Below are 114,514 nucleotides of genomic sequence, written 5' to 3'. Positions count from 1 at the left end.
AAAGATCTCGCCCATTTGCCGGTTTCCTTATCATCTTTTTTCACAAGTTCTTCGACATTTTCACGATAGATATCATTCATATATTGGACAAGCCCTTTGACAAGCGCTTCCTTTGTTGAAAAGTGATACAAGAGTCCGCCCTTGCTGACTTCTGCTCGTTTCGCAACCGCATCCAGTGTCAGCGCATCACTGCCCTGTTCGGTTACAATCAGCGCAGCCGCTTCTAACAATTTCTGGCGCTTCGATTCTCTCGGCATGGTCATTCCCTCATTTACAAGTACATTTTTCACTAATGTTATCAGTAGTAGAGCCTTTTTTCAATTTAATAGGCAACCTGCTTCTTCCGATATATTTTTATCAAATACCCGCAAACTATTGTCCCTTGCGAAGATTATTGATAGGATTATCTTTATTCGTTCAACCAGCACAACACACCAGGAAAGGAACATACAGATGAACCAGAAAAAAACACCATTCTCTACGTACGCCGTTATCGGAACCATGCTGTTCGGACTGTTTTTCGGCGCGGGAAATTTAATTTTCCCTATCCAGTTAGGCCAGCTCGCCGGAACTTCTTTCTGGCCGGCACTGACCGGATTTCTTGTGACAGCCATCGGCCTCCCGTTAATGGGAATACTGGCCATCGCCCTATCCGGAAGCAATGGCCTTCAGGATTTGGCTGGCAGGGTCCACCCTTTATTCGGAATAGCCTTCGCACTTATTCTTTATTTGACGATCGGTCCGTTTTTTGCCATTCCACGGACGGCAACTGTCCCGTTCGTCGTCGGCTTTGAACCGTTTATCCAGCCAGAACAAAGCAGCCTGTGGCTAGCCGTATTCAGTTTCATATTCTTTGCAATCGCCTACTACTTTTCCCTGAATGCAGCCAAAGTCATGGACATCGTCGGTAAATATTTGACCCCGGCTTTCTTATTATTCTTATCCATTTTAATCATCACCGCCATCGCCAAACCGATGGGCAGTTTCGGTGAACCGACTGGCGACTACAGCACATTGCCATTTATGACCGGATTCAAAGAGGGATATAACACAATGGACGCGCTTGGAGGGCTGGCGTTAGGAATCGTCGTCATTCATGCCATTAAAAATATGGGCATCACCGACAAAAAGGCGATTGCCCAGGCGACATGGAAATCCGGCCTATTCGCCATGGGACTGATGATGCTGATTTATGGACTGATCACTTATATGGGTGCCTCCAGCGTGTCGATTACCGGCACCCTGGAAAATGGCGGACTCACGTTCGCTGCCGTATCCCAGCATTATTTTGGGACATTCGGGGCCATCCTGCTCGCGATCATCATCGTCCTTGCCTGTTTAAAAACGAGCATCGGGCTGATCATCGCCTGCAGCGAATTTTTCTATACGATCTATCCAGCGATCAGCTACAAAACATACGTACTGCTGCTATCCATGCTGTCGTTCATGGTCGCAAACTTCGGGCTTACGAACATCATTCTATACGCCGTACCCGTGCTAATGTTCTTATATCCATTGGCGATTGTCCTGATATTATTGGGACTAAGCTCGAACCTGTTCCGTCATAAGCCAGGCGTCTATGCCGGAGCCATGATCCTGACTTTTTTCGTCAGCACCATCGATGGTTACAATGCCCTGGCAGATACCATCCCAGGCGTTTCTCATCCTTTATTAGAAACAATCAGTAATTTTTACGCAGCCTGCCTGCCCCTGTACGATATCGGGCTCGGGTGGATGCTGCCAGCGTTTATAGGTGCTGTTATCGGTTACTTTTGGAAACAAAACAGCACAGCACAATCTCCAGTGCTATCACAAAAAGCAGAAAATCTATAAAATCTATCGCACCCTTTTAAGCCGTAACAAACGAGGGGCTTGCATGAACAGATGCAAGCCCCTCGCTTACTATTATGAATAACCGGCGTACCTATTTATCATTCATCCCTTTCCCAGCCAGAATATGTGGGGTGTATTTTTCAATTCTTGACGTACGCGTTTCGGATTTTTTTGCTTTTGAAAAGTAAAGGATGTAGGCTCGTTGCCGTCCCGGAGTCAGCCCTTCAAAAGCAGTTTTCAGAGCTGGATTCTCATCGAATTTTTGTTGTAGCTCTTCAGGAGGTTCTATCTTCTTTTCCACTTTCATTTCCAAACCAGCCTTCTCCACTTCGATAGCTTCTATTATATAGTTTTTCAAAATGGATTCTTTCTCTTTAATTTCCTCGACATTGGTGAATCGAATCTGACGTCCTACCTGTACATTTTCTGTTTGTTGAATCAGTATGCCATGCTTGTCCTTTAACAAGGCACCTTTAAAAAACAAAAGTGCACAGTAATTTTTAAATCCATGAATCAACACAATGTTTTTGTTGTCAATGGTATAGCAGGGGTACCCCCACTTCAGTTCTTCAGTCAGCTCCTCACAGCCAAGAGCGATCCTTCTTAACTCCGCAAACTCTTCCTGCCACTTTGACGTTTTATTTATCATTTCATCGACCTTCGGATTACAATTTGTCACGACGAAGAAACACCTCTTTTCATTTGATAGGAGTCGTACAGCTCCATAGCTTTCTAAGGATTTCTAGGCAATATTATTTCCGCAAAATCTTCTCCATCGCTTTTCCCTTTGCCAGCTCATCGATCAGCTTATCCAAATATCGAATTTCCTGCATGGTTGGTTCTTCAATGTCTTCGACTCTGACACCGCAGATCACACCTTTGATCAATCTCCGTGAAGGATTCAGTTCAGGAGCTTCCGCAAAGAAAGACTCAAAGTTCGTCTGTTTTTCCAGTTGCTCCTCTAATTCTTCCTGGCTATAGCCTGTCAACCAGCGGATAATTTCATCGACTTCTGCTTTCGTACGTCCTTTTTTCTCCGCCTTCTTAACATAATGAGGATAGACACTAGCAAAGCTCATGGTATAAATCTTATGTTTAGACATGATACATCCTCCTTTATTTGGTATTCCTCTATTAAGCCGTATCGGTAGCAGCAACAGCTTATTTCATCCAAACCTCTCCATCAAAGATGTTCATTTACCAATATGTACTAAAAATATCATAACATACTGAATTATAATTCCTATTCAATCTCTCCAAGTCCCTCCCTAAAGACCTGACACCTTAATGGTTTGACAACATGTCCCGGCTTTAATTAAAAAGACTCTTCGTATTCGAAGAGTCTCGCCAACTTATATATTATTCCAAATTTTTCATACCTATTTCTGCGTTAAGCAGGAGATTGGCCGATGTGACTGATTCTCTATAGTTCCTGTCAGGAAAAAAGAAATCCATTCTATTCTCAGGGTCGGTTAAGGAATAGTTGTAGGTTTCCATTTCCCTGGTATCCACATTAGTGTTCATTAACAGTTCTATTTCCGAACCCCGGTCTGACTGTTCCAAGTTTCCCAGGATAATGCTTGGGCCTTCTGCATTGGCGGCTAATTTTGTTGCTGCATTCATCTGTCGTGTACGATCCTCTGCATTCATTGTCTGCGGTGCATTAAAAAGGTGAACCTGTATACCTTTCACATTGATAATTGCTTCAGTCAAGCCTTCGTTATTTGAATTGTTACTTGTAACGTGATTAACAGCATCAATAATGGGGTGATTGCTTAAAAGTGCTGTATCGTTCTGTCCGCGGTATGTCCCCGTTGATGTTTGGGAAGCAAGCTGTATGGAATGGACATAGGACATATCCAGCCTCTCTGCGAGCATTTTGGTTTGATTTTGAAACTCACAAGGAGAGGAGGATTCCAACTTCCTGACACGAATGACATCCGCTCCTGATGCTTCTATTTCCTCCGCCATTCTCTCAACGTCGATAACCCCTTCCTTTTCTACATGAGAAAAATCGTAGCTCATCACTTTGACATCGACTGGTGCAGGCTCTGGAACACTTTTCTCTTCTACATAAGGTTCACTTCTGAAATCAGGAAAGTAGATAAAGAACAGGACAGTGAGCAATACAAGCAACAGCTTTTTCAAAATGCCACCCCTTTTATCAATGATTTCACTTTTACTATATCCGTAGAAGGTAAACTACATATTTATGGAGCATTATTTTTTTGTAAAAATTATCTGAATTGTTCCACATGGGATTCTTCTCATTCATATTCCCTTCTTCTGATCATGCGAATTTACATTTTTAACAAACTGAAAAAGTATCGTGATTTTTTTCACCTCAAACCTCAAGGTGAATACGGTTTCCAGAGGGATCCGAAGTAATAAACATTCCCCTCTCCTCTGTGACAGAGGCCCCAATTCTCTCCAGACTGGCTATCACATTTTCCCTGTATTCTTCATTGGGTAAAATGATTGTAAATGAGTCCAGTCCGACGCTGTTTTCCGATGGTTCTGGAGCTCCGACCCCAGCCCATGTATTTAAACCAATATGATGATGATACTTACCTGCTGAAATGAATAGAGCCTGATCGCCAAATCGGTTGACTACTTCAAACCCCAGGCCTTTCGTGTAAAATTCCTCTGCTTCTTGTAAATGAGAAACATGGAGATGTATATGCCCCATAACCGTACCGGCAGGCAAACCTTTCCATGGTTCATCTGAATTTCCTTCCTGAAGCAGGTCTGCGAAATCTAACGGGTCAACAGTCATGGCAACTTCTCCATTTTTCCATTTCCACGCGGAAGGATCACGGTCCACATAAATTTCAATCCCGTTCCCATCCGGATCGTTTAAATAGAGAGCTTCACTGACAAGGTGGTCCGAAGATCCTATCCGAATTCCCTTCGCAATCAAATGGTGGACAATATTAGCCAAATCAGAACGCCGTGGTACAAGAAGGGCAAAATGATATAACCCGGTAGTCCCCCGCTGCTTTGCTATGACATTCTCCGGCTGCTCAATAGATAGAATACAGGTTTTCCCATCAGCTGCTAACTTCACTTTGTTTGCGGTTTGCTCTAGAACCTTAAACCCTATTACCTCCTGATAATAATGAAGGGAGCGTTCTAGATTTTGCACTTTAATGTTCACATGGTTTACAAACATAATCGGCTTACGATGAAAAGACAATGAAATTCCTCCTCGTATACTTATTATTCTTTTGTTAAAAAAAGCCTAATATCTGCAACTAGATATTAGGCATCTCTTCAAATTTTGCCTTCCCTATTTTAAGAGGCATTTTTTACTGAATTCTGGTTCGTAGAAAACATGGCCTGTTCCAGTGAAAGAGCTGTGTTATCAGAAAGTGCTACATAAATAGACATGGCTAGTAATGCCAGATCCAATTCATATCCACCCAGAAAGCCTGCGGATAATTTAACCGTAAAAATAGCCCCCAACATAATAACCGCAAATAAAGACGCAGCAATTTTTGTTCCAAGTCCTAAAATAAGTGCAATTCCGCCAACAAGTTCAATTGTCGCTACAACGTAGGCTAAAAATCCCGGTACTCCAATGCTGTCGAAGAATCCGACTGTGTTTCCAATTCCTGCCTGGAATTTATCCAGGCCATGAACAAAAAATATAACCCCTAATATCACCCTTAGGATAGAAGCTCCTGCCTCATGTTTGTTCATTCAATACCACTCCTTTGTATAGTTTGAACTAAAGTCAAGTTTTTATTTTTACCTTAGTTACTTTTCGTAAGTAAGTATATAAAAATAATCTAATTATGTCAACATACTAATTTACATCAAGTAATCTTATTACGATTTGTATTTGTGTGGTAAAATAGACAAAGAGGAGTGATAATGAATGCAAAAATCTCAACTCTGTCCTAAATTTGAAAAAGCAATGAGTATTTTAAGTAAACGGTGGACTGGCCTGGTTATTTACCAGCTGCTCTCAGGTCCACAGCGTTTTTGTACCATTGAATCCGCAATTGGAATCAGTGGAAGGCTCTTATCGGATAGATTAAAACATTTAGAGGAAGAGGGAATTGTTAAACGCGAAGTATACCCTGAAACCCCAATTCGAATTGAATATTCATTGACCGAAAAAGGGCTGGCATTACAGCCTTTGATGAAAGAATTAGAAATATGGTCTCAAAATTGGGTAACCAGTGAAGATACTTTATAAATATGTCTATCTCTTAAGTATTAGCGGAGAAATAAACATGCATAACGAAGTTACTGAGGTAAATGTAAACTTCTGGCTTGCTCCCTACTGCTTCATGACAATTTAAAAATCCTGGGCAGCATCACTATGATTCCATTACAATACCGATATCATTTAAAGAACCAGGTGAACAAACGGTCACCTGGTTCTTATTTAAGGACAATTGCATCAACAGGTTTCAATACTTAATGTACAAATCATCATTTCAGTGATGATTAACAAAATAAAATCATATAAAGGAGTCATGTATGTATGAAGAAATTTATTAACGCGACGATATATGGAGACTCGGAGTCACAGGAACTCCTAATAGAAAATGGTCAATTTAAAGCGATAGGTAATGGTTTAGGTGATGCAGACGAAGTGATTGATCTGGAAGGCCGTCTGGTGCTTCCTCCATATGTCGACCCTCATTTACACCTGGATTATATCTTTTCAGGACTAGGCGATGGTAATGCAAATATTTCAGGAACATTATTTGAAGGGATCCAGCGTTGGAGTGATAATAAGAAATCATTGACGGAAGAAATGGTGCGTGAGCGTGCGATTAAAGGAATACAAAAAGAAATGAATAAAGGGGTTCAATTTATTCGGACGCATGTAGATATTACCGATCCTGATTTAACCGGAATGAAAGCTTTAATTAAACTGCGTGAAGAATTAAAAGACGTTATTACCCTGCAAATTGTAGCTTTCCCTCAAGAGGGATTTTTCAGATATAAAGGTGCGGAACAATTAATGGAACATGCACTTGAAATGGGTGCTGACGTAGCAGGAGGGATCCCTCACTTTGAGATTTCATACGAACAAGGTGTGGAATCATTAAAACGTATTGTTCACCTGGCCATAAAATATAACGTCATGATTGACATTCACTGTGATGAAAACGATGATCCCAACAGCCGCTTTTTAGAAGTGCTGAATGCACTTGTTATGGAAAATAACTACGGGAAATACACAACAGCAAGTCATACATGCAGCTTTGGATCAGTAGAAAACAGTTATGCAAATAAAATGCTGGGATTATTTAGAGAATCAAACATCAACTTTATTTCATGTCCAACTGAAAACGCCCATTTACAAGGCCGTGGGGACAGCTATCCTAAACGCCGTGGCTTAACACGAGTAAAAGAGCTGTTGAACAACGGAAATAATGTCGCGTTTGCGCAAGATTCCATTGCGGATTATTGGTATCCATTAGGAAATGGAAATATGATGAACATTTTAGACAATGGTATTCATTTAGCACATTATACGCACATAGATGAAATTTATAAGGCGTTCGACCTGATCACATACCAAGGTGCAAACATAATGAGAATCAACGATGAGTATGGCATGGAAGCAGGGAAACCCGCTAATTTCATCGTTTTAGATGCAAAAGATTCGTATGAAGCTATTCGTGAGCGTGCAGAAGTACTTGTATCCATTCGTAATGGAGAATATTTGTTTAAACGGAAACCACAAAAAAATGAAGTGGAAATAGATTTCTTAAAACAATAATTAGTTTCTGAATCGGCTTTATATAAAGTATCCCCATGCATAGACTTATAGAAAGATGCCTGAACCCCATCCCTGTCACATTCGTAAAAGGTTGGGGTTCAGGCACTGTATTCATCAGTTCCTCCGGGACAGCCTCCTCCAGTTAATAGGGATCAGCTTCATGACTTTTCTCCACCGCTTCTTCTACAGCCTTGTGCTGAGCGGTAGAACCACGCCCATATTTCGTTTCTGCTGATTTACGACCTGGAACTTTATTCTCCTTCTGCATCTCCTGCATTTCCTTCATTTTAGCCTCGATTCCTTCCTTCACACGCCGGCCATAGTCTTCATCGGCTTGCGTAAAGTGGTCAATCATCGCCTCTCGAATCCGCTTATCACAGATTGCCAGTGCGTTCGAAAGGTTGTTGACCAATTCCTCACGCTCCCAATCCTCAAAGCTGCGATACGTGTCACCTGCCTGGCCATAGTTGTTCTGCCGTTCAATTGGCTCGCTCATGGCTGCCGCATTATACGCAGGCTCATGGGGCGGCGTTTTCGATCCATCCGCTTCCTGAAAACCTCCTACCACGGAAGGCTCGTAGTTGATATGAGTATTGTCTCCAGATTCTCTCGGGGCGCGAATATCCATTTGTCCGCGCTGCTGATTAGTCCGGACACCTTTTTTCGGTGCGTTGACCGGAAGTTTTAAATAGTTCGCACCTATACGGTAGCGCTGCGTATCCGAGTAAGAGAACGTACGTCCCTGCAGCATTTTATCGTCTGAAAAATCCATTCCATCCACAAGCACGCCGGTGCCAAATGCCGCCTGTTCAATCTCCGCATGGAAGTCCTCCGGATTACGGTCCAGTACCATCCGGCCGACCGGATGCCACGGGAACTTATCTTCAGGCCAGAGTTTCGTATCATCAAGCGGATCAAAATCCAATTCCGAATGATAGCCATCCTCCATGATCTGTACAAACAGCTCCCACTCCGGATATTCTCCACGCTCAATCGCTTCATATAAATCCTGTGTCGCGTGACTGACATTTTTCGCCTGTATCATGTCCGCCTCTTCCTGCGTTAAGTTACGGATCCCCTGCTTCGGTTCCCAGTGATACTTAACCAGCACAGCCTCACCCTTGTCATTCACCCATTTATACGTGTTCACCCCGGAGCCCTGCATATGGCGATAGGTGGCAGGAATCCCCCATGGAGAGAACAAAAATGTAATCATGTGGGTCGCTTCAGGCGTACGGGAAACAAAGTCGAACATCCGCTCCGGACTTTTGATATTCGAAGCCGGATCCGCTTTAAAGGCATGAATCATATCCGGAAACTTCATCGCATCACGAATGAAGAAGATTTTCAAGTTGTTTCCGACCAAGTCCCAGTTGCCGTCTTCGGTGTACATTTTTACGGCAAACCCCCGCGGGTCACGATCCGTTTCCGGGGCGTCCTTCGCCCCGGCTACGGTTGAAAATCGAACCATCAATGGTGTTTTCTTACCAGCACCTGAAAAAACTTTCGCACGGGTATATTTTTCGACCGGCTCGTTTCCGACTTTCCCATATGTCTCAAAATAACCGAATGCGCCAGAACCCCGCGCGTGTACGATCCGCTCCGGTACCTCTTCCCGGTCAAAGTGGGAAATCTTTTCAATGAAATGATAATTCTCCAGTGTGGCCGGCCCACGATTCCCTATCGTGCGGATGTTTTGATTGTCTGTCACCGGGCGTCCTTGCCGCGTTGTTAACGTCTCTCGTTCCACGTTTTTTTCGTTATCACCCATATTATTTTTCTTGTTCGCCAAAAAGAAACCCTCCTTCACATAAACTTCCATTAGTTTTTCTTTGAACGGAAGATTTATGCAGGATTAGCACACGAAGCTGCAAACATAACCCCCTGGAAATCTGGTACACAGCACCTATAGCCGTTCGTTTTGGATAACAGTTACCCATCCGTATCACCCAGGCCAAATGGCACTCGAATATTCTTTGAACGGTTATTAAAGAGCTTCACAAGCATACAATGAACAGACAGTTATGAAAAAATCCTCAATAAAGCTAAACAGGAAACGGATATGGTACGATTGAAAAAAGAGAAACGATCTTGAAAGGGGATTAACAATGGAAGTACATAATCCAGCAGGTTTCTGGAACAGGCTAGGCGCAAGAATCATGGATAGTATTTTAATGGGGGTAGTGGCAGGTATTATTTCTGCCATTCTATTTGGCGAGTTTGCCCCGGATGACTATAATCCAGTCGACGGAATCGGAGTTTTATATCTCCTCCTGCTTCCACTCTTCTGGTACGGATATACCGTCGGCAAACGCCTGACAGGAGTCCGAATCGTGAAGACAAACGGAGAAAACGTCGGAATAGGGAAAATGCTGCTGAGAGAATTGGTTGGGGGACTCGTCTATGCTTTCACCTTAGGAATCGCACTTATCGTCAGTGCATTTATGGTCGGGCTAAGAGAAGATAAACGGGGCATCCATGATTTTATTGGCGGCACCTATGTCACGCACGACCCACCTGAAGAAAAACGAGTGTAAATAATTCAATAGTCTCCTGACTCCTCTGCAGTAAAACAATTACTACTTTCGGGTCAGACGATATTTTTATAGTTTTAAAACAATTAAGATGATTGCAGATCTACAACGTTTTTAAACTGCTTTTTGGCCAGTCCTCCGGCTAACGTCAACTTAGTTGACAAAAATCCCACCTAATGATATAATCAACTAAGTTGACAAAATTCAGGAGTGAGCATATGTATAATATTGGTGAATTGATTATCTATTCTTCCCATGGTATTTGCCGCGTTGATGACATTTGCAATAAAACCATTTCAGGTACTACAAAGTCTTATTACGTTTTGCACCCGCTGGAAGATGATCATCACTTAACCATCAGTACGCCTGTCGATAATGACAAAGTGGTCATGCTTGGGATGATGAAGCCGGAAGAGGCGAAGGAACTCCTGGAATCATTTCATAATCCTGGTATTGAATGGAATGATCAATCACACGCACGTTTCCGAAAGTATTCCGATATCGTAAATAGTGGAGAACGTAAAGAGATTGTTAAAGTAGTAAATACATTGATGCGAAAGAAAATAGAAGCGGAACGTCAGGATAAAAAGCTTCATGAACAGGATCGTAAACTTTTAAAATATGTTCAAGATATACTTTTTAGAGAGTTAGCTATTTCTTTAGATACGACCATAGCTGACATAAAAGCACTGGTCACAAAAGAAGTAACTGCCGAATAAAAAAAGGAATGCCCCTTTGATTTTTTCGAAAGGGGCATTCCTTTTTTTATATTTTCCAGTCTAATCTCAAAATATCTTTCAGTACCTTCACTTGTTCTTCTCCTATGTTTTTCGCAATATCATTCTCAAGGTCTGCTTTAAGGACTTCATATTTCTCATAGCAGGATTCCCCTAAAGCTGTTAACTGGATACACTTCTCTTTCTTGTTGTTCTCTACATTTTGAACTTCGACTAACCCTTTTGCTGCGAGGTTTTTAATAAATTTATGAATGGCCTGCCGCGATATTTCTACATTTTTTGTAACGTCCGAAATAGTCGGCTTTTTTTTATAAATCCTGACAAGTATATACCATTCGGAACTTGAAATATTAATCTCGCTGTTATCGTTCCAGGCATTTTCGATAATTTTCCGCACCAGGCTATGACGTTCACTAATTAAATCTATTAAATCAACATTGTTTAATTCAGCATTTGAGGGCAAATGATTCACTCCCATTCCTATAGTCGCCCCTACTATACAAAAAACCATAAAGGCTGTCAATTCGGTTGACATCTGCCATGGGTATGATCTTTTCATCCTTTATATAACATCAGCTACCTACTTGAATTAATTTACATATATAAATTTTCTGAAATATATTGCATTTTACATATGGGAAGAGTATGATAGATTTCATTGATATATTGCATATCGCCATTAAAATAAATCACTCTCAGGAGGAAGAATTCATGAAAAAATTGTCTTTTTCGTCTTATGCAACCATTGGGATCATGTTGTTTGCCTTATTTTTCGGTGCCGGAAACCTGATATTCCCGGCACAGCTGGGTCAAAATGCAGGCACAAACCTCTGGCCATCCATCATTGGATTTTTAATAACAGGGGTAGGGCTTCCGCTGCTTGGAATCATCGCAATGAGTTTTTCGGGAAGCCGGAACCTGCAGGAACTTTCGAGTCGTGTACACCCGGTTTATGCCGTGTTTTTCACGTCACTGCTTTATTTGACCATCGGACCATTTTTCGCATCTCCCCGTACAGGTACCGTTGCGTTCGAGGTTGGTATAGCTCCTTATATAAATGAGTCTTCACAACAAATGGGGTTATTTATTTTCACCCTGCTATTTTTCGGTGTGGTTCTCTTGTTTTCATTAAGGCCCGCTAAACTTGTGGATAACGTCGGTAAGTTTTTGGCACCTGGGCTCGTGGTTCTGCTTGCCATCCTGCTTGTTGCTGTATTTACCAATCCGATGGGAGCGATGGAAGCGCCTCAGGAAGCTTATACCAGTGGCGCATTCATAACCGGATTTCTCCAGGGTTATAACACCATGGATGCCCTTGCATCATTGGTATTTGGTATTATCGTTATTAACGCGATCCGGTCAATGGGAATCACTTCGAATAGCGAAATACTGAAAGCAACCGTCAAAGCAGGCAGTATTGCCATATTGCTGCTTGGTGCTATTTATGTCGGGATTGCCTATTTAGGTGCTACCAGCACACAGGTTTATGGAATCTTTGAAACCGGCGGACCGATATTAAGTAACGCTGCTTCTCACTATTTCGGTACCTTTGGCTCTGTTCTGCTGGCGATTGCCATTACATTGGCCTGCCTGACTACAGCGATCGGATTGACAGTAGCAAACGCGGAATACTTTCATACGTTGTTCCCAAAAATCAGTTATAAGACACTCGTTGTCTTTTTCGCCACTGTCACTTTTGTCATAGCAAACTTTGGATTGGCAAACATCATCACATATTCTGTACCGGTGTTGATGTTCTTATATCCATTAGCGATTGTCCTGATTCTCTTGACGTTTCTGTCTCCATTGTTTAATCATGCAACGATCGTTTATAGTTCGACTATTGCTGTGACGTTCTTGATCAGTATTTTTGATGGTCTCAAATCACTATGTGATTCACTGGGAATCGAGTATTTCAGCTGGATGCAGCCGATTGTAGGTTTTTATGAACAAACCCTTCCACTATACAGTCAAGGGCTTGGATGGCTGCTGCCGGCTATTGTGGTAATTACAGGCACTGGCATCATCAGTCGCTTACAAAAAAAAGCTCCTGTTCATGTATCATGAACATATAAAAGCCGGCTCCTCTTTCCTCGAGGAGCCGGCTTTTTCGTTTTCTTTAAAAATCTTCTAATGTACGGAGCCAGTTTTCTTTCATGATGACTGCTACTTTATCCTTGTTACGATCTCGCATGAATTTGATAATGGCTTTGTGTTCTTCGATTGATCTTTCGGCGAGGATGATAGAATTGTGAAAGAAGTGCCTGCGAACATGGGCCTGCAGATTTTCTACAATACTCTTGATATACGCGTTTTTAGATATATCTATAATCACCTGGTGAAATTCCTCATCGACTTTTAACGCAGCATAGGCATTATTGGAAGAAATTAATTGAGCAAAACGTTCATTGATGGCATCAAGCTGCTTCAACTGATCCGCTGTTATGTGATCAATTGCCAGTTCGGCGGATAACGACTGTAAGGCAGCCAATGGCGGGAGGAGGTCATTGATGGCTTCGCGTTGTATTTCGGTGACTTCTGTACCTTTCCCCGGGTACATTTTAACAAACCCTTGCACTTCCAGCAGCTGCAGTGATTCGCGTACCGGTGTTCTACTGCTTCCTAATGCATGAGCCAGTTCGGTATCATTCAGTTTTTCGCCAGGCTGCAATGTTCCATCAATAATCCACTCCTGAATCTGGTTGAACGCCTTCTCCTTCGCAGATTGGCGAACAGGTTTCGAATGGTTTGCGGGTATGGGCATGGTGATCAGCCTTTCTCGATAATCTTTGTTATGGAAAAGTATACATGAAAATGCACATGAATGAAATATGCAATATATCATTCATGTGCATATAATGAGGACTATTTATACATAGGTACAGTATTCTCAAGCCATGTATACCCCTTATTGGTGAGTTAGAATGACATACTTATTAATTTATTCTCACCCACTAACCCGAATTGTTTCTCTTTCGAAGTATACCAATTCCCAGTAAAATTAAAGGAATGCAAGTTTGCATAACTATAGAAAACGAGGGGAAAATCGTGCCGCTATAATTAGCAGCTTCCATTTCGCTTGATATCCCCCAGATACTAACCAATACTGTCAGGAAACCAAGCGGAAATACCAGTGGCTTATAATTTGATAAGTTTAACCATTGAGCTGTCCCAATAACAAGAGCATAATGGACAACCGCCAACTTGATAAATGTACCTGCCACCCAAATGGCCATCACCAACGATTCCAGATGCTGGAGAAATTCTGCAATACTGATATAACGCACTGCATCAAGCAACGGATAATTAAACCTATCTGTAAGTTCACCACCAAATAAAAAGAGTAAAGAGAGGTTTGTAGCCATAAACCCCATCACTACAAAAATCCATGAAATCATTCCCCACTTTCCCGCTTTCTGTACGTCTTTCACGTAAGGCAGAAGAAAAGCAATCACAAAGAATTCGGCAAACCAGCTTTGGGGGGTATATGCTCCTTTAATGGAAGGCATGAGTCCATCAGGCATGATTGGTAATATATTTTTAGGATTCAGATCAGGAATAAGTAATAGACAAAGAATAGTCAGGACAAGGGCGTATACAGGAACAACCATTTCGGCTGAACGACCGACCACCTCTATCCCTCCCCTAACTGCAAAGGAACTAACAAGCATTATAGTAGCAAGAATCACAAAAAGCGGCGTTTCCGAAAAAAAAGCACCTGTCACAAAATCAGCATAAATGCGCGTGCCTCCAGCATTCATCAACAGGTAAAAGTATAAATAAATGAAGCCGAGCAGCTTTCCCGGCACCTTACCGATAATAGATACACTGTATTCCATTATCGTCTGGCCAGGGTACAATTTATGGAGCTTAATGGCGACAACTATAACAAGTATTCCCATCAAACTCGCCAATATGGGAGAAAGCCACATATCCTGTCCTGCATATTTAGCGGTAATGGATGGAATAATTACAATGCCTGTCGCAATCACTACAGGGTACATCATGCAACCCAGTTGAGAAGCAGAGATTTTACCTGTTTCCATACAATCGTCCCCCCTTCATTCAATGATATCCTCCATCGGACTAAATAAATAAGTAATTAGATCGATTGGGCCAGGTAAATCCGGAAAAAATATCAACATGCCAGCTATCACCCATGTACCGAATACGAGGACTATAAATAACCTTTTTTCTTTCACCTGATTCTCTTCCATTTTGGGCCATTCATATAAAATGATGAGCAGGACAACAATACTAACACCAAAAAAGGATAGCCAATTCACTCCTCATTCAGCTCCTTTTCGGGTATGCCTTGTGGCTTAGTAGACATCCCCAACCTCCGAATATAAGCCTTGCTTGTCACCTCAATTTCGACTTCTGTGAACTTTTCCTCCCAATTGCCTTTGACCTGATCCCATTCGTCCGGATATTTCTGTGCAAAGGCTTTAGCAAAGCCCAACACGTCTGCCTGCATTTCTGTTTGGACTTTTTTCAACGTCAATTCAATCCGTTCGTCAATTTCCCCAGCTAATTGCTTCTCTAACTCAGCCACTACTTTAGGATCCGTTAATACCATGTTTGTCTGATTCTCTATAACATCATCTTCTGTAGTAATCGAGATGGTCATCTTCCATTTTCCGTCCTTAATTTCAGGATGTAATTGGGTATTGGAACGAAGCAATTTAAAAGCCATATACCTTTCCTCATTTTCCGGTACGAAGGAAACGGTAGCTAAATGCACCTCATTTCGTACCCACAATAATCCCCTGGTCAACTTATCACTAAGGTACCCCTCAATTTTGTCTCCCTTAAAAACTGCCGTCCCGTTTATATTCAATCCGCCTTTTTTCTCATTCAAATTATCAAATTCATATTCCAACCTGGGAAGCGCTACCGCTCTTGATTCACCTGAAATATTCTTCAACAGATCTTTTAACGTTACTTTCAGCCCGATTTGAAAGCGGGCTAATTCTCTGGCGAATTGAGAGGAGCTTTGTTCAATATTAGGGATTACCTCCAGCACAGTTGAAGCCTTCTCCTCGCTCACAAATATAAAGGAACGAAGCCTTGGTTCTGGATGGTGGGCAAAGAAATCTACATATTCCCTTATTCCGCTTCCTGCCAACTCCTTTCCAAATACGATTACCTCATTATGTCCCCAGAATATTCGGCGTGGTACTCTCTGCTGTAAAATTGACGCAGCTTCAGCAATAGTGGTACCGGAAGCTTTCTTGGTAATCGTAGGTTTATTCCCTTGTCCCCCAGAGCCTGATCCCTGTTGTTTCCCTCCTCCCATCTGACTGGGGATTGCCAGCTGAACCGTCAATTCAATTTGATCATCTTCAATTTTGTCAATTCCTACGGCAAGAACAATAGCGAGGTCATTAATTTCTACACGATCCCAACAGCCTGAAAGCACAAAAAGGCTACTCCAAGTTAATAGGATCAGCAAAATTTTTCTGGATGAATGAAGATAACCCTTAGTCATTCCTGTTTCTACTCCTCTAAAGACTTAAATTATTCTCCTCCATGCTTAGGTCCCGGTTTCTGCCCTGGTGCTTGGCGATATTTGTTGTACTTTCCTGTCAGACGCGGTCGTGTGTTAAGTTTCCACCATGGTGCCCGTACCAGTATATCTTTCGTTTCAGAGCCTTGAAGAGGTGCCATAGGACTGAGATAAGGGACTCCGAAAGAACGAATGGTTGCTAAATGGATGATAATCGTAATCAACCCGAGCATGATACCAAGCAGTCCAAGGGTGCCAGCAAGAAGAATCATTGGAAACCGGAGCATGCGGATTGCCACAGCACCGGAGTATCGCGGGATGGTAAAAGAAGCAATCCCTGTCAGAGCTACAACAATGACCATAGGCGCAGAAACAATCCCCGCCATTACAGCCGCTTCCCCAATTACCAGCGCCCCGACAATACTCACAGCAGAACCTACTTGTTTTGGAAGTCGTAACCCTGCTTCCCTCAATGCTTCGAACGTAATTTCCATCAATAATGCCTCAATCAATGCAGGAAATGGTATAGCTTCCCTGGATGCTGCCATCCCAATCAATAAAGGGGTGGGCACCATTTCGGCATGAAAAGTGATGACAGCTACATAGATCGATGGCAGTAATAACGAAATCAATAAGAAAATGTAGCGGAGCCAGCGAATCAATGTACTGATTATAAAGCGATTATAGTAGTCCTCTGATGCTTGCAAAAAAGAATATACCGTAACCGGAGCTATTAATACGAAAGGAGATCCATCTACTAAAATAACGAAACGCCCCTCCAGCAAATGGGATGTTGCTACATCCGGGCGTTCTGTCGTCAATATTTGAGGAAAAGGAGAATAAGGGTAGTCTTCAATAAGTTCTTCAATGATGCCACTATCCAGCACGCCATCGATGTCAATCCGTTTCAGTCTGTTTTCAGCTTCCTTAATTAGATTTTCATCCGCAACACCTTCCAAGTATGCAAGAATCACTTCAGTCTCTGAATATTTACCTATATCCATCTCTTTCCTTTTTAATTTTGGGCTTTTAATTCTTCTCCTTAGCATTGTCCAATTAATACCAATTGCTTCAACAAAACCTTCTCTTGGACCTCGTACAACATTTTCAGCAGCTGGTTCTTCAATAGACCTTTTCTCAAATTTGACGTGGTTTAATACTAGACCTGACCTGCTTCCTTCCAACAAAATCACCGGATTACCTGAGGAAATCTTTTTAACACAATCAGATATGTTTGTTATCTCCTTGATTCCTGAAACCGTTATTTTTTTCTCCAATAATTCCTTTACATCACTGTAATCAAATGAATCTTCCTCCATTAACGGTCCTAGAACATTATCATTCAGCTCTTGAATATCAACCAGTCCATCTATATAAAACAAAACCGCTTTTTGCTTACCTGCTATATAAAAACTTCGGGAAATGACATCAGAGGCGTTGGTATATAACGCCTGAATATGCTCGATATTTTTATCAAGGTCCACAGAAAGAACATCTTTGTCCCTTTTTATTTCTCCCTCTTTTATCGATTTAGTAGTTTGTTTTGAACTTATCAGTTTACGCGGCCGCTTAACCATAATCGTCAGCTCCATTTTTCCTATAGAAACTTTCTATTTAGCTTGCTTCTACCATTTAAAAATTATACTGTAAGCAGCCAATTACAGAGGTACTTGTTTCTTATTATCCTCTAAATATCAATCTTTCCTTTTACCAGTGGATGAATAAGACAGAAGTGGAATACCATGAATCGAGTCACTAGCATAGTGCTAAATTTTTCTATCAAAAAAGCACATTCGTATAGGAATGTGCTTCCAAAAGTACTTCGAAGATGATTCTGTGGGTTCCCCCTTTAAAACCTGGTCAGTCCACTCTCGCTTGTCTATTATCGATTATTTTTCTTCGCTAGTTCCACTCGGTCAGGGGCCATAGGAGGCTGTTCCATCCACTTATTCTTAATCAAAATGTTAGCTCCGTTCTCAGATAGTTTCTGCACTTCTAAAATTAACCGGTTATACATTACACTTAAATCCAACCTGGGACTTTGGGCAATTGCCTTGCCATAATAACCAACGCTTAATGAGGTTAAAGCAGCAGTATAGAACATCATGAGCTTATCGGAAAATGTAAACGTTGTACTGTTTGTTACTTCTGACCCCCAGGACAATGGGACAGGCAGATTGCTTTCCTCTAATTTATTTGCAAATGCTTCTGCATGGTTTTTAGCACCTTTTATAAGCTTTAAAAAAAATTGTGTAACTTCCTTTGACGTTGCAACCTGACTAAATCCAGCTACTGTAGCAGCTCCTAACGCATTCCTTTGAAAATTAGTGTACAGATTTGTAATTTCCAATGCCTGTAATGGTCTTTTTTCACCAAAAAAATCCCAAATAAAACCTTTTGTTTCCACATATTCAACATCCTCACTATTGGGCAGAAAGGGAGGTCTTGAATACAAACCCTTGGATAATAGTAAATCTTTTGACATTTTATATAATTGTTGGGTCTCCGAAAGGCATTCCATATAAAAATCTGTAATATCAGCTCTGATAGAAACAGATAAACTATAGGAATAAGCAGTCAGGCCAATTTTAGCCATATTGTGTATAAAATTCAGCACATAAGTATCAGAAAACAGCCGGGGAGCTGTTATATCCACATCCTCCTCCAACTTAAATCCATGAGGCAGCTGGTTCTTTTCCTCTGTCAGAATGGCAGATGTTTTTTGCACATGCATTTGCGATAACTCTAAAGCATGTTCAATTAAAGGCTTAATCTCTGCATCCTCAGCCTTTTCTAAAAAATACGTCAACATACACACACTTGCACTATCATTCATATATTGCGTCCACAGCTGAGCTATCTCGGTAGATGTCAACCTGACTTGTTTTCCTTGTTCCATGATAAAACCTCCATACCAAACCCTATTATTAGCTTAGCTATCCCCAATGCCCACCTATAATATGTACCAGAATTTCATAAAGCATCGAATTCCTCCTGGATTATAATTTTCAAATGAAAAAAGGGCGACTATCCTATCCTGGATAATCGCCCTTGCTCTATTTTTTCTTCGTATGTTTGGTCACGAAACAGCATCCATACATCTTTCCTAACATCCTCTATAAGATCATTCGAGTCATATCAAATTAACTTATTTTTTCTACCCATGCGATAAAGTTGTTCATGACAGTATCTAAGAATTGGATGGTCGGTTCATCAACTAATTTTCCATCTTCATTCATTTTTTGATGAATGGTGCCAATCAGAACCTCATTTCCCGGTAAGGTAAGCGCGGCTACACCTGGCGCATTGAGTATCTGACGCAGGTGCATTTGTGAACGGACAGTACCTAATGCCCCCATCGTACCTCCTGCAATCATGACGGGTTTATTCATCATTACTTTGTCTACTCTGGAACACCAGTCTATCGCATTTTTCAAAACACCCGGTACAGAATGGTTATATTCAGGTGTAACAATGATGATTCCATCAGCTTCAGAAACCTTTTGTTTGAAGTCCCTTACAGCCGTTAGCGGTTCTTCCTCTTCATCCTGGTTGAAAAAAGGAAGGTCTTCAATGTTTAAAAGCTCAATTTCAACTTTTTGCTGATATCTGGTTCTTATGTAATTGGCAAGTTTCCTGTTATAAGATTCCTTTCTGATGCTTCCTGCTATAGCTACAAACTTCATCTCATCATCCCTCCATAATTTTCAGCTCCAATATCCAGAGCATTTTCGTATATTTTTAATAAGTACCTTATAAGCGAATGGAGTTTTTCTATTTGTAAAGTTTCAACCTTTATAACTCCCTTAATCAAGAAGATGAACCTCATCATTTACTCGAATGTCTCCTGTTTTTATTACAGAAGCATAAACGCCAAAATTATTGTCTCTTTCTTTGATAACCGTTTTATGTATACTTGGATCCCGTTCGGCATTTTCAGGATTAACGGTAATAATCATACATCTCTTACAATGTCCTACAAATTCTATTTCCACTTCATTTCCTATCTTCATACGCCGGCCCATCCATTCTTCTTCCACAAAAGGAATTTTATCCTTCAGGGAAAGAATGAGATTGGGGCGAAAACGTCTCGAATCCACTTCGTCTTTCCCCCAAAGTTCATGCAACTTATTTAAAGACGCATCTGTGGCAAGCAGAATGTGTTCTACTGCAATCGGACCAATCGGAACATGGGAAGGAGAATATTTACGGGTAGAGATTTTTCGGTTCGATTTGTTTTCGATTTCGTCCAAAAGCTGTTGATCTTTCCAATCCACTACCTTCCCCTCAGGCGTCGTTACTTTCACGTTTGGGTATGCTTCCATTGATTCATTCCCGGCAAATTCTGCTTGATAACGGACCATTTCCGGGAAGTTGGTGATCGTAAGGAATTCCCCGTTTTTTGTACCATCTAAATAAGTATGGCTGCGATCACCATATAAACCATATTCCATTATCTGAGTTTGCGGTACACTTTCTCCACGAAATGATTTAACTGGATGGCGAACAATTTCTTTGATATGACCAATTAACATGCCCTTCCCTCCAATAGCGATTTACCTAACTATTAGTGTAACATAGAAAAAAGTTCCTGCACCCACCTTAGTGTATTAACACACCGGGGAGCAGGAACCTTCTATAAATGTCAAAGCTTATATGTATCTGGACCGACTTTCCTTTTACAGGAAGCCACATAAAGAGTGCAACATCTTCAATTGATACATTTAGTAATAATGATCTATTTTGACATATTATCTTGTACAAACCCTAGTTCATTACCATCTATATCACGTATGGTAAACTTTCTACTCCCGTATGGTGTAGAAAACAATTCTTCTAAAACTTCGACTTTATTATTTAATTTATCCCAGAGACTATCTACATCATCGACATAAAAATTAAACCTCCCTGGGGTTGGATAATTTTCATGCTCCATTAAAGCAAACATTGCTCCTCCTTCGTGTTCAAAATGTACGTAATTGGGGTCTTCGGGTGGCCATGTTGCTGCCACAGTAAAACCCAGTATTTCTTCATACCATTTGACTGACCTGTTTAAATCTTTTACATTTGCACGTACATGTAAGAGTCTTGTTTTCATACCAGTATTCCTCCTCAATATAATTTTAAATTCCTCAACATCTTGAAACACTCCCTTTCTTCAAAAGAGACCATGAATTTCGTTCCATTTGGAAGCCTCCCTTCGGTTGATTTGATCATCTGATTATTATTTCGATGTTTGCTAAACCTACTGATATGGAGGTGGCTGGTAATGAAAAAGAACCAGACAACGGAAGGAACTAATAATGAACAAGGAAGAAAAAAGAATTCGAAAACAATGCTGGAGCCAGGCTATACCGGAACAGATCCCAACAAAGTAAAACAAGAAATTCAGCAGGATGTAAGCAAAGGCATAGGAGCTATGAGCTCCCGTGAAGCGGGGTCCATGAGGGATTAAAGAACCACTATTTTGTGGTTCTTTTTTCAATGACTATTATTTATTATTGGTACAGGTCGTTTATGAATAATGACCAGCACATATGGACGAACCCACTGGATGATAACTCCTGTAATCAAGGCATTTAACAACGTTCCAATCCCAATAGCCCCATTGAATAAAAAAGCAATGATGACTAATACAATACTGATGATCGCCCTTGACCTGCTAAAAGACCAATTTGTTTTATCTGTTAAAATAACCATGGACCGGTCCATAGGATTTGGTGCAAAGTTTGATTCCAAATAAATCGCAATACCTATTCCGCCTAAAAGAATGCCTAGTAATACTAATAAAATTTGTTCTAATATATGATCAGGTATTAACCAATCTCCTAATAATAACAGCCATGTATCAATCCCCATCCCAGTAATAATGGAAGTTAATATAGCTAAAAATTCCGGTCTTGCTTTTAAAGCAGCAGCATTGAGCAACACCATAGCCGAACCAACCACAATTTCCCAGCTTCCAACGGTCAATCCAAATGTACGATATAAACCAACGAGTAGTGCATCAAATGGTGAAGTGCCTAATCGGGATTGAATGGTAAGAGTAATCCCTAATGTCAATACGGATATTCCAATAAAATAGATCAGAAATGATTGACCGATTTTTCTCATATATATCCCCTTTTCCACAAAAAACGCCTGAGTGTATTAATCATGATATAGTCTATGTGGTATATATTCTATCATTTTTTAAAGAAAGTGCCTGACCCCCACCTTAGTAATGTATTAACGCACCGGGGGGGCAGGCACTTTCTTTATATCTTGAAGCCTAGGTTCCGAGATCGTCAGAGCGCCCGGCTGCCAGGCGGAACCATTGGGCGGTCGGGCGTCCATCCATTTGAAACTGACCACCTTTGGAACCCCAACGCTGCGGCCATCCCTCGGGTGAATCCTCCCAGAACTCCTGACGGCCATAGACAGTCAAGTCCAGCAGTCCGTACGACGGTGACATACGTTCGTTACCCCGGCCTGTAGTCCAGTAGGTCTCGTAGACCTTGTCACCGTCCCGGAGATAACTGACCAGGATGCCGAAGTGCCGGTCAAAGATCAAGTGATCCGCGGAGTCCTGGGGCACCGAGTACCACGGAACTGTCCAGCCCATGAAGTCTCGATACCGTGAACTCTCTTCATATGGCTCCTCACAGAAAGTAGCATAGCTGACGTCCCGCGAATGCAAATAGGATAGCTCGTTGATGTGAGTCGTGGAGAAGGTGCAGCCCTCGCATTGCTCCGCGGCAGGTCTGCCGGTGTGCCACATGTGAAAATAGGCAATCAGCTGGCGGCGGCCTTCGAACGTCTCCAACAAGGTCACCGGACCATCCGGGCCGATCAACGGGATGGACGAATCCACTTCAACCATCGGCAGCCGACGACGGGCTGCTGCAATTGCGTCCCCTTCACGTGTATGCGCCTTCTCTCTGGTCCGTAAATCATCCAGTTTAGCCTGCCAGGTCGCTCGGTCGACCAAAGGAGGTTTTGAAGTGTTATAACCTTGATTCATGTAATTATCCCCTTTCAAATGGTTTATTCACACAATCAAAGTTTAAAACACATAAGTACATAGAATTTCTTCTCGATTGCTCCAAATTCCTTCATTACTCCGGGGAAAATTTGATTTCGAGATCTACACGAGTCGATTAAAAATCAATTAAGGAGTTAGCGAAAAAAAACAGCATAGATTGTAAACGCTGCTATTATTACAAGAATTATTATTCCAGTGCCCTTCCAATTTAAACTGCCTGCCAAATCAGAAGTATTGCTCCCGTGGATACTGCTGGCAGGATTATTCAATTCTTTTTGCCGCAGCCTCTCTCTTCTTAGTTCTGGTGTTTCTCTTTCTTTGCTCAACCCAATACCCCCTTTAATAGTGTTACGAGAGCACATCGTATAATGTTTCACCTCACCTTTTCAGCTTTAGTAAAAAAGCCAAACTATGTTATTTTATCTTAAGTTTTCTGATTGTTTAACTTTGAGCATTGTTTAAGATAGCAATCGAAAAGAAAGCAACACTTTTCGCATATGCTACTATGGAAATAAATAGTCAATAAAGGAGTTGATGCTTCATGACCTTACAGGCATTTCCCCATTTAATGTTCGATGGCGATGCAAAAGAAGCCATCCATTTTTACAAAACCATATTGGATGCTAAAGTGCTGTCGATTCAGACATATGGAGAGATCCCGGCATTTCCTGGAATGTCTTTTCCCGAAAAAATCCTGGACTTTGTTGCACATGCAAGGCTGCAAGTTGGTGAAACGGAAATGATACTTTTTGATTCACCAGGGTTCCCTCGTCAAATAGGTAATCAGGCTGCTATTTATGTATCAACGAACGAAGTGGAAAAAACAGAACAGATTTTTGAAGCATTAAAGGAGGAAGGAAAAGTAATCGGTCCATTAGAGGAAACTTCCTTCACACCTGCTCAAGGTTATGTCATGGACAAGTTCGGCGTAACCTTCACAATAGTTACGGAAACCCGAAACTAAATTCATATAGAGTAAAAGCGTATAATCCTGCGTCCCCTTTTCAACTCAATTTAAGTAATATAACTTCGGCACAATAGATTTTGATTCTACTACTTTCTTACCGGCTTATAATTAACTAAAAAAGGAGTCAGAATCATACCTGATTCAAATATTGCTAAACTTATAATTACCGTAAAAAGAAGATTATCGAATGGCGAGAGAACCAATCCGAATATCAGGAATGGAATCACACTTAATGAGGTTACTATCATTCTTGAAGGGAAATCTATTTTATGCTCACAACCACAATTCCTACACTTAATAGGTCGGTAGAAGTTATTTTTCCTGAATATTTCACCCCATCGAAACTGAATATGGCAACACTTGCATTTGGTCATCCATATCCCCCTCTTTTAAAATGCTCTACCCTTCACCGACTCCTTACGCAGCAGGTTATAGCAGCTCGGGTATAACTTGTAATTGCAGTTGTAAATACAACTCCCGCATCGGAATTTATAGGAACGCAAAGTATGAGCAAAAATAAACCGTCGAACCACGTAAACTTAACCAGTTTTGCGTACGGAGGGCCGAATGCTGTTCGTTATAGTCTTATAACAGACATTCTGAAATCCATTAGCCTTTATTCAAGGATAAAAACAAATTCTTCTACATCTGCACCACGGGCATTAGAAAACCCACTGTCTTCACCAGAGATTGCAAAACCACATTTCTCCAGTACTTTGAGTGAACCAATGTTGTCTTTGACTGCACGAGCATACAGGGGACGAACTGTAACCAATTTTAAAAATTCCCTTAAAGCATCGGTAGCGATCCCTCTGCCCCAATATTCTCTTCCTATCCAATAGCTGACCCCTGGTACGCCGAACTGCTCGAAATATAGAATATTTCCAGCAACATTATTCTGAACTGTGATCGTTTGCTTGATGATGGTTTTATCAGTCAGAATTTTATTCCAGTGAGTTAAAAAGCTGTTCCAATCATCGGGATCCTCACTTGTAAATGCCGCCATATGATTTGCATCCCGATCCTGCTGGTGCTTGAAGAAAACCGGAAGATCATCTTCGATTACGTCTCGAAGCGTTATATTACTCACTATCATTCCACCTTTGTAATTTATTACTTTCCATAAAGTGAGCCACATGACTAAGACACAAAAAAACTGGATAAGCAAAAAATAAAAGTCAACCTGATGTGTTGACTCAATTGGGTATTAATCAGTTTCTATTTGTTTCCGTATCCAATATTTTAGAGATGATGGTACTAGTTTTTTAATCAAAGGCAGAAACAAGAGAAGCAAACCTGAAATCCCCAAAATCACACTAAAGACAAAAAACCCTTGTGCATGTTGTGGAATATTTCCTTCAGGGACTCTTTCTGCGGTTTGGATGCCTAAGAAGCTTATACCTATCCCATCCCCATCAGCACTTGTTCCCATTGCTTTTAACTCAATTCCTTTTTCATATGCCAGATAGGATATATAAGCAATAAAAACGACGGCCAATATTCTAAAGAAATACATCTAAACACCCCCAAATGTCAAAATATTGCTACTCTTAGCATAGCATACATATTTTGGAGGAGAAAGATACGCTGATAATTATGTTCACTAATGCTCTAAGTGCACATAGTAATCATAGTGATCAGAGTAGACATAGTGCACCTTTATAAGTTTTTTAAATATAGATTTCCGATCGTGCTTTAATGCGCAATCACTCGATCAAAAAAAGCACCTTCGCCTGGAAAGGTGCTTCACAAAAGTACTTGGTATGAAAATTTTTTTAATTTATTTTTTTGTTATTTTTATCTCTAATAATAATTTCATACGGGACTTCTTTAATAGATAATTCTTCTATTTTTAATTCAATTATCTTATCCACATAATCTTCAATTTCTTTAACTTTCTCATCAGAGTTCTGGAACCAGCTATTATTTAGATTTGTCTTTATAATAATCTGTAATGGTTGAGGGTGGAAAGAGCTGGCAAATCCTCTATATTCATTAAATTTCTTATTTGTTTCCTCACTTATCGCAGTAAATATGGGCTGCCATTCCATATCTCGGATTTCACTTTCGCTTTTCTTCTTTAATTTAACGGCATAATTCAGATTTGTCTTAGATAAAATCGCATTAGAAATAAGTTTTTCGAGTTCAGCATTCTCTGAAAAGTCTTTATCTGTTCCTTCAATTATGATTTCCTTCTCCGGTTTCACCGATATCGAATAAGAAAAGTTATACCCTCTATCCTTTAATTCGTCCGAAACTATATCGGAAACCTTATGTATTGATTCCATTGCTTTTTGATCCTCTTTATTTTGGATAACGTCCCTATTCACGACCATAAACGTGATATCAAAATCATTAAATCCTACCTCTTTCGCAGTATTAACTATTATATTTTCTATTTCTCTCTTGTAGTCTTCTAAAAGATCTTTATCGTTCACTTGTGCTGTTAAGATACGTTCTTCATAAGAATAACTTAAACCGACTTCTCCGAAACCTTCGTCTTTTAATGCTTTTGAACTTCTTGTAAATAACTTTTCTATTTTCTCTTTTTCTTTTTTAGTTTCTTCCATACTTTTTATTAATTCACTTTCTATTTGTTCATCAGATTTAGCATTTGCCGATTCACCTGAGTTATTGGCAAATACTAAAGTGAAACCAAAAATGATTATTATTAACCCAATACCAACCACACGTTTCTTCATAATAACCACCTCTCTATATAAGAGGTGTATGTCCACTTTTTTACATTATTCCTTGTGCTTAAATTTATTTAATGCTGGACACATTTGTTTATGTAGCAAGGAGGCGGGTTCAGTTATTATTTGTTCAGGTTTAAAAACCAAATAGAAGTGATATATAGCAAATATACCCATTATTGTTTGATTAAAGCAGACCACTTCGGTAAAAGAAATCTAACAAAGTATAGAATGGGGACACTGAGGCCATATGCATTATAAAGTTATTAGTGATATAGGAAATGGTTCGCAGGTAACTTTTTGCAGAAATAACAAGGAGTATATTTTTTTCACTCATTCTAAGGCACTATTATTTCTTAAATATATTCTTTACAAGGATGTGCTCCCAGCGAAGTATCACTTAGCAATAAGTTATTGTAATTAAATTAGTGTTAACATCTTTTTTTCTTACCTCCCCATTGACACCGTTTGCTCAGGAAATAGGATTAAAAATCCTTACTAATTAAATATAAATGGAAAAGTAAATATAACAAAAGCTGCCCACAGTCCATAGACCGGCAAATACTTAGTAACAGCATCCTGGATCGTTGATAGTCCGGATTTGTTTTGTAAAAAACGCATATAAGAGAACATAATCCAAATCAGATTTGCCCATATGAGCATGTTTACTCCTAAAACAGCAAATCTATTTGGAGTAATGCCAAAAGAAGAAAGTCTGAACACTATGGCTGACAAAGCCACACTGTCGATGATGAGTGCAAGGACAATTAAGGAAACATTGATATAATCTGAAATGTTCTTATTCTCGTCTGAATCTCTTTCGGTAATGGAAAATATGGTGACAGCCAATACACCAAGGAGAATTCCGTTGAAAGCTATCAGGAAATTGCGATCGAGGAATGGATTTTTCCCCAACCATATAACCGTTACAAGATAGGCCAACAATGTGACCAGAACAAGGGGGCTGAAAATTTTCGCTATATACGGGGCGATATTCTTAGCAAGTTTAAGATTCATTGATACAAGATACGCAGCCACAATCGCGAGAGCGGCAGCACCGAACAAAACAATATTACTAAAATAGAAATCTTCTATATCCAGACCAACAAAGCTGAATAACCGCATGGTTAATGCTGCTAACACCATTCCGCTGACTGCCATGCTGGCGTAGAGAATTCCAAATTCCAAATTAAATTTAATATAGTCTAATCTTCTACTGCCTTTAGAATAGCCGTTTCCTGTAAAAGCAACCCCCAGCAATACCCATAAGAAAATGGGGAGGTGTAAATAAACAAGGATAATACTGTCTTTATCATTTAATGGCAGCAAATTAAGATAAACCACGGAAATGGTGAACAACGCTGAAAGGGAATAAATAATGCTTCTTTTCGCCGCATTACTATATACAAAGTAGGCAGCGATAAATGGAATGATACCAAAAGCCAGGTTAATAGGAGCTATTGCTTCCTGCTCGACAAAGTGGAAAATGATCCTTGTGCTTACCCCGGCCAGAATAGCTAAAAGGCCCATGAATAAGAAACTTTTCTGAAACAGGGAAAGTTCAGTTGCAGTTGCTGGCTCCTTGAAATGCAACCTTTCATACCAGACACTAAGAACCTGAGAATCGGGATGTTGTTCCCATGCATATGCGAATGACTTTTTAAAAGCTTTCGGGTCTTTTCGATAAATCCTCTCCAGTTCAATCGGGTTAGAAATATTTTTAAGCACCAAATTGTTAGTATCCATCGTCATACCCTCCCTAATATTTATTAGATTAGTTATTTATACAATGCTTAACTTTCTTCATCACTTCGGTATTCCAAAATATCTCCGGGCTGACATTCTAAAGCCTTACAAATTGCATCTAAAGTAGATAACCGGACCGCTTTTGCCTTTCCATCTTCTTTGTCATTATATTTATTTTAAATAAATATTTATCGATTATCAATAAAATTTTATTGAAAGAATATCTTTTCGGTAAAATCCTTTCTCACTAACAAGCCCCGTTCAGCAAGTACAATCTTTCTAAAAAATATTGGCTGCACAGTATACTCAGTAAATATGGACAGTTTTTATTATTTTGCATTACTGATTCTTTACTGCAATAAAAAAGAGCTATTCTCCTTTTTTGAAGAATAGCCCCAATAGATTTGCAATTTATCTCCTCTTCCACTTGCACCATATCAAACAATATTTGTAATTGTTGTATCCTCAATCAGAGATGTGTAAAAATTCATATATGGTTATTCAATTATATCATTCAGCAATTATATTGATTTCTTTCGCATCTTCCATAAGATGATTGTTTAAAAAAGGGAAAGCCCGAACAAGGGGACCGTCCCTCTTCTGTTACTCTTCTCTTTTTTGAAACTCTTCTTCTAGCCATTCCGTGAACAACTGAAAATCCTCTTCTACCCGGTGCTTATAAAACATTCCCATCCAGGTAAGATCGTCCACGAATCGGTCCAGATTGCCGATCGCATTCAGAATCTCGACTTCACTGTCATGCGGAAGAGAAGCATCCACATCCGAATCCGCCCGCGCGTGGAGCTTGGCGGTTACTCTTCCCATCGTTTCCACGGTCGCAAGCATGCTGTCTCTATCAAGCAGCTGTTCCGGGGCCACCTCTTCTTCAAAAGCAGTCGACTCCCGCACATAAAAGTGATGATTGCCGATCGTAAAGAAGCCAAGAAAAGGGTCCTGCAGATAGTGCATAGCCTTCTGAGTCTGAATCACCCGGCGCCCATGATGAAGACCCTCTTCGGAATGAAACAAGTCATCATAAGAAAAATAATGCCCTGTAGCAGGGTAACGGGCTTCCTTTGCCTCAAGGATTACATCATCCGCATGCTCCTCCCCAGGTCCTTCTACGAGGATGAAGAAGCGCATCAATCCAATGGATCCAGTCCCAGCGCCTTCCAGCTTCACAGCATCCTTGATCGCGAAGTATTCTGCTACTGACTCTTTATTTTCATTTAATGACTGGATATATTTTGGCCAGGCTTCTTCAAGTCCTTTTCTTTCCTTCTTGGATAAACGCTTAAGCTTCCCTTCCACTTTAAAGCGCCGTTCTCCATCCTTTACTTCCGTCATTTGATTCAGCTTTTCTGCCGCTTCCCGGTTTTCGAGATCTCTTAGCGTTTCTTCGACCGGTCCGCCTGTATTGTTTTTTGTAAACAACAGGGTGGATGGATCGCCACCTCGTTTGACGAATTCCTCAAGCTGATGATGATAGGCGCGCAAATAAGTGTCAATAAAAACCGCCTGGTCCTCTTCCCCATATTCAAGTTGCTCAGCGTACAGCCCGATCGACGTCGCCATACGGTACACGTCGTACAGGTAAGAACCCAGATAGCCTTCATCAAAGTCATTCGAGTCGAACACGATCTCGCCCTGTTCATTCCGTAATCCTCCGAAATTATCGAAATGCAGGTCACCCTGAATCCAAGTCGGTTTATCTTCGGGGGTATGATAGGAAATCGGCAGCCTGGAGACATCGTAATAGAACAGGTAGGCGCTCCCCCTGAAAAATTGGAAAGGGTTCGTCACCATTTTATTGTATTTAATGGAGCGTTTGCGATGGTCAAGACCGAGTATTTCTCCGTCGTAGTGGTCGAAGATTTCTCTTATAGTCATTTTCCGCAATCGTTTCTTCAGTTTTTCCATATTTTCCATGATTGGCCTCCTTGGTCTGTAATAACTATAAGAGTTTTCCCTTTTATCCTCACTAGTAAACGATTCGATCAGGGCCCGGTTTGTTACTTGAAGTCCTAGAACGCCAGATTAATATTACCAGTTTGATATACAGCAAATGGAGTGTCTTCATTTCCATAGCGGACTTCAAGTCCTATGATATCGCGGTAAAACAGAAAGCATCCACGAATATTTGCATTAACAAGCGTACGTGTGAGACTTTCCAATAAGTTTCAATTATTTGATCTAGTTCATACTTCTGACTCAGGTGATGAGGGAAATGCATCCCGACAAGAGCACACCACTCCTGTTGATTTAGCCAGACAAAGCCTCCATCTTCAACTTACAGAGGTAAGTAATCTGATAATGTAGCTTTTTGTAATTTCCCAATTCTATAAAAAGAAAGGGGGGCGATTATCCTTCTTGAATAATCGCCCCCTTTCTTGAATTAGTACTTCTTTGAAATTCGATATCTAAGGTGGGTTACATCAGAGGCTTCTGTCACGTCTACCTTCTCCATGTGAATTTTTTCTGGACCGATAGAATCAAACAGTCGGATGCCTTTACCAAGTAGAACGGGTACCAAGTGAATCAGGATTTCGTCAACCAGGTTGGCTTTAATACACTGTTGAGCAGTATTCGCGCCACCCATCACCTGGACATCATTGTCCTCCGCGGCTGTTTTAGCTTGTTCAACGACACTCTCAATACCGTCGCTAACGAAAGTGAACGGTGTTGCACCCTCGGGAACCTCTTCAGGCGCATCATGAGTGGGTATAAATACCGGAATTCCGTGAATGGGATGGCTGCCTCCCCAGCCACATGTAAGATCGAATGTTCGCCTACCTGCTACAATTGCTCCTGTAGTTCCGAAAGATTTATCAAAAACTTCCCTATTAATTTCAGAAAGCTTAAAAAAGTCGTTAAATTTACTAGGTCTTTCCCCACTAAATAACCATTCGTGCAGAATCTCGCCACCCTCACCAAGACCCTGCTTACGGTTATCGTTTGGACCAGCGATAAAGCCGTCCAGTGACATTGATATGTCTAAAATAACTTTTCCCACCGTCACACTCCTTTCTAGTTGTTTCTTTAAACTTAACATATAAAACTAAGAAGGGTTTCTTTTCGATTGCTCATAATCAGTGCCTAATCGGTGCCTGTCCCCCAGTATGTTAAAGCATTAATGTAATGGGGAAAGGCACCAGAACTTAGGTGGTTTTTTTCGGCTTTTTCAAGAAGTAGCTTGCCTATATCTTTGCCTCTGAATTCTACTAAGGTGCCAAATGAAGATAACACGGAGTATGAAACATGGAAAGTTCGGAAGGATTTCTTCTCAATTGCCAATTTTTAACACCCTCTATTGCTGTTAAAGCCTGTTGAAAGATGTTTTAAAATCTTTTAAAAGTAAACATGCATTACCATTAAGCGAACTCTAAGGATTGTAAACGAACTACTACCTATACACGTGTAAGCTTATCCGGGTTTCGTACAACATAAATTCTTGAGAAATTTCCGTGCTGTTGTTGAATAAATAAAGCAGCAACTGTATCAGATCCAGCCCGGAGCACTATCCCTTTCTCCCCATTTATGTGCGCTAACTCGATATAAATACCTTCCTGATAATAGTCCGACAAGCCTTCAAGCGCTGAAGCCAGGAATCGAGCCACTCGTTCACGCTTTTGTATCGGATGCTTGAACGCGTTTACTTTTCCTCCTCCGTCGGTAACTAGCGTGACGTTTTCATTCAACAGGGAAAGCAAATAATCAACGTTCCCCTGCTCAAGAGAGGTGAGAAACCGGTTCAGCCATTCCAATTCTATCGCTTTGTTCCCTACTATCTCATCCTCTGTTATTTCCATCTTTTTGCGTGCTCGGCTCATCAGCTTGCGGCAATTCGCCTCTTTCTTGTCGAGCAGTTCGGCGATTTCGAGATAATTGAACCTTAACGCTTCCCGCAGGACAAACACACCACGCTCTGTCGGTGTCAGCCTCTCCAGCAGAACGAGCATGCCATATGACAACAAATCGCGGCGGGCGACCGTCACCTCGATGGTTTCCGCTCCCGCCGTCTGAAACGGTTCGGGGAGCCACGGACCAACATACACTTCCTTTTGCTTTCGTGCCAATTTCTGCAGATTAAGACAACGATTGGTTACCATTTTACACAAATACGCTTTCGGTTCTTTTAAGTGTTCAACATTCACATCGTATGCCTTGAAGAACACATCCTGTAACGCATCTTCAGTATCCGCAACAGAACCTGTTAACTGATAAGCCAGAGTAAACAGTAATGCTTTATATTGATTATAAAGTTCCTCCATCGCTGTCTCTCCTTTCTTGCATGTTAACAATAAGGTAATATCTCTTTCTCTATCGTAAGTAGCTGGCTTTATCCTCAATCATCTTCTTGATTCTCCCTGGAATCTTTCCTGTGATGACAACATCAAGCCCCCATTTGCGCAGCCAAACCACTCCTTTTTGCCCCAAGCCGATCGTATAAGCATCAAAGTTCGATTTCGATGCTTTGTGAATCGGCGCGGGACGGCCCTCCAGATCAGCCTTCACGATTTTCCCCAGTCGAATCGCCTGTATGCCAGCTTCAAAGCACGTCTTCTGTTCCGATTTGCCTGTCTTTGAATCGATGATTTTCGCGCAGTCGCCATTGCTGTACACCCCAGGAGCACCTGACACACGATAGCTTTCATCAACCAGTACATGGCCATCCAAAGTAAGCGGCAAGCCCATATTACGTAGACCTGGATTCGGATCCAGACCAAACATCCATATCAACAGACCGACTTCCAGAGAGGCGCCATTGTTTAGCGTCACTACTCCTCCTTCCTCCCGTAGCGCCTTACAATTATTAAGCACTGACACGCCACATTCAGCGATCTCATGACACAGCTTACGCCTGAATTTCTCCGACACTTCTGGGAGCAGCCGTTCTTTTGCATTCAATAAATAGACGGAGATATCAGAAGCATTCACCCCTAAAGCTGTTGCTTCCTTCCGCATAGAGAGAGCCAGTTCCGCAGAAGTCTCGATGCCACTGATACCAGCTCCAGCGACCGCCACAGTCATTAGGCGTTTTTGTGCTACTGGATTTGTCTCTTCAGCAGCCTTTCGCAAATTGTCTTGCCAACCCTCCCGGATAGCTGCCACGGTTTCTGGGTCAGTCAAGGCGATTCCACCTTGGTCATGATCAGGCCTTCTAACCATACTGCCCACCGTCACGACTAAAAGATCATAACGAATACAGGCATCATTTCCTTGTACATCACTATATTGGACCCGCTTTTTTTCACTCTCCACAGATGTAACGGTACCTTGCACAAATTCGAACCCTCCGATATTTAAATCACTCCATGGGATCACAATTTCTTCCTCGACCGTAGTTGGACGAAACAACCTCAATTTACGCAAATGCCCGGGCTGCTTGTCGACCAGAACAAACCGAATCCTTCGCCCATTCTCCATTTCCCGGGTTGCTGACTGCAGTTGATAAAGTGCTCCAAGCCCTGCATAGCCGCCTCCGATAATGATACATGTCAAGTCGCTCATCACTTTCAGCTCCTTCTTTATGGTTTATACATATAACAATGGAAGCGGCTGATTTGTGACAATGGTAAAAATCAAATATCTTAAAGCTAACAATAAAAGGCGACTATCGCTTGTTGGATAATCGCCCCTAATTTGATTTATACAGGATTCTCTTAATGTTATTACTCAACTACCTTTTCGCTTTCGGTTAACCATTTCCCTTCTGCAATAAACCTGCTCCGTTAGTTAAAAAAGCGATCGTCTATATTGAAAAATCGCCACCGTTAATGCAATATAGAATTATATTTCACAATAACTTTTTGTGTGAATTTGCCAATGAGGAATGCAATTATAATGTACCCAATAAGTGCAACAAGAAAATCTACGTAAGAAGTATTTAATTGACTGTATGAATAAATGAAGAATGTTCCGAATAAAACAAGCACTACTATAACAGGTACAAATGTTTTTCTGAATAGTAAAGTGAGTAACGCACTAATTATAACTACCCCAATTGGGAAATAAAAAAATAGCACATCTAAAAACCCTATTCCGCCAAAGTAATCCATAAAAGCCTCCATATTATGTTCCTCCTTTCTATAAATAAATACACTATCTTATTCATCTATCCTGCTCCGTTAGTTTTATAAAGTTAGTCTAATTGACTTGATTAAAATTATCGGCTATATTAAGGACTTCTTCTTTAGAAGTAGAGTCGCTATCCACGAATAGTTCATAATAAATATCATCTTTATTCCATTTCAAAATCTTAACCTTTTCTTTTTCCCCGTATTTTCCTTCTATGTCTCCCTGTATTTTTACGTGTTCTTCTGTAAAATCAAATGCATTTTGGCTTTTTGCTGCCTGAAAGGTGACCTCTTCTTGATTTTCACTTATAAATGAAACTTTAATAAAACTATTCTCCATTCCTCCTACACCCTCTAAGTTTACTCTTATCTCTTTTGGCTCAAATGGAAGCTTAGTTGGGACTTCTGGAGTAAACGACACATCGTTTAATGAGTTAATAACTTTTTCTTTATTGTAATCTACAAGCTCCTTTGAGGCAGTATCATCACTGCATCCTACTAAACTAAGCAAAAATACCATTACGATAAAAATAATTTTTTTCAATGCTCTTCCCCCTTGCTTTGTAAATTAAATAAACTATTATACTATAGCCTCAGATTTGTGATTTTCTGTATTTATTGTATTTTTCAGCTTTATTTGTAGTATGTAGTGCTGTTTCAACTTGAAAATTATGTAGCTAGATAAAAACCCAATCGTATTCCAAACGGGATAGAAGCCCACGTGATTAGAATTGAAAGAAATAAATACATTCCAGCGGATACACTTTTGTAAACAGGTAATCCAATTAAAAATCCTAAAGACCATATAGGTATGATCACAAAAAACTCAGGTGCCACCCAAGTCTTGTCCGTATAGTTTTCTGCGATTGTGCCCCCAGCAAAAAAGGTAGATATAAGGATTGCTATTATTCCACTTACAATCGTGTTGATTAAATAGCTTGTCTTTATTTTCTTCATAATCATCTCCCTTTCTTCTCAATACCCTCCATTGCCTAACTGTGTTAAAACACCTTTACACTTTCAGATAAATATTAGGAGATCTCGAAACTGACCCTTCAACACTCCTGCTTTGTTCTTGAATAGAAGAAAAAGCTAAAGAGCAACTATACAATCTTCAGCTATTGCCCCCGTTTGCTGAAGACTTGATTTCGAGATATTGAAGCAGATTTTCAACTAACGCACCCGCTAGTTAAGTTTTCTCCTTACAACTCTCCTTTTTACAAAATAATCTCGTTATGCGAGACTCTGTTTCTTATTCCTATTCTTTTTCCAAACAATCGATAAATAAATGAAAATGCTTATAATCATAAGACAAAAGCTCACATTTTGAGCAATACCGACAGGGTTGTCCCAACTTCTTGCGCCATTTACAAACAATTGTAAGGTTATCCCTAAAACCAAGAATAATAAAACAAACCGATTCTTTTTAAATAGATATCCCAACGCTCCTCCTACAAGACCACCGGCAGTTGAGGCTCCGTACCATTCTGCGTAGACTTTTAATTGATCTTTAAAAGATGTTGAAACAGGTATAACCCCCTCGTAAATGAAGCTTTCGTAAATGTAGCCAAACAAGAAATAAAATGTGATTGCAATGATTGTATATAAGGCACCAAAAAATAATGCTTCCTTAATATTTCGTGCAAATTTATAACCAATAATCATAGCAAATATAAACCAGACTGGTAAGGAGTTTATCATTACCGCTAAATACGTAATGGCGGTTTCAAGACCCATCATTTTCTCACCAATACTTGGGATGTGGTCGGAAATTACGGAAAAAATTCCAACTACCAGCCCAATGGAAAGCGAGAAGATGATAAACCTTTTCCAATGATTTTTAAACTCTTGATTGTTCTTCAAAAATATAGCCCCCTTATTCCACTAAACTGCCCCGTTAGCACAATAAGCGATGGTCACTCTGTGCAGGTATCGCCCCCAATACAAAAAGACTCGAAATTGAGATATATCTTAGCTTTTCTTTTACTTTAGTCTCCATTTATATCGTCTATGCTGCATACTACTTCGCTAATTTATTTAATTCTTCCCATTCACTTAGATACATTTTCTCTGTCAAATTGTTAGGATTACCAATTTTACAAATAAACTCTAAACTATTTCCATCTGGGTCATTAAAATGTATCTTTGCATGTCCAAACCCTTCATTAGGATTTGGCATCACAAATGGTTCAGTAGGCTCAAAACCAAAAGCTTTTCTCGGTTTATAACCTTTAGTTGTTAGCCAGTTAATCGAGTTTTTCAAACCATCCAAAGATACTTCAAAAGCTATATGTCTAATTGAAGGATGATACTCTACCTCAACCTTATCGGTTTTCCATAAGCCAACCCAACTTTGGTCTTTTACAATCCATAAAAAAGCTACTCTATCTTCCACTTTATGGTCAAACTTCAACCCTAGCCCTTCATAGAATTCAATCGACTTATTCAAGTTACTTACCGGCAAATGTGCTTCGTATAGACCCTTAATCAATGAAAATACCTCCTATATCTTTTATCTTCAATTGCTTCAAAGCAATGATATTAAAGAAAAGCCCCCTATTCTTGGAGAATCGAAATCGAGTTATATGGAATTTATCTCCCAATTATAACCTTTGCTGAAGAGAGCTAATTATAATTTTGCAATCATCACTCAGTATACAAAGCGAGATTCTCTAATGTGGACCTTAATCCTATGTCGTGGTCTTCCTTCCGAATTCCTTCAGGAACATTTTCACAAACGATAGTAACTTCTGTACCTACTGAATTGGCTTCCAAGAGCCATTTCTGAACCATCTCCCCCGAGAACGCAGGGTCCTTGGAATTGAATTTTACGGATTGCACAATTCGCTTATCTGGAACTAATTCCAAAAACTTCGCTTGGACTACATCAGTGTTTTCTGTAGTTTTACCAGGGTTTGAATGCTCTATTTCATACATAAGGGTTATTTTATAACTCCCGCCTTCACGGGGATCAAACATTTCAATATGACCTGACATCCCTTTTGGTGGAAGCCAGGAAACGAGTTCCTCCGGGTTCAAGAAAGACTGATAGATGGTTTGCGGTGAGGCCATAATTATTCTTGAAGCAGTATCTATCCTCCGGTTATTTGACGCATCATCCATGATAAAATCCTCCTTATTCATATTCCGTCACATCGTCAATTTTTAAAAATGTTACCTACTCTTTACCCACCCTAAAAATAGCCAAAGCATCACGAAAATCCCCTAAACTTCCATCTCATGACTCCCGATTTTCATAATTTACATCCCCTTCCATAGTTCAACATAGAAGTAAATATCCCTTCTAAAAGTAAGTTTTTCGGAACAATATCTCGAAACCGAGTCTTTCACTATCCTGCATCTTTTCGGGAAGACTCGACTTCGAGACAACAGCACGTTTATTTAATTACTACTCCGGCAATTCAACCAAATTACCATAGCCGTACTGATCGATTAGCGGGAAGTAAACACTAAAAAGTCTCTCCTCTACTTTTTTTATCAAAAAAGACGAAATCACATTCGATTCCGTCTTTCATTTGATGATTAATCTTAAATTTTCAAAAGGAAGAACTTAAAGTGACGAGTAAAACAATTTCCCCGCCATTATGAGGACAGAAACAATCAATATCCGCTGGACCCATTTCTCCCCACGCTGTACTGCGAATTTACTTCCAAGGACTGCCCCAATACTTGTACCGATAGCTAAGGTTATGCCATAGCCCCAATTGATCTGATCGTTAATTATAAATACGACCAGGGCGGATAGTGTGTAAATAGCTACCACGAAAACCTTGATGCTATTGATTTTCACAAGAGACAAACCAGATACCATCGTCAGGGCAGCAATGATAATGAAACCGACACCTGCTTGAATGAATCCGCCATACACTCCTACGAAAAAGAAAATGACGATAAGGCCTATTTTCCTTGAAAGTGTGTCTGCGGTTGGTCCGTTTGATAACTTCTTATGCGGTTTCCAAATAATAATCGCAAGTACGAGCAGCATGACCACGGAGAGAATTCGATTGAAGACCTCATCGGAAAGTGAAATGGCAAAGTTTGCACCCACAATCGATCCGATCAAAGCAGGAATCGCCAGCATGGTGCTGAACTTCCAATCGAAGTACCCATGTTTTCGGAAAGAAGCGATGGCGACAATATTTTGGGCCATCAACGCAATCCGATTGGTGCCGTTTGCTACGGCTGATGGCAAGCCGAAAAATATCAGCATCGGCATGGTAAGGAGCGAGCCGCCGCCGGCAATCACATTGATGAACCCTGCTCCCACTCCAACTAATAAAATGGCGAGAAAAGATAGTAGTGTCATTAAATTCATTCCTTTTATTATGTAAGCTGGATCGATGTGTCGTATGTAAAACAAGGCTTTAAGCTTGTTATCCTAGTAATAACAAACATCCTTTCTAACTACTCTACCATATTTTCACTTTGTTTTTTTTAGAAATGATAGATTCCGATAACTAAACAAACCATGCTGAAAGCCCAAACAACTCCGGCAATCCCTATGTGAAGGGATATTTCCTCCGAAGCCATCGGATGATGATAATCAAAGGCAATTGCTTTTATAACGAAATAGATGGCCAGAGAAAAAAACAGCATATGTAATATCGTGCTTCCATAAGCAACAAAGTTATCCTTTTTCCTGATCCAAAGGAGCAAGGTTATTAACACAGCCCCTCCCATTACTACCGAGTAACCAGCATCCACATTCCAATGACTTCCTGTTCTAATGGCATCCTCACACTCCTCTTCCTCAATTGAAATAACTCACTTATTATACAAATAATCTCCGTGTTAACTTTCTTCCTTGCTTTGATTTTAATCCCATCTCCAAAATAACCTTAACATATTATGGTAGGATTATAGCGTTCAGGAAACATAAAAAAATTGAAACTTTTTACTGGGTTAATCCCTCATATATGGGTGAGGAGGTGGCACATTGTTACATAAGTATGTTGTAAAAAAAGCCATTAAAGGCGATGAAGAAGCCTTTGAGAAATTAATTAAAGAAGAAAGCGAAAAATTATACAAAACAGCTTTCCTCTATGTCCGTAATGAACATGACGCTCTGGATGTCGTTCAGGAGGCCGTTACCAAAGCATTTATTTCTATCAGCCAGCTAAAAAAAGCAGAACTGTTTAATGCCTGGCTGATGAAAATATTAATTCATACAGCCTATGATTTCCTTCAAAAGCGAAAAAAAGTCGTCCTGACTGAAGACTTTTCCAATTTCCGAGAGTACGAAAATCATCATATTGAAGAAAAGCTGGATTTGATTTCTGCTCTTTCTATCTTAAGTCCTAAGTATAAAACGGTTATTATCCTTTTCTATTTTCATGATCAGTCGATTAAAAGTATCTCCGAAACGATGGAGAAACCGGAAGGAACGGTGAAAACCTATCTTCACCGCGCTAAAAATGAGTTAAAAAAGTTATTAGGAGGAGTGAAGATCGATGAGAAAAGAACAATTTGATCGGCAGTGGAACGAAATCAAAGTCCCTAAGCAGAAGCTGGACCAGGCAATTACGAATGGTATCAAATCAGGGAAGCGTATGAAGCGCAAGAGGAAACACTGGAAAACATCAGCTGCCATTACATCGAGTGCTGCTTCTCTTGTCCTTGCCTCTGGCCTGGTCTTCTCTCCCGTAACGGAAGTACTTGCAAAAGTTCCTGTCCTTCACTTCATTTACGAGGACCTTACTACACCTGTCGGCAGTGAATTATTCGCGAGTGACCTGGTCACAGAGCTTGAAGAGAAAGCCACAGATAATGGCATTGATATTACTATCACCAGTGCCTACTATGACAATCAAATACTGGGAGTGACGTTCAAAGCATCAGGTGATCAGCTATCCATTAAAAATTTGGATAAACCGAACAGCCCTGAAACCGGATATGGATACTATTTATTTGATGGCAAGGATAAAAACCAATGGGCTGGATCGATGAGCAGTCTCAAAGAGACGAAAGATGGATTTGTCGGTGCGATAGAGTTTTACCAATTGGATCAAACCATCGACAGCGATTTCACGCTGCCACTTACCTTCACATCCATCCTTGGGGAAAAAGGCACATGGAGGTTTGATGTACCGATCGAAAAACGGCCAGCTGAAATGCTTACGGTAAAAGGTGAAAGCCGTACGGAAGATGGTTCCTACACGTTTACTATGGACGCCATTACAAAAGGAAACACTACCACCATTCTGGATTATGAAACGACCCGACCAAAAGACGGAGAAAGTGATCAGATCAACATCGATGTTTTCGATGATCAGGGGAATCGTCTGATGCCTAGAAATATCGGAAATATCCTCAATATAAAGGAAACGGCTAATCAGGTAAAAGTTAAGGAACGCTCTCTCTTTACGAGTAAAATTGATGAGCGTGATCAGTTTCTCATGATTCATCCAACGGTGGTAAGAGATGAATTTGATACCATCCATGCGATTCAGCCATCCAGCTTTGAAGTGGAAAGTAAGCGGTTTGGTTACAAAATCGTCGTCAATGAAGTTATGAAAAAAGACGGCGAAGTAGTAGTCGATTTTCACATCAAAAATGTGGATGAAGCAAAGTTTAGTAATGATATCCTCAACAATTTTGCAAATCAGATAAAGCTTATTCGCTCGGAAGATGTCATTCCAGGAGCCGACGGACAAACCCAGTATGAAGCATTGGAAGATGATTCACTCATTCTAGCTGAAAAAGGAAAAGCAGTCGACTGGAAAGAGTTACATTTTCGGACAAAGTTTGATCTCGCTAACCATGAAAAATTCACCATAGAAGATCACTCTTTGATGGTGCCTTTCGGAATCTTTGCAGGTAATGACAAAATCAAAATGAAGCCAATCAAAATAGATTTACCATAACAATAGAAGGGCAGTTGCCTGGTACGGAGGCTGCCCTTCTATTTAGTTATTCTTCTATATAAGCGACCGGTCTCGTCCAGGCTCCGCTTGCTTTTTCAATTTTCACCGGAAAACAGGAAACCTTGAACCCGTGCCGGACCGGAATCTGGTCGAGGTTTGCCAGCTTTTCGATTTGGCAGTATTCCTTTTCAATTCCTACATAGTGTGCCTCCCACATGACGCCTTTGTCCGGAGCAGCCATGTGCTGTTTCGCCTGGATATTTAAGGGAATATCCCATCCCCAGCCGTCGGTTCCTACGACTTTGATGCCCTGACCCAGCAGCCAGCGTGTTGCTTCTGCTGATACGCCCGCATGCAGGAAGGCGTATTGTTCGTCATGCAGCTTCTTATCGGCATCACTTCGGACCAGCACAATGTCGTAAGGTTTTAAGGAATAATCGATTTCCTTCAGTTGTTGTTTCAGGTCATCGGAAGAAATTTCATACCCAGGCGAATGCTTGCTGAAATCGAACAAGACCGCATCATGATAGAACCAATCCAGCGGCATTTCATCAATGGTGCGCGCTGGCTTCCCTTCCGACTGTTCCCCGTAATGCCACGGAGCATCCACGTGTGTGCCGGCATGCGTGTTTGCGGTCACTGTTTCAGTTGCCCACGCTTTGGCATCACGGAAGGCTTCTTTTTCAATTCCAAGTATTTTCGCTCCCTGTTCCGCACCATCCTCATGAGTATGGTATGCAATGGACGGAGGAAGCGGCTCTTTTACTTTGGGACTTAAAGGTACGCTCAAATCGATTAATTTCATAGCCCATCTCCTTTCATTTAATTACATGTTCGTGAATGATATGCATAATCCTTCCATCCGTTGTCGCTTTTCTCCTGCAAACTGATTAAACGATGGTATTCAGTAAACTTTTTACAGGAATTGCTACTTTAACCGTTTAAATCATTTATTTTCGGTTATTAAGTATAGGTACTTACTTTATAAGAAGAAACAGAGGTGAAATTAATGGGCAAATCTACCAAAACGTTAGGACTAATCACCGCACCAGGTTATCCAGATGAATTAAGAGAAAAACTGCAGCAGCAACTACCGGATTTGCTCAGTTATTATGTCGATGAGAACTACGCATGGGATGTCGCTTACTCCATTGACGCACTCACAGGTGTGACAGAAGATTCCAATAAGGTATTAAATGCGACGCTTGATAAGAGGAAAGATTATGGATGGGAATTTGCTATCTGTCTCACTGATTTGCCATTTTTTAATGACAAAAAGCCGATAGTAGCAGAGGCCTACGTTCAAGAGAGCGTAGCGTTAATCAGTCTGCCAGGCCTTGGATCGACGCCAATGTTCAAACGGATACGGGAATCGATTTTACAGTTGGTAAATGAAATGTATTATGGGAGTTCAGATGAAGATAGGGAACGGGCAGAACAAAGAATTCAGGCTAAAAATGGCAATCAGCATAATGAGTTGAAAAATAAAAGTTCGACAAGACTGGTTGGAAAGCGAGGGTTTGAACGCCTTTCGCCACTTCAACGGGAAACACCATACGAAAGCGAATCGAACATCGATGTCCGGTTCACAGTAAAATCCCGTTTCAGCGGCGCCCTGCGGGTTTTATCAGGGATGGTCCGGGCTAACCGACCGTGGGCGATGTTTCCTTCTTTTATGAAAGTAATCATTATCGCATTCACCACAGGGTCTTACGCGCTCGTTTTCCCGACGTTATGGCAGTTAAGTAATAATTACGGCATATGGCGGATGTTTATGCTGTCGATTGCATCCATATTGGCAATGGTAGGTTGGATCATCCTCGCCCACAAGCTTTGGGAAAAGCCGAATGAGGAGCGTGCCGATTATTTACGAAAATTGTATAACACCGCCACAGTTCTCACCCTGTTAGTCACGGTCTCTATGTATTACTTCTTATTATTTCTGCTGTTTTCCGTCGCAGTGATTGCCCTGATTCCGATGGGAATGATGCAGTCCCAATTATCCGGCACGGTAGGCTATGTTAATTATTTCTATATTGCCTGGACAGCGACTAGCGTTTCCACCATCATCGGTGCGCTCGGGTCTGCGCTTGAAAATGAAGATATCGTCCTCTCTTCCACTTACGGGTATCGCCAGCGACAACGTTATGAACAAATAAAAGAAACGGAAGAAGAAAAAGAAGAAGCAGAGGAAGAGAAAAAAGAGGCTGCCGAAGAAAAGAAAGAAGCAGCTCAGGAGAAAAAGGAAGCACAACAGGAAAATTAGAATGTGTAAGAGTTAATAGTCAGATAAATCAAATAAAAGCATAGAATAACATCGCTAAGAGCTCAGAGACCATAAGATGGTCTCTGAGCTTGTATTATCTGCGTTTCGCGAAAAAGCTTATGAATACACCAGGCAGCAGTCCGTATTTTTTATCATCCTTTGTATGCTTTCTGCAACGCTGCCAGATCAAGTTTCTTCATTTTAAGCGTTGCCTGACTAACACGCGAAATTTGTTCCGGTGTACTATTACTGCTCATCATTTCCTCCATTTCCCTCGGCACAATCTGCCAGGACACTCCATACTTATCTTTAAGCCAGCCGCATTGCTCGGATTCAGGAACCGCAGACAGCTGCTCCCAGTAGTAATCAATCTCTTCCTGTGTGTCACAATATACCATGAATGAGATTGCCTCGTTGAAACTGAATTCATGATTCCTCGCACTGTCCATTGCAGTAAACCACTGATCCTCAAGCATGAAATCAGAAAACATGAGGCTTCCTTCTTTATCAGGTTTCATGCACTGAGGGTAGCGGGCAATGTTACCCAGCTTAGCGTTCTTAAATACAGATAAATAAAAATTAACAGCCTCTTCTGCTTTGCCGCATGTATCACCAGCAAACAGTAACGACTGCATGATCGCAGGCCGTTCTTGCCCCTCCGGGTTGGTAAGGATTAACTGCCACGACAAGCCATACTTATCTTGAATCCAGCCATACCTTTCACTGAACGGATACTTATCCAATGGCATTAAAACTTTGCCGCCTTCGGACAATTTGTTCCAGATCTCATCAATCTTTGATCTCGCGTCTTTTTCTCGTGACGGGTCGAAATTTACCATGAAAGACACCATCGGATTGAAGGTAAAATAAGGTCCTGCGCTTATTGCCATGAATTTATGTCCCCACAACTCAAAAGAAACTAAATGGGAGTCGCCTGATGGTGTTTCCTGGAGTGTTGTTTTACTTAAAATTTTTGAGTCCGGAAATATGGACGTATAAAACTCTGCAGCTTCTCCCGCCTCCTTGTCATACCACAAATGTGGAACAATATTTTGATTAGTATTTGTCATAAAATTCCTCCTGATTTTTAGATGCTTTTTTAATTTTACCATGACGCCTACCTGCTAATTTCTTATAAATTGCTAAATGGTGCTGCCAGGATCAAACCGAAATAAACCTTCTTTCCATTCAGGAAAAGTCACAAGCAGCTCTCCGAATGTATAAAATACTGGACTTCAAGGGACTTTATAAAATAGGTAATAGCATTTTTAAAGGGGGTACAGTGATGAAGAAAATTGAAAGTGAAAAAGCGGAGTCTGATATTACTACACATGGCGTAAATCCGTACGATGTCGTGAAATCCTTACTTAAAGAATCGGTGAACAAGCTGGGACTTCACGAAAATATTTATCATATGCTTAAGAAACCGATGCGAATGCTGGAAGTATCGATTCCAGTGCGCATGGATGATGGATCCCTGGAAAATTTCACAGGTTTTCGTGCTCAGCACATCGATATCTTAGGTCCTACTAAAGGTGGAATACGATTCCATCCTAAAGTGAATATCGACGAAGTTAAGGCTCTGTCCATCTGGATGTCTTTAAAGTCTGCCATTCTCGATCTCCCTCTGGGAGGAGGAAAAGGCGGCGTAATTGTGGATCCCGAGAAATTATCAGAGCGGGAGCTGGAAACGTTAAGCCGGACGTACATCCGGAAAATAACCCCGATCATCGGCCCACAAAAGGATATTCCGGCTCCGGATGTCAACACAAATCCTGAGGTGATGGGCTGGATGATTGACGAATTCGATCAGCTACGCGGGTACAATATTCCGGGAATGTTGACAGGAAAACCGATTATCATCGGCGGTTCACTAGGCAGGTTGGAAGCGACCGGCAGGGGAGTTGTTCTCACTATCCGGGAAGCTGCCAAAGTCCTGGATATGGATTTGTCTAAAGCGACCGTAGCGATCCAGGGATTCGGGAACGTCGGCAGCATGACAGCGAAATTTTTGCATGAACTGGGTGTGAAAATTGTTGCTGTGACAGATGCCAAAGGTGGGATTTATCGCGAGGAAGGTTTAAATATCCCTGACTTACTGGCTTTTGTTAAAGACAAAAAGAATTATGCGTCTGATTATTCAGATGCTGAGCCGATAACCAATGAAAAAATGTTCAGCCTTCCTGTCGATATTCTCATACCTGCTGCGGTGGAAAACCAGATCACCAAAGATACTGCCCCGACCATTCAGGCAAAAGTGGTAGCAGAAGCAGCGAACGGCCCCACCACACCGGAAGGAGACAAGATCCTCGAAGAGAAAGGGATATTCGTTATTCCGGATATCCTTTGCAATGCGGGTGGCGTAACGGTCTCCTACTTTGAATGGGTACAGAACACAATGAATTACTATTGGAAAGAAGAAGAAATCAACCAAAAGCTTGAGGAAAAAATGCAGTTCGGATTTGATACCGTCTTCAAAATGCGTGAAGAAAAACAATGCTTCATGAGAGATGCGGCCTATATGGTCGGTATTAATCATTTAGTAAAAGCCATGCATGCCCGTGGCTGGATCAAAGATTCCGATTTATCAGAAGAATGACCACGATACTTTGACTTCCCCTGAACTCTTTTGTCCAGGGGAAGTTTTTATTTTCCCCAAAATGAAAAAAAGATGACCTTCTGTACAAAAACAGAAAATCATCCACAAAAAGAACTCACCTTTTTTCATTTAAATTGATACCAACGAACTTCACTTCTGTCATATCTTCCACCGCATATTTGACGCCTTCTTTCCCAATTCCGCTTTTCTTTACGCCGCCATATGGATGATTATCCTGCCGGTAAGTCGATATTTCATTGATCCAGACCCCGCCCATTTCCAATTGGTCCGCCACACGAAGGGCCCTGTTGAGATCATTCGTGAAAACACCTGCCTGCAGGCCGTAAATCGAGTCATTCGACATCCTTACTACCTCATCTTCTGTTTCAAAAGGGATGACGGAAACGATCGGCGCGAATACTTCTTCTGCAATTACTTTCATATCATTGTTTACATTGGTCATAATTGTCGGGAACAAAAATGTTCCCTTTTGTTCTCCGCCAGTTTCAATCCTTGCTCCTTTTTTCACAGCATCATCAATCCACGTTTTGGCTCTCTCTGCCTCTTTCTCATTGATCATCGGTCCGAACTCTGTCGTTTCTTCCATGGGATCCCCAATAACCAGGGATTCCGTTTGCCTGATATATTCTTTTAAAAACGCATCGTATATCGATTGATGGACATAGACACGCTGAGCAGAGATACATACCTGTCCGGAGAATACAAAAGCACCCTTGACTAAATCAGCTGCCACATGCCCGATGTCGATGTCATCGAATACGATATTCGGGGAATTGGAACCTAATTCCAGGGTCACTTTTTTAAAACCTGCTTTTTCAAGAATTCCTCTCCCGACAGGCAGGCTTCCCGTAAACGTCACTTTATGGATCTTATCATGTTGGACAAGCGGGTCACCTACTACTTCGCCCCGTCCCATGATTAAGTGAAGTGCTCCTGCAGGAAGCCCTGCTTCAAAGAACAATTTTACGAGCTTGTAAGCGGAAACCGGTGTTTTCTCTGCCGGTTTGTAAATGACGGTATTTCCTGCCGCGATCGCTGGAGCTATTTTATGAAGTGATAAATTTAATGGAAAATTAAAGGGAGTAATCGCTGCCACGACACCGAGTGGCTTGCGCTTCGTAAACCCTAACCGGTTTTCACCGCCAATAGCCGCGTCCATCGGTATCACTTCACTGCTGATATGCTTCGCATGTTCAGAGGCAAACCGGAGTACCTGGATAGAACGCTCCACTTCACCAAGGCTATGTTTCAACGGCTTCCCAGCTTCTTTTGTGATGGTTTCGGCAAATGATGCTTTTCTTTCCTCGAGTAAATCTGCCGTTTTTCTGAGAATATCCGATCGCTCGTAGGCAGGCATATTCTTCATTTGCTCGTGAAAGGTAGCGAAACCCTGATCAACCGCTTGATTCAAATCCTCCACATTTGCTAATACGACCTCGGCAACCTCTTCCTGATTATATGGATTTCGGACCGTCATCGTTTCCCGGTCTGTTTCCTTGAGATCCTTCCCATTGATGATGGAATAAATTCTCATGTTCACGCATCCCCTTCACAATGAATGTTCCGAAGCATTTCCGTCAGCTTCATATTTTCGCTATAGTCTACCCGACAATCGATCAGGACTGGTTTGTTAAGGCTGATTGCTTTTTCCAATCCAGGTTTCAACTCAGCTGTTTTTTCTATTTTCATCGCTTCAAACCCATAAGACTCAGCCAGTTTTACAAAATCTGGATTCCCAAAACTGATATGGGACGGACGGTCGAACTTTTTCAGCTGATGCCATTCGATTAGCCCGTAGCCGTCATCTCTCCAGAGCAAAACGATTATTGGAAGGTTCAGCCTGACTGCTGTTTCCAACTCTGCCCCAGTCATCTGGAAGCTACCATCGCCACAAACCGCAACCACATGCCGGTCGGGATGCACGAGTTTTGCCGCGATCGCTCCCGGTACTGCTACCCCCATCGAAGCGAGGCCATTCGAGATGAGGCAAGTGTTTGGAAGAACCGTGTGGTACATTCTGGCCATCCACATTTTGTGCGCTCCGACATCTGATATAGCAATATCTTCATCTCTGAGGACTTCACGGAGGTCATAGATTATTTTTTGAGGCTTCACAGGGAAACTGTCATCTTCCTTAAAACTCTCCAGTTCCTCAAGGGCCGACTTCCTGATCGATCCAAACCAGTTATCATTGCTACACTGGTCAGGCATGACGTTCTGAAGCTTTCTCAGGGTCTCTCCGATATCGCCGACCACATTCAAAGCGACAGGGTAATGGGAATCTATTTCCGCTTCTTCGGTATCGATGTGCAGGACAGGGGTCGCAGCTTCCGGATTCCAGTTTTGCGGAGGTGTTTCTGCCATATCCATACCGATCGTTATAACTAAATCCGATTGTTGGAATCCGCACGTGATATAATCCTTGCCGCTGATTCCAGCCGTCAGCAAACTCAATTCATTTTTCCAGGAAATCGCCCCTTTTCCCATAAAGGAATGAACGACTGGGATATTGGTTTGCGTCACGAACTTCAGCAAATCCTCTGTAGCCTTACCACGGGTCACTCCATTCCCGGCCAGGATAAGCGGATGATCAGCCTTTGAAATGAGGGAGGCAGCCTCTTCAATGACTTCATCCTTCGCGATCGATAAAGTATGTCCGGTTACTGGCAAAGGCGATTCATCCACTTCCATACCGGCAACATCTTCGGGAAGATCAATATGAGTCGCTCCAGGCTTTTCCTGAATCGCCAGTTGATAGGCTTTCCTCACAACTTCAGGTACAATCTCTCCTGTTTTAATTTGTGCATTCCATTTCGTCACCGGTTCAAAAATATCAACAAGATCATAATACTGATGCGATATTTTATGCTGGCGATTCAGCCCTGCCTGTCCAGTGATTGCGATCAAAGGACAATGATCCATATTGGCATTTGCCACACCCGTCAACAAGTTGGTCGCTCCAGGACCTAACGTCGCTAAACAAACGCCCGGCTTCCCTGTCAGCCTTCCATAAGTTCCTGCCATAAAAGCAGCACTGGTTTCATGACGCGTCACAATGAACTCAATTTCAGAATCAATCAGGGCATCCATCAAATCGATATTCTCTTCACCAGGCACTCCAAAGATATACTCTACTCCTTCATTTTCGAGGCATTTCACAAGCAATTGTGCAACATTCATGTCAATCCCCTTCCGCCTTATTATTCGTCCACAGCTTATTTTGTGAAGAATATCCATTTTTATTAATAAGCGAGCGGTTAATTATTTTTTCCTAGAGTATCAACACAAAATAGTGCCTACCCCCGCCAGAGTAATGCATTAAAGCGTCGTGGGTCAGGCACTTTCTTTTATAGTCCTTGCCATGTATAAAGAATCGGAAATAACAAAGAATACAGTTGTATCTACAATTGTACTTACAAGTGAGGGTGAAGAAAAAATGGACTTTTTGCTGAAGAAAAATTTACTTCTGATGATTCGAGCGTTGTACTTTTGCATGGAAGAGAAGTGGGCAGAACTGGGCAGGAGATACAATATCACTCCTGCTCAGCAGCATATTTTATTTTTACTTTCAACCAATCAGAATGTCCTTTCCCCTTCAGAGATCGGAGAATTAGGATGCTGGCATGGTTCTACTGTCACCAGGCTGTTGAAACCTCTAAAAGAGCGCGGCATGATTCAGGTCGGAATTGATCAGAAGAATCCAAGGTACAAAAAAGTAGAGATTACTTCGGAAGGGAAAAGTTTGCTGAAACAGCTTGTAGAGGCTGTGGAAGATATGGACAATTTCCCTTGCGACATCAGCAGCCTCTCTCAAGAAGAAGTGATCCATTTCCTGACCTATGCCCAGAAAATTCTGGACGTACACAAAGGGGAACCATTCAAACAAAAGGTTATTAATGGAAAAATAGGATGGAATGAATTTACAGAAGAAGCAGTTGATTATCAAATATAAAGAAGTGATCCTATGTTTGTGAATATTTTGATTGGTATAATTATCCCCTGGATGATCTGCATTTACTTCTTTACAAAAGAACCGCGTTTGGTCATCCTGCTTTTTCCGGTAGGTGCTACGATCGCCTTTTTAATAAACGACTTAGGTCAGGTGCTTTTTTGGACGGTAACCCCCATCCATCTAAATCCTTCTTTATCGATTGTCCCTTATAACATCGGTTACTTTCCGATGTTAGCCATCATCTTCACTTATGTGCTGATCAAGAGCAGCATCCGTCCGGTATATCTTGTCTTTTTGTTTACGATAGCAACAACAGGTATAGAATTTATCAGTTTGATGATGGGGAAAGTTGATTACCACTCCGGGTGGAATATATGGTTGACCGCATTGACCTATCCGATCGGTTTTATCCTCTGTATCCTGTATATCAAACTTTCGTACAGCTACCGATTATTGTCCTGAAAAACTTAATTTATTTCGTTAGTTTTTATTCAAGTCATCCAGCAGCCATTTGGTGAAATCCTGTTTATTTACTGGTGATACCAGATGTCCTTCCTGATAAGCTTTAAAAGTTACCTGAGAACCCAGGCCACTATAATACTTATAACTTTCTATCCCCCACTCATAAGGAAGAATGTTATCAAATTCACCATGTGAGATAAATAATGAAACGCGATCAACTGGCTGGATAGCATACTCTTCTTTAACAAAGGCAGGAATATATCCACTTAAAGCAACAATCCCTTTAATTCTATTTCCCAAAGTAAGTCCTGTCGCCATGGATACGATAGCCCCTTGACTAAATCCAAGCAAATACAGGAAGTTACTGTCCACTTGATATTGTTCCACTGCATAGTCAATGAAGTTATTAACCTGATTGATACCCTGATCAAACACTTCCCTATGCGGCTTTCCATATCCCTGGATTGTAAAAAAAGCATAACCAGGCTGCTGCGATAAATGGCCTCTAATACTAAAAATGAAAAAATGGTTTTCCAGGTCATCTGCTAAAGAAAGCATATCCCGTTCATTACTTCCGATTCCATGCAGCAAAAATAGAGCTGGATATTCTTTGTTTGGGTCTATGTTAGTTGGCTTACGGACTTCATACGTCATTGGTGCGTTCAAATCTGGTCCCCTCCCCATTCTGTTTCTAATATGAATATTTGTTGTCTATAAGTAAATAACATAAATGATGAATTGTCAAACACTTTTTTTGCTAATATATACATTTGTTTCTTATTAGTAAACTGATTGAGAGGATAATTTAAAAAGAGGGCCTGTCCTCCCTGTCCATATGACTCTCTGAGGGCAGGCACTTTTTCGTTATGTATTCAATAAAATGCTTCTTTACACATACGTTATAGTATAACGCCGCATTTCTGGGTAGTTGATTTCACCCATCTTTGTACCTCCACTTTTATATCAAACGAACCTCCGCTGCAAATCCCTTTTGGAATAAAAATGTCATTTTAGAACATCCTCTAAAAAAATGGTGGACTGCACCGCTGATGAAACAGGGGGAAACCACATGGACAGACCATTGAATTTTCAAAATATCTCCCGGGATCGAATGGATTTCGATGAGGCTAAACAGCCACGGGCAAGCACTTTTTTGAAGCCTAAAGGTATTCACTTGCAATCTCGTGAGGGACAGCTTTCCTTATCCCTAACTGATTAAGATCCCGCACATATTAAATATAAAGGGACAGCTCTGCCATTCCAGAACTGTCCCTTTGCTATATAACTATGATATTGTCCTTTGGAGAAACTCTCCACCAGAAAGTCTAAGGAGCACAGTCTTTCGCCATCCTTCAGCAAATACCAGGAGGCCCCTATACCTATAAAAGCATGCTGGCTTAACCTCCGATATAGACACTGTCACAAGTATTCGCCTCGGGTTCATAATAACAATGCTGCTTATACTGACCGGCAAAAGGTTGACCGTACCATGTTGGGGGGCATGCAGCATATGGATTAAAATACCAAAGCGAAAACTTTGCTGGATGCTGCCTCCAATATTTCAGATTCTTTCTGGCTAATCTTTTTTCTACCTCTCTAGCCCGATTGTAAAATACATTTCCTTTTTGAACAGCTTCGAAAGAATAATTTCCTCCCTGTACCTGAAAAATCACGTCGTAAATGGTCCGCACGTTTTTAAAGTCTAAGCAATCCGCTTTTGCACGATTAACAATGACGTTGCCGACATACAACATCCCTTGTTTTCCTTCCCCTACAGCTTCCGCTCTCATCATCCTGGCCATTAAGGCAACATCTGACTCTTTGTACTTTATTCTTGGCATATTTTCACCCCAAAGACATTGTATGATGAAAATGGTGATGACATTCTTTTTGAACCCTTTGTCATATGAATATTCTGCTTTCCAATCAAAAATTAGGACGACAATCACGTAATGGATCATCGTCCTCCCCAGGGAGCAAGATAGGAGCATTTGCTATGTATTCCCCCAGCGAAAATTGCTCTGGTCAGTCCCTTTCCAGCAGCACATCGTGGTATTCCGGATGAGCGTGTAGCTTCTTTTTCGCATAATCACATTCGGCTTTAACCTTTTTTTGCTCCTCCCTGGCATAGTCTGCCACTTTCCCGACTAATTTAGCCGCCATACCCTGCCCCCGGAGCTCTTCCGATACATAGGTATGCTCGACAACCAAATGGTCATGTTCCCGGAATGTGATTTCTGCCAGCGGATGGTCCGGATCTTCACCGACAAAAAATTTCCCTTCCCCTTTTTGAATCGCAGCCATGTGAATACCTCCTCTTTAATTGGGCAGCTTTTTCTAAAAAGTTGTCAGGCGAACCGCTTAGCGTATGATTCACCGGATACAGCCCTCTATATGAATGATAGCATTTCTTCATCCAAAACATAATGGATACGATCGGCGAAAACAAGATTTTCACACCTTCCTCTGGTGAACGCGTGACTTTTTTCCAAGGTCTATAAAATAGGAAAACACCACGACAAACTCCCCCAGCCTTAGAGGTCTGTGGAAACGGAGTCGCTTTTATTACGTAACGCAAGTAAAAAACGATGAAGGAAATATTCACTCGTTGCCAGCACAACCGCCAAAGTAAACGCCCCGATAAACGTTACCATCGCATTTGGAAACCAGTTGGATAGAGCGAGGATAATCAACAAGGAAACAATAAAATCCATAAACACACTGGCTCCCAATGTTTCTTTGCTTAAAACCAACTTTTCCATACTAATCCCCACGATGATGAGCACGATACTTAACACCGCCGGCTGCCATAGCGCACCATATTCGATGTGCCCGGTACTGAACATGCCGATGAACAGGACAATAGGTACCAGCACAAGCTTGATAAATAAGCTGTTGATCACTTGTCTTTCAGGCTTTCCTAAATGGAAAAGCATGGAGAACTTCATTTTTCCCATGTGGAAACTCCTCCTTTATACAGTCGTAGTGTCTCCTTATTTCGTACAATAATTCTTCCATAACGAAAGGAGCCTGCCCCAACCATGCTGATACATGGGAGGCACGCTCCTTTATTCGCTTTCTATAATTATAATCAACTCACGAAAAATGCTCTTCCCTGACATAACGGGCAAGCGGGTTAGTAACCTTGCCAGATTCAGAAGCATGAGGCCGATCATCTCCATCACCATATCCATAATCCACCATGCGATTTCTATTCAATGTAAGCTTCGTGACCTCTGTTTGAAAAAAATCAAAGATGTCAAAGCGTTCTTTTAAGTGTGGGTGCTGATCCTGGTAGTTTATAATGGCATGGGCCAGATGTTCCCAAAAGCTATCCTCGGTTACACTTTTATGTTTATCCAGGATGTTCGCCATATAGCGGAGGTGACATATAAATAACCCTGTAAAAATGAATTGTAACAGGCCTTCAGGACGCTCACTTCTTAACACATCTTTAAGATCTTGTGTCAGAACGGATAATTCTTCAAATGGCTGGTCACTAATATTGACATCATCGACAAAGTCTTTGACAGCAAGCCGGTGTGGCCTGAAATTTTTTATTACCAATATCGTATTCTGGCCGTGAGGAGAGAACACAGTCCCATATTGATATAAATAGTGCAGCAGTGGATCCATGACCACCTGGAAAAACTCCTTCAGCCACTCTTCCGCACTGATTCCGGAAGCTTCAATCAAGCTTAGGATAAAAGGTTTACCATTATTATCTTCATGTAATAATGCAGCCAGGGTCACTGCTTTTTCTTCCGCTTCCAAATAGGTGTAAATACTCTCCCGCCAAATGGCCCCCAGCATTTCAAGGTATTGATAAGGAGCATTTTCAAGCTCGGGATAGTAGCTATGATCGACATTGATGCTGGCAATCTCACCAGGCAGTATGACGCGGCATGTTTCTTTCAAAAATGAATCCTGTTCATAGATCCCTTTGATGAATTCTGTAATTTTCGGGGCGATCAGTGTGCGTTCTGCCGGCAGACCACGATATACCAGCGTATTTAATATACTCATGGGAACTTTCACATGATGTTTATGCTTATGGCTTCTATTTACGAAGGTACGGATCGATTGCTGTGGCAAGTAATGGTCCTTTCCTTCTTCTAAAGGAATGATTTTCTTACGGGAAATGTCCTGAGCGAATTGCTGGATAATGATATTCTTCCATTGCCACTCGTGTACGGGCAGGAGGAAATATTCCTCCGGGTCTACTTCCTGTTCCTGTAATAACTGTTCAAACTGCACCTTCTCTTCCATGGATAATTCGTCGTGTAATAGGTTGTCATAGCTGGTGTCTTTAGTAGACTGAAAGGAAGCACGCTCTTTATGGACGGCGATCCAGAACAGGCTGGTTTCTTTTTGCTGCTCCGGGGCAAACTTCACATAGTCATCATAACCGAAACCGATTCTTCCTTTATTGTAAGTGATCCATGGATGACCGCTCATATATCCTTCCAATAAAGCATAATCTTCATGAATCAATTCATCGGAAGTCTTCGAAGCCTTTCCCAGTAAATGCATATCCGCCACAAGCGTATTGTGCAATTCTTTGATCAGATGACCCGCTGTCTCCGCAGACATCCCTATGATTGGCTGAATATCAAGCAAAAATTGGATAGCATCTGCCGCTTCATCACGTATCCCATTTTCTGTGACATAAATCGAACCGGGTTTTACTTTTAACCCGTTAAAATAATCTCTTTTAGCCGCAAAAGAATAATGTTTATGGTCGGTAATCAATAGCTCATATTCCTTCCATTTTCCATGCTCATTGGTCATGACTGGGTCAATCATGCCTTCATACGTATATTCTTCCATCATTTTAACCAGCAATTGCCGGTTTGCTTTTTCCCAGTTTTCCTGATTAAAGAAGTGCTTCAGATCGCTTGAATACAATGAAATCCCCTCTTTCTGTGAAAATAGATACTAATTCGTAACTGGTTGCTTTTGTACTCCAAATGACTGATAGACGTTTACTGACCGGACTGGATAAACCTCTCTTCCTGCAAGGGAGTTAATGATGACAGCATTACGATGAGCACCTAGTCCGAGATCCGGCGCCCCTACTCCATGGGTGTGGATCTCCCCATTTTGAATGTAGATATGATGGCCCTGACCTTGACTTTCATTCCATACAAGCCGGTAATCATCCGTTATATTAAGCCGGCCCTGCTCATCCCGGGAAATGAAATCATCGAGTGGAAGGAGGAAATCCGGGGTGTTCAGTTTGTACCCGGTCCCTAATATGACGACGTCTGCATCGATCGTAAACGCCTCTTCACTAACCTGCTGAAAGCCATGAAGGTCCCACTTATCCCCCCGGGACTGAATATAATCGATAGCTGACATGGCTTGCATATGAATATCTGGGTTATCCCCGCCAATACTGTACTGGTACAAACGTTCATAAATATCTGAGATTGTATCCGCACTGATTCCTTTATATAATAGGTCCTGATCCACTAGCAGCTGATCTTTTTTCTCCTGCGGCAATTGATAGAAAAACGACGTATAGTCAGGTGAAAAATGTTCCAGACCAAGCTTGGAATATTCCATCGGAAAGAATCCCTTGGATCTGGTATACCAATGAAGCGAATACTCATGGTCCGGTAAGTCTTCCAGCAAGTCCAGGAATACTTCTGCCGCACTTTGACCAGAACCGATAACAGCAATTTTTCCTGCGTCCTCACACTTTTCTTTTTTATTTAAGTAGTCTGCCGTATGGAACACGGTATCTCCCAAGGCTTCCTGAAACTGATCGGGAACTGCTGGAACCGTACCGATCCCCATTAAAATATGTCTGGCAAGATAGTGCTCTATCTTGTGGTCATACTCAACGATTACTTCGTACAGCCTCTCCCCTTCCCAATCCCTGAAACCAACCTCCTTAACATTCATACCGAACTTACAATTACTCAACTGCCCGGTCACCCACTGGCAATAATGGTTGTATTCCTTCCTCGGAATATGGAAATCCTCACGGAAATAAAAACGGTAGAGTCTGTTCTGATGTTGTAAGTAATTCAGAAAACTATAGCGATTGGTAACATCAGCCATGCTCACAAGATCAGCTAAAAATGGAACCTGTAAGGTAGTGCCCTCAATCATCATTCCAGGGTGCCAGTCAAATTGCTGCTTCTTTTCAAAAAACAGGGCATTTATTTCTGGGACCTCCTCGCTAAGAGCTGCAAAACCGAGGTTGAATGGACCGATTCCGATACCAATGACATCGTAAACCTCAGCGTTCCTGATTGTATCCGCCATAAGACCACCTCTTTTCAAAATTCTCCCTCGTGCAAAACATCAATAGTCCTGTTTTGTCAGGAAGTTCAATTGGCTTGACCGCTTCAAATCCGCATTTTTCGAAGATGTGGATCATCTTGTCATTTCGGATATCGGGTTCCGCGATCACCTTGTTTGTTTTTTCCTGCCGAAATTGGAAGGCAACCATCGCCTTTAATAAAGGAAGAGCATATCCTTTACCAAGAAATTGGGGATCACCAATCAACAGATGAATGCCCTGGTCGAAGGATTCTGCGTCATAGCATGTTTCCACAACATCCCCTTTTACCCAATATGCCTCCCAATAGCTCATCGGCCGCCCATCAATTTCTCCGATATAGAGAGTTTGATGGCTATCCTCCAACGCCTTTTTTAAATGGTTGCTAAATTCGGCAAATGGCAGGTTCAACTGCCAATAGGGGATGACATGCTGCTGGTGCATCCATAGAAAAACATTAGTCAGATCCTTGTCATAATCCAGTTCACGAAAAGCAATCGCCTGCTTCAAATCCTGGTCTATGATCATACATTCAGAATTCACTCGTAACACCTGCCTTTTGTGCTAATGGGTTAGTGATCATCGTGTAGACCGATTGCGTCTCTAATGAACCGACAAGCTCATCCATATCATGGAACCGCGTCAGCAGATTAGCTTTGCATGGAAGTTTTTCCTCCGTTAATAGACTTTTCAGTAACGCTTGCGAATCACTTTTCTGCTCATGGTGCGCCTCGAGACGCTCACGCAGCACCCGCAATAACTCGCCTTCGTCTATTAGTCCGCTGGTACCAAAGCCATTGATTACCCCGAACAAATGATTGAAAAAGAAATAATACCGCAGCCTTTCCTCCGCAATGGCTTCAGAACAGATCGTGTCACTCTTCTCGTTCAGCGTGGGCAGCAGTTGACGCAGCTCATCTGCCTTATTTTCGCGGAAGTAGTAACCCTGATTATCCCGATAATAGAAGGAATCAGGATAGCCGTCCTTCAACTGCACGACTGAATTCTGCTGATGTGCTTCGAGCGCGATACCATACGTTTCATAGAGCCATAACATTGGATCGAGGGTGATGGACAGATACCGTTTAAACCAATCCTCACTCACCGTTTGTAAGGACCTGTTTTCTTTCTTTGCGATGCTGTGAATGATCCTGTACAGCCGTGACTGCTCTCCAAAAGGGTGGTCCTGTCCCAGCCCGGCAGCCAAAATGGTATCAGAATCATTCCTATAAAACGGGTTTTCACGGATAATGCAATCGAGCAGTACCTCCTCTTCTCCAGGTATATCCACACGAATATATGCAGGGTCTGAAATGACATGGAAATCTGGGAAATTTCGTTCCAGATCATCGCCAAGAGAGCTCTGTAACAAACGCGATACTTCCACGCCCCTGTCCAGTTCTTTCTGCTGATTCATCCGGAGCGAATTGGTAATCTTTATCGGGAGGGAAAACTTGTACATATATTTCGTTTCAGGACTGTATACAGTACGAAATGAAGATGTGGCTGTGAATTCGGGTCCGAGCGGTCCGAAATACTTCAATTTATTTTCCTGGATCATCTGCTGTACCGATGCTTTTTCCAAAAGAGCCTTCGCTTGTAACGGATGGGCAGGAATGAGAGATCCCTCTTCCTCGATCATCAATTCTTCAGGCAATTCGCCCCTAATAATTTCTTTAGCGGGGACTGACAGCGAAGAGTCCTCTATGACATGGGGATCTGCCGCCCAGAAATAGTGAAGCTGGAACTTCCCCTTCATTTCAGGTGAAAACCGATTATCCCCTTCTTCCGTGATCCCTTGTTTACTTTTCGGAGTCGGATGAAGCAGGTGACCAAAGATAAGCGACTGTTCCGCTTCGATATAATTAAATTCCCTGCTGCTCAATTGGCCGCTATCCTGCAATCGATGTTCCAGGTACTTTTTAATATTTTTACAACTCAGGATCACACGGAGGATCAGTTCATCCTCTGCACCTTCCCGATTGTGTTCCAGGGCAAGCTCTTTGGTAATCAGGGCAGCCAATGTGACATAATCAATCGGCTTCGTTTCTTCCCCAGACTGATAGTAAATCGGGAATTCAAAAAGGTGCCTTCCAGTTTCCGACCAGTATTTCACATCGATGATCAAGTCAATTGCCTGATTGGATAATGGGCAGAAAATCGTCTTTTCTGATGCATTGCCAGTTTCTATCCGGAAATCACCTGTCTCTTTGAGATAACAATTCAAGAAGCTTTGCATCGTCGCATTTTCAGCAATTACCTGTAAGTTCTTCATACGGAAACCCTCCATTTTTCTAACTCCGATTCTCCGATTTCCTGGATATCTGCCAGGATTTCTTTTACATCAGCCAGCTGTGTTCTGGGGTTAAGGAGCGTAAACTTAAGACAAACGTGCTCCTCTGCCACCGTTTTAGCGATGACCCCCTTACCCTCATCACGCAGTCGTTTCTGAATGGAAAGATTCACCTGATTCAAATCTACTACAGACGGAACATCCGGTTCATACCGGAATACAACTGTATTCAACTCCGGTTCCGCATGGTTCACTGTCATATCCGCCAAATCATCTATATACCTTGCAACATCTTTCGCCAGAGCTAACGTATGATCGATCATGGCGCCATATTGCTTTGTCCCTACTATTCTTAAGGAGAAAAATAATTTCAAGGCATCAAACCGTCTGGTTGTCTGGACGGATTTGTTCACAAGATTCATAATCCCTTTCTCAACATCTTCGGCCGGGTTCAAATAGTCAGCATGATGCATAAGATGGTTGAACTCCCTTTTATTTTTTAACAGGAAGGCTCCACAGCTGATCGGCTGGTAGAATAACTTATGGAAGTCAACTGCAATGGAGTCTGCCTGATTGATCCCTTGCAATTTGTGCTGATGTGTCTGACTGAGGATCAATGCCCCACCGAAAGCAGCATCCACATGAAGCCACATTCCATGGCTGCTGGCAATCTCCCCCAGTTCTGATAGCGGATCGATACTCCCGAAATCAGTTGTACCGCATGTGGCCACAAGGGCGAATGGCAATAACTGCTCCGCTTCCAGTAATTCCAGTTTCTTGGTCAAATCATAGAGACATAGCTTATGATTTTCATCGGTTTCTATCGGGACGACCGCGTCTTCCCCGAGTCCGAGCTGGGAGGCTGACTTTTGAACGGTAAAATGAGCCTCCTCTGAACACAGAATCCGCAGCCGCTTGAAATCATCCGGTAAGCCCTGCTTCTGAACATCCACCTCCCACTTGCGTTTACAAAAGGAATCCCGGGCAATTAATAGCGCCGTGTAATTGGACTGTGTCCCTCCGCTGGTAAAAACACCATCGGATGTACCGTCAAAACCAAAGCTCCTGGTAAGCCATTCGATGACTTCCTGTTCTAAATATGTTGCTGCAGGGCTCTGATCCCAGGAATCCAACGAGGGGTTAAACGAATTGATGATCATTTCCGCTGCCATCGCAGAAACAAGCGGCGGACAATGCAGATGGGCGACCGACTTCGGATGCGAGATATGGATATTGCTACGTAATAGGGTGTCGTCGATATCATCCATCAATCTTCCAACAGATTCTCCCTCGTATGTGAAAACAGAAAGTTTATCCAACTCCCGCTGCAACGTTTCAGGGGATTTACCAGAATAGGGCTGATCAAGGTCCTTCATCACGTTGACAAGCTTTTCAGTCACTTGTTGAACGGTATGCTGGAATCCTTCCGTATGAGCTTCGTGAAAAAATAAATGATCGAACTCCCTGCCCTCCCCTTCTGACATCTTTTTCTCTGTTGCCATAGATTCATTCAAAAAATCCAAATGCTATCATTCCTTTCGATTTTTTTAATAACCAGGGAAGTTTACTGGAAGAAGCGATTAATTGAAAACCATTTTCAATTAAGTCTTACAAACATGTTAATTGAGAATGATAATCATAGTCAATAGTAATTGAGACACGTTATCAATTACACCCTTTCCACTGCCAGTGTAGGGATATATCAACGGATATTATCCATTATTTAACATATGGGTAGATGTAATAATGGGCAAAAGCCACCCTTTAATATCCTTAAACTGTTTTACTTTCCAGGTAATCGATGAAAATTCATTAAGATTCTGGCATTTAATATTAAGGTGGTCGTTTAACGGATGATCATTCAATCTTACATTCTAGTAACAACCATTTATTAGAAAATGAATCTATGGTATTCTACCTTTGTTAGGAAGATAGGGGGTGTTAGATCATGAAGAAACTGCAGGCTGTTGTCATTACGTTCATCCTGGCTTTTGCGGGGATATTTATTGGAGTCAATTCTTCCCTTGCTCCGCCGGAAAATGCATCCGGCCATACGAAAGTCCTCGAACATAAAAATTTCCCCTATCAGGGAATGGATCTGCGTGAACGGCTGGAAGATGGCAGGGAACTCACCGTAGATGAACTGATTCGAGGCTACCAAAATGGGGTTTTTACCGTAACAGATGTCGTTCAGGCACACCTGGAACGCATCGAACAATATGAGGATACATATAACGCGTTTACTTTTGTCAATGACCACGCCATGCAAGAGGCAAGTGCCATGGATGCACGAATTAAAAAAGAAGACTCTCCTGGAAAATTGGCAGGTGTACCGGTCGTCCTGAAGGAAACGGTCGATGTCACCGGCTTTCCTTCCACATTCGGTTGGGAAGGTTTCTATAAAGAAGCGGGCGGAGTAGAGATTATGCCGCAGGTTGACGCACCGATCGTTAAAAGACTAAGAGAAGAAGGCGCCATTATCCTAGCCAAAACGAACATGCCTGCTTTCAGTATATCGGCAACGAATGCCAATACCAGCTGGGCAGGAAAAACATTGAACGCCATTGATCCAGCCTTCGCTCCAGGCGGAAGCAGTTCCGGGACAGCAACCGCTGTTTCTGGTAATCTCGCAGTCTTAGGAATTGCAGCAGAAACCGGCGGTTCTATCCAGAACCCTGCCGCTTCCCAGGCATTAGTCGGAGTGAAACCGACGTTCGGCCTTGTCCCTAACACCGGAGCTGCGCCGTTTGCAGCAAGCACAAGAGACGTGCTCGGACCGCATGCCCGGACAGTGCAGGACGCGGCGATCATGCTGGAGGCCATTGCCGGAAAACATCCCGAAGACCCTAAAACGGAGGCTGCCGCAGGGAAACTGCCGGAGGAGGGTTATAGCGGAAACTTGACAGAAGATGCCTTGGAAGGAAAACGCATCGGTCTCTACGGGCCAGGCTGGCGAGGAGAAGCATTGTCCCAAGAAACGCAGCAATTGTATGACCGTGCTGTTCGGGAACTGGAAGCTCAAGGTGCAGAAGTTGTCCGCAATCCTTTCGCGGGAAGCGGGTTTGCCAGTTTTACAGAAGCGACCGGCAACATCGGTTATGACGCCTTCGTGAGCGATATCCAGGCTTACCTCGACCGGATGGACCCGCAAGAAACGATTCCTTCCCTTCCCGAGCTGTTCAATCAAGTGGACACAGCACCCTGGGCAGCAGGCGAACCACTTCAGAACTTTTATAAAGCCAATTTGAAAGAGAAGCTGCAAGATCCATATCAGGTACCGGACCTAAGCTACTTTTTCGACGCCAGGGAAAATTACCAGGACATCATCCAGGGCGTCATGAAAAAACATGACCTGGACGCCTTTGTTTACCCGCAGATGGCAGCCGAAATCCCGCCGCTGACTGAAGGCATCCACCAGCCGACCGCATCACCGGAAGTCAACATCAGCGGCCAGCCACTGGTAACGGTACCGGCCGGCTATTACCAAAGCGGGAAACCATTTTCCCTCGCATTTTTCGGAAAAATGTGGAGTGAAGCGGAACTGCTTGGGATGGCATATGATTATGAGCAGGCTACCCAGTATCGTGAAATCCCGGTCTTGGAGGCGGATCCGGCAACCAGCGGAAATTAACTCTGCCATTTATACAAAAATAAACGGCTTTAGCTCTGTCTTACCCAGGGCCAAAGCCGTTTTTAATTTCTCTTAAGATTAGGATGTGCGGTTATTATATCATTATCAGGGAATCTTCTTCCCTAACGTGGACATGTTCTGACTTAACGTATCTTAAAAGTATTTGTTATAGATTTTCTCAGCCGTCCTTGTTGCTAACGCCTGAGTTGTCAGGGTGGGATTTGCTCCACCCAGTCCATTAGTCAGCACACTATTATCTGCTATAAACAACCTGCTGACTTGCAGTGCCTCACAGTTTTCATCAACGACATAGCCCATTCTCATTGTACTCATGATATGAATCATCAAACCGTCGGGCCAATGGGAATGGATGACCTTTCTCGCTCCAGCTTGAAAAAGGATGTCTGCTGCTATTTTTACAAGTTTCCCCTTCTTCCTGCGAGTATTCCTTGTTGGGTCATAACGTATGGATGGTATCGCTCCATGTTCATCCAGGGTGGCAGGTACAATGGAGACATTATTTTTTTGATCAACTTCATCGTCCGTCACAATCAATATACTTAATGAAGTTTGATAATCTGCCATTAATTCGATTAACTCTTTTCCAATAACCCGCCCTGTTTTAAACGCGTTTTCATTGCTGTTTTGATGGAACGTTTTAGTTTCTGAATGACCTAATGCATAAGAAAAGCTCGCCATTAATCCAGGACTGGTTCCTATTATTTGGATAGAACCTAATCCAGGGTAGTCCAGCCTGGCGCCTGAGGTATGACCGACAAAGGGATTTACTGCAGGAGTCCCTAATATTGGAAGCAGTTCTATTTCATTAAAAACACCCGTAACCATATCCATGTTATGGTTCACAAGTCCTCTGCCTGCCCATGGATTAAAAGGCAAGGAGGAATTGAGCCACAGACGGGGGGTTTCAATCGCGCCAGCTGCTATAATGATACAATCAGCAAATAATTCTTCCTTTTCACCAGTCCATGTGTTTCTTACTTTCACCCCAGTTGCCCTTATTCCTTCTTTAGGGTGGTTTTCTGTAATCACTTGATAGGAAAATGTATTGGGTCGGATCTCCACTTTTCCTGTATTTAAAGCTAAAGGTACATAGCTGACATTTGTGGAACGTTTAGCAATTTTAGCAACTGATGGGCCATGGGGACAGCCATTGATACAATGACCCGCAAGCGTACACCCCTCCATCCATGATAACTGCTCTTCTGTGTAGGCTGGATGAAGAAGGTTTTCATTTGGAGGCAGGATCGCATTAGGCTGAGGTCGAAATCCCGGGGATCCTACATCGAGTGTACTTAAAAGGTTCCACCCAGCTTTTTTTGCTCCATAATAAAATAGTTCTTCCTTTGAAGTAGTGGGGGCGAATTCTACTGGCAACTCTGCTTCTACTTTTTCGTAATATGGAATCAATTCACGATAAGACAGCGGCCATTGTCTCTCGATAGCAGAAGGAATAGCACGGGGAGAGTTTGCCAGATAGTGTTGAGTAGAACCACCCACACCCGAATTCTGCCAAGCAAACCCTCGTTGTTGAAAGTTTCGATTCCAGGGAGGATTCTCCCGGTTAGCAGGCCCCCAACGCAATTTACCTGCAATCTGATCATTCATATTATTTTCTAACTTATTGTAGCTCTCCTTAAAAAGGCTGACATCTAAATCAGCAACGCTTCGGCTGCAAAATCCTCCTTTTTCAATATTGGGATGTGGCCATTGCTTATTCCCATACCATGGCCCTGCTTCCAGCACCAGAACACATAAACCTAATTCACCGAGTTCCTTTGCTATTACGGCTCCGCCACCACCTGCCCCGATGACAATTACATCAGGTTTTTGCATATAGAATCACTCCTGCTTTAAGTCCTTCATTTTTAACAAAAAACCTCTGAAATCCCGATAACCAAAAGAAGGCCCGGGATAACCCGTGTAAGCCCAGCTTACTGGATAGGTGCGAAGAGAGCTGAAAGCAGGTGAATGTATCCGTGTCTCCCCGTACCCAAACCATTCCGAGTAATAGCCGAAAAAAGTTAATTGGTATAAAGAATCAATCATGATTTGCACTATAATAGGATTATTTTTGTAAGGAACAGGAAAACTATCACTCGGAACCATTAGTTTTTCTAAAAGATTGATAGCTCTTAATCGGTCTTTCCTGGATAATGTAGAGAAAAGGGCCTGTGAAGTATGGGGATGATAGATAAGAAAAGATAAAGGGTAACGTTTCTTGTATATATGGAAGGCTGATAAATCAAGAAGTTGAGAAGTTTCCTCTGTTAACGGCACTGGCAGGCTGTCTATTGACATGAGAAGGTACTCCCAGATAGACAAAGGCACCCCACCATATTGAACTGTACATCCACAGTTGGATGTAACCACACTAGACGGAATAAGGGCATCAACAACAGCCATAAAATTCAATTGTGTGGTGTATGACCATTGGCAAGACATAGAGGATATTACCATTTTACACCTCCACATTTATCTGCTGTTAATGAGATACTATTATTAAATATTCTTTTTATACCTTTATGAATAGTTATATTGGCATTTCATAAAAAAACCCACGCTCGAGCTAAGACTCCGGTGGATTTTTGCTTCTTTAGTGCCGATTCCGCCTTGAAGGGAATCCTTCAATTACCGACCGTAGATGTTGATTCACCTGCAGTCTTTTTTACTTAACATAAACACTTTGATTGGTAACTCTTCCCTAACGCCGGCATGTTCTGGCTTAACGCCTTAACCTTCTGACCTAATGTATTTTATGATCTTTGGTAAATGTCCGCTTCAAAACACTTTTTACAATTCCCGGACGCATCAAAGCAGAAGTTGGGCCAAGCAGATGCATCACACGAATGAAAGACTGATAGACATATTTATTTTCCGATGATAAAAGAAAAATGTTCTTCGCATACCATTGCTGAATCAAAAGGCCCGCGGGCTTCTTCCCGACAGTATCGGGGTAGCGAAAATCTTCAGTGATCACCATATTCCATATAGGGGAAATAATTTTCCCGGTCTCTTCATGAAACTTTTCAATTATTTGTTGATTGGAACTGTTTTGGTCAGTAAGCAAGTTTTCCAATGCCAATGCTTCCAGGACGGCAATACTCATCCCCTGCCCAAAAAAGGGGTCAATTCTGCATATCGTATCCCCGATCATCAAAAGACCGTTTGGCATATCATTCACTTTATCCATTCTTTTCCTAGTGATATCCGGTACACGGAAAGTAGAAGTACTGGATAAAGCAGTGGCATCCTTCAGTTCATGATAGAGATCCAGTTTCGGCAATTTCCTGGCGATTTCTATAAAGCTATCATCACTTTTTAATACTTCTTTTTCGTTAAGCTCGTTATGGTATCCCATGAACGTGACTAAATAACGATTGCCCTCTACCCTCGAAATGCCACCGCCGATTTTTTCAAACGGAGGGGTTGGATACACGAGTTTAATGGCCCAGTCTCTGTCTGGGTTATCAGGGAGTTCAAGCGTTTTAGTAAAATAACTCAAATCGATTTTTACCTTCTCAACAGGTATATGTACTTCTCGTTTCATGAGCCACTTTGAAGATAGACTGCTCACGCCACTGGCATCCACCACGAAATCCGCATGAATGTTTTTTCTCGTCTCGCCATCAGCTATTTCGACGCCGGTGATTCGATTTTCTTCTTTCGCAAATAGAAATTCACGAACCGTTTGGCTGTACTTAATAGTTACGTTTGGAATCCCTTTTATATATTGTTCGATATGCCATTCCAGATGCGGGCGTGTCTGAAGAATGGTTGTGTAGTCTCCATTAAAGCGGAGCTTCCAAACCCCATGGTGAAACCAGGCAATGTCCTTGGTTGCATTGATTTTAACTGCTCCGCTTGTGTTAAACGTTTCCATGATACCAGGAAACAAACGCTCCAGGCCATTCGCACCGGCAAACAGTAGCGCATGGATATGCTTTCCCTGAGGTGCCCCTTTTCTCGGAGTAGGGCCATCGGATTCTGAATCCCGTTCTAAAATAATTACTTTTTTGAAAGAATCAGCCAGCACACGTGCAGCCAGTTTCCCAGCAATGCCTCCGCCAATAACAACAGCCTTTTCTCCTCGTAACAAGCCTGACAACTCCCATCCATCATACATAAAATAGTATAAAAAAATTCGTTTTGCCTTTAAGCAGCGAATAATCGACAGTGCCTGATCCCCATCCTGCTAAAGTGGTAACAGATTGGGATCAGGCACTTTTAATACAGCTTAGGTAATAGGTGATTGCGTTCGACTTCAACCTTTCTACTTCCATTATACTCCTAATTAAAAATTTTTTATAGACTACTATTTCTATCGTTCCTGACCTATACTGTAATACACAAATCTAAAAGTAAGAGGTGTATCGGTATGAATGACAAAAATGATGTCTTAGACGAAGGCCCATTTTTTCATGGTACGAAGGCAGCACTGAATATTGGAGATCTATTGAAACCGCAACACGCATCAAACTACCAGGACAAAAAATCAAACTATATTTATTTCACTGCAACACTAGAGGCTGCTAAATGGGGTGCTGAATTAGCAAAGTCTGATTCAAAAGAAAGAATTTATATTGTAGAACCATTAGGAGAATTTGAAAATGATCCGAACGTAACGGACAAAAAGTTCCCCGGAAACCCCACACGTTCGTATAGGTCTAAGTCCCCTTTGAAAATAGTAGCCGAATTAAAGGCGTGGGAAAGACATTCGGATGAAGAAATAAATCATATGCTTACCGCTTTAAGAAAGTTACGTGAACAAGGAAAAGCAGTCATATACGATTAAAATCACCCGCCCCCAAACTGGTAATGCATTAGCTCAATGGGGGCAGGCACTTTTATACCTCTCTCGTAACGAAGTCTACAAAAGTAGCAATGGTAGAAAACTGTTGATTTTCTTTGAGACAAGAGACGAAAAACTCCCTCGATATATCAAGATCATTGATGGCAGCTGTTTTTATTCTGCCATACCTTTCTGCACGTTCAGCCGCAAGTGCTGAAACCACTGAAACTCCAAGCCCCGCTTCCACAGCTGCTATGACAGCTTCCGAGCTGCCAACCTGTCCGACTACATGAAGGTCCTGAACGTGAAAACCTCTGGATGAAAGTGCTTGCTCAAAGGTATGTTTTGTATCCGAGTGCTGTTCCCGGACAATCCAGTCATATTGAAGTAAATCCTTCATTTTCAGGTTATTTATCGTTACAGATCTGGGCATGATCAAAGTCAACTGATCTTTGTAAAACGGTATCGATTCAATCTGATCATGCCGCTCAGGTTTTCCCGTTACAATCAAATCTACCTGTCTTTCCAAAAGCAGATCCTGAATATTCCGGGAGCCTGCTACTTGCATGCTGAAATGAACGGCTGGATATTGACTTCGAAACTCCTTTAACAGTTTAGGTAACAGATACTCCGATGGAATCGTACTGGCACCAATCGCTAAATTACCTATCGGCTGATCCTGGAGATAGTACGCTTCCATCCTTTCCCATCTAACCAGTATTTCCTTACTTTCTTCATAGAACATCTCTCCTTGAGGAGTCAGTGATATCCCCTGTGGAGTCCGGCTGATCAGCTTTGTCTGAAAATGATCCTCCAATGCTTTCATCCGCTGACTGACGGCAGGCTGTGAAACACCGATCAGCCGGGCTACTTCCTGATAGTTCTTCAATTCTGCAACTTTCACAAATGCTTTCAAATGATTCAGGTTCATTGCTTCACATCCAAAAATTCAGCTTTTCTACTATTATACATATTACCAAACAAGTAAATAAAGCCTCTTTCTCCTAAAACACACTTTACTCTTGAATGAGTTCAGCCTATAATTTTCACTATCGGTCATAAGTTTTTATTTTACTGCCAATAAGAAATACTTATACAAGGAGGATTTTTATGCGTCGTTTGTCTTTTTACATAGTGATGACGTTGTTAGCAGTCATACTAGCTGCTTGCGGAAATGAAGAAACGTCAAATGGAGACGGTGAAAGCAGTAAAAACAGTGAAACACAAACTTTTAAAGTTGGTGCGATTCCAGATCAGAATGTTTCTGACATGAATCGGCGATTCAACCGCTTTACCGATTATTTGAGTAAGCAGACGGGACTGGATGTGGTATATGTACCATCCCAGGATTACGCAGCACTTGTGACCGCCTTTAACCGTGGGGAAATTCAGCTTGCATGGTTTGGCGGCCTCACTGGTGTACAGGCCAGAAATCAGGTGGAAGGCGCAGAAGCCATTGCCCAGAGACCCAGTGATGAAAATTTTCATTCGGTTTTTATTGCGAACAAGGATTTAAACATAGATAGTCTCGAAGATTTGAAGGGTAAAAGCTTTACATTCGGAAGTGAGAGCTCGACATCGGGTCACTTAATGCCGCGCCACTTTCTAAAAGAAGCTGGCATCGATCCGCAAACGTACTTTGACGGGGAGCCGAACTATTCCGGGTCCCATGATGCCACCTATCAATTAGTAGAATCCGGTTCATTTCAGGCTGGTGCCCTGAACGAGTTAGTATGGAAGAGTGCCAAAGAAGAAGGGAAAGTGGATACAGATAAAGTCGAAGTTTTTTATACAACACCGGCTTATTATGATTACAACTGGACAATTAACAATGTTAACGAAACATTTGGCGATGGTACAAAGCAAAAGGTAAAAGAAGCGTTGCTGAATATGGATAAGGACCAGAAGGAAATTCTTGAGCTTTTCCATACAGACCGTTTCATTGAAACGAAAAATGAAAACTACCAGGCAATTAAAGAGGTTGCCCAAAGTCTGGGAATTATAAAATAGCAGGTGAAGAAAATGACAGCGAGTGATGCAATTACAATAGAGCAGGCAGCGAAGAGATATGGGGGACTTCAGGCAATTGCCCCAATGTCTTTACGCATTAAAAAAGGAGAAGTGGTCGCGTTAATCGGCCCGAGCGGTGCAGGGAAATCCACGCTGTTAAACATGTTAGCCGCCATTGAACTCCCCGACACTGGAACCATCCTGCTGGATGAAAAGACCACATCCCTATATCGAAACCCCAAAGATTTGGCAAAAAAAGCAGGAATCATTCGACAGCAGTTCGATCTTGTCGGTCCACTTCCTGTTATCCATAATGTATTAGCAGGTAAATTAGCAGACTGGGGATTTTGGAAATCACTTTGGTCTTTCATCTTCCCCCAGGAAAAACAAGCAGCCATGAAAGCTTTAGAACGAGTCGGCCTTTCAGATAAAATTTATGACAGAACCGCACGATTGTCTGGCGGCGAACAGCAGCGGGTTGCTTTAGCGCGCCTGCTTGTACAGAATCCAGAAGTGATCCTTGCTGATGAACCCGTATCATCACTGGACCCTGCAAGGGCAAAGGATATCATTCAGATACTGGTTTCCCTGGCGAAGTCAGAAAACAAAACACTGGTCGCAAGCCTCCACTCGCTTGATTTGGCAAAAATGCATTTTGACCGGGTCATTGCGCTCAGGGACGGCCAAATCTTTTTCGATCGCAAGTCGGATACGATTACAACGGAAGACCTCACTCAACTCTATCAACTAACGGAGCAGAAGCAAAATGCAACATAAACTTATGTATTTCCATAGTAAAACCATCCTGACAATCGTGATGTTGCTTACGTTTATCGCTAGCCTATTTTCCGTGGAATGGGGAGGCGAACTTGTTCACGCCGGGGGATGGACCACGATGTTACAGATGATTCAGGGTATGCTTCAGCCAGATTTTTCGTTGGAAATTTTGAAGCTTGCCTTTATGTCAGCCTGGATAACATTGGCTTATGCTGTCGCAGGGATGACCCTGGCGGTACTGTTCGGTTTTGTCTTTGGTGTGTTATCCTCCGGCATCCTTCTGAAAAATCGAGGAGCCAGCCACTATGCTGTGAAAAACTTCTTTCGTGGAATGCTGGGCTTTTTACGAGCAATCCATGAACTCGTCTGGGCTTTATTATTCGTTGCAGCGACCGGGATTTCCCCCTTTGCCGCCATCTTTGCCATCGCCATCCCTTATAGCGGCATTTTAGGCCGGGTGTTTTCCGATATATTTACGAATGTACCAGAAAAACCGCTTCAGTCACTAAGAGCCAATGGAGCTACACGTCTCCAGCAGCTACTTTACGGGTACCTTCCCTTTGCTGCCCCTGACTTGATCAGCTATGCATTTTACAGGTTTGAATGTGCCATCCGCTCCTCTGCGATTATGAGCTTCATCGGATTAGGCGGACTCGGATTTCAAATCCAGTTATCCATGCAGGACCTGCACTATGATGAAGTCTGGACATTTTTAATTTTTTTAATCGGAATGGTTATGATCGTTGATTTGTGGAGTCAGATGCTGAGAAAGAGGCTGGTAGCATGAAGCATACACGTTTTAAAATCGGATTTGTCCGGGGTTCACTCCTTGCCGCTTTCCTGTTAATGATCACGTCCTGGATGTATATTTTCAGCGTGGAAGATGCAGACTTCCTCCGTCTTTTTTCTGAAAAAAATAAACAGTTCACCATCGAATTTCTGCAAAATCTCGCGGGGATAGGAGTGGAAAACCCAGCTTTTACAAATGCAGAGAGTTGGAAATCTGCCGCCGTGTTATCCTTTAAAACACTGGTGATGAGTGTGATGGCAGTAGGTTTTGCCACACTGGGGATGCTCTTAACGGTGATTCCCGCTGCTAGTACTGCTGCAAGCGGTATGCTGACACTCTCCAGAACAAGGTATGGATGGTTCATCTATGGGTTCATACGGTTATTTTATACCGTCTCCAGGGCGGTACCGGAATTATTATGGGCCATGATCATTATCTTGATTTTAAAACCAGGTATATTACCAGGAGCAATCGCGCTGGCACTCCATAACTTCGGCATACTGGGAAAGCTTTGTGCAGAAACGGTTGAGGATATGGACATCAGACCCGTAAGAAGTCTGGCATCATCCGGTGCCTCTAAACCCCAAATCTTTCTATACGGAATATTCCCGACGATTCTGCCAAAGTTCATCTCTTACATTGTTTACCGCTGGGAAGTCATCATCCGTACTACAGTTGTTGTAGGACTTGTGGGAGCTGGCGGTCTTGGACACGAATTCAAACTGAGTATGAGCTGGTTTCATTATACGGAAGTGGCACTCTACCTGATCTGCTATGTGATCCTTGTCTTTCTGGTTGATCTTATTTCAGAAGGAATGAGAAAGATAGCCCAAAGATAATTTTCATACCTTCCCCGTATCCCTAATATTTAAAAACCCGGACGCCTATACGCCCGGGTTTCATCCATTCTTCTGAAAACCAATCAGGGTTTCTTAGAATTTTCATTCCACCAATTTCGCCTCGACGATGTAACGATCCGGGGCATATCCTATATAATCAAACGGATAACAAGTCGTCAATGTCAGAGTAGGTTCGTCTTTTTTGACAATGACTGACCGGTCCTGGGCATCAGTTATCCACGTTTTTTCAATCTCATAAGTGTAGGTTTCCCCGTCATAATGAACGTCAAGGGTATCTCCTTCTCCCAGTTCACCTAAACCAGTAAACACGGTGTCCCTGTGACCGGAAAGGACCGTGTGTCCACCTTCCCTGTTAGGGACGGTTGTCCATTTGCTGACATACATGCCGACTCCCTTACCGAGAGTTTGAGCATCAGTCCCCCAATACGTCGAAAATCGTTTTCCAATTCCGGGTATGTCAAGGGTCGCCACTTTCTCCCCCTTATTGATATCATAATTCAGGGTCAATGGTTCCTTAAACGAATCTACGGAATCGAGACTGGTAGTTTCTATCGTTCTCATTGGCGCATCAGAACTTTTAGATTGCGCAGCCTTTGGTATTTCTTCTACCGACTGCATCGCTTCATAATACTGCCAGCCACTATACGCGAATAGCCCAAAGCCAATTATAAAAATTACCATCGCCAATTTGCGAATCATGTACTCACTCCAAAACGGTCACTTGTTTTATTTGCGTTTACGCATACCAAGTGCACAGGAAGACTATATGGTTAATTATCCATAATGTGACAGAATTTTCAAGAAATAACGGTTAAAATTATAGAACTATTTGCATTCTCCAGAAAATACAGATAGACGGAGCACAAGTTGGCGAAGCGGACTTTCCCCTTCTTCCTGTCCCTCTCACAAAAGTTCCAGAAAATGATCTAATAACGAAACCTTTTCCAGATTTTATCGTACCTTATGTAAGGAGGCAGATCGGATGACTCATGTTAAAGAACTCATTTACCAGGACGCAAGACGTCAATTGCTCACAGGAACCGTATTAACTTTTATCGCACTCCTTTTCATCATCGGTTTTCTTACGTTAAACCCAAGCGGTTTTATCCTTTCTCTCATTTATAGTGCGATTTTTACCATAAGCGGCATCGGACTGCTGCGTACCGGTTACCATGATTTACAAAAAGCGAGGCAGACAGAGGTTGATTTTACTGAAGATGACACAGAGGCATCGATCGAAAAGCTCCCTGCCCGGATGTATCTCGGCCAAAAGCCGATGAAATCCTACCAGGCCGGGCTGTTTGCGATGGATGGAGAGCTGTATGGAGAAATTCAGGAAGAAGTCGGTCTCAAACAAAAGATTCTTATGGGAATAACAGCTGCTTTGTCTTTTGATACCGTGCGTTCCGCTGATTTTATTTTGAAAGATAAACAGGGAAACCTATTATATAAGATAGAAAAGAAAGGCGGGTTCTCCTGGCGGGGCTACGTGCAGAACAGGAATGGAAATTATGTTGCCTATACGAAAGATACGAAAAATAAAGGCCAACAGATCACCCAATACATCGAATCTGATCAGTGCCGTTGGCGTGCAGAGGACGATGCCGGGATCGGCCATTTCACCATCAAAGATAAGGACGGTATAACGTGGGCAATCATTAAAAAGGGAGCTATTCCTATAGAAGCGGCCGATCGTTTTGATCGTATGCCCGGTTACTTAGTCGATTGGAAAAAACGGAACAACATCCCGGGATCATTGGTTGCATTTCTTTTTTTGCTCCAGTCCAGGAATCGATAATACGAAAATGCCTGTCCCAACTGTCGGACAGGCAAAATTTTTTATAGAATAACTCCGGAAAAATTCCCTTTCAGTACTTCTTTCTCCTTTTGATTCGTACAGGTAAAGGCCGCCACAATCGCTGTTCTATTCTTTTCTGTCTTTTCATATTTTTTGATGACAGCTTCACAGACAATCGTATCTCCCGTGAACACTGGTCTTATAAACTCGAAATTCATGGTCCGCGCCATGACATTATGGTCACCACCGATTTTTGTCGGCAGCGTTGCCGTGAGTAGCCCTTGCACTACTAGACGCCCCTGCTCATCCGGTGTTAAATGGTGCACCCCTTCATCGCCGGAAACCTTTGTGAATATTTTCACATCCTCTTTTGTGAATGTTCGTTCGAAAGTGATGGTATCTCCTGCTTTAAGGGACATTTTCTTCCTCCTAACATTTATCTCCTTTTTTCCATACTACGATACACGCATGTAAAATTCCTCTTTCGTTCATAAGAAATTAGGGATGGTGCCTGATCCCCACCCTGCTAAAGTGTTAACGGAGTGGGGTCAGATACTTTTTTGAACGTGACTTTAAAGTTAATAAAAAATGAACCTTTTTAATGGATTCATTCGTATAATCAAGAAGAGGAGGAGATATGATGTTCAAAAAATTATTAGCAAGCGTAGGCGTAGGTGCTGCGAAGGTTGATACCCAGTTAGAAAAAGACCACTTTGTCCCCGGGGAAGAAGTGCATGGAAAAGTGGTTATCCAGGGTGGAGATGTCGAACAATCCATCGACGCCATCCACATTTTCCTCATGACAGAAGCCATTCGTGAAGTGGATGACCGGAAAGTTAGAGAAAAAGTGGATTTACAGAAATATTCCATCACCAATCAGCTGTCCATCCAGGCAGGGGAAACGAAAGAACTTCCTTTTTCCATCAAACTTCCCTACCATGCCCCTGCATCCCTTGGAAAACTACCAATTTGGTTTGAGACAGGAGTAGACATCCCTATGGCTCTCGACCCGGAAGATAGAGATCCAATCACGATCACCCCGCACCCCTACATTGAAAAAGTATTGAATGCACTGGAAAATAACCTGGGCTTCCACCTTAGAAAAGTAGAAATGGAGGCATCAAAACGATTCGGCTATGTGCAGGAATTTGAATTCACCCCTGGGGGAGAATATCGTTCTTACTTAGATGAATTAGAAGTAATCTTCTTCCTTCAGGAGAACCATGTGGATGTCATGCTGGAAGTAGATCGACGTGCCCGAGGACTTGGAGGCTTATTTGCTGAAGCATTGGAAATCGACGAAAGCCGGGCGAAAGTCAAGCTTACCAGCCAGGAACTGAATGGACCCTTAGATGCTGTTGCACGTAAACTGAAGCAAGCTATCGACCAATATAAAAAATAAGCAGAACAGACTTATAAATAAACATACCTGCACCTCCATGCAAAAACAATGACAAGGAGGTGCAGGCTTTTTGACATCAAAAGAGGATAATATACAGTTACTTGGAGTGGCAGCAACTGGCAGGGCTAATTTATGTAATAGCAAAAGCCCCCCTAAGTAACAGGTGTAAACCTGTAACAGGGGAGCATATATCTTTCATGTCAACATTTAACATATATTGATAAATTACTCTTTAGGCTTAAGGTCTTTGATAGAATCAATCTCCATGTAAGCTGGAACAACCAGTCCACTCTTAGCACCTTCCAGGTTCTTTCCGAGATCCACAAAATCACCTTCATGTTCCTCATAATATGCAGCGTGAGTCATCGGCATCCATGGTGCAACAGAAGCATCTCCATCGCCTGAGGCAATTGCCTGGAACATGACAGGTGGGGAAACTGCAGTTATTGCAACATCATAACCTTGTTGTTCTAACACTTTTTTTACCACGTGGGCTGAAGAACGTTCGGAATCCCAAGGAGTTGATACCAGTTCGATCGACTTACCATCTACCTTGTCCACACCTTTGGTCCATTTGGAAACCTTATCCTGGTTTTCATCCACCCACTGCTGAGCGGCTTTTTCAAAATCCATTTTCTGTGCATCAAGCATGACCGTTTCCATATCTCCCGTTTCCCATTTAAATCTGTCCAGAATAGTATAAGCTTCAGGCATGTCTTCTTTTAACCCTTTTCTGGCGATAGTTGCTATATATTCCTCTTTACCATAAACACCTTTCGGGTCTTCTAAGTACTTTAAGTCATATTTTTTAAATTTAAAGTGTGGAGACCACCCGGCAACGATGATTGGCTCCTCATTGGCAATAGCTTCACCTAAGGAAGTTAACATGGCAGCTGTGGAAGCTGTTTCATGTTCCCACCCCTCAAGATTTTCGTATTCTTTTAGAGCTTTATCGGTTGCTTGGGTCAGTCCAGCTCCTGGTTCGATACCTGTGATGGTATACTCTACTTCTTCACTGACATTTGAGCCCGCATCTCCACTATTTTCCGTACTGCCACTGTCATCTTGTCCACAGCCAGCAGCCACTAAAGTTAATGATAGACCTGCGACTAAACTGATTTTTTTCCATTTTTCTTTAAACAATTTCTACTACACTCCTTTATTTTTCTCTGGCATGAGAATGTTATATTGACAAGTCAACAATAATCATGCTGTAAATTGAACGGTGCAAAATTCGACAATATTTTCGGAATTTCGCCAATTAAGACTTTTTTATTATAGCGCTCCTGGATAATCTTCCACAAATGCCATATTTCATCCTCTCATTTCATATAATACGTTTAATATGTATTAAACAAAGTTAAAATACAATATTGTATATTTCCTCTCTTATCATCCATTTTTCATGATGATGACAATCTTTACATTTTTATTAGAAAAAGGTAGCCTAAACTATAAATAAAGAGAGCCTTTTACTAGGATGTGAAATAGATGGATGACATGGAAATATTAGAACAGGCTAGAGCAAGAATCATTGAGACAAAATCAAACAATATGAGCTTGTATGGAGTCACCCCCTCCATTGGAAGGTTATATTGTCTTCTCTTTTTCTCAGATAAGCCGCTCACACTTGATGAAATGAAAGAAGAACTTGGAATGAGTAAAGCAAGCATGAGTCTTGCAGTCAGAACGTTACTTGAACTGAACATGGTGGAAAAAGCCTGGAGAAAAGGAGTAAGGAAAGATTTATACGTAGTAAATGATGACCCTTACCAGCGTTTTTTCGATTATTTCTCAACCAAATGGCGATTGGCTGCCACAACAAATACCAAAGCCACTGAGAAAACGATCACTGAATTACAGGAACTGATAACTAATCCGGATACTTCTGATGAAGTTCTCGAACAGGCCAAACTTGATATGGAAAAGCTGGAAAACTGGCGGGAGTATTATGATTGGCTCAACCGACTGATCGACAGTATGGAGACAAAGGAAATCCTGGATTTTATTCCAATCAGGAGAGAAAATCAAACAGATAAAGATAAACCGGGTATTTGATTGTGCTGAAGCAGTTAACAAATAGACAAAACAAAAGTGCCTGTTCCCCAGTGGAGTAACATGTTGACTCCCTAAGGGGGCAGGCACTTTTACTATGGATGTACATAGGAGTTATCCTTCTATGAGCCTATTTCACATCACTGTTCGGCAGTGTGAAAAAGTCCCTGCTTTCGCTGAACTGGTTGGCCAGCCTGCCGAGTGGACGCAGCTGCTCCAAATCCACTTTATAGGCTTCCTTATAATATTCCTCTTTGATATGGTACATTACCATCTCGCCAATCACTAAATGATCGCTGCCAAGTGGAATAATTTGATGCAGCCGACATTCCATTTGAATTGGGGCCTCTTCCACGCGCATCGGCTTCACAAGTTCACTTTCAACTGGAGTCAGACCAGCTTCAGCAAATTCATCCGCATCGCTCGGGAGGTTATCCGCCGTTTTTTGCAATTCATTCCCTAATGGCGTCGTCGCTATGTTGATGACGAATTCCTCTGTATCCCGGATATTGGTCAGCGTATCTTTGACCGTCCCCGCCCGCTCTCCTACGCCTGGACCAATGGAGATGCATAACATCGGCGGCTTTCTCGAAGCAACGGTAAAAAAGCTGTAAGGGGCCAGGTTCAATACATGATCACTTGAGACTGTGGAGACCCAGGCAATCGGACGTGGTACGACCGCTCCCGTTAATAGTTTATATACTTGGTTTGTTTCCAGTTCAGATGGATTGAATTTCATTGTTTGATGGCTCCTTTCCTAGACTATTGATGATAACTGGCAGATTGCTGCTCTTTTTTTAACTTATTCAACTGGATTAATAACATCATGACAATCAACATCAGGAACGAGATCAACAGCCAACCGAATGTATACCCTTGCGTCTGGTCGACGACGAGTCCAAACAATGGAGGCAGGAAAATAACCCCCATGGAGCCAAGCGTAATGCTGAATCCGCTCGATAAGCCGGCCTGCTCTTTCGGAACAAGTTCAGAAGCAAGGTTCATCCAGATACCATTGAAACCGGACACCGCAAACCCGAATACAAAAAACAACGGAACAAGCAGGACATACGGCGTTCCCGTTGGCAAAAATGCCACGACAGCACTGGCAAACAGCGTAATTGTAACGATGATGGCCATCACTTTCAGCCGCTCACCGCCAAATACCCGGTCACTGATGACACCCCAGCCGATCCGTCCAACCGAACCCCCCACCTCGGAAACGACAAGCAGCAGTCCGGCTAAGACAAGATTGATGCCAAGCTGTTCATAGGTGAACAGGACAAGGTATGTATTCAATGCCATTTGCGAGCCATTGATTCCCATCGCACACAGGCTGATCAGGAGCAATGCTTTGTTTTTCGCCATGCCGGCAATGGCTTTAAATGTGCTGCCGGGTGTGGCTTTCACGGGATTGTCTGTCTTTCCCTGTTCCGGATCCCGATAGAGATAATAGGCCACCACTCCCGTAATGATCAGCACAATACAAGCGTACAAAACAACAATTCTCCAACCGTGTGTTTCAGCCAGGGGCAGCAGTAAAATGGCAGCCAAAGCCGACCCGAAGGTGATCCCCATCTGTTTGATACCCATCGCGGTCCCTCTTTGTTTTTGCACATGCCAATAGACGATCCCGCGATTGGTCGTTGGATGCATCCCACCATAGCCGATTCCGCCAATCATAATCAACAGCAACACCCATCCATAGTTATGCTGCAGTGTCATCAGTAAAAAACTGAAACCTAACGTCGCTGACATCACCATCAATAATGGCCGGGAGCCGAAGCGGTCCGCTAAGAAACCGGTCGGAATAGAGGCAACCGCCTGCCCCAGGAACAGGGCAGACGGCAGCAGTCCGACTTGTGCTTTTGTCAACGAGAGGTCCTCTTCAATCAATACACCAAGCGGTCCGAGGCTCCGCCCGATGAACGCGACCATAATCTGCGCCATCAAAAGCCACAGCAGCATTCGCCACGGCTCGGACTTATTCGCTGGAGTGATTGCTAGTGCAGATTTTCCCATTATGTTTCATCTCTTTTCTATTAAACTGCTATACATAGAGACTAAACCTATTTAATCTTACATGCCAATGACTTGTTTCGCTTCTTTTTCCTCCACTACGGAAACACTCATGACCAGGCTTCCGATCACACAAATCCCTACATTGACAAGCAGACCCCATAAGCCGTTTGCGACACCAAAGAAAGAAAGGCCGAACAACGTCATCGAAGAAGCGATGATTGTACCGGCAAGCATACCGGCAAAGACTGCCTTCGAATGAAGCCGGTTCCAGTATAACCCGATGATGAGCCCTGGAGCGACTTGTACAAGCAGTTCAAATTTCAGGACGAATATCTGATATAGTGTTCCAGGTGGGAACCAGGCGACCAATATCAAAATTCCGACAGCCACAAGCCCTACTAATTTCCCAACCAGCAGCTTCTTCTTCTCAGGAGCTTCCGGGTTGATATAACTTCCGTACAAATCGTTGGAAATAATCGATGAAAATGTAAGCAATACGGAATCAGCAGTAGAGACGATAGCTGCAATAACCCCGCCAAACAAAAGAACCATTGCCCAATAGAAAATGACGTTCTGACTTGCGACCGCACTGGCCATCATCCCTACCAGCTGTTCTGATTCGGACTCCGTCAAACCTGGATATGCATTGATCCCGATGATTCCGATAACGAAAACTACCCCGGCAGTAAGGAAAGGCATCCACGCCATTCTGCTGAAAGATCGTTTCAATGTGCGCTCACTTTTAGCAGAAAATATCCGCTGAATGGCGTGAGGATACACGGCGGCTCCAATACCTATGAGGACCAGTAAACTAAACCAGTTGACTACAGCTGGTCCATCCGGCACGCCTAATTTTTCAGGAGAATAAGCCTGCATGTAATCAGCTGATGTAGGCAAGCCGCCAAAATAAACGATGGAACCGATCAGCAGCATGAACACACCGAACAACAGCGCAATCCCTTGCATCGTATCCGTATAGGCTACCGAACGCATTCCGCCAAGCCAGCCATAGATGACCATGATAATCACGAAAAAGATGACGCCTACCTGATAAGGAATCGTCCCCCCTGTCAATCCGGATACACCCTGGCCGATTGCTACAAGCTGTTCCAGCAGGTAATTGCCCAGTCCATAAAGCATCAATAACGCAGCAAGGATCGTGACAGCTTTTGACTTGTAACGCTTTTCGAACCATTGCGCAGGCGTTATGAGCTTATATTTTTTACCCAATCTGTATAACCGGGGAGCGAACAATAAGTATGCCATGATTATGGTAATGAAAAATGGAACAGACACTAAGTACTCGTAGCCCTGCCGATAGGCGGACGGCGGATAACCGACGACTGTATTACCACTATACTGCGTCGCAAAAAAAGTGAAAAACAGAACCATGACGCCAAGTCCTCTTCCGCCAAGGTAATACTCATCGAGACTTTGGTGGATATGCCGGTTGCGCAAGTAAGTGAAAACACCAACGCCAAGCATGATCAGCCCATACATGACAAGAATCAAAATACCGGACCAGCCTGAAAATGCTAATTCCATAATTTATTTCGCTCCTTTCTGTTCGGCTTCTTCCTCATCCTCTTCCAACATCCAATGGTACTTCATGACATACGACAGATAAGCAGACAATAATAACGACGATATGATAATAATGACAGCCCAAAGCGGGATTCCGTACACAAGTATTTCACCAAAGCTTTTCGGAAAATACCAAGGTGTGATCATCGCTAGTAATATCCCTAATATGATCCAGATTCTCGGGTTTTTGATCGGTTCTCTTTTTTCAGTAGACATGCATAATGCCTCCTTTTTTAATTCGAAATTTTCAGATAGATAAAGATAAAAAAAAGACAGAAATGACGGACTACTTCTTACTTTGGATGCGCCGGACTCGTATGTAAGTCCGTGATTTTCCCCGCTTTGATGACCTGCCCTGGCACTTCATGACCTACTAACGTTTCCAGGTGGCTCGATAAAGCAATCAGCTTATCCAAATCAGCATTCATTTCATAACCCATAAAAGCAAGCATGTGGACAAGATCCTCTGTGCAGATATTCCCGGTTGCCCCCGGAGCGAATGGGCAGCCGCCCAAACCACCGAGCGAAGCATCATACCTGGTGATCCCTGCACGGATTCCTTCAACTACATTAGCAAGTCCCATCCCTCTCGTATTATGGAAATGAAGGGTTACCGGGAGGCCGGGCCAGCGATCAAGGACTTTTTTGCATAGATCATATACCTGATTCGGGGTTGCCATCCCTGTCGTATCGGCAAGGGTAATCCCTCTTGCACCTAAATCGAGATAGCTTTCCGCCAACTCAAGGACCCTGTTCTCATCAATCGAACCTTCAAACGGGCATCCGAACGTGGTGGCAAGCGTACCATTGATGTTAATACCTGTCCCGGAAAGATAGTCCGCAATTTCTTTAAAGCTGGCAAATGACTCATCGACAGTTCTTCTTACATTTTTACTGTTATGGGTTTCACTGACAGAAGCAACGAGGTTGACCTCATCAGCCTGACACGCAGCCGCTCGCTCAGCTCCTCTGACGTTCGGAATCAACGTCGTGTAAGTGACGCCGTCATTACGCCTGATTTCACTCATCACTTCCTCAGCATCGCGCAAATTCGGGATCGCTTTTGGGGAAACGAACGAGGTCACTTCGATTTTGTCTACACCAGAATCACTCAGCCTGTCCATCAACGCAATTTTTTCCTCCGTCGGTATAAACCGCTCTTCCATCTGGAAGCCGTCCCTCGTTGCTACTTCCTGAATAAAAATCTTGGTCACACCTTCTCCTCCTTTCTAAATGACACCCTGTGCTTTTAATGCTGCGATTTTTTTGTCATCATATGTCAGCCAATCTTTCATCACTTCATCTGTATGCTGACCAAGCTCTGGACCAAGCCACTTTGTCTCCCCTGGCGTTTTGCTCATTTTCGGAACCACCCCAGGGATTTTCAGCGACTCCTCTTCATTAAGCTGGAATTTCTGGATCATTTCCCTGCTCAAGTAATGAGGATCTTTTACGATATCTTCGATGTTGTATATCGGACCGGCAGGCACTCGGGCTTCATCAAGTTTCTCTAAAGCGGTTTCAAAATCGACCGTTTTTGTCCAGGACTCAATCACTTCATCGAGAAAATCAGCATCCGCCGCACGTCCGCTATTGCTCTGATAACGCTCATCCTCTCCAAGCTCCGGACGTCCGACCACTTCCATCAGCCGCTTGAAAATCGCATCACCATTACCTCCGATGACAACGTATTTGCCATCGTTACATTCATATGTATTTGAAGGAGCAATGCCAGGCAAGGAAGTCCCTGTACGCTCGCGGATAGCGCCAACTTTATCAAATTCAGGAAGCGCTCCTTCCAGCAGACTGAACACAGCTTCGTACAGTGCAACATCAATAACCTGCCCTTTTCCTGTGCCATTCACGTCGCGGTGATAGATCGCCATCATCGCGCCAATAACGGCATACATCGCAGCAACAGAATCCCCAAGGCTCACCCCAACCCGCGTTGGCGCCTGATCCGGATAGCCGGTAAGATGACGGAGGCCTCCCATCGATTCTCCGACACTGCCAAACCCCGGTTTGTCGCGATATGGCCCTGTCTGGCCATAGCCCGAAACTCTCACCATAACCAGCCCGGGGTTTATGGCAGATAATTCTTTATAGCCAAGGTTCCACTTTTCCAGCGTTCCTGGCCGGAAGTTCTCGATGAGAATATCGCATTCTTTGATCAATGACTTGATGATTTCCTGACCTTCTTCACTTTTCAAATCGACGGTAATCGACTTCTTGTTTCTCGACTGGAGTCTCCACCATAACGACGTCCCTTCGTACACATGCCTCCAATCCCGGAGCGGATCGCCTTTCTTCGGCGGTTCCACTTTGATGACATCCGCTCCATTTTCAGCCATCAGCCTGCCTGCGAATGGTCCGGCAATCAGGCTTCCCATCTCCAATACTTTGACACCTTCTAAACTTTGCACATCCAACACCCCTTTTTCGATGATAGCTACTTTCTGAAGCTGTCCTGTTAACGCTTTCTTTTCTGTTAGAAAATATGATAATTTTCAGAATGTTGTGTTATATCCTAACAGTTTGTATACAAACTTGCAACCCAGTCCATAAAAATAATGAAAAATAGCTAAAAATACTATGGTTTGTATACAAGTACCTATATGGAATTGAATGATGATTTCTGTTTGTATACAATGAATGCAGGGGAGGTTAGTCCATGACAGTTTACGAATCGATCAAACGATCCATCATACACGGCGAATTCCCGCCAAAAATGCGACTGACAGAAGAATACTTAGCAAATAAACTCCAAACAAGCCGGACACCGATCCGGGAAGCGCTTAAACAATTAGAGTCCGAGGGGCTTACGGTTTCCATGAAACGAGGGGTGCGTGTCCGGCATTTCACGAAAAAAGACATCCAGCAAATCTATGACCTGCGGACACTTCTGGAAGGATATGCAGCTGCCCAGGCAGCCATCCACCGTACCGAAAATGACCTTGAAAATATACGCCTCGCCAACGAATCCTATGACCAGGCGATCGACAGTTATATCAAAAATGGGGAAACGACGATTGAGGATATTCTGGAGATCAATCATCAATTCCATAACGCTGTCATCCAGGCGTCGCAGAACCAGCACGTTTATTCCCATATTTCGAAAGTAGTCGTTGTTCCGTTGATTTTCCGTTCCTTCTACTGGTTTAATGAGGAACAATTGAAACATTCCCTCGATGCACACAAAACCCTTCTCAAAGCGATTGAAGAACAGGACATGGAACGTGCCCGTGTAGCCATGCATGAACATATTTACCATGGAAGAGATGAAGTATTAAAACAGATAGATAATATTGATGCGCAGTATTCGGATGGAGAAGAAATACAGTAAAAAGGACCTTTTTATATAAAAGACCCCGGGGCATCCATTTTCTGGATGTCCCGGGGTAGTATTTCAGTCCGGTAGAGGGATAGAATCCCAGAGATTTTTATTTCGATGATAATAGACAATAGCTTCTTCCAGAGATCCTGGTGTATACTGATCCGGTAGTTCATCAGGAAGCACAATTTTCCCTGTAATATAACTCATGACATACATGTTATTCTCAAATGCTCTGTCCAGTAAGTCCTCTATTTCTGCATAAGAGCTCCCTTCTAAAATTTCAATTAACACTTCAGCATAGTAAAAGTCCACCGTATGATCTTCCGGATACTGCTCCAAAAGCTCACGTGCCTTCTTGACCTCTCTCTGTTCTAAATAGAGCGTCATTAGTTTAAAGCGGATACCCTGATTATCATTAGGGTTATAGTTCAACAGATATTCATAACCATCAATTGCTTTGTCCACTTCGCCTTTTTCTACATAAAAATCAGCTGTCGCTTCTTGTGCTCGGAGCATTGGACGTGCTTCGATTATCCCCCACATACTGTGAACATCATCCTGTCTCCATTCCGGTTGCATCGAACGAAGCCCAGTACTCTCTGCCTTTAACAAACCTATTTCTTTCTTCAGATCATCTTCTTCCATTTGTGCATGGAGAACGAGGGCATCAATGTTTTTATCGTCATACTCCAACGCTTTGTTTACGAGTTCCTCTTTTAAGTCGGGATTATCGGCTTGCATGGCATCATAAGCAAGGATCTGGGCTTTTTCCTGGTTATTGGCAGGGATAAATGGCTCATCGTGGTGCTCCTTCATAAAGTGATTGATTTCCTCTATATTCGTAAGCCCTGACGCTTCAATCTTTTTATGTATTTCATAAATGTTTCTTTCCATGTCGACATTTTTACCCGGTTCCACATTACGAGCTATAGGTTCTGGCTGGTCCCCCATCTTCTCATCCATCAACTCGAAAATGAAGTCCTCAAACTCATCAAACCTGCGTACAATACTCCCGGTACTGACACGATATTTTTCAGCGATCTCTTTTTGCGTGACATCGTAGTCCTCCAACTCGAAAAATGGCGTGGCTACCATGAAATATTCCAATGCAGCAGCAAGGACAGCCGGCTTTCTTATTTGTGGATGGTGCTCCTGACAGAAACTGTGCCAGAAGTGCTTAAGACCATGATAGCCCTCTGCCTGTTGTACGTGCGGGGACACATGCTCATCAAGAAGCACCAGCACCTCCAATTCCTCCGGCCTTCCATCCCACAACTCCTGCACCGTTCCAGGTTCGTCGAAAAGCCAATGCTGGGCTTCTTCTAAGAAATTTTCTTTTATATAATCAGCCATTGTGGTAAAGGTTCGCTCTTGCTTGATCCGCTCCTCCAGCTGCTGCAAATAAAATTCCTTCATGGGCTGATTCCCGGGTATGGCAAGTGGAGAAAAAGAGAACACATCTCCCCAATTTAACAATAAACCCATATAAAAACGAAACTCTTCTATACCTTCCGTCTCTATTGGTATACTCTCCCGATCTACCCGGTATGGTTCGCCCGTGAAATAATCGCTGACCACAACTACATGTTCGCTCTCCATTTTTTCAAACTGGAACATGCCATAAACAGGACTTTTCCAGTACTCCAGCGCTTTTACCGTAGCTGGACGGACAATGTTTTTCTTCTTTTTTTCGATAAATTGCTGATACGGGGTGTTACCATCCTGCAGCTCTTCATAAATGCCACGATACATGACCGTTAATAGAAACATCATATAATCTTCATCTGTCTGAGGCTCCTGATAGGGTAATAAGTATAGATAATTGTCCATCATATATTCGTGAAATTGGCTGCGCATGCTTGTCAGTTCATCCGCTATCTGCTGTGTTGGAAAAGAAACCACATTCGTCTTCCCACAGCACTTTTTATATTTCTTCCCGCTGCCGCATGGACACGGATCATTTCTTCCTACCTTCTCCACTTTTGTTCACTCGCCTTCTTTGATTCTTTTGTTAAGACAAGCGTAATAGAAAGCGAAAAAATGTACAACACCCCCGTCTGACGCCCGGGAAGCAGTTCGATCATGATAACCATTTTCTGGATGTCCCGGGGTGTCGTTGCACGTGAACAGCCTTTTGTGTGAGATAATATCACGGTCACCCCTTGACATTTCATCTGAACACGTTAACATAAAGTATGTAAAAAACGTTTAAAAATTATTTAACAAACTATTTTATTCATTTTCTTATGTGAATGTGTCACAACTCAGCATTCCAAACCAGAAAAGATATGTAACTTATCACCGATCCGGCCAGTGAATGCATGCGTGACTTCTTACTATCTCGTAAGTAATGAGCTTTTGTTTCGTGTTTTTTGTTAAAATATTTCTAAACACCTTTAACGTTTGAAATATTTTAAATTAATATAAACTAACCAAAGGGGAGTTTTTTAATGAAGAGTTGGAAAAAAATACTTAGCTTAATTTTAGTCCTGTCAGTCGGTGCTATCTTAACCGCATGCGGAAGCTCTGATGAAGCATCGGATCAAGACCAGGCAGAGGCAAGTGATGAAGAACTTACCATCGGTCAGATTAACTGGGCTGAAAATATTGCCGTCACAAATATGTGGAAGGTCATCCTGGAAGAAAAAGGATATAATGTAAAGTTAAATAATGTGAACATGGGTACAACAATGAAAGCTTTAGAAAGTGGCGATATGGACGCCAGTCTGGAAGTATGGTTACCAGTCCAGGATGCCAATTACCTGAAGGAATATAAAGATACGGTTAATTTCTCCGAAGCTACCTGGTATGACAATGCCAAAGTGGGGCTCGTCGTTCCAACATACGTAGAAGAAGTAAATAGTGTCGACGACCTCAAGAAGCATAAAGAAAAATTTGAGGGAGAAATCGTCGGTTTTGATCCAGGTGCGGGAACAATGGAAGTTACGGAACAATTATTGAAAGATTACAACCTGGATTACGAACTACTGCCAAGCTCTGAGCCGGCGATGATAGCTGAAATTGGAAAAGCCATCGAAAATAAGGAACCAATCGTGGCTCCGCTGTGGAGTCCTCACTGGGTATTTTCCAAATACGATCTGAAATTCCTGGAAGATCCAAAGAAAACCTACGGTGGTGTGGAAAAAATCCATCATGCTACCAGACAAGGATTTGCTGAAGATTATCCGAAAGTCAGCGAATGGCTGAAAAACTGGAAGATGAATGATAAGCAAATTGGTCAGCTTATCGAATATGTCGAAAGTGCTGAAGAACCACTGGACGGTGCGAAGAAGTGGGTAAAAGAAAACCAGGAACTAATAAATGAATGGGTTAAATAATGACAGCTATGCGAGTCTCTCTTTTTTGGAGAGGCTGGCTTTTTTGTATACTGTTATTCATGTAAATGAGAGAGTTTTTTACCTATGTAAAATAGAGATACTCTCAACGATATAATTCAGGATATCGGAAGAAAGAGTGAAACGATTTAGTTTGTTAATCGTATTTGTATAATAGAGGATTTAACCATAGCCACTGCTCTGACATCTTATTACTGTTAGAGACACATAAGTTTAGCAGGGTCCCAGGTTAGTTTGTTTACTGTTCAAAGGAGGTATAGAGTGCTTTCAAATATCTTGTGGGGATTGTTTTTAGTTTTGTTTATTGCCTTGATGATTTATCTGGATAAACGAAAACAAAAAAAGAAATTTCACACCCCGTATCGCGAAAAAACCGAGGAAGAAAAAGCGGTGGAGAGAGCTATTGAAAAAGACAGGTACAGAGGACCTGGAGGAATGTAATAATTCCTTTACCAAGGGGCCTGGATCAATTAGGACACAATACAGGCCGGCACTTTCCTGATTTTTTATAGGATAATGACCACTTTTAACATAAAAAGAGCGTTGAATTGCCTGTGCAATTCAACGCTCTTTTTTTATCATCTATCATACTTAGCCGGTAACTGTACCTGCGTCTTCAGGATCCACGCCATGCCGGTAATAATCGATTTCAATCGGCTTGAGCGGGTCTTTTCCTAGAATTAAATCTGCTGCCTTCTCCGCCAGCATCAGCACCGGTGCATGGATATTTCCGTTTGTGACGTACGGCATGGCGGAGGCATCCACCACGCGGACATTATCAAGCCCGTGGACTTTCATCGTATTCGGATCGACTACTGCCATCGGGTCAGACTCTGGTCCCATTTTAGCCGTGCAGGATGGATGAAGTGCCGTCTCTGCGTCTTTTGCCACCCAATCCAAAATTTCTTCATCTGTTTGTACAGATGGTCCAGGGGAAATTTCTCCTGAATTGTATGGTTTCATGGCTGGCTGCGCCATTATCTCTCTGGAAACCCGGATCGCTTCCACCCATTCACGTTTATCCTGTTCGGTCGACAGGTAGTTATAGACCATACTCGGGTGCTCTTTCGGGTTGTTCGAACGGATCTTCAAAGAACCACGGGCATCGGAGTACATCGGTCCGACGTGGACCTGGAATCCGTGTTCCGTTTCCGCTTTTTGCCCATCGTACCGTACCGCTACTGGCAGGAAGTGGAACATCAGGTTAGGATAGTCGACAGTCTCATTGGAACGGACAAATCCTCCCCCTTCGAAATGGTTGGTAGCTGCCGGGCCTTTCCGTCCTAAAATCCACTGCAAGCCAATCCAGGGCATGCGCGTTTTTTTCAGGTTAGGCTGCTCGGACACCGGTTGTGGGCAGGAATACTGGATATAGGTTTCAAGATGATCCTGCAGGTTCTCCCCTACCCCTGGCAGGTTCACTTTCGGCTCCACGCCCACAGAGCGCAGGTGTTCCGGGTCACCTACACCGGATAACTGAAGCAGCTGTGGCGTATTGATAGCGCCGCCTGCAAGGATCACTTCACCCGCGGTCACATGATGCATCTTGCCGTTCCGCTGATAGGTCACACCATCTGCCCGATTCCCATTAATGTCGATATCTTTCACGAACGCACGAGTTTTTATGGTAAGATTTTTCCGATGCTTAACCGGATGCAAATAGGCACGGGATGCGGACATACGTCGCCCCTTGTATACGTGCTTATCGAACGGTCCGAACCCTTCCTGACGATAACCATTGACATCCGGTGTCCGGGAATAGCCAGCTTCTACAGCGGCGTCAAAGAAAGCCTGGAATAAAGGATTCTTTGCCGGCCCGCGCTCTAATTTAATCGGACCATCATGCCCACGGTACTCATCATCGGAATCCGCTGCCAACGCATTTTCCAGGCGTTTAAAATAAGGAAGACAATGGGCAAAATCCCACGTTTCCATTCCGGAATCGGCGCCCCAGCGTTCATAGTCCTTGGGATTACCGCGCTGATAAATCATGCCGTTGATGGAACTCGAACCACCGAGCACCTTTCCCCTGGCATGCTTGATGCGCCGCCCCTCCATATAAGGTTCAGGATCAGATTCGTATTTCCAGTCGTACAAGCTTTTCCCTGATGGGAATGGTAAGGCAGCCGGCATTTGAATTAACAGATCCCACGAAAAATCACTGCGTCCTGCCTCGAGGATAAGCACGCTGTGATTGCCATCTTCACTAAGGCGGTTGCCAAGTACAGAACCTGCACTGCCCCCACCGATAATTACATAATCATATCTTTCACTCATCTTACAAACCTCCTTGAAATTCACCAAACACGCTCATTTATTTCTAAAACAATTATTTAAACCAATTTATCGGCTCCGGTTTGAGATTCCGATACACATGTTTCGTTTCTGTGTACTCTTCTAATCCAGGCTTGCCTAACTCACGTCCAATTCCGGACTGTTTATATCCACCCCACGGCGCCTGCGCAAAATAGGGGTGAAAGTCGTTGATCCAAACGGTCCCCATGCGTAATTGGGCAGCCACACGTTCGGCCTTACCCACGTCCGACGTCCAGACAGCACCGGCAAGACCATAGATCGTATCGTTCGCAAGGCGCACGGCTTGTTCTTCATTTTCAAACCGTTCGACTGTCAAAACGGGACCGAAAACCTCTTCCTGGACGATCGTCATATCAGAACGGCAATCGGTCAGAATCGTCGGCAAATAGAAAAAGCCATCTTGAAGTTCAGGATCTTCCGGACGGGAGCCGCCAACTAACACAGTAGCTCCTTCCTCTTTACCGACCTCCACGTATTTTTCCACTTTAGCCCGGTGCTCTGCAGAAATTAACGGCCCGGACTCTGTATCCTCATCAAATCCGTTGCCAAGTTTAATTCTTTTCGTTCTTTCTGCCAGTGCTTCGACAAAGCGGTCATGAAGCGAATCTTCCACGAGTAACCTGGCTCCTGCCGAACAAACCTGACCGGCATGGAAGAACGCTGCATTCAACGCCTGGTCAACAGCTGTATCAAAATCAGCATCCGAAAATACGATATTCGGATTTTTTCCGCCAAGCTCTAGCGCAATCTTTTTCACATTGCCGCTTGCTGCCTGCATAATTTTCTTGCCTGTCACAATGCCGCCGGTAAAGGAAATAAGGTCGACGTCATGGCTGACAGCCAGTTCATTACCAACAGACGCTCCTTCACCGAGAACCAGGTTGACGACACCATTCGGAAAACCAGCTTCTTCCATTAACTCCGTCACCTTTACTGTCGTCAGTGGGGTGATTTCACTCGGTTTCATCACGATGGTATTGCCAGCTGCAAGCGCGGGAGCAATTTTCCAGGCCGCTTGTAACAAGGGATAATTCCATGGTGTGATTTGCCCGCACACGCCAACTGGTTCACGAACAACCTTACTTTGACTGTTCGGGATTGGAGATTCGATTATTTCTCCGCCGTCCTTATCAGCCAGCCCGGCGAAATAACGGAAAACCTCTGCAATATCGTCCATATCGGCACGACTTTCTTCGATGGTTTTTCCGGTATCAAGCGATTCTAACTCTGACAGCTCTTCCCTGTCTCTTTCTATCAATCTGGCAATCTCGAGTACTTTTTTTCCTCGTTCAGAAGCAGGGGTATGACTCCATTCCCCATGATCGAAAGCTTCCCGGGCCGCAGCGATTGCCAGTTTCGTATCCTCTGCGTCCCCTTCCGCTGCTGTAGCGATAACTTCCTGATTGAATGGGTTGATGATTTCCCTCGTTTTTCCGGAACGGGCTTCCGTCCAAGCCCCATTAATGAACATTTTTTTCATGCCCTTCACTCCTTATATTTATTTTATTAAATTTATTTTTAACATATTTAACACAATTAATAGTAGCATACTCGATTTTCGTTGTAAACTAGCACTCATTTTCTCTTTTGACATTCTTTAAAGTTGCGTTATAGTAAATATTAAAGTAGTTAAATTCATATTTAACTTATTGAATAGTACGAAACCTATGAAGAGAGGGATTGTATTGGAAGAAAATCAGAAGAACTCAGAAGAATTGCTGGAACAGGCAGAACGCGCGGTCATTAACTCAATCGCCGAAACCATGGACCTTTACGGCGTAACCCCATCCATCGGCAGACTATACGCGACCCTGTACTTCAAGCATGATCCCCAGACCCTTGATGATATGAAAGATGAACTTGGCATGAGCAAACCAAGTATGAGCACCGCCGTCCGCAAATTACAAGACATCGATATTGTAAAGAAAGTCTGGAAAAAAGGAACACGGAAAGACCTGTTTTTGGCTGAGAAAAATTTCTTTCATTATTTTTCCCAGTTCTTCGGGGATAAGTGGGAAAGAGAAGCCAAATTAAACCTGACCGCCATCAATTATGCGGAAGAGAAATTGAAAGAAATACTCGAGGATGAAGATGCAGAAGAAAAAGTAAAACAGCGGGCAGAACAAGACTTAAAGCAGCTCGCGGAATACAGGAGTTACTGCCATTGGCTGGAGCAGCTGGCCCAATCCATTGACTCCGGAGAAATCTTTGAATTTCTCCCGATTGAAAAAACGAACCCGGAAGAATAAAAAAAGTGCCTGACCCCCAGCACGCTAAAGCATTAGCGCAACGGGGGCCAGGCACGTCACAAGCCTCAAGCTCTTCTCTTTATCAATTCTCCTAACTTCTGTGCATCCTCCAAAGCTGCCTTATCGTTAAGAATCTCTTTAGGTTTTCCACCCTCCCCCAGGAGATAACCTTTATAATTCAATCCGATAAATTCGCAGATATACCTGAACTGTTGGACAAGCGGGAGACCTTTCACACGGGGCTCATCTCCACCGACCGCAACAATATAGGCTTGTTTCTTACTCATTTGTTCTTTAAAATCCGGGTATTTTTCATCTCTCACCGTCTGCGACCAGCGATCGATAAAGCGTTTCATGACACTGCTCATGCCATACCAATATATCGGGGTAGCAAAAATTAAAACCTCACAATCAATGATTTGGTCAATGATTTGATTGTACTCATCATCCACGGGAGAAAATCCATTTTCATCATGCCTTTGATCAATAATGTCTTGGTAACGATACCTTTTAAGGTCAATTCTGACGACCTCCGGTAAATTTTTAACGACTTCTTCTGTTAACAGCTCTGTATTTCCGTTTTCTCTCGTACTTCCATATATTACGCCAACCTTCATTTGAATCACCTCATATGTATCATTAATTTTTTTGGAACAGCCAGTAATCAAACCATACTATAACTATGTGGTAAGGTACATAAAAAATGCCTCCCCCATGACTAGGTATGCCATGAGAAAGGATAATAATTGTCTATTATATTTTTTCAGCTCGTTCATCAATAGTTACAACTTTGGCACCGAGCACATTTTCAAAATGACCAAGCGCCCACTTATGGCCTTCTTCATTAAAACTGGCAACAGCAGGCTCGTAAACAACGATGGAATATCCTAAGTTGTAAGCATCCATAGCTGTGTGAAGCACACAAATATCCGTGCAGACACCTGTAAGGTGAATTTCCTTGATTCCTCTTTCTTTTAAATAAAGGTCAAGGTCTGTACCGGCAAACGCACTATATCGTGTTTTATCCATCCACCTTACATGATCCAGGAAGTTGTTTTCCTCATAATATCCCTGAAGCGAACCATACAGCTTCCTGCCATCTGTCCCTTCAATATTATGGGGAGGAAAAAGTTTGTGCTCCGGATGATACTGATCGTTCTTGTGATGAAGATCCACCGCAAAAACGACCGGTTCTTTGTCTTCTACCCATTGTTTCACTAGCGTTTGTAAGTCATGTTCAATGTCCTGCCCCGGCTTTCCACACGTTAACGCGCCATCGTCTGCCACAAAATCATTGGTATAATCAACCACAAGTAAACACCTGTTCATCTAAAAGCCCCCTCTCAGATATAATTTTACACATGTATGTATATATGTAAAGACATATTTAACCCGCAAAAAAAGACGCAAACACCAATGTGTTTGCGTCCCTGCTCATGTTGGAAAGTTATTTTACCAAACGCCAGGGGGCGGGCTTTTGGTAAGCAGCTTGTACTGCATTTTCATTCTAACAAAAAAATTGTTTAAAACCTCTAATGTAATCAAAAGGAAATGAAATTTACACATTTCTTCCATACTTTTAAGGATAAGTGGCAGGCACCTTCATAAAATCTTAATTGTGTTTTTTGAAAGTTCAGCAATTCAGAAGAAACTTTACACATTTATAAATGATAATCTTTATAACGTAGTAAACGAAAGGAGGAAAGAAAACATGAAAAAACTTTCCATTGCTTATTGGATTTCCACAGGTCTTCTGACAGCATTAATGCTCTTTAGTGGTATAACTAATATTCTATCTCACCCCGATGCCATCACACTATTCGACCACTTAGGTTACCCTGCCTACCTTATCCCATTTCTCGGAGTTGCCAAATTACTGGGTGTGATTGCGATATTGGTACCTGGTTTTCCTCGAATTACAGAATGGGCATACGCCGGCTTTGCGATTGATCTCACAGGAGCGATGTATTCGACTTTTTCTGTGGGAGATCCCGTAAGTTCTTTCTTAATCTTTTACATTCTATTGTTCGGTTCCTACTTCTTCTACCATAAAAAACAACAGTTCGATACTACGAGTGATAAGGCGATCATTAACAGCAAATTACCTGTCTGATCAAAATAAAATAGTAGAAAAACTAAAGAACGATGCCTGATCCTCATCATGCTAGAGAATTAATGGAGTTGGGTTAGACACCTTCATTAAAAGAAAAAAACACTTCCACCACAAGAAGTGTTTTTCTTCTATTCTAATATTATTTTTCAAAAGCCCGCTTCAATGCAGAAGAAGCCTGGTCGATACATTGCTTCCCTTGCTCCAATACACCAGGCATCCAGAAGAAACCATGAATCATTCCCTCATAACACTTCGCTTCCACCGCCACACCAGCTTCATTCAATCGCCTGGCGTAAGCCTGTCCTTCATCACGCAATGGATCATATTCTGCAGTAACGACCAGTGCCGGAGGAAGTCCATTCAGGTTCTCGGCAAGTAAAGGCGATGCATACGGATGTTTCCCATCCGATTCCGTGCGTAAATAGTGGTCCCAGAACCATTCCATTGAATCTTTGGTAAGCAGGTAGCCATCAGCGTTATCTTTGTAAGATTTGGTTTCATAGGAATGATGAGTAACCGGGTAAATCAATAATTGATAGGCTAACGGGAAATCTCCTCTGTCGCGTGCCATCAAGGCGACAACAGCAGCGAGGTTTCCACCGGCACTATCTCCGCCAACCGCTACACGATTACTGTCCACGTCAATCGATGCACCATGCTCAACCGCCCATTTTGCTACAGCATAGGCATCATCAGCGGCAGCAGGGAATTTATGCTCCGGTGCCAATCGATAATCTACCGAAATAACAACACAATTACTTTGGTTGGCAAGCAGTCGACACGGAACATCAACCGTATCCAAATCACCGATTACCCATCCGCCGCCATGATAAAAAACCAGTGCCGGAAACGGCCCTTCCCCTTCCGGTGTATAAATACGGACTGGAATATCTCCTGCTGCACTCGGTACCGTACGATTTTCCACCTTCGCTACTTCCACCGGCTCACCTGCAAGAGGAGAAAAATCTGTAGAAGCCCTCGCTTCTTCTGGAGTCAACTCGTGCATCGGCGGGTCACCCGCCGCTTCCATTTGTTCTAACAGAAACTTTGCTTGCGGATCAAGAACCATAAGACAGCCCCCCTATTTTCATTTGATAAAGCTTTTAATTAAACCTGCTTAAACGAAAACCCTTTATATCCATTCACTGCTACGTCGTCACAAATCTCCCTGTAAGCACCATAACCCCCAACATAAATAGGAAATCCGCGTGCTTTCCCTGAAATGTTCGCTCCGGTATACCAGGAATCCGTCTTCGTATAAAGTGTCGCATCGGCAAGTTCTTTGCAGTGAGCGCTCCACTCCTCTTCTGCCTGGCTTTCTGCTTCCATGACATCTACTTGATTGTCTCGCAAGTGATTGATACAATCAGAGACCCACTCGACATGCTGTTCAATGGTCGCCGGCATATTACCTAAAACCGAAGGGCTTTCCGGCCCTGTCAGCATGAACATATTCGGGAATCCAGCCGTCGTCAGCCCAAGGTATGTTCTCGTTTTGGCCCCGTTTTCCCACTTTTCTTTTAAGGAAACCCCATCCTTGCCGCGGATATCGATTTTGAAGAGCGAACCAGTCATGCCATCAAACCCCGTTGCAAATACGAGTGCATCCAGTCCATACTCATTATCAGTTGTACGGATCCCTTTCGGAGTAATCGCTTCGATTGGAGAAGCTTTTACATCTACTAATCGGACATTGTCCCGGTTATACGTCTCAAAATAGTCGGTATCAACGATGGCCCGTTTCGTTCCATAAAAATGGTCAGGCGTGAGTTTCTTCGCTGTTTCCGGATCATCAACGATTTCCTGTATTTTTTCACGAATGAATTCGGCAACAAGTTCATTTCCTTCTTCATTAGCGAGAAGGTCGTTATACGTAAATAAGATTTCCCAGCCGCCTTTTTCCCAGCCTTCCTGTAACTTTTGCCGCCGGACTTCCGGGGGATCATCGAGGACAGATTGCTCCCCAAACTCGAACCGTAATCCAGCTACCGTTTCCTTCATCTGTCTTCTGATCTCACTGTACTTATTCTTTACCTCCTCCACGAACTCCTTCGTGTATGTATGGTTCTGTGCTGGAACGCTGTATTGAGGAGTTCGCTGGAAGACAGTCAGGTGAGCTGCTTCTTTGGCAATGACAGGGATGGACTGGATGCCACTGGAGCCTGTCCCGATAACGCCGACACGCTTCCCTGTGAAATCGACTTTTTCATGGGGCCAATGTCCCGTATGATAGGCTTGTCCTTCAAAATCATTAAGCCCCGGTATGTTCGGTACGTTGGCCGAAGAGATGCAGCCTACCCCGGTAATAAAGTATTTCGCCGAAACAGTTTCACCTGTATCGGTTTTCACCTGCCACCTGTTAGCTGCTTCATCGTAAACCGCCGACGTTACCCGCGTATTGAACGTGATATCCGGTTTCAATTCAAACTTGTCCGCCACATAATTCAAATAGCGCAGAATTTCCGGCTGCTCCGGATACCTGGACGACCAGGACCATTCCTTGAAAAGCTCTTCCGAGAAAGTGTAATTATAATAAACACTCTCCGAATCACACCGCGCTCCAGGGTACCGGTTCCAATACCACACCCCGCCGACACCATCAGCCGCTTCAAAGACACGAGTTGAAAAACCTGCTTCGCGAAGACGATACAGCATGTACAAACCAGAAAAGCCGGCACCAAGTACCACAGCATCCACCTGGTTTTGAGGGTCTTGTGAATATACCATTCGATTCCTCCTTTATATACTCCTCTATCAAATACCAAAAAGAAGAGTTTCTGAGAAAAAATATATGAAAGGAGAATCTACTTTAGAACATTAATATTGTATACATGATAGTACCCTTTCGGATTAGCTCAGGGGAGACAGGCAATCACAATACTCTTTCTTTATGGCTTCAATACTAAATTTTTAGGCAAAAGACCCTTATCGGGCCATCGATTAAGAAATAATTAAGATTTACTTTAGAGGGAGTTTATAATTTTAGTTTATGTTTGAACTGACGCTAAAAAAATATAATAAAAAGGAGGATGTATGGATGAACACAGAAACGTCGGTACTTATCATTGGTGGTTGATTAAGTGGATTGTCAGCAGCCTCAAATGCCATTGGTATGGGAGGAGCAGTACTCATACGCCCGGATGGTTTTATTGCCTGGAGGTCAAATCGCATGATCGAACATCCAGCTGAACATATCCCTAAGGTATTTAATCGATTATTATTTGTACATTATTTTGGAGCTTACCTGAAAATAACCAATTTAATAAGCTTACTGAGGAACTTACTTAAAAGCCTGAGAGCCTCCTTTTTTAAATACTAAATACATCAAAACCTCTTTTCCCCTGCTCACAGGCTCATTGATAATGAGCAGGACCATTTTTTTTGAGTGTTTTATAAAATGCTGGAACTCTATTAATATAAGCAATATATAGTAAAAATAATTATTTTACGAAGGAGAATATGAATGTCGATTCGCAGACGTCTTTTTTTCTCAAATGCAGCGATGGTTCTGTTTCCGTTGGTCATCATCTTTATCATCATTATCCTGTTGAATATTATCCTGGGCGGGAACCAGCACTTCAGGGGCTGGGGACCACAGGGAACACAGGCTCCCGATGTATTCAACAACCTGGTAAGAATAGCTTCCCTGGAACAAGACAAGCTATATGACCAGGAATACATGGATAGCATATCGAATCAGATAAACAAGCCCACATTAGATTTCTTTGTCCTTAAAAATCAGGAAGTTTTGTACCATACAGATGATACCCTTCCAAAAGAAGCATTACCCACCTTCGGGAAGGAAGGCTATGATCCTGTAGCCTGGCTGGATGGGCAGAGATATGCTGTTCAGCAACACGACTTTTATTTTGACGATGGCAGTAAAGGGTCTATTTTACTACTCAATAATGAAGGATCATTTGTTGATTCTGCCCGAGCCTTATTCCCAATTATCTTTGTCAGCTTAATTCTTCTATTGGTCATCACGAATGTACTGCTCTCTTACTTTACCTCTAAAAGTATTTTGCAGCCCATCAAGCAACTGTCCGAAGCCTCAGCTAAAATCAAGCAGGGTTCGTTGGACTTTTCCATGAAGCCAACAAGTAAAGATGAATTAGGACAGCTCGTGCAATCCTTCGATGAGATGCGGGAGCAGCTGAAGAAATCCCTTGAAATGCGGGACCGGTACGAAAACAATCGAAAAAAATTAATCGCGAACATTTCCCATGATTTAAAAACACCGATGACTTCCATATTGGGTTACGTGGAAGGAATCCAGGTCGGAGTTGCAGACACCCCTGATAAACAAAGGCGTTATCTTGACATCATTTCCACCAAGGCACATTACATGAACCGATTGATTGAAGAATTATTCCTTTATTCCAAACTCGATTTGAACAAGTTGCCTTTTCATTTTGAAAATGTAAACATAAATGAGTTCATGCAGGATTATCTTGATGACATGCAGGGCAGCCTGGAAGAATGTCACATGCAAGTAACTTTAGCGACAGACAACATTGATTCACCTGTACGGGTAGATCGGGATAAACTGGTTCGTGTGTTAGAAAATATCATCTCCAATAGCTTAAAGCACATGGATAATGATCATAAATTGCAGTTTGCCATTAAGGATCATCACAAAGAAATTGAAATCACATTAACGGATAGTGGGACTGGCGTTCCAGAGGATAAATTACAAAACATTTTTTCAAGCTTCTATCAAGGGGAGTCGTCACGACATAAGGGCGGGAGCGGACTTGGCCTATCGATCGCAGCCCAAATCATCGAAGCACACGGCGGAAGTATCTGGGCAGAAAACGTCCCGGATGGCGGGCTCCGTATTCATTTTACCCTGCAAAAATCTAATGAATCAGGTGATTGGTATGAGTAGAAAGATTTTGATAATCGAGGATGACCAGACCATTGCAGAATTAGAAAGAGACTTTCTGGAAATAGAGAACTATGAAGTCACGATCATATCGGATGGAAAAGACACACAGGAGACACTCCGAAACAGCCATTACGATCTAATATTATTGGATATCATGCTGCCTTCGATCAACGGATTCGAGTTATGCAAAGAGATCCGCCAGGAAACCGACATTCCGATTCTGATGGTAACAGCCAAACACGAGGACATGGATAAAGTACGGGGATTTGGGCTAGGGGCTGACGACTTTATCGTCAAACCCTTCAGCCCTACGGAATTGGTAGCCAGGGTTAAAGCCCACCTGGCCAGATATGAACGATTAGTACAGCACGAGCAGACGCCGGTTGTACTTCATAAAGGCGGTTTAGAAATCAATACTTCCTCGAGACAGGTATTTGTCGATGGAAAAGAACTACCCTTTACTACAAAAGAGTTCGACTTGCTGCACTTTATGGCTGTCCATCCCAACCAGGTATTTTCAAAAGAACACCTGTTTGAAAAGATATGGGGGTTGGATGCCATGGGAGACAATTCGACGGTTACGGTCCATATAAAAAAGATCCGAAAGAAAATCGAAAAAGACAGCACAGATCCCCAATATATTATGACTGTATGGGGCTCAGGTTATCGATTTAACGAATAAGGCCCTTAGGGCATAAAGTCCATGTATTCCCCTTTAATCGATCAAACAAAAGATCACCTCAAGAAAGTATATTACTCTTTATACTTAAGGATTTTATGCCCGCGATTGTGGAACCTGCGTCTTAGTCTAGAGCACTCAAATGCTCATGAACAACTTTCCAACCCTGGCCATCTTTTTCAAATACATTTGTTCCTCTTCCTTGACGTTCCTTTAGTATACCGTCTATCTTTCCTTCCCACTGAAATTTGTAGATACATACTGCAACGGTATCGCTGTTACTTATCCAAGTTATATGATGTACATGATAATCTTCATCACATATATGAGCCCACGTTTTGTCAAAATATTTTTTCAGATTTTCATGCCCATAGACAATTTCATCAGAAAAGTAATATACAGCTTCTTCACTTATAAATTCAGCTACATTTAAATCATGCGTGTTTGTCGCTTCCACTAACATCTTCAATGCTTGTTGTGGAGTGGATGCCACCTCGAAAGCCCTCCCCTTTTAAATAATCTTTAGTTAAGTCTAAGAACGTATTCTTCTACCTCTTCCCCACGTGCGTTAGAAAACCCACTGTCTACCCCAGTTATTATAACTGCTTTAGCATGCTTAAGGTCATGCACATCAATTAATACTTATTTGTATTAATTCTCTTTTTTCAAATCAACCAAATAGTGCGCTAACTTTTCGCTTGTTTCAGCTGATAATGGTTGGGATTTCCTTGTGTTTTCATCCATTTGTACGATTACCGTTTCTGCAGTTCCAGCAAGATTCCCATTCTGAAAAAGTCCTTGAAATAAAGAAAAGGAACTGTTCCCGATTCTTGTAATAGCAGTTCCTATTTCGACCGTTCCAGGCCATTGTATTTCAGATACTAAATCCAGCTTCAGGTTCGCGATGACAAATGACGCGTTCCCATCATGCAGCGGTTCTTTTGCATAGAGAAATTCAGTTCTTCCCGTTTCCAAAAACGTGGAAAAAAGAGCATTATTCACATGGCCCTGACGGTCTGTATCCCGATACCTGATCTTGTCATAGGACTTTAACGGAAAATCTTGATAATCTGGTTTCACCTGTTCCATCATTATCTCTCCTTCATTGATACCCGAATCCATCGGGACCTCTTTTTCCATCACCCGCTGGATATGTTTTTACTGGTCAGCCAATATCAATAGGTTTAACATGAATAACCAAACAGAACATCCAGCTTCTATTAATAGATTTAATAAATACCTTTTTCGACACAAATAGGGTGAAATCCTCCAAAAACACAGTGTTGGACATGTGGTACATAGTAAAGGAGAATAAAAAAAGCAGGATAGTTACCTTCATAAAGTAACCATCCCGCTTTTACTTTTTGTAGTAAAATACTCAGATTAGTTTTGTAATTAAAAAATCACTTGTAATAATTGGGGTAAAAATAACATCTCACTTATTAAAGCTTCCATGTAACCTAGACTAATCGGTACAGGTAAAAGAAATTTGATACTCTTGGTTACGAAATCACGAACCCAGTGACACCAATTAATTTCTTCTTTTAACAACCTTACCTTTCGCTCCAGGAGCATATACCGCCCAAATTCTTTAGTTTGGTCAATATCATGATGGAGGTCTTTTTCGATTTCGCCCATGTTTTCCATCAGACGATTAATTTTCTCTTTTCCAAAAGTAATTCTGTCCTTAATTAACGATTCAGCTTGTTCGGGCTCCAATAAACGAATGGCATATATTTTCACCAGAAATTCATCTTTAATCGCCGGATCATTGAAAGGTATACTGGCCCATTCTTTCAGTTCACTAAGGCCCTTCTCTGTTGTTTCAAATATTTTTTTATTAGGTCTGCCCGATTGTTGTACCAATTCATAATCTACATATCCCCCTTTACTAAGCTTAGTCAAGGCAGGATAGATTTGGCTATGCTTCGCTGGCCAAAGGACTTCTAAGTGTTTTACAAGTTCATAACCGGAACATGCCTTTCTGGCAAGTACGCTAAGTATTGAGTATTGAAGTGTATTCATCTTGACCCCCCATTTTGATTAAGAAGGACTAGGATATCCAGAGAGCAAACAGCCCTTCCGTAATACCTAGATTATACATGTAATATACACCAAATAAAAAACTCAATGCACCAGCCCCGACTGTAAGAGAGTGGTTAAGATTGATTTGTTTGGAGCTATATACAAACGGCAATCCAATGATGGTAGTAAACAATAGCATGCCTGCAATAGTCCCACCGCCAAAAATCAAAATATATAATGCTCCCTGCCAAATGCTTTGTACCGTGCCCATCGTAAGTAATACCATAGCTGCACTTCCAGCTAATCCATGAACGAAGCCTATAAAAGATGATTTAATATATAATTTTTCTTTCTTATCGTGCTTATGATTCTCACCATTATCATCCTTATTTTTTTCTTTTCCGATCAGCATGTTCTTAATCCCCAAATATACCAGCATGATACCTACTAAGAACTCTAATGACAGGGCCATTCCAGAGGGTATGCCCTGTTTTAGGGTTATGAATAACATCCCTACAAGAAAAATCGTCGCTGTATGACCAATCCCCCAAAACACACCAGCCAGGGTAGAATGCCATAATTTTTTACTTCGGGTGGCGATGGTGGTTACCGCAACTATATGGTCGGGTTCTATTGCATGTTTTAAACCCATAAGGAAACCTAATACTAAACTTGGAAGAAATGTCTGCCACATCAATGTTCCCCCTTTTCATTAAAACCTTAATACTTTCTAAGGAAAACTACATCTTTTTGAAGCAATTCTTTTCGAATAGTCTGGTGAATATAATTAAAAACTTCTTCTATTGTTTGCGTATCATGGGATAGAATACGGACAGAGAAACCTGGAATCACCAGGGATGATATACCCATTTTGTATTTTTGATCATCTTCACTATAGTGCTCCTTGATTCTTTCCATAAATTCTTTACTTACCTGGTCACAAATTACAATCATAGAGCCTACATGCGTGAATCCTTCCATCAAGCCAATCCCGCCTATATCTTGTGAATTTGGCTTTAATCTCAGATGATCAAATACTACTCTTCTCCCATTCATGAAGATTTGATTTTTAACCTGAATATTATCATAGCTGAATAAGGAACCATCTGGAGACCATCCAGGAGTTAAGATATCGGAATAGATCAGTGTAGCTCCAGATTCCATATGAATATTGTTATGCTGGATATAATCAGCGCTTCGATAAGCAATGATCGGATCTGGGACATATTCAAGGGTGCTGTCTTTACCCATAGATATATTAGTTTCTTGTATAACCGATTGGTTCGGCGTTTTATAGACTTTGGTCGCTGCCTGGGTCGTCAATAACAGCTCGGCTTTTTCTTCTAAATTCAAATCCATACGATAACGATCGCCGTCCAGATATCCTCCGCCAGGATTCAAAATAAAATAACAGGGTTGTCCAGAGTCATCAAAATATTTGGGGCGCATTAATTTAAATGCGCCCTGAAAATAAATATCTTTAGGAATAGATTTACCCTTCTTATTTTCTATTTTCAATTGCAAATTTCCAGTCCAAGTATTCATTAGCTCAACCCTACCAGCAAAGCATTTTCCTTAATCCATTCAACGACCTGGTCAACCCCACTATTATTTTTTAAGTTAGTGAAAAAGAACGGTTTGTTTTTTCGGAAAGTTTTCGCATCCGATGCCATGATATCAAGATCCGCCCCAACATATGGAGCCAGGTCTGTTTTATTAATAATAAACAGATCGGATTTGATCATTCCCTGCCCGCCTTTGCGAGGGATTTTCTCCCCCTGGGCGACATCAATGATATAAATAGAAAAGTCAACTAATTCAGGACTGAATGTAGCTGCCAGGTTATCTCCGCCACTTTCCACAAAAAACAACTCTATATCCTGGTGCTGTTCATTCAGTTCATTAATGGCGGTTTGATTCATCGATATATCTTCTCTGATAGCGGTGTGGGGACACCCGCCGGTTTCTACTCCTTTGATCCTGTCCTTCGGTAAAACCCCGGTATTGACAAGTATTTTTTCATCTTCTTTGGTATAAATATCATTGGTCACTACCGCAAGACTATATTCCTCTCGTAATTGTTCTGTCAGCTTTTCGATAAGAGCTGTTTTACCAGCCCCTACTGGTCCGCCGATTCCGATAGTAATAGGTTTCATTCTGCTCACTTCTTTCCTTGAAATTGTTTATGACATAAATATCCGTATATTTAAATGTTCATGATTCATTTGAGCAACTTCCAAGCCAGGTGCTGTAATTCCGAAATCGTCAATCGATAACTCTTCAATTTTACGGACAGCACCAATCAGATGGTTTTGGAAGTCGTGTAAGATTTGTTGTCCATCAGACTGGCCAATCGGAATGCCTCGTACCGCATTCTGAACTAAATTCGAAATACTGGCATATAAAAAGGAAATTACAGTGGTTTCTTTAGGAACATTTAATCCATAAGCTATCATCGTAAATACGATGGCGGGATGCCCATAGACTTCTTTATTCCTTATTTTTTCCCTGTACGTGTAAAGAATGGGAAAATCGTATAAAGGTATGGTGGTTTTAAGAAAACGATCTCCCATCTTCATGTTTGCATCCCTGGTTTCAGATGGTAAGCTTTGGACGGTTATTAAGGAGTCCAATTCCCAAATAGTTTCTAAATCATCACGTTTTAAAGCCTCATAGACAAGAGAACTCGTTATGCCCTCGGTATAGAGAAGCTGTTCTTCTAAATAAGCTTCCAACCAGGATGAAAACGAGTTTTTGTCAAACACGGCATCATCCTGAATATAGGTTTCCAGACCGAAAGAGTGACTGAATGCTCCAGTAGGAAAATTGGAATCACACAATTGCATTAAATTAAGAAACTGTCTATCCATGGCTATGCCCTACATGGCGGAACGCTTGTCCCACTTTTCTCTTTTTGCGTGTGAAGGGAATACCCTGTGAGGATAACAGTTCTTCCACTAAATAATCGTATTGGACTATCATGGAATCTTCCTCAAATTGCGCAGGCAGGTGGCGATTCCCTAACTGATGGGCGATGTCGCCCATTTCTTTTAAACTTCGAGGAAGTATTACCAGCAGCTCTTCTGGCAGTACATCGATGACAATCAAGTTATCATCATCCTGGTATAAGACATCACCTACATGCAATTCCTGGTTGTCTTTTAACCTTATTCCAATTTCCCGGTTGTGATCAGTCGTCACTCTTTGAATTCGTTTTAAAAGATCACTGCTTTCAAGATAAACTTTTTCTATATGGTAGTCTTCTAATTTATTCTCCATATCTTTAACGTTAGTAATTATATTTTCAATGACCATCATTTCACCTCAGAACAAGAAATAGCGTTGTGCCATAGGAACTTCGTTAACAGCTTCACACGTTAGCAGCTCTCCATTGACATGGACTTGATAAGTCTGCGGATCCACAGTTATTTCCGGAGTTTCCGAGTTTAGTTTCATATCTTTCTTTGATAAGTTTCTGATTCCATGAACAGGCTTGATTGTTTTTTCCAATCCGAGCTTATTTCCGATGTCTGATTGATAAGCTGCTTTGGATACAAAAGTGAATGAGCTGTTAGGTAAAGCTTTCCCATAGGAACCGAACATCGGACGGTAAATGACAGGTTGAGGCGTTGGAATCGAAGCATTTGAATCTCCCATTAAGCTATTAACTACCATCCCGCTTTTTAGTACCATGTCTGGTTTTACCCCGAAAAATTGAGTATCCCACAGCACAAGATCTGCCGCTTTCCCAACTTCAATGGAACCCACATATTCTGAAACACCATGCGTGATGGCAGGGTTGATTGTGTATTTGGCAACATAACGTTTTACACGGGTGTTATCTCCTGCCCCTTCATCACCTTTCAGATTTCCTCTTTGCTTTTTCATTTTATCTGCAGTCTGCCAGGTACGAATGATAACCTCGCCGATCCTCCCCATGGCCTGGGCGTCCGAACTTGTCATACTGAAAATACCTAAATCATGCAGAATATCTTCTGCAGCGATTGTTTCCGGGCGAATTCGCGAATCTGCAAATGCTACATCCTCAGGAATATCAGCACTTAAATGGTGGCATACCATTAACATATCCAAATGTTCATCTACTGTGTTAACCGTATAAGGAAGGGTTGGATTTGTAGATGAAGGAAGTACATTTGAATAACTGGCTGTTTTGATAATATCAGGTGCGTGACCACCACCTGCTCCTTCTGTATGGTACGTATGGATGACTCTGTCTTTAAAAGAAGAAACCGTGTTTTCGACAAATCCACCTTCATTTAAAGTGTCTGTATGAAGGGCTACCTGTACATCATATTCATCTGCTACTTGCAAGGAATGATCGATAGCGGAATAAGTAGCACCCCAGTCTTCATGCACTTTCAGACCAATGGCTCCTGCCTGAATTTGTTCTGCCAGTGGTTCCGTCGTACCTGCCTGCCCTTTACCAAGGAAGCCAATATTAATTGGCAATGCATCGGCAGCCTCCAGCATGCGATGGATGTTCCATGCTCCTGGTGTGACCGTAGTAGCCTTGGAGCCTTCCGCGGGACCAGTACCTCCACCGAATAACGTAGTAAGCCCGGATGTTAAGGCTGTTTCTACTTGGTCTGGATTGATAAAATGCACGTGTGAGTCGATACCGCCAGCTGTGATAATTTTACCTTCGCCGGCAATCACTTCTGTAGCGGCACCGATTACAATATCAATGTCATTCATAATAAGCGGATTCCCAGCTTTTCCAATACCGGAAATGTTGCCATCTCTTATACCGATGTCCGCTTTGTAAATCCCTGTATAATCTACAATGACTACACTGGTGATGACTACATCCGCTACTTTGGGATTGTCCCTTTTAGCTAATGGATGCATACCCATCCCTTCGCGAATAACTTTTCCTCCGCCAAAGACCACTTCATCTCCGTAATCTGTATAATCTTTTTCTATTTCAATGAATAACTCAGTATCTGCTAAACGAATTGCGTCTCCAGTTGTTGGTCCGTACATATCAGCATATTGCTTACGTGACATTCGAAAGCTCATTCATTTCCCCTCCCTTGTAGTGAACCATCCGTTTTATTGTTCAATCCATAAATCTGTCGGTCACCTACAAATTCGACCAGTTCGACTTCTTTTTTATCACCTGGTTCAAAGCGGACCGCTGAGCCAGCCGGAACGTTTAAACGGTAGCCGAGGGCATCATCCCGATTAAATTCAAGGCCTTCATTAGTTTCAAAAAAGTGAAAGTGCGACCCTACCTGAATCGGACGATCACCAGTATTGATCACGGAAAGTTTTTTTGTATCTTTCCCGGCGTTACACAGAATCTCATCCTTTTTCAGCAAAAATTCTCCTGGCTGCATAAGTCATTCCCTCCTCATTATTTAATAGGGTTATGGACGGTAACCAACTTGACTCCATCCTGAAAAGTAGCTTCGACTTGTACGTCACTAATCATGGATGGGACTCCTTCCAGAACGTCTTCCTCTGAAAGGATTTTCGTACCATATTCCATTAACTGAGCGACTGTTTTGCCATCTCTTGCGCCTTCCAGAATCTCGTGGGTAATTAGAGAAACTGCTTCCGGGTGATTTAATTTCAACCCTCTTTCTTTACGCTTTCTAGCTAAATCTGCCGCCACAACAATCATTAGTTTTTCTTGCTCCCTTGGCAGTAAGTGCATGATTTACCCTCCCATTATTAAAAGAATTATAGTCAAAAAATAACTAGTCTTATTGAATCCTTACTTGAAAAATTATATCATTATTTATATATTTATCAAGTTACATATATAAATTTTTATATATAGATTTTTCAAAAAGGGAGTGACCATATGCAAAATAAAACTAGTAAAAGCGTTATTAGTTGGTGCATGTACGTTATCAATCTATCGATGAAAGGAGTATCCCAGGTAGTTTTGATTGAAAATGCGGTAACGGGGATAATCATTCTTACAGGAATTACCGTAGCCTCGTTTTCATTAGGTGTTATTGCATTTATATCTGCAATGTTAGGAACATTGATAGGGCTGTATGGGGGAGCTGAAGATAGTGCAAAAAGCGGTTTGTTCGGGTTTAACTCTGTGTTAGCCGGATTATCTTTATTTCTTTTTCTCGAGGTACCAAATAAGTGGTCCATAGCACTCATCGGGGCCGTATTGGCAGCTGTATTCACTGCTGGAATCATGCATATTCTGGGTACATTTGAAATACCAGCATTGACCTTCCCTTTTATTATGGTTACCTGGATGTTTTTACTCGCTGGTTATCAGTTTACTTCGCTGACCTTGAGTAAAGATTTAGTCCCACAGGATCTATCCAGCTGGAAAATAGCAACAACGGATAATCCATCCCTGGTTAATGGGATAATAAGAGGAGTGGGACAGGTTTTCTTTCAGGACTTTTTTTGGACCGGTATTATAATCATCATCGGAATTTTTTGGGCTGGCTGGAAATTCGGGGTTTACACGATACTTGGAACAACACTGGCTTCATGGGCCGCTTACACCATGGGAGCTGATATCCATACGCTTAATTTAGGGCTTTATGGTTACAATGCTGTGTTAACTGTTATAGCTGTTTCCCTTGTTTTTGATGAAAAAAGGAAGCTTGCACCTGTTACCGGAATTATTGGAGCAATCCTATCAGTACCCGTCACCGCCGCAGTCCACACGGTTCTCATACCATATGGATTGCCAGTTCTTACCTTGCCTTTTGTGTTGACCACTTGGACACTCCTGGCTGCGAGAAAAGTCACCATTAAACTTTAAGAATGTCTTCAGTATAATAAAGAACAATTTCCAAAGAACCAAACAGTGGATAAATATAAGTTGAGTGAGCAAAAACCTTAAATACATGCCATGTTAAGAAAAGACCACTTCCAGCACAGGAAAGTGGTCTTTTCTTCGCTTTGTTTATAAAAATTTCATAAACAGTACATCGTCTATTTATACCTGCCTGGTACATTTATACCTGAGGAAAATTGAAGGGAGTGAAACTGCCAGTGTGAGAGTATCGAAGAATACGAAAAGAGGCTTCGTAACCGGGCACCTTCTTTTTGCAGCAATCATGTTTGGGACGACCATAACGTTGATTTTGTTAAGTGGAGGAGCTTCAGTAACCAATGAAGTACGGGTTATGCAGCGGAATTATGAAGATATGCACTTAATCTCTATCACCATCTTAAGAGGCTCGACATTTGCCACCATCATCACCGGTATACTGCTGTCTATGATGACTGTATGGGGCTTCTTCAAATTTTACTGGATTATTGCTAAAGAAGTCTTATCTATTATTCTTTTTGCAGTCAATATTTAGGGGATGTCTGCCTGGACAAACCGGGCGTTGCTGCAAATCAACAATACACAGGATGCCATTTATCCCGCAGCGTTACAAATGGATATTTGGATTGGTCTAACGATTCAATTGGTCTCCCCTTATCCTAATTTATGTATTATCCGTTTACAAACCTTGGGGGAAGAAAAAATAAAGAGATTCATCAGAGTAAGCACCTTAACCTTCGCTTCCGCCCCTTTAGAAGTCGTTGGTAACGGTAATGACGGAAATTAACTTCGTTCGTGCTTAGAAAAATAGAGAGGAGTGATTTGTGATGTATTGGGGACATTTTCCTCCCTTTGGTTTCTTTTTCTTCTTATTATTTATTGGTATGTTCATCACTATGATAATCATTTGGAAGCGAAGCTGTAAAAGAGAAGACCATTCCGTTGATCATGCTGTTGGTATTCTGGATCGCCGCCTTGCAAGTGGAGACATTACCATTGACCAGTATAACGAGATTTTAACCATATTAAAAAAAGATAAATAGTCGTCGGGTGCCTGACTCCCACCGCGTTAATACTTTAACATGTTGGGGGTCAGGCAATTTCAATTACAGTTTTCAAATCATTTACAATCATGTTAAATTATCCCCATACTGAAGCTTTTTATCGTGTTATGTGGTAAAACATAAATTAAAGAAGGCTGAATTGAAGAAAGGGGTAACCGAATGTATATTATTGTCCGTATAAATAATGGTACAACGGAAACCTTGAAAAAATCAAACAGGCCTGTGAAGAAAACCTTCAACGATTATTCTTCCGCACAGATGCTTGCACAGAAGCTGAACTCAAATACACATAAAAGAATGCAATGGGTTGTAAAACGAAAGTAAGCAGGTTTATACCTGCTTACTTGCCGACTACTTTTGAACAAATTCCAAGCACATAATCCATCTCATACTGTTCCTTTCTCCCATATCCATTAGAAAAATCGTCCTATCGCCAACTCCTTATGACGACTTTCCTTTCGTATTTAAAAAAAGTCACCTGATCAGGTGATAGAGGGCAGTTATCTTCCTTTTTTTGTCCCTGATAGGTGAGAATCGAATAAATCTATAATTTCTAAGAATCTCTCCGCTTCTCTAAATGTGTGGTCGGCCAGCAGCGGATGTATATTACTCTTAATACGACAAGCCTCTATCAACTCTCTGGCTGTCTTCTTAAAATCCCTTAATGAAACAACCGATACCCTGTTCTGATCCAGAAACTGATCCAAGAGTGGGACAGTTTCAGATTGGGGACGCATCGAATCTAAATCAATGGCCTGAAAAACCAATTGATCAAAATCATGACTGAACTCCCTTGCCTGGTCCACCAGTTTCCTTTCAGACGGATCTAAGAGGTGACCTATAAACTTGGCATGGTCGGCCATTATCTTGAGAAAGAATAAATTTTCCTGAATGATGGTATCAGGCTCAGGTGCCGGCTTTCCCTCATTAAGATCTTTTAGCCGGTTGGCAAAGTAAGCAGCCTCTCTGCTGATATGATCCACTAATAATGGATAGTTATTACTCCTTATTTCACAGCGCAACGTTAAACCTAAAACTTTTCTCTTATAACCCCAAATGGCAACAGCTGCTTGATAAACTTCATTATTGAAGGATTTAACTTGCTGGATATCCGAGTTTACATTAAACCTTGCCAACTTCTCCTCTATCCGCTCAAAAAGAGTAATAAACTGTTGAGCCTCAGCAATCAATTGCGTTTGTTCATAAGTAAATCCCAAGCTTAGAAATAAAGCATGTTCCTTCATGATCCTGGACCAAAATTTGATTTCATCCAACGATCTCTCGACAATCGGATCACCCATGATGCCACCTCCTTTTTAAAAACATCTCCACCCATACTTATGTAATAAGGATTCCAGCTATTCCTATGACTTTTCCATCAATCGCCCCTTATCTTAAGACTGCATATTTTGGTATAGTAGTGTCATTTGATTTTTACTTTATCTTTAAATTCAGTCTTCATGTGCCTGGTTCATTATAGATGAGTTAAAATATTGACTAGTTTCCCGAACGGATCTTTAACATAAAAACGACGAACCCCCCACGGTTCTGTAGTTGGTCCATATACAATTGGAACGCCAGCATCTTTTATACGAGTAAGAACTTCGTCCAGGTTATCAACTTCAATTGACAAATCAGGTACTGGTGTGCCAGATCCTCCCTCAGATAAGAAACTGATTTGAGTAGTCATTTTCTCATTACATCCATAGGTTGCAATAAACCCAAGATCCATTAATTGCTCAAGTCCTAGTATTTTCCCGTAGAAGTGTTTTGCTTTGGAAGTATCCTGCGTTTCAATATTTGCAACAATTCGCTTGACTTTCATTTCTACACCTCCATGGTATGTTGAAGTTTTGTTTTCAAGTTACTCCACAAACTTGCCCTTATAAAGAATAACTTCAGGATTATTGCACCATAAACCTTCATAAAATTCAGAAAAAAAGATACACGGTAATCCAATTTATCGTACTGACCCATTTGTTAAGAAAAGTTTTATAAACAGGACATCGTCTATTTAAACCTTCCTGGTAGATTTAAACCTGAGAAATATAGAAAGGAGTGAAACAGCCAGTGTGAAATTATCGAAGAATACGAAAAAAGGCGTCGTAACCGTTCACCTTCTTTTCGCGGCAATCATGTTCGGGGCTACCATAACGTTGATTTTGTTGAGTGGAGGTACTACAGCAACTGATGATACACAGGTTGTTCAACGGAATTATGAGGTGATGCACCTGCTCTCTACCACCATCCTAAGAGGCTCGACATTTGCCACCATCATCACCGGTATACTGCTGTCTTTGATGACTACCTGGGGTCTATTCAAGTTTTACTGGATTATTGCCAAAGAAGTCTTATCTCTTATTCTGTTCGCAGTTAATATTTGGGGGATGTCTGCCTGGACAAACCGGGCATTGCAGCAAGCCAATAACATACAGGACGCCATTTATCCGGCAGCCTTACAATTGGATATTTGGATTGGACTTACGATTCAATTAGTCTCCCTTATCCTTATTTATGTTTTATCTGTCTACAAACCGTGGGGGAAGAAAAAATGAGGAGGTTGATCACTGTATGGAGAACTCCGTTCGAACCAGAACTCGAATGATTCAAGGGATGTTTGCGTTGCTGGCTATGCTGTTTTTTGTATGTATTCTCATTCAAGTCCTGTTAGCAGGTGCGGCTTTATTCGTAGAGCATAGCATGTGGGAAACGCACTCTACTTTTATCCATGTGTTTGAGTTTATTCCGCTGCTCCTTTTCATCCTGTCTTTCTTTAGCGGAATTCCAAAATGGTTAAGGTGGCAGTCAGCAGGTTTATACATCATGATCGTGCTGCAGTATATCACCATAACTATCGCTGCTCCCCTGCCATATTTAGCTGTCCTGCACCCTGTTATTGCGTTAATCCTATTTTGGAGGTCATTGGTCACGGTAATAACGGCAGTTAAGTTCGTTCGTGCTTAAAAAATAGAAAGGAGTGATTTGCGATGTATTGGGGACATTTTCCTCCCTTTGGTTTCTTTTTCTTCTTATTGTTTATTGGTATGTTCATCACTATGATAATCATATGGAAGCGAAGCTGTAAAAGAGAAGATCATTCAGCTGATCATGCTGTTGGGATTCTTGATCGCCGCCTTGCAAGTGGAGACATTACCATTTTGACCAATATAACGAGATAGTAACCATATTAAAAAAAGATAAATAGTCATCTGGTGCCTGACTCCCAATAGCGGCATGGGGATCAGGCATCTATTTTCGTACACGACTTAGGATACAGGTTGTTATATAAGAACGAATTCACTCATAGAATAACTTGTCTATAGTTATAGGGGGGAGTTACATGTATAATGTTTTACTGTTCTGCGACCCAGGAATTGATGATTCATTAGCAATCATGTATGCACTTTTAAACCCTGAAATAAATGTGGTTGGTATCGTCTCAAGTTATGGCAACGTTCCTCAAGAACAGGCAACAGAGAACGTAGCATATCTCTTACAGCTGGCGGGAAGGGATGATATTCCTATCATCGCCGGAGCAAGAAGTCCCCTTAGTGGTGAAATAGCTGTATTCTATCCTGAAATCCATGGAGAAGAGGGGTTAGGCCCAATCCGTCCTCCAGAGACAATTCAACATGAGGTAGTAAATTTCGATGAGATATTTACTATCATCGATAAATACAAGAATAATCTGGTTATCGTAGATGTAGGCAGGTCTACATCGCTTGCAATTGCTTATTTATTAGGCGGAGAAGAGTATTTACATAAGGTGAAGGCAGTTTATTGTATGGGAGGCGCCTTTTTAGTACCAGGCAACGTGACGCCAGTTGCCGAAGCTAACTTTCATGGCGATGCGATAGCGGCCAATCTTGTTTTAAATAAGTTACGAAATGTGTTTATTACTCCACTGAACGTTACGAATTACGCAATCATTACACCTGAAACCATTCGACAGATCACCTCCCAGCCTTTTAATCCTTTCACTCCACTTATTAAACCAATTTTTGATTATTACACTGCTGCTTATAAAAAATTAGACCCCAGTCTCGCTGGCAGTCCATTGCATGATGTATTTACAATATTTGCTTTAGCCAATCCCGCACAAGTCCAATATAATAATCGCGAGGCTTCTGTATCCATTGAGTTTGACAATACAAAAGGAGTAAGTTTTGCAGATTTTAGAGCAAGATCAAGCGAACAAGTGACAGAAAATACAGACCATATTGCAATATCGTTCAACTACGAGGCATTTGTAAAAGATTTTATCAATGTAATGACTACTCGAAAGAGGTGAGCAATAATAAAATCCTTCTGTGTTAGTAATTAATAAAGGAA

At 42.2% G+C, this 114,514-nt stretch carries 122 protein-coding genes and 2 pseudogenes (1 of these 124 only partly in view); 39 read left to right on the top strand and 85 right to left on the bottom strand.

Features of this window, described 5'->3' with window-relative positions:
* Window positions 1-257: the start of a TetR/AcrR family transcriptional regulator gene (locus tag P855_RS0104020; RefSeq protein ID WP_028782373.1), read on the bottom strand. The gene continues 286 nt to the left of window position 1, outside the view; 257 of the gene's 543 nt are visible here — the first part of the coding sequence; its start codon is at window positions 255-257; its stop codon lies off the left edge, out of view.
* Window positions 258-453: 196 nt separating this feature from the next.
* On the opposite strand from P855_RS0104020, the gene brnQ (P855_RS0104015) reads away from it, so the two are divergent.
* Window positions 454-1,833 carry a branched-chain amino acid transport system II carrier protein gene (brnQ, locus tag P855_RS0104015; protein WP_028782372.1) on the top strand — a complete coding sequence of 460 codons (1,380 nt, stop codon included), beginning with the start codon at window positions 454-456 and terminating at the stop codon, window positions 1,831-1,833.
* Window positions 1,834-1,924: 91 nt separating this feature from the next.
* On the opposite strand, the gene P855_RS0104010 is transcribed toward brnQ (P855_RS0104015), so the two are convergent.
* The 5 genes from P855_RS0104010 to P855_RS0103990 form a co-directional block, all read right to left on the bottom strand.
* Window positions 1,925-2,512: a YdeI/OmpD-associated family protein gene (locus P855_RS0104010; protein ID WP_028782371.1), complete on the bottom strand. Its 588-nt coding sequence runs from the start codon at window positions 2,510-2,512 to the stop codon at window positions 1,925-1,927.
* 73 nt (window positions 2,513-2,585) lie between these two features.
* Window positions 2,586-2,936, bottom strand: coding sequence for a DUF2200 domain-containing protein (locus P855_RS0104005; protein ID WP_028782370.1), 351 nt, complete (start codon window positions 2,934-2,936; stop codon window positions 2,586-2,588).
* A gap of 256 nt (window positions 2,937-3,192) precedes the next feature.
* The gene (locus tag P855_RS0104000; protein WP_028782369.1) at window positions 3,193-3,981 is read right to left on the bottom strand and encodes an endonuclease/exonuclease/phosphatase family protein; all 789 of its coding nucleotides are present in this window, start codon (window positions 3,979-3,981) and stop codon (window positions 3,193-3,195) included.
* Window positions 3,982-4,177: 196 nt separating this feature from the next.
* Window positions 4,178-5,029 (bottom strand): VOC family protein, encoded by an 852-nt coding sequence (locus P855_RS0103995; RefSeq protein WP_028782368.1) that lies wholly within the window; start codon window positions 5,027-5,029, stop codon window positions 4,178-4,180.
* A gap of 98 nt (window positions 5,030-5,127) precedes the next feature.
* Window positions 5,128-5,535, bottom strand: coding sequence for a DoxX family protein (locus tag P855_RS0103990; protein ID WP_028782367.1), 408 nt, complete (start codon window positions 5,533-5,535; stop codon window positions 5,128-5,130).
* A 178-nt stretch (window positions 5,536-5,713) separates the two neighbouring features.
* Here P855_RS0103990 and P855_RS0103985 point away from each other — a divergent pair, with 178 nt between their 5' ends.
* Together P855_RS0103985 and P855_RS0103980 are read left to right on the top strand one after the other, a co-directional pair.
* A complete protein-coding gene (locus tag P855_RS0103985; protein WP_028782366.1) occupies window positions 5,714-6,037 on the top strand; it encodes a winged helix-turn-helix transcriptional regulator in 324 nt (107 codons plus the stop codon).
* Between the two features lie 291 nt (window positions 6,038-6,328).
* Window positions 6,329-7,579, top strand: coding sequence for an amidohydrolase family protein (locus P855_RS0103980; RefSeq protein WP_028782365.1), 1,251 nt, complete (start codon window positions 6,329-6,331; stop codon window positions 7,577-7,579).
* A gap of 142 nt (window positions 7,580-7,721) precedes the next feature.
* Here P855_RS0103980 and P855_RS0103975 read toward each other — a convergent pair whose 3' ends face one another.
* On the bottom strand, window positions 7,722-9,350 hold the full coding sequence (locus P855_RS0103975) for a catalase (protein ID WP_037985854.1): 1,629 nt from the start codon (window positions 9,348-9,350) through the stop codon (window positions 7,722-7,724).
* Between the two features lie 337 nt (window positions 9,351-9,687).
* On the opposite strand from P855_RS0103975, the gene P855_RS0103965 reads away from it, so the two are divergent.
* Together P855_RS0103965 and P855_RS20430 are read left to right on the top strand one after the other, a co-directional pair.
* Window positions 9,688-10,116, top strand: coding sequence for an RDD family protein (locus tag P855_RS0103965; protein ID WP_028782363.1), 429 nt, complete (start codon window positions 9,688-9,690; stop codon window positions 10,114-10,116).
* A gap of 215 nt (window positions 10,117-10,331) precedes the next feature.
* Window positions 10,332-10,832, top strand: coding sequence for a CarD family transcriptional regulator (locus P855_RS20430; protein WP_037985612.1), 501 nt, complete (start codon window positions 10,332-10,334; stop codon window positions 10,830-10,832).
* A gap of 46 nt (window positions 10,833-10,878) precedes the next feature.
* On the opposite strand, the gene P855_RS0103955 is transcribed toward P855_RS20430, so the two are convergent.
* Window positions 10,879-11,328 (bottom strand): MarR family winged helix-turn-helix transcriptional regulator, encoded by a 450-nt coding sequence (locus P855_RS0103955; protein WP_037985610.1) that lies wholly within the window; start codon window positions 11,326-11,328, stop codon window positions 10,879-10,881.
* A 233-nt stretch (window positions 11,329-11,561) separates the two neighbouring features.
* Between P855_RS0103955 and brnQ (P855_RS0103950) the strand changes: the two genes are divergently transcribed.
* Window positions 11,562-12,917, top strand: coding sequence for a branched-chain amino acid transport system II carrier protein (gene brnQ, locus P855_RS0103950; protein ID WP_028782361.1), 1,356 nt, complete (start codon window positions 11,562-11,564; stop codon window positions 12,915-12,917).
* A 52-nt stretch (window positions 12,918-12,969) separates the two neighbouring features.
* On the opposite strand, the gene P855_RS0103945 is transcribed toward brnQ (P855_RS0103950), so the two are convergent.
* From P855_RS0103945 to P855_RS0103900, 9 genes are all read right to left on the bottom strand, one after another.
* A complete protein-coding gene (locus P855_RS0103945; RefSeq protein ID WP_028782360.1) occupies window positions 12,970-13,614 on the bottom strand; it encodes a GntR family transcriptional regulator in 645 nt (214 codons plus the stop codon).
* Between the two features lie 190 nt (window positions 13,615-13,804).
* Window positions 13,805-14,896 (bottom strand): GerAB/ArcD/ProY family transporter, encoded by a 1,092-nt coding sequence (locus P855_RS0103940; protein WP_028782359.1) that lies wholly within the window; start codon window positions 14,894-14,896, stop codon window positions 13,805-13,807.
* 15 nt (window positions 14,897-14,911) lie between these two features.
* Entirely contained in the window at window positions 14,912-15,136 is a 225-nt protein-coding gene (locus P855_RS0103935) for a hypothetical protein (protein WP_028782358.1), read from the bottom strand.
* On the bottom strand, window positions 15,133-16,341 hold the full coding sequence (locus P855_RS0103930; RefSeq protein ID WP_028782357.1) for a Ger(x)C family spore germination protein: 1,209 nt from the start codon (window positions 16,339-16,341) through the stop codon (window positions 15,133-15,135). Before P855_RS0103930 ends, P855_RS0103935 begins: the two co-directional genes overlap by 4 nt.
* Before the next feature lie 29 nt (window positions 16,342-16,370).
* Window positions 16,371-17,936 (bottom strand): spore germination protein, encoded by a 1,566-nt coding sequence (locus P855_RS0103925; RefSeq protein ID WP_037985608.1) that lies wholly within the window; start codon window positions 17,934-17,936, stop codon window positions 16,371-16,373.
* Window positions 17,937-18,241: 305 nt separating this feature from the next.
* Window positions 18,242-19,258 carry a DUF3231 family protein gene (locus tag P855_RS0103920; protein ID WP_037985606.1) on the bottom strand — a complete coding sequence of 339 codons (1,017 nt, stop codon included), beginning with the start codon at window positions 19,256-19,258 and terminating at the stop codon, window positions 18,242-18,244.
* Window positions 19,259-19,502: 244 nt separating this feature from the next.
* The gene (locus P855_RS0103915; RefSeq protein WP_028782354.1) at window positions 19,503-20,045 is read right to left on the bottom strand and encodes an NADPH-dependent FMN reductase; all 543 of its coding nucleotides are present in this window, start codon (window positions 20,043-20,045) and stop codon (window positions 19,503-19,505) included.
* Window positions 20,046-20,165: 120 nt separating this feature from the next.
* Window positions 20,166-20,894 (bottom strand): MOSC domain-containing protein, encoded by a 729-nt coding sequence (locus tag P855_RS0103905; protein ID WP_028782353.1) that lies wholly within the window; start codon window positions 20,892-20,894, stop codon window positions 20,166-20,168.
* Between the two features lie 203 nt (window positions 20,895-21,097).
* Window positions 21,098-21,457: a VOC family protein gene (locus P855_RS0103900; protein ID WP_028782352.1), complete on the bottom strand. Its 360-nt coding sequence runs from the start codon at window positions 21,455-21,457 to the stop codon at window positions 21,098-21,100.
* A 171-nt stretch (window positions 21,458-21,628) separates the two neighbouring features.
* Here P855_RS0103900 and P855_RS22370 point away from each other — a divergent pair, with 171 nt between their 5' ends.
* A complete protein-coding gene (locus P855_RS22370) occupies window positions 21,629-21,814 on the top strand; it encodes a hypothetical protein (protein ID WP_037985604.1) in 186 nt (61 codons plus the stop codon).
* 26 nt (window positions 21,815-21,840) lie between these two features.
* Here the strand turns inward: P855_RS22370 and P855_RS0103890 are convergent, their stop codons facing one another.
* The 3 genes from P855_RS0103890 to P855_RS0103880 all read right to left on the bottom strand — a co-directional run bounded on the left by P855_RS0103890 (window position 21,841) and on the right by P855_RS0103880 (window position 23,709).
* A complete protein-coding gene (locus P855_RS0103890; RefSeq protein ID WP_028782351.1) occupies window positions 21,841-22,473 on the bottom strand; it encodes a YczE/YyaS/YitT family protein in 633 nt (210 codons plus the stop codon).
* 157 nt (window positions 22,474-22,630) lie between these two features.
* On the bottom strand, window positions 22,631-23,362 hold the full coding sequence (locus P855_RS0103885; protein ID WP_028782350.1) for a DUF899 family protein: 732 nt from the start codon (window positions 23,360-23,362) through the stop codon (window positions 22,631-22,633).
* 155 nt (window positions 23,363-23,517) lie between these two features.
* Window positions 23,518-23,709: a DUF6366 family protein gene (locus P855_RS0103880; protein WP_028782349.1), complete on the bottom strand. Its 192-nt coding sequence runs from the start codon at window positions 23,707-23,709 to the stop codon at window positions 23,518-23,520.
* A gap of 215 nt (window positions 23,710-23,924) precedes the next feature.
* Between P855_RS0103880 and P855_RS0103875 the strand changes: the two genes are divergently transcribed.
* The gene (locus P855_RS0103875; protein WP_028782348.1) at window positions 23,925-24,347 is read left to right on the top strand and encodes a VOC family protein; all 423 of its coding nucleotides are present in this window, start codon (window positions 23,925-23,927) and stop codon (window positions 24,345-24,347) included.
* Between the two features lie 89 nt (window positions 24,348-24,436).
* Here P855_RS0103875 and P855_RS22750 read toward each other — a convergent pair whose 3' ends face one another.
* The 18 genes and pseudogenes from P855_RS22750 to P855_RS20420 all read right to left on the bottom strand — a co-directional run bounded on the left by P855_RS22750 (window position 24,437) and on the right by P855_RS20420 (window position 39,594).
* The gene (locus P855_RS22750; protein WP_028782347.1) at window positions 24,437-24,724 is read right to left on the bottom strand and encodes a TIGR04104 family putative zinc finger protein; all 288 of its coding nucleotides are present in this window, start codon (window positions 24,722-24,724) and stop codon (window positions 24,437-24,439) included.
* 242 nt (window positions 24,725-24,966) lie between these two features.
* Complete coding sequence (locus P855_RS0103865) at window positions 24,967-25,446, bottom strand: GNAT family N-acetyltransferase (protein WP_200865938.1); 480 nt, start codon at window positions 25,444-25,446, stop codon at window positions 24,967-24,969.
* Between the two features lie 111 nt (window positions 25,447-25,557).
* The gene (locus tag P855_RS0103860; RefSeq protein WP_028782345.1) at window positions 25,558-25,866 is read right to left on the bottom strand and encodes a hypothetical protein; all 309 of its coding nucleotides are present in this window, start codon (window positions 25,864-25,866) and stop codon (window positions 25,558-25,560) included.
* Between the two features lie 259 nt (window positions 25,867-26,125).
* Window positions 26,126-27,052 (bottom strand): hypothetical protein, encoded by a 927-nt coding sequence (locus tag P855_RS22465; RefSeq protein ID WP_028782344.1) that lies wholly within the window; start codon window positions 27,050-27,052, stop codon window positions 26,126-26,128.
* Between the two features lie 492 nt (window positions 27,053-27,544).
* Window positions 27,545-28,792, bottom strand: a complete 1,248-nt coding sequence (locus tag P855_RS0103850) for a hypothetical protein (protein ID WP_028782343.1) — start codon at window positions 28,790-28,792, stop codon at window positions 27,545-27,547.
* Window positions 28,793-28,839: 47 nt separating this feature from the next.
* A pseudogene (locus tag P855_RS22025) lies at window positions 28,840-28,950 on the bottom strand (helix-turn-helix domain-containing protein); the annotation flags it as partial.
* Window positions 28,951-29,395: 445 nt separating this feature from the next.
* On the bottom strand, window positions 29,396-30,721 hold the full coding sequence (locus tag P855_RS0103845; RefSeq protein WP_028782342.1) for a DUF2252 domain-containing protein: 1,326 nt from the start codon (window positions 30,719-30,721) through the stop codon (window positions 29,396-29,398).
* A gap of 466 nt (window positions 30,722-31,187) precedes the next feature.
* Window positions 31,188-31,805, bottom strand: coding sequence for a dihydrofolate reductase family protein (locus tag P855_RS0103840; protein ID WP_028782341.1), 618 nt, complete (start codon window positions 31,803-31,805; stop codon window positions 31,188-31,190).
* Window positions 31,806-32,199: 394 nt separating this feature from the next.
* Window positions 32,200-33,063: a sigma-70 family RNA polymerase sigma factor gene (locus P855_RS0103830; protein ID WP_028782339.1), complete on the bottom strand. Its 864-nt coding sequence runs from the start codon at window positions 33,061-33,063 to the stop codon at window positions 32,200-32,202.
* Window positions 33,064-33,112: 49 nt separating this feature from the next.
* Window positions 33,113-34,303, bottom strand: coding sequence for an NAD(P)/FAD-dependent oxidoreductase (locus P855_RS0103825; protein WP_028782338.1), 1,191 nt, complete (start codon window positions 34,301-34,303; stop codon window positions 33,113-33,115).
* Between the two features lie 263 nt (window positions 34,304-34,566).
* Complete coding sequence (locus P855_RS0103820) at window positions 34,567-34,863, bottom strand: hypothetical protein (RefSeq protein WP_028782337.1); 297 nt, start codon at window positions 34,861-34,863, stop codon at window positions 34,567-34,569.
* Window positions 34,864-34,939: 76 nt separating this feature from the next.
* Window positions 34,940-35,413, bottom strand: a complete 474-nt coding sequence (locus P855_RS0103815; RefSeq protein WP_028782336.1) for a DUF4367 domain-containing protein — start codon at window positions 35,411-35,413, stop codon at window positions 34,940-34,942.
* Window positions 35,414-35,538: 125 nt separating this feature from the next.
* Window positions 35,539-35,826, bottom strand: a complete 288-nt coding sequence (locus tag P855_RS0103810; RefSeq protein ID WP_037985603.1) for a hypothetical protein — start codon at window positions 35,824-35,826, stop codon at window positions 35,539-35,541.
* A gap of 276 nt (window positions 35,827-36,102) precedes the next feature.
* A complete protein-coding gene (locus P855_RS0103805; RefSeq protein WP_028782334.1) occupies window positions 36,103-36,732 on the bottom strand; it encodes a hypothetical protein in 630 nt (209 codons plus the stop codon).
* Window positions 36,733-36,889: 157 nt separating this feature from the next.
* Complete coding sequence (locus tag P855_RS0103800) at window positions 36,890-37,360, bottom strand: VOC family protein (protein ID WP_028782333.1); 471 nt, start codon at window positions 37,358-37,360, stop codon at window positions 36,890-36,892.
* Between the two features lie 155 nt (window positions 37,361-37,515).
* The gene (locus P855_RS0103795; protein WP_028782332.1) at window positions 37,516-37,992 is read right to left on the bottom strand and encodes an SRPBCC domain-containing protein; all 477 of its coding nucleotides are present in this window, start codon (window positions 37,990-37,992) and stop codon (window positions 37,516-37,518) included.
* Window positions 37,993-38,440: 448 nt separating this feature from the next.
* A complete protein-coding gene (locus tag P855_RS0103790) occupies window positions 38,441-39,196 on the bottom strand; it encodes a sulfite exporter TauE/SafE family protein (RefSeq protein ID WP_028782331.1) in 756 nt (251 codons plus the stop codon).
* A gap of 128 nt (window positions 39,197-39,324) precedes the next feature.
* Entirely contained in the window at window positions 39,325-39,594 is a 270-nt protein-coding gene (locus tag P855_RS20420) for a hypothetical protein (RefSeq protein WP_235062608.1), read from the bottom strand.
* A 232-nt stretch (window positions 39,595-39,826) separates the two neighbouring features.
* Between P855_RS20420 and P855_RS0103780 the strand changes: the two genes are divergently transcribed.
* The gene (locus P855_RS0103780) at window positions 39,827-40,360 is read left to right on the top strand and encodes a sigma-70 family RNA polymerase sigma factor (RefSeq protein WP_028782330.1); all 534 of its coding nucleotides are present in this window, start codon (window positions 39,827-39,829) and stop codon (window positions 40,358-40,360) included.
* Window positions 40,341-41,753 (top strand): DUF4179 domain-containing protein, encoded by a 1,413-nt coding sequence (locus P855_RS0103775; RefSeq protein WP_028782329.1) that lies wholly within the window; start codon window positions 40,341-40,343, stop codon window positions 41,751-41,753. The genes P855_RS0103780 and P855_RS0103775 overlap by 20 nt, the downstream gene beginning before the upstream one ends.
* Before the next feature lie 46 nt (window positions 41,754-41,799).
* Here the strand turns inward: P855_RS0103775 and P855_RS0103770 are convergent, their stop codons facing one another.
* On the bottom strand, window positions 41,800-42,558 hold the full coding sequence (locus tag P855_RS0103770; RefSeq protein WP_028782328.1) for a cyclase family protein: 759 nt from the start codon (window positions 42,556-42,558) through the stop codon (window positions 41,800-41,802).
* 204 nt (window positions 42,559-42,762) lie between these two features.
* Here P855_RS0103770 and P855_RS0103765 point away from each other — a divergent pair, with 204 nt between their 5' ends.
* Window positions 42,763-44,019 (top strand): hypothetical protein, encoded by a 1,257-nt coding sequence (locus P855_RS0103765; RefSeq protein WP_028782327.1) that lies wholly within the window; start codon window positions 42,763-42,765, stop codon window positions 44,017-44,019.
* A 152-nt stretch (window positions 44,020-44,171) separates the two neighbouring features.
* Here P855_RS0103765 and P855_RS0103760 read toward each other — a convergent pair whose 3' ends face one another.
* Entirely contained in the window at window positions 44,172-45,089 is a 918-nt protein-coding gene (locus tag P855_RS0103760; RefSeq protein ID WP_028782326.1) for a VOC family protein, read from the bottom strand.
* Window positions 45,090-45,304: 215 nt separating this feature from the next.
* Here P855_RS0103760 and P855_RS0103755 point away from each other — a divergent pair, with 215 nt between their 5' ends.
* On the top strand, window positions 45,305-46,618 hold the full coding sequence (locus tag P855_RS0103755; protein ID WP_051353073.1) for a Glu/Leu/Phe/Val family dehydrogenase: 1,314 nt from the start codon (window positions 45,305-45,307) through the stop codon (window positions 46,616-46,618).
* Window positions 46,619-46,733: 115 nt separating this feature from the next.
* Here P855_RS0103755 and P855_RS0103750 read toward each other — a convergent pair whose 3' ends face one another.
* Both P855_RS0103750 and P855_RS0103745 read right to left on the bottom strand, forming a co-directional pair.
* The gene (locus P855_RS0103750; protein ID WP_028782324.1) at window positions 46,734-48,173 is read right to left on the bottom strand and encodes an aldehyde dehydrogenase family protein; all 1,440 of its coding nucleotides are present in this window, start codon (window positions 48,171-48,173) and stop codon (window positions 46,734-46,736) included.
* Window positions 48,174-48,175: 2 nt separating this feature from the next.
* Window positions 48,176-49,819, bottom strand: a complete 1,644-nt coding sequence (locus tag P855_RS0103745) for an acetolactate synthase large subunit (protein ID WP_028782323.1) — start codon at window positions 49,817-49,819, stop codon at window positions 48,176-48,178.
* A 256-nt stretch (window positions 49,820-50,075) separates the two neighbouring features.
* Between P855_RS0103745 and P855_RS20415 the strand changes: the two genes are divergently transcribed.
* On the top strand, window positions 50,076-50,591 hold the full coding sequence (locus P855_RS20415) for a MarR family winged helix-turn-helix transcriptional regulator (protein WP_051353072.1): 516 nt from the start codon (window positions 50,076-50,078) through the stop codon (window positions 50,589-50,591).
* A gap of 12 nt (window positions 50,592-50,603) precedes the next feature.
* Window positions 50,604-51,053 (top strand): hypothetical protein, encoded by a 450-nt coding sequence (locus P855_RS20410; RefSeq protein ID WP_051353071.1) that lies wholly within the window; start codon window positions 50,604-50,606, stop codon window positions 51,051-51,053.
* 18 nt (window positions 51,054-51,071) lie between these two features.
* On the opposite strand, the gene P855_RS0103730 is transcribed toward P855_RS20410, so the two are convergent.
* Window positions 51,072-51,719, bottom strand: coding sequence for an alpha/beta hydrolase (locus P855_RS0103730; RefSeq protein WP_028782322.1), 648 nt, complete (start codon window positions 51,717-51,719; stop codon window positions 51,072-51,074).
* Between the two features lie 403 nt (window positions 51,720-52,122).
* Between P855_RS0103730 and P855_RS22220 the strand changes: the two genes are divergently transcribed.
* Window positions 52,123-52,272 carry a hypothetical protein gene (locus tag P855_RS22220; RefSeq protein ID WP_161628805.1) on the top strand — a complete coding sequence of 50 codons (150 nt, stop codon included), beginning with the start codon at window positions 52,123-52,125 and terminating at the stop codon, window positions 52,270-52,272.
* A 178-nt stretch (window positions 52,273-52,450) separates the two neighbouring features.
* Here the strand turns inward: P855_RS22220 and P855_RS0103715 are convergent, their stop codons facing one another.
* The 8 genes from P855_RS0103715 to P855_RS0103680 all read right to left on the bottom strand — a co-directional run bounded on the left by P855_RS0103715 (window position 52,451) and on the right by P855_RS0103680 (window position 61,161).
* Window positions 52,451-52,894, bottom strand: coding sequence for a cell wall hydrolase (locus tag P855_RS0103715; protein WP_028782320.1), 444 nt, complete (start codon window positions 52,892-52,894; stop codon window positions 52,451-52,453).
* A gap of 184 nt (window positions 52,895-53,078) precedes the next feature.
* On the bottom strand, window positions 53,079-53,357 hold the full coding sequence (locus P855_RS0103710; protein ID WP_028782319.1) for a GNAT family N-acetyltransferase: 279 nt from the start codon (window positions 53,355-53,357) through the stop codon (window positions 53,079-53,081).
* Window positions 53,358-53,587: 230 nt separating this feature from the next.
* Complete coding sequence (locus P855_RS0103705) at window positions 53,588-54,010, bottom strand: DUF2512 family protein (protein ID WP_028782318.1); 423 nt, start codon at window positions 54,008-54,010, stop codon at window positions 53,588-53,590.
* 139 nt (window positions 54,011-54,149) lie between these two features.
* Window positions 54,150-55,961: an IucA/IucC family protein gene (locus P855_RS0103700; protein ID WP_028782317.1), complete on the bottom strand. Its 1,812-nt coding sequence runs from the start codon at window positions 55,959-55,961 to the stop codon at window positions 54,150-54,152.
* A gap of 30 nt (window positions 55,962-55,991) precedes the next feature.
* A complete protein-coding gene (locus tag P855_RS0103695; RefSeq protein ID WP_028782316.1) occupies window positions 55,992-57,329 on the bottom strand; it encodes a lysine N(6)-hydroxylase/L-ornithine N(5)-oxygenase family protein in 1,338 nt (445 codons plus the stop codon).
* Window positions 57,304-57,855, bottom strand: a complete 552-nt coding sequence (locus tag P855_RS0103690) for a GNAT family N-acetyltransferase (RefSeq protein WP_028782315.1) — start codon at window positions 57,853-57,855, stop codon at window positions 57,304-57,306. The genes P855_RS0103695 and P855_RS0103690 overlap by 26 nt, the downstream gene beginning before the upstream one ends.
* A 22-nt stretch (window positions 57,856-57,877) precedes the next feature.
* Window positions 57,878-59,620 carry an IucA/IucC family protein gene (locus tag P855_RS0103685; RefSeq protein WP_028782314.1) on the bottom strand — a complete coding sequence of 581 codons (1,743 nt, stop codon included), beginning with the start codon at window positions 59,618-59,620 and terminating at the stop codon, window positions 57,878-57,880.
* Window positions 59,617-61,161 carry a pyridoxal phosphate-dependent decarboxylase family protein gene (locus P855_RS0103680; protein ID WP_161628804.1) on the bottom strand — a complete coding sequence of 515 codons (1,545 nt, stop codon included), beginning with the start codon at window positions 61,159-61,161 and terminating at the stop codon, window positions 59,617-59,619. Before P855_RS0103680 ends, P855_RS0103685 begins: the two co-directional genes overlap by 4 nt.
* A 425-nt stretch (window positions 61,162-61,586) precedes the next feature.
* Between P855_RS0103680 and P855_RS20405 the strand changes: the two genes are divergently transcribed.
* Window positions 61,587-63,269, top strand: a complete 1,683-nt coding sequence (locus tag P855_RS20405) for an amidase (RefSeq protein WP_235062607.1) — start codon at window positions 61,587-61,589, stop codon at window positions 63,267-63,269.
* 153 nt (window positions 63,270-63,422) lie between these two features.
* On the opposite strand, the gene P855_RS0103670 is transcribed toward P855_RS20405, so the two are convergent.
* The 3 genes from P855_RS0103670 to P855_RS0103660 form a co-directional block, all read right to left on the bottom strand.
* Window positions 63,423-65,123, bottom strand: coding sequence for a GMC oxidoreductase (locus P855_RS0103670; protein ID WP_028782312.1), 1,701 nt, complete (start codon window positions 65,121-65,123; stop codon window positions 63,423-63,425).
* 6 nt (window positions 65,124-65,129) lie between these two features.
* Window positions 65,130-65,747 (bottom strand): hypothetical protein, encoded by a 618-nt coding sequence (locus P855_RS0103665; RefSeq protein ID WP_161628803.1) that lies wholly within the window; start codon window positions 65,745-65,747, stop codon window positions 65,130-65,132.
* A gap of 286 nt (window positions 65,748-66,033) precedes the next feature.
* Window positions 66,034-67,386 carry an NAD(P)/FAD-dependent oxidoreductase gene (locus tag P855_RS0103660; RefSeq protein ID WP_028782310.1) on the bottom strand — a complete coding sequence of 451 codons (1,353 nt, stop codon included), beginning with the start codon at window positions 67,384-67,386 and terminating at the stop codon, window positions 66,034-66,036.
* A gap of 279 nt (window positions 67,387-67,665) precedes the next feature.
* Here P855_RS0103660 and arr point away from each other — a divergent pair, with 279 nt between their 5' ends.
* Window positions 67,666-68,082, top strand: coding sequence for an NAD(+)--rifampin ADP-ribosyltransferase (arr, locus tag P855_RS0103655; protein ID WP_028782309.1), 417 nt, complete (start codon window positions 67,666-67,668; stop codon window positions 68,080-68,082).
* Window positions 68,083-68,134: 52 nt separating this feature from the next.
* Here arr and P855_RS0103650 read toward each other — a convergent pair whose 3' ends face one another.
* Window positions 68,135-69,010 (bottom strand): selenium metabolism-associated LysR family transcriptional regulator, encoded by an 876-nt coding sequence (locus P855_RS0103650; RefSeq protein WP_028782308.1) that lies wholly within the window; start codon window positions 69,008-69,010, stop codon window positions 68,135-68,137.
* Between the two features lie 179 nt (window positions 69,011-69,189).
* On the opposite strand from P855_RS0103650, the gene P855_RS0103645 reads away from it, so the two are divergent.
* From P855_RS0103645 to P855_RS22455, 4 genes are read left to right on the top strand one after another with little or no spacing between them, the layout of a single operon-like run.
* A complete protein-coding gene (locus P855_RS0103645; protein WP_028782307.1) occupies window positions 69,190-70,089 on the top strand; it encodes a putative selenate ABC transporter substrate-binding protein in 900 nt (299 codons plus the stop codon).
* Between the two features lie 12 nt (window positions 70,090-70,101).
* A complete protein-coding gene (locus tag P855_RS0103640) occupies window positions 70,102-70,866 on the top strand; it encodes a phosphonate ABC transporter ATP-binding protein (protein ID WP_028782306.1) in 765 nt (254 codons plus the stop codon).
* The gene (locus P855_RS22460; protein WP_028782305.1) at window positions 70,856-71,653 is read left to right on the top strand and encodes a PhnE/PtxC family ABC transporter permease; all 798 of its coding nucleotides are present in this window, start codon (window positions 70,856-70,858) and stop codon (window positions 71,651-71,653) included. Before P855_RS0103640 ends, P855_RS22460 begins: the two co-directional genes overlap by 11 nt.
* Window positions 71,650-72,495 (top strand): PhnE/PtxC family ABC transporter permease, encoded by an 846-nt coding sequence (locus P855_RS22455; RefSeq protein WP_028782304.1) that lies wholly within the window; start codon window positions 71,650-71,652, stop codon window positions 72,493-72,495. The genes P855_RS22460 and P855_RS22455 overlap by 4 nt, the downstream gene beginning before the upstream one ends.
* A gap of 102 nt (window positions 72,496-72,597) precedes the next feature.
* Here the strand turns inward: P855_RS22455 and P855_RS0103625 are convergent, their stop codons facing one another.
* On the bottom strand, window positions 72,598-73,215 hold the full coding sequence (locus P855_RS0103625) for a class D sortase (RefSeq protein ID WP_028782303.1): 618 nt from the start codon (window positions 73,213-73,215) through the stop codon (window positions 72,598-72,600).
* Between the two features lie 283 nt (window positions 73,216-73,498).
* Between P855_RS0103625 and P855_RS0103620 the strand changes: the two genes are divergently transcribed.
* Window positions 73,499-74,314 (top strand): hypothetical protein, encoded by an 816-nt coding sequence (locus P855_RS0103620; protein WP_028782302.1) that lies wholly within the window; start codon window positions 73,499-73,501, stop codon window positions 74,312-74,314.
* Between the two features lie 41 nt (window positions 74,315-74,355).
* Here the strand turns inward: P855_RS0103620 and P855_RS0103615 are convergent, their stop codons facing one another.
* A complete protein-coding gene (locus P855_RS0103615; protein ID WP_028782301.1) occupies window positions 74,356-74,733 on the bottom strand; it encodes a hotdog domain-containing protein in 378 nt (125 codons plus the stop codon).
* A gap of 221 nt (window positions 74,734-74,954) precedes the next feature.
* Between P855_RS0103615 and P855_RS0103610 the strand changes: the two genes are divergently transcribed.
* Window positions 74,955-75,716 (top strand): sporulation protein, encoded by a 762-nt coding sequence (locus P855_RS0103610; RefSeq protein WP_028782300.1) that lies wholly within the window; start codon window positions 74,955-74,957, stop codon window positions 75,714-75,716.
* Between the two features lie 225 nt (window positions 75,717-75,941).
* Here the strand turns inward: P855_RS0103610 and P855_RS0103605 are convergent, their stop codons facing one another.
* A complete protein-coding gene (locus P855_RS0103605; RefSeq protein WP_028782299.1) occupies window positions 75,942-76,859 on the bottom strand; it encodes a glycine betaine ABC transporter substrate-binding protein in 918 nt (305 codons plus the stop codon).
* A 348-nt stretch (window positions 76,860-77,207) separates the two neighbouring features.
* Between P855_RS0103605 and P855_RS0103600 the strand changes: the two genes are divergently transcribed.
* Window positions 77,208-77,774 (top strand): GbsR/MarR family transcriptional regulator, encoded by a 567-nt coding sequence (locus P855_RS0103600; protein WP_028782298.1) that lies wholly within the window; start codon window positions 77,208-77,210, stop codon window positions 77,772-77,774.
* 127 nt (window positions 77,775-77,901) lie between these two features.
* Here P855_RS0103600 and P855_RS0103595 read toward each other — a convergent pair whose 3' ends face one another.
* The 6 genes from P855_RS0103595 to P855_RS0103570 form a co-directional block, all read right to left on the bottom strand.
* Window positions 77,902-78,510 (bottom strand): flavin reductase family protein, encoded by a 609-nt coding sequence (locus P855_RS0103595; RefSeq protein ID WP_028782297.1) that lies wholly within the window; start codon window positions 78,508-78,510, stop codon window positions 77,902-77,904.
* Window positions 78,511-78,533: 23 nt separating this feature from the next.
* On the bottom strand, window positions 78,534-79,793 hold the full coding sequence (locus tag P855_RS0103590) for an MFS transporter (protein ID WP_051353070.1): 1,260 nt from the start codon (window positions 79,791-79,793) through the stop codon (window positions 78,534-78,536).
* A 57-nt stretch (window positions 79,794-79,850) separates the two neighbouring features.
* Window positions 79,851-81,338 (bottom strand): sodium:solute symporter family protein, encoded by a 1,488-nt coding sequence (locus P855_RS0103585; RefSeq protein WP_051353069.1) that lies wholly within the window; start codon window positions 81,336-81,338, stop codon window positions 79,851-79,853.
* A 3-nt stretch (window positions 81,339-81,341) separates the two neighbouring features.
* The gene (locus P855_RS0103580) at window positions 81,342-81,593 is read right to left on the bottom strand and encodes a hypothetical protein (RefSeq protein ID WP_028782294.1); all 252 of its coding nucleotides are present in this window, start codon (window positions 81,591-81,593) and stop codon (window positions 81,342-81,344) included.
* A gap of 77 nt (window positions 81,594-81,670) precedes the next feature.
* Window positions 81,671-82,591 carry a hydroxymethylglutaryl-CoA lyase gene (locus P855_RS0103575; protein ID WP_028782293.1) on the bottom strand — a complete coding sequence of 307 codons (921 nt, stop codon included), beginning with the start codon at window positions 82,589-82,591 and terminating at the stop codon, window positions 81,671-81,673.
* A gap of 15 nt (window positions 82,592-82,606) precedes the next feature.
* Window positions 82,607-83,809 carry a CaiB/BaiF CoA transferase family protein gene (locus tag P855_RS0103570; RefSeq protein ID WP_152526175.1) on the bottom strand — a complete coding sequence of 401 codons (1,203 nt, stop codon included), beginning with the start codon at window positions 83,807-83,809 and terminating at the stop codon, window positions 82,607-82,609.
* 239 nt (window positions 83,810-84,048) lie between these two features.
* Between P855_RS0103570 and P855_RS0103565 the strand changes: the two genes are divergently transcribed.
* Window positions 84,049-84,720 (top strand): GntR family transcriptional regulator, encoded by a 672-nt coding sequence (locus P855_RS0103565; RefSeq protein WP_028782291.1) that lies wholly within the window; start codon window positions 84,049-84,051, stop codon window positions 84,718-84,720.
* Window positions 84,721-84,783: 63 nt separating this feature from the next.
* Here P855_RS0103565 and P855_RS0103560 read toward each other — a convergent pair whose 3' ends face one another.
* The gene (locus P855_RS0103560) at window positions 84,784-86,613 is read right to left on the bottom strand and encodes a tetratricopeptide repeat protein (protein ID WP_028782290.1); all 1,830 of its coding nucleotides are present in this window, start codon (window positions 86,611-86,613) and stop codon (window positions 84,784-84,786) included.
* A 6-nt stretch (window positions 86,614-86,619) separates the two neighbouring features.
* Window positions 86,620-86,691 (bottom strand): annotated as a pseudogene (locus P855_RS22450) (SEC-C metal-binding domain-containing protein); the annotation flags it as partial.
* Between the two features lie 470 nt (window positions 86,692-87,161).
* Here P855_RS22450 and P855_RS0103555 point away from each other — a divergent pair.
* Complete coding sequence (locus P855_RS0103555; RefSeq protein ID WP_028782289.1) at window positions 87,162-88,049, top strand: glycine betaine ABC transporter substrate-binding protein; 888 nt, start codon at window positions 87,162-87,164, stop codon at window positions 88,047-88,049.
* Window positions 88,050-88,328: 279 nt separating this feature from the next.
* Window positions 88,329-88,508, top strand: a complete 180-nt coding sequence (locus P855_RS0103550) for a hypothetical protein (protein WP_028782288.1) — start codon at window positions 88,329-88,331, stop codon at window positions 88,506-88,508.
* Between the two features lie 150 nt (window positions 88,509-88,658).
* Here the strand turns inward: P855_RS0103550 and betA are convergent, their stop codons facing one another.
* Both betA and betB read right to left on the bottom strand, forming a co-directional pair.
* A complete protein-coding gene (gene betA / locus P855_RS0103545; protein ID WP_028782287.1) occupies window positions 88,659-90,344 on the bottom strand; it encodes a choline dehydrogenase in 1,686 nt (561 codons plus the stop codon).
* Between the two features lie 52 nt (window positions 90,345-90,396).
* Window positions 90,397-91,863 (bottom strand): betaine-aldehyde dehydrogenase, encoded by a 1,467-nt coding sequence (gene betB, locus P855_RS0103540; RefSeq protein ID WP_028782286.1) that lies wholly within the window; start codon window positions 91,861-91,863, stop codon window positions 90,397-90,399.
* Window positions 91,864-92,068: 205 nt separating this feature from the next.
* On the opposite strand from betB, the gene cudC reads away from it, so the two are divergent.
* Window positions 92,069-92,632 (top strand): choline uptake/conversion transcriptional regulator CudC, encoded by a 564-nt coding sequence (gene cudC / locus P855_RS0103535; RefSeq protein ID WP_028782285.1) that lies wholly within the window; start codon window positions 92,069-92,071, stop codon window positions 92,630-92,632.
* A 65-nt stretch (window positions 92,633-92,697) separates the two neighbouring features.
* Here cudC and P855_RS0103530 read toward each other — a convergent pair whose 3' ends face one another.
* Both P855_RS0103530 and P855_RS0103525 read right to left on the bottom strand, forming a co-directional pair.
* Window positions 92,698-93,249 carry a flavodoxin family protein gene (locus tag P855_RS0103530; protein ID WP_028782284.1) on the bottom strand — a complete coding sequence of 184 codons (552 nt, stop codon included), beginning with the start codon at window positions 93,247-93,249 and terminating at the stop codon, window positions 92,698-92,700.
* A 136-nt stretch (window positions 93,250-93,385) separates the two neighbouring features.
* On the bottom strand, window positions 93,386-93,961 hold the full coding sequence (locus P855_RS0103525) for a cysteine hydrolase family protein (RefSeq protein ID WP_028782283.1): 576 nt from the start codon (window positions 93,959-93,961) through the stop codon (window positions 93,386-93,388).
* Between the two features lie 382 nt (window positions 93,962-94,343).
* Between P855_RS0103525 and P855_RS20400 the strand changes: the two genes are divergently transcribed.
* Window positions 94,344-94,745 carry a DoxX family protein gene (locus P855_RS20400; RefSeq protein ID WP_051353068.1) on the top strand — a complete coding sequence of 134 codons (402 nt, stop codon included), beginning with the start codon at window positions 94,344-94,346 and terminating at the stop codon, window positions 94,743-94,745.
* Between the two features lie 139 nt (window positions 94,746-94,884).
* On the opposite strand, the gene P855_RS0103515 is transcribed toward P855_RS20400, so the two are convergent.
* Both P855_RS0103515 and P855_RS0103510 read right to left on the bottom strand, forming a co-directional pair.
* A complete protein-coding gene (locus tag P855_RS0103515) occupies window positions 94,885-95,814 on the bottom strand; it encodes an alpha/beta hydrolase (protein WP_028782282.1) in 930 nt (309 codons plus the stop codon).
* 38 nt (window positions 95,815-95,852) lie between these two features.
* A complete protein-coding gene (locus P855_RS0103510; protein WP_028782281.1) occupies window positions 95,853-97,472 on the bottom strand; it encodes a flavin-containing monooxygenase in 1,620 nt (539 codons plus the stop codon).
* Window positions 97,473-97,830: 358 nt separating this feature from the next.
* Between P855_RS0103510 and P855_RS22745 the strand changes: the two genes are divergently transcribed.
* From P855_RS22745 to P855_RS0103495, 3 genes are all read left to right on the top strand, one after another.
* Window positions 97,831-98,064 carry a hypothetical protein gene (locus P855_RS22745; RefSeq protein ID WP_419177258.1) on the top strand — a complete coding sequence of 78 codons (234 nt, stop codon included), beginning with the start codon at window positions 97,831-97,833 and terminating at the stop codon, window positions 98,062-98,064.
* A 144-nt stretch (window positions 98,065-98,208) separates the two neighbouring features.
* Window positions 98,209-99,636 carry a sensor histidine kinase gene (locus P855_RS0103500; RefSeq protein ID WP_028782280.1) on the top strand — a complete coding sequence of 476 codons (1,428 nt, stop codon included), beginning with the start codon at window positions 98,209-98,211 and terminating at the stop codon, window positions 99,634-99,636.
* On the top strand, window positions 99,629-100,318 hold the full coding sequence (locus P855_RS0103495) for a response regulator transcription factor (RefSeq protein ID WP_028782279.1): 690 nt from the start codon (window positions 99,629-99,631) through the stop codon (window positions 100,316-100,318). Before P855_RS0103500 ends, P855_RS0103495 begins: the two co-directional genes overlap by 8 nt.
* A 121-nt stretch (window positions 100,319-100,439) precedes the next feature.
* On the opposite strand, the gene P855_RS0103490 is transcribed toward P855_RS0103495, so the two are convergent.
* From P855_RS0103490 to P855_RS0103440, 11 genes are all read right to left on the bottom strand, one after another.
* Entirely contained in the window at window positions 100,440-100,808 is a 369-nt protein-coding gene (locus P855_RS0103490) for a YybH family protein (protein ID WP_028782278.1), read from the bottom strand.
* 158 nt (window positions 100,809-100,966) lie between these two features.
* Window positions 100,967-101,404 carry an acyl-CoA thioesterase gene (locus tag P855_RS0103485; protein WP_037985839.1) on the bottom strand — a complete coding sequence of 146 codons (438 nt, stop codon included), beginning with the start codon at window positions 101,402-101,404 and terminating at the stop codon, window positions 100,967-100,969.
* Window positions 101,405-101,710: 306 nt separating this feature from the next.
* Window positions 101,711-102,340, bottom strand: coding sequence for a PadR family transcriptional regulator (locus tag P855_RS0103480; protein WP_028782276.1), 630 nt, complete (start codon window positions 102,338-102,340; stop codon window positions 101,711-101,713).
* Between the two features lie 28 nt (window positions 102,341-102,368).
* Window positions 102,369-103,034 carry a sulfite exporter TauE/SafE family protein gene (locus P855_RS0103475; protein WP_028782275.1) on the bottom strand — a complete coding sequence of 222 codons (666 nt, stop codon included), beginning with the start codon at window positions 103,032-103,034 and terminating at the stop codon, window positions 102,369-102,371.
* Window positions 103,035-103,060: 26 nt separating this feature from the next.
* Window positions 103,061-103,885 (bottom strand): urease accessory protein UreD, encoded by an 825-nt coding sequence (locus P855_RS0103470; RefSeq protein ID WP_028782274.1) that lies wholly within the window; start codon window positions 103,883-103,885, stop codon window positions 103,061-103,063.
* Complete coding sequence (ureG, locus tag P855_RS0103465) at window positions 103,885-104,496, bottom strand: urease accessory protein UreG (protein ID WP_028782273.1); 612 nt, start codon at window positions 104,494-104,496, stop codon at window positions 103,885-103,887. The genes P855_RS0103470 and ureG overlap by 1 nt, the downstream gene beginning before the upstream one ends.
* Before the next feature lie 27 nt (window positions 104,497-104,523).
* Window positions 104,524-105,210, bottom strand: a complete 687-nt coding sequence (locus tag P855_RS0103460; RefSeq protein ID WP_028782272.1) for an urease accessory protein UreF — start codon at window positions 105,208-105,210, stop codon at window positions 104,524-104,526.
* Window positions 105,203-105,655, bottom strand: coding sequence for an urease accessory protein UreE (ureE, locus tag P855_RS0103455; RefSeq protein WP_028782271.1), 453 nt, complete (start codon window positions 105,653-105,655; stop codon window positions 105,203-105,205). The genes P855_RS0103460 and ureE overlap by 8 nt, the downstream gene beginning before the upstream one ends.
* Before the next feature lie 9 nt (window positions 105,656-105,664).
* Window positions 105,665-107,380 carry an urease subunit alpha gene (ureC, locus tag P855_RS0103450; protein ID WP_028782270.1) on the bottom strand — a complete coding sequence of 572 codons (1,716 nt, stop codon included), beginning with the start codon at window positions 107,378-107,380 and terminating at the stop codon, window positions 105,665-105,667.
* The gene (locus P855_RS0103445; RefSeq protein ID WP_028782269.1) at window positions 107,377-107,700 is read right to left on the bottom strand and encodes an urease subunit beta; all 324 of its coding nucleotides are present in this window, start codon (window positions 107,698-107,700) and stop codon (window positions 107,377-107,379) included. The genes ureC and P855_RS0103445 overlap by 4 nt, the downstream gene beginning before the upstream one ends.
* A 17-nt stretch (window positions 107,701-107,717) precedes the next feature.
* Window positions 107,718-108,020: an urease subunit gamma gene (locus P855_RS0103440; protein ID WP_028782268.1), complete on the bottom strand. Its 303-nt coding sequence runs from the start codon at window positions 108,018-108,020 to the stop codon at window positions 107,718-107,720.
* A gap of 150 nt (window positions 108,021-108,170) precedes the next feature.
* Here P855_RS0103440 and P855_RS0103435 point away from each other — a divergent pair, with 150 nt between their 5' ends.
* The 3 genes from P855_RS0103435 to P855_RS0103420 all read left to right on the top strand — a co-directional run bounded on the left by P855_RS0103435 (window position 108,171) and on the right by P855_RS0103420 (window position 110,161).
* On the top strand, window positions 108,171-109,106 hold the full coding sequence (locus P855_RS0103435; RefSeq protein WP_051353067.1) for an urea transporter: 936 nt from the start codon (window positions 108,171-108,173) through the stop codon (window positions 109,104-109,106).
* Window positions 109,107-109,341: 235 nt separating this feature from the next.
* Window positions 109,342-109,653 (top strand): hypothetical protein, encoded by a 312-nt coding sequence (locus P855_RS0103430; protein WP_028782266.1) that lies wholly within the window; start codon window positions 109,342-109,344, stop codon window positions 109,651-109,653.
* Window positions 109,654-109,945: 292 nt separating this feature from the next.
* Window positions 109,946-110,161, top strand: a complete 216-nt coding sequence (locus P855_RS0103420) for a hypothetical protein (RefSeq protein WP_028782264.1) — start codon at window positions 109,946-109,948, stop codon at window positions 110,159-110,161.
* 521 nt (window positions 110,162-110,682) lie between these two features.
* On the opposite strand, the gene P855_RS20395 is transcribed toward P855_RS0103420, so the two are convergent.
* Together P855_RS20395 and P855_RS0103405 are read right to left on the bottom strand one after the other, a co-directional pair.
* Window positions 110,683-111,483, bottom strand: coding sequence for a DUF2935 domain-containing protein (locus tag P855_RS20395; RefSeq protein ID WP_037985602.1), 801 nt, complete (start codon window positions 111,481-111,483; stop codon window positions 110,683-110,685).
* 173 nt (window positions 111,484-111,656) lie between these two features.
* Window positions 111,657-112,007, bottom strand: coding sequence for a VOC family protein (locus P855_RS0103405; RefSeq protein ID WP_028782263.1), 351 nt, complete (start codon window positions 112,005-112,007; stop codon window positions 111,657-111,659).
* Between the two features lie 247 nt (window positions 112,008-112,254).
* On the opposite strand from P855_RS0103405, the gene P855_RS0103400 reads away from it, so the two are divergent.
* The 4 genes from P855_RS0103400 to P855_RS0103385 all read left to right on the top strand — a co-directional run bounded on the left by P855_RS0103400 (window position 112,255) and on the right by P855_RS0103385 (window position 114,473).
* The gene (locus P855_RS0103400) at window positions 112,255-112,737 is read left to right on the top strand and encodes a DUF2269 family protein (RefSeq protein WP_028782262.1); all 483 of its coding nucleotides are present in this window, start codon (window positions 112,255-112,257) and stop codon (window positions 112,735-112,737) included.
* Between the two features lie 16 nt (window positions 112,738-112,753).
* Window positions 112,754-113,146, top strand: a complete 393-nt coding sequence (locus P855_RS20390) for a DUF6220 domain-containing protein (RefSeq protein ID WP_051353066.1) — start codon at window positions 112,754-112,756, stop codon at window positions 113,144-113,146.
* Window positions 113,147-113,169: 23 nt separating this feature from the next.
* The gene (locus tag P855_RS0103390) at window positions 113,170-113,361 is read left to right on the top strand and encodes a hypothetical protein (RefSeq protein ID WP_028782261.1); all 192 of its coding nucleotides are present in this window, start codon (window positions 113,170-113,172) and stop codon (window positions 113,359-113,361) included.
* 161 nt (window positions 113,362-113,522) lie between these two features.
* Entirely contained in the window at window positions 113,523-114,473 is a 951-nt protein-coding gene (locus P855_RS0103385; RefSeq protein ID WP_028782260.1) for a nucleoside hydrolase, read from the top strand.
* The last annotated feature ends 41 nt before the right edge of the window (window positions 114,474-114,514 follow it).

The organism is Thalassobacillus devorans MSP14 (assembly GCF_000496835.1).
Classification (GTDB): Bacteria; Bacillota; Bacilli; order Bacillales; family Halobacillaceae; genus Thalassobacillus; species Thalassobacillus devorans_B.
The sequence above is the reverse complement of the archived record's forward strand: the minus strand, read 5'-3'. Positions and strand labels throughout refer to the sequence as shown.

What these genes read in the sequence shown, in the direction of transcription:
- brnQ (WP_028782372.1), top strand. Translation starts at nt 454, where the DNA reads ATGAACCAGAAAAAAACACCATTCTCTACGTACGCCGTTATCGGAACC.
- P855_RS0104005 (WP_028782370.1), bottom strand. Translation starts at nt 2,936, where the DNA reads ATGTCTAAACATAAGATTTATACCATGAGCTTTGCTAGTGTCTATCCT.
- P855_RS0103990 (WP_028782367.1), bottom strand. Translation starts at nt 5,535, where the DNA reads ATGAACAAACATGAGGCAGGAGCTTCTATCCTAAGGGTGATATTAGGG.
- P855_RS0103985 (WP_028782366.1), top strand. Translation starts at nt 5,714, where the DNA reads ATGCAAAAATCTCAACTCTGTCCTAAATTTGAAAAAGCAATGAGTATT.
- P855_RS0103980 (WP_028782365.1), top strand. Translation starts at nt 6,329, where the DNA reads ATGAAGAAATTTATTAACGCGACGATATATGGAGACTCGGAGTCACAG.
- P855_RS0103975 (WP_037985854.1), bottom strand. Translation starts at nt 9,350, where the DNA reads ATGGGTGATAACGAAAAAAACGTGGAACGAGAGACGTTAACAACGCGG.
- P855_RS0103965 (WP_028782363.1), top strand. Translation starts at nt 9,688, where the DNA reads ATGGAAGTACATAATCCAGCAGGTTTCTGGAACAGGCTAGGCGCAAGA.
- P855_RS20430 (WP_037985612.1), top strand. Translation starts at nt 10,332, where the DNA reads ATGTATAATATTGGTGAATTGATTATCTATTCTTCCCATGGTATTTGC.
- P855_RS0103955 (WP_037985610.1), bottom strand. Translation starts at nt 11,328, where the DNA reads ATGGGAGTGAATCATTTGCCCTCAAATGCTGAATTAAACAATGTTGAT.
- brnQ (WP_028782361.1), top strand. Translation starts at nt 11,562, where the DNA reads ATGAAAAAATTGTCTTTTTCGTCTTATGCAACCATTGGGATCATGTTG.
- P855_RS0103945 (WP_028782360.1), bottom strand. Translation starts at nt 13,614, where the DNA reads ATGCCCATACCCGCAAACCATTCGAAACCTGTTCGCCAATCTGCGAAG.
- P855_RS0103940 (WP_028782359.1), bottom strand. Translation starts at nt 14,896, where the DNA reads ATGGAAACAGGTAAAATCTCTGCTTCTCAACTGGGTTGCATGATGTAC.
- P855_RS0103930 (WP_028782357.1), bottom strand. Translation starts at nt 16,341, where the DNA reads ATGACTAAGGGTTATCTTCATTCATCCAGAAAAATTTTGCTGATCCTA.
- P855_RS0103925 (WP_037985608.1), bottom strand. Translation starts at nt 17,936, where the DNA reads ATGGTTAAGCGGCCGCGTAAACTGATAAGTTCAAAACAAACTACTAAA.
- P855_RS0103920 (WP_037985606.1), bottom strand. Translation starts at nt 19,258, where the DNA reads ATGGAACAAGGAAAACAAGTCAGGTTGACATCTACCGAGATAGCTCAG.
- P855_RS0103915 (WP_028782354.1), bottom strand. Translation starts at nt 20,045, where the DNA reads ATGAAGTTTGTAGCTATAGCAGGAAGCATCAGAAAGGAATCTTATAAC.
- P855_RS0103905 (WP_028782353.1), bottom strand. Translation starts at nt 20,894, where the DNA reads ATGTTAATTGGTCATATCAAAGAAATTGTTCGCCATCCAGTTAAATCA.
- P855_RS0103900 (WP_028782352.1), bottom strand. Translation starts at nt 21,457, where the DNA reads ATGAAAACAAGACTCTTACATGTACGTGCAAATGTAAAAGATTTAAAC.
- P855_RS22370 (WP_037985604.1), top strand. Translation starts at nt 21,629, where the DNA reads ATGAAAAAGAACCAGACAACGGAAGGAACTAATAATGAACAAGGAAGA.
- P855_RS0103890 (WP_028782351.1), bottom strand. Translation starts at nt 22,473, where the DNA reads ATGAGAAAAATCGGTCAATCATTTCTGATCTATTTTATTGGAATATCC.
- P855_RS0103885 (WP_028782350.1), bottom strand. Translation starts at nt 23,362, where the DNA reads ATGAATCAAGGTTATAACACTTCAAAACCTCCTTTGGTCGACCGAGCG.
- P855_RS0103875 (WP_028782348.1), top strand. Translation starts at nt 23,925, where the DNA reads ATGACCTTACAGGCATTTCCCCATTTAATGTTCGATGGCGATGCAAAA.
- P855_RS22750 (WP_028782347.1), bottom strand. Translation starts at nt 24,724, where the DNA reads ATGACCAAATGCAAGTGTTGCCATATTCAGTTTCGATGGGGTGAAATA.
- P855_RS0103865 (WP_200865938.1), bottom strand. Translation starts at nt 25,446, where the DNA reads ATGATAGTGAGTAATATAACGCTTCGAGACGTAATCGAAGATGATCTT.
- P855_RS0103860 (WP_028782345.1), bottom strand. Translation starts at nt 25,866, where the DNA reads ATGTATTTCTTTAGAATATTGGCCGTCGTTTTTATTGCTTATATATCC.
- P855_RS22465 (WP_028782344.1), bottom strand. Translation starts at nt 27,052, where the DNA reads ATGAAGAAACGTGTGGTTGGTATTGGGTTAATAATAATCATTTTTGGT.
- P855_RS0103850 (WP_028782343.1), bottom strand. Translation starts at nt 28,792, where the DNA reads ATGGATACTAACAATTTGGTGCTTAAAAATATTTCTAACCCGATTGAA.
- P855_RS0103845 (WP_028782342.1), bottom strand. Translation starts at nt 30,721, where the DNA reads ATGGAAAATATGGAAAAACTGAAGAAACGATTGCGGAAAATGACTATA.
- P855_RS0103830 (WP_028782339.1), bottom strand. Translation starts at nt 33,063, where the DNA reads ATGGAGGAACTTTATAATCAATATAAAGCATTACTGTTTACTCTGGCT.
- P855_RS0103825 (WP_028782338.1), bottom strand. Translation starts at nt 34,303, where the DNA reads ATGAGCGACTTGACATGTATCATTATCGGAGGCGGCTATGCAGGGCTT.
- P855_RS0103820 (WP_028782337.1), bottom strand. Translation starts at nt 34,863, where the DNA reads ATGGAGGCTTTTATGGATTACTTTGGCGGAATAGGGTTTTTAGATGTG.
- P855_RS0103810 (WP_037985603.1), bottom strand. Translation starts at nt 35,826, where the DNA reads ATGAAGAAAATAAAGACAAGCTATTTAATCAACACGATTGTAAGTGGA.
- P855_RS0103795 (WP_028782332.1), bottom strand. Translation starts at nt 37,992, where the DNA reads ATGGATGATGCGTCAAATAACCGGAGGATAGATACTGCTTCAAGAATA.
- P855_RS0103790 (WP_028782331.1), bottom strand. Translation starts at nt 39,196, where the DNA reads ATGACACTACTATCTTTTCTCGCCATTTTATTAGTTGGAGTGGGAGCA.
- P855_RS0103775 (WP_028782329.1), top strand. Translation starts at nt 40,341, where the DNA reads ATGAGAAAAGAACAATTTGATCGGCAGTGGAACGAAATCAAAGTCCCT.
- P855_RS0103770 (WP_028782328.1), bottom strand. Translation starts at nt 42,558, where the DNA reads ATGAAATTAATCGATTTGAGCGTACCTTTAAGTCCCAAAGTAAAAGAG.
- P855_RS0103765 (WP_028782327.1), top strand. Translation starts at nt 42,763, where the DNA reads ATGGGCAAATCTACCAAAACGTTAGGACTAATCACCGCACCAGGTTAT.
- P855_RS0103760 (WP_028782326.1), bottom strand. Translation starts at nt 45,089, where the DNA reads ATGACAAATACTAATCAAAATATTGTTCCACATTTGTGGTATGACAAG.
- P855_RS0103755 (WP_051353073.1), top strand. Translation starts at nt 45,305, where the DNA reads ATGAAGAAAATTGAAAGTGAAAAAGCGGAGTCTGATATTACTACACAT.
- P855_RS0103750 (WP_028782324.1), bottom strand. Translation starts at nt 48,173, where the DNA reads ATGAGAATTTATTCCATCATCAATGGGAAGGATCTCAAGGAAACAGAC.
- P855_RS0103745 (WP_028782323.1), bottom strand. Translation starts at nt 49,819, where the DNA reads ATGAATGTTGCACAATTGCTTGTGAAATGCCTCGAAAATGAAGGAGTA.
- P855_RS20415 (WP_051353072.1), top strand. Translation starts at nt 50,076, where the DNA reads ATGGACTTTTTGCTGAAGAAAAATTTACTTCTGATGATTCGAGCGTTG.
- P855_RS20410 (WP_051353071.1), top strand. Translation starts at nt 50,604, where the DNA reads ATGTTTGTGAATATTTTGATTGGTATAATTATCCCCTGGATGATCTGC.
- P855_RS22220 (WP_161628805.1), top strand. Translation starts at nt 52,123, where the DNA reads ATGGACAGACCATTGAATTTTCAAAATATCTCCCGGGATCGAATGGAT.
- P855_RS0103715 (WP_028782320.1), bottom strand. Translation starts at nt 52,894, where the DNA reads ATGCCAAGAATAAAGTACAAAGAGTCAGATGTTGCCTTAATGGCCAGG.
- P855_RS0103710 (WP_028782319.1), bottom strand. Translation starts at nt 53,357, where the DNA reads ATGGCTGCGATTCAAAAAGGGGAAGGGAAATTTTTTGTCGGTGAAGAT.
- P855_RS0103705 (WP_028782318.1), bottom strand. Translation starts at nt 54,010, where the DNA reads ATGGGAAAAATGAAGTTCTCCATGCTTTTCCATTTAGGAAAGCCTGAA.
- P855_RS0103695 (WP_028782316.1), bottom strand. Translation starts at nt 57,329, where the DNA reads ATGGCGGATACAATCAGGAACGCTGAGGTTTACGATGTCATTGGTATC.
- P855_RS0103685 (WP_028782314.1), bottom strand. Translation starts at nt 59,620, where the DNA reads ATGAAGAACTTACAGGTAATTGCTGAAAATGCGACGATGCAAAGCTTC.
- P855_RS20405 (WP_235062607.1), top strand. Translation starts at nt 61,587, where the DNA reads ATGAAGAAACTGCAGGCTGTTGTCATTACGTTCATCCTGGCTTTTGCG.
- P855_RS0103670 (WP_028782312.1), bottom strand. Translation starts at nt 65,123, where the DNA reads ATGCAAAAACCTGATGTAATTGTCATCGGGGCAGGTGGTGGCGGAGCC.
- P855_RS0103665 (WP_161628803.1), bottom strand. Translation starts at nt 65,747, where the DNA reads ATGGTAATATCCTCTATGTCTTGCCAATGGTCATACACCACACAATTG.
- arr (WP_028782309.1), top strand. Translation starts at nt 67,666, where the DNA reads ATGAATGACAAAAATGATGTCTTAGACGAAGGCCCATTTTTTCATGGT.
- P855_RS0103650 (WP_028782308.1), bottom strand. Translation starts at nt 69,010, where the DNA reads ATGAACCTGAATCATTTGAAAGCATTTGTGAAAGTTGCAGAATTGAAG.
- P855_RS0103645 (WP_028782307.1), top strand. Translation starts at nt 69,190, where the DNA reads ATGCGTCGTTTGTCTTTTTACATAGTGATGACGTTGTTAGCAGTCATA.
- P855_RS0103640 (WP_028782306.1), top strand. Translation starts at nt 70,102, where the DNA reads ATGACAGCGAGTGATGCAATTACAATAGAGCAGGCAGCGAAGAGATAT.
- P855_RS22460 (WP_028782305.1), top strand. Translation starts at nt 70,856, where the DNA reads ATGCAACATAAACTTATGTATTTCCATAGTAAAACCATCCTGACAATC.
- P855_RS22455 (WP_028782304.1), top strand. Translation starts at nt 71,650, where the DNA reads ATGAAGCATACACGTTTTAAAATCGGATTTGTCCGGGGTTCACTCCTT.
- P855_RS0103625 (WP_028782303.1), bottom strand. Translation starts at nt 73,215, where the DNA reads ATGATTCGCAAATTGGCGATGGTAATTTTTATAATTGGCTTTGGGCTA.
- P855_RS0103620 (WP_028782302.1), top strand. Translation starts at nt 73,499, where the DNA reads ATGACTCATGTTAAAGAACTCATTTACCAGGACGCAAGACGTCAATTG.
- P855_RS0103615 (WP_028782301.1), bottom strand. Translation starts at nt 74,733, where the DNA reads ATGTCCCTTAAAGCAGGAGATACCATCACTTTCGAACGAACATTCACA.
- P855_RS0103610 (WP_028782300.1), top strand. Translation starts at nt 74,955, where the DNA reads ATGTTCAAAAAATTATTAGCAAGCGTAGGCGTAGGTGCTGCGAAGGTT.
- P855_RS0103600 (WP_028782298.1), top strand. Translation starts at nt 77,208, where the DNA reads ATGGATGACATGGAAATATTAGAACAGGCTAGAGCAAGAATCATTGAG.
- P855_RS0103595 (WP_028782297.1), bottom strand. Translation starts at nt 78,510, where the DNA reads ATGAAATTCAATCCATCTGAACTGGAAACAAACCAAGTATATAAACTA.
- P855_RS0103590 (WP_051353070.1), bottom strand. Translation starts at nt 79,793, where the DNA reads ATGGGAAAATCTGCACTAGCAATCACTCCAGCGAATAAGTCCGAGCCG.
- P855_RS0103585 (WP_051353069.1), bottom strand. Translation starts at nt 81,338, where the DNA reads ATGGAATTAGCATTTTCAGGCTGGTCCGGTATTTTGATTCTTGTCATG.
- P855_RS0103580 (WP_028782294.1), bottom strand. Translation starts at nt 81,593, where the DNA reads ATGTCTACTGAAAAAAGAGAACCGATCAAAAACCCGAGAATCTGGATC.
- P855_RS0103565 (WP_028782291.1), top strand. Translation starts at nt 84,049, where the DNA reads ATGACAGTTTACGAATCGATCAAACGATCCATCATACACGGCGAATTC.
- P855_RS0103555 (WP_028782289.1), top strand. Translation starts at nt 87,162, where the DNA reads ATGAAGAGTTGGAAAAAAATACTTAGCTTAATTTTAGTCCTGTCAGTC.
- betA (WP_028782287.1), bottom strand. Translation starts at nt 90,344, where the DNA reads ATGAGTGAAAGATATGATTATGTAATTATCGGTGGGGGCAGTGCAGGT.
- betB (WP_028782286.1), bottom strand. Translation starts at nt 91,863, where the DNA reads ATGAAAAAAATGTTCATTAATGGGGCTTGGACGGAAGCCCGTTCCGGA.
- P855_RS0103530 (WP_028782284.1), bottom strand. Translation starts at nt 93,249, where the DNA reads ATGAAGGTTGGCGTAATATATGGAAGTACGAGAGAAAACGGAAATACA.
- P855_RS0103525 (WP_028782283.1), bottom strand. Translation starts at nt 93,961, where the DNA reads ATGAACAGGTGTTTACTTGTGGTTGATTATACCAATGATTTTGTGGCA.
- P855_RS20400 (WP_051353068.1), top strand. Translation starts at nt 94,344, where the DNA reads ATGAAAAAACTTTCCATTGCTTATTGGATTTCCACAGGTCTTCTGACA.
- P855_RS0103515 (WP_028782282.1), bottom strand. Translation starts at nt 95,814, where the DNA reads ATGGTTCTTGATCCGCAAGCAAAGTTTCTGTTAGAACAAATGGAAGCG.
- P855_RS0103510 (WP_028782281.1), bottom strand. Translation starts at nt 97,472, where the DNA reads ATGGTATATTCACAAGACCCTCAAAACCAGGTGGATGCTGTGGTACTT.
- P855_RS0103500 (WP_028782280.1), top strand. Translation starts at nt 98,209, where the DNA reads ATGTCGATTCGCAGACGTCTTTTTTTCTCAAATGCAGCGATGGTTCTG.
- P855_RS0103495 (WP_028782279.1), top strand. Translation starts at nt 99,629, where the DNA reads ATGAGTAGAAAGATTTTGATAATCGAGGATGACCAGACCATTGCAGAA.
- P855_RS0103485 (WP_037985839.1), bottom strand. Translation starts at nt 101,404, where the DNA reads ATGGAACAGGTGAAACCAGATTATCAAGATTTTCCGTTAAAGTCCTAT.
- P855_RS0103480 (WP_028782276.1), bottom strand. Translation starts at nt 102,340, where the DNA reads ATGAATACACTTCAATACTCAATACTTAGCGTACTTGCCAGAAAGGCA.
- P855_RS0103475 (WP_028782275.1), bottom strand. Translation starts at nt 103,034, where the DNA reads ATGTGGCAGACATTTCTTCCAAGTTTAGTATTAGGTTTCCTTATGGGT.
- P855_RS0103470 (WP_028782274.1), bottom strand. Translation starts at nt 103,885, where the DNA reads ATGAATACTTGGACTGGAAATTTGCAATTGAAAATAGAAAATAAGAAG.
- ureG (WP_028782273.1), bottom strand. Translation starts at nt 104,496, where the DNA reads ATGAAACCTATTACTATCGGAATCGGCGGACCAGTAGGGGCTGGTAAA.
- P855_RS0103460 (WP_028782272.1), bottom strand. Translation starts at nt 105,210, where the DNA reads ATGGATAGACAGTTTCTTAATTTAATGCAATTGTGTGATTCCAATTTT.
- ureE (WP_028782271.1), bottom strand. Translation starts at nt 105,655, where the DNA reads ATGGTCATTGAAAATATAATTACTAACGTTAAAGATATGGAGAATAAA.
- ureC (WP_028782270.1), bottom strand. Translation starts at nt 107,380, where the DNA reads ATGAGCTTTCGAATGTCACGTAAGCAATATGCTGATATGTACGGACCA.
- P855_RS0103445 (WP_028782269.1), bottom strand. Translation starts at nt 107,700, where the DNA reads ATGCAGCCAGGAGAATTTTTGCTGAAAAAGGATGAGATTCTGTGTAAC.
- P855_RS0103440 (WP_028782268.1), bottom strand. Translation starts at nt 108,020, where the DNA reads ATGCACTTACTGCCAAGGGAGCAAGAAAAACTAATGATTGTTGTGGCG.
- P855_RS0103435 (WP_051353067.1), top strand. Translation starts at nt 108,171, where the DNA reads ATGCAAAATAAAACTAGTAAAAGCGTTATTAGTTGGTGCATGTACGTT.
- P855_RS0103420 (WP_028782264.1), top strand. Translation starts at nt 109,946, where the DNA reads ATGTATTGGGGACATTTTCCTCCCTTTGGTTTCTTTTTCTTCTTATTA.
- P855_RS20395 (WP_037985602.1), bottom strand. Translation starts at nt 111,483, where the DNA reads ATGGGTGATCCGATTGTCGAGAGATCGTTGGATGAAATCAAATTTTGG.
- P855_RS0103405 (WP_028782263.1), bottom strand. Translation starts at nt 112,007, where the DNA reads ATGAAAGTCAAGCGAATTGTTGCAAATATTGAAACGCAGGATACTTCC.
- P855_RS20390 (WP_051353066.1), top strand. Translation starts at nt 112,754, where the DNA reads ATGGAGAACTCCGTTCGAACCAGAACTCGAATGATTCAAGGGATGTTT.
- P855_RS0103390 (WP_028782261.1), top strand. Translation starts at nt 113,170, where the DNA reads ATGTATTGGGGACATTTTCCTCCCTTTGGTTTCTTTTTCTTCTTATTG.
- P855_RS0103385 (WP_028782260.1), top strand. Translation starts at nt 113,523, where the DNA reads ATGTATAATGTTTTACTGTTCTGCGACCCAGGAATTGATGATTCATTA.